General features: G+C 38.3%; 84 protein-coding genes, 2 tRNA genes and 1 other RNA gene (1 of these 87 cut by a window edge). 43 read left to right on the top strand and 44 right to left on the bottom strand.

Annotated elements, in window-relative coordinates; translation table 11 throughout:
* Nucleotides 1-1,634 (top strand): YadA-like family protein (locus AC1PJ9_RS18440; RefSeq protein ID WP_479762761.1); only part of this gene is annotated, 1,634 nt, incomplete at its 5' end.
* Between the two features lie 56 nt (nucleotides 1,635-1,690).
* The gene (tpgA, locus tag AC1PJ9_RS18435; protein ID WP_004703029.1) at nucleotides 1,691-2,473 is read left to right on the top strand and encodes a trimeric autotransporter adhesin/peptidogylcan-associated protein TpgA; all 783 of its coding nucleotides are present in this window, start codon (nucleotides 1,691-1,693) and stop codon (nucleotides 2,471-2,473) included.
* Between the two features lie 116 nt (nucleotides 2,474-2,589).
* Here tpgA and AC1PJ9_RS18430 read toward each other — a convergent pair whose 3' ends face one another.
* The gene (locus AC1PJ9_RS18430; protein ID WP_311088043.1) at nucleotides 2,590-3,174 is read right to left on the bottom strand and encodes a 5-formyltetrahydrofolate cyclo-ligase; all 585 of its coding nucleotides are present in this window, start codon (nucleotides 3,172-3,174) and stop codon (nucleotides 2,590-2,592) included.
* A 237-nt stretch (nucleotides 3,175-3,411) separates the two neighbouring features.
* On the opposite strand from AC1PJ9_RS18430, the gene AC1PJ9_RS18425 reads away from it, so the two are divergent.
* From AC1PJ9_RS18425 to AC1PJ9_RS18415, 3 genes are all read left to right on the top strand, one after another.
* On the top strand, nucleotides 3,412-3,753 hold the full coding sequence (locus AC1PJ9_RS18425; protein ID WP_311088042.1) for a hypothetical protein: 342 nt from the start codon (nucleotides 3,412-3,414) through the stop codon (nucleotides 3,751-3,753).
* Nucleotides 3,754-3,861: 108 nt separating this feature from the next.
* The gene (locus AC1PJ9_RS18420; RefSeq protein WP_079393447.1) at nucleotides 3,862-3,975 is read left to right on the top strand and encodes a hypothetical protein; all 114 of its coding nucleotides are present in this window, start codon (nucleotides 3,862-3,864) and stop codon (nucleotides 3,973-3,975) included.
* Between the two features lie 74 nt (nucleotides 3,976-4,049).
* Entirely contained in the window at nucleotides 4,050-4,370 is a 321-nt protein-coding gene (locus AC1PJ9_RS18415) for a hypothetical protein (protein ID WP_039250276.1), read from the top strand.
* A gap of 133 nt (nucleotides 4,371-4,503) precedes the next feature.
* Here the strand turns inward: AC1PJ9_RS18415 and ssrS are convergent.
* From ssrS to AC1PJ9_RS18400, 3 genes are all read right to left on the bottom strand, one after another.
* Nucleotides 4,504-4,688, bottom strand: a non-coding RNA gene (gene ssrS / locus AC1PJ9_RS18410) — 6S RNA.
* A gap of 192 nt (nucleotides 4,689-4,880) precedes the next feature.
* Entirely contained in the window at nucleotides 4,881-5,165 is a 285-nt protein-coding gene (locus tag AC1PJ9_RS18405; protein WP_288420635.1) for a cell division protein ZapA, read from the bottom strand.
* On the bottom strand, nucleotides 5,162-5,722 hold the full coding sequence (locus AC1PJ9_RS18400) for a hypothetical protein (RefSeq protein ID WP_253860784.1): 561 nt from the start codon (nucleotides 5,720-5,722) through the stop codon (nucleotides 5,162-5,164). Before AC1PJ9_RS18400 ends, AC1PJ9_RS18405 begins: the two co-directional genes overlap by 4 nt.
* A 64-nt stretch (nucleotides 5,723-5,786) precedes the next feature.
* On the opposite strand from AC1PJ9_RS18400, the gene AC1PJ9_RS18395 reads away from it, so the two are divergent.
* The 5 genes from AC1PJ9_RS18395 (at nucleotide 5,787) to AC1PJ9_RS18375 (ending at nucleotide 10,738) form a co-directional block, all read left to right on the top strand.
* Nucleotides 5,787-6,419: a UPF0149 family protein gene (locus AC1PJ9_RS18395; RefSeq protein WP_207693805.1), complete on the top strand. Its 633-nt coding sequence runs from the start codon at nucleotides 5,787-5,789 to the stop codon at nucleotides 6,417-6,419.
* A 67-nt stretch (nucleotides 6,420-6,486) separates the two neighbouring features.
* Nucleotides 6,487-7,809, top strand: coding sequence for a Xaa-Pro aminopeptidase (pepP, locus tag AC1PJ9_RS18390; RefSeq protein ID WP_311088041.1), 1,323 nt, complete (start codon nucleotides 6,487-6,489; stop codon nucleotides 7,807-7,809).
* Nucleotides 7,810-7,839: 30 nt separating this feature from the next.
* Nucleotides 7,840-9,048, top strand: coding sequence for a 2-octaprenyl-6-methoxyphenyl hydroxylase (ubiH, locus tag AC1PJ9_RS18385; RefSeq protein ID WP_311088040.1), 1,209 nt, complete (start codon nucleotides 7,840-7,842; stop codon nucleotides 9,046-9,048).
* On the top strand, nucleotides 9,045-10,277 hold the full coding sequence (locus AC1PJ9_RS18380; protein WP_311088039.1) for an FAD-dependent monooxygenase: 1,233 nt from the start codon (nucleotides 9,045-9,047) through the stop codon (nucleotides 10,275-10,277). Before ubiH ends, AC1PJ9_RS18380 begins: the two co-directional genes overlap by 4 nt.
* A 209-nt stretch (nucleotides 10,278-10,486) precedes the next feature.
* Entirely contained in the window at nucleotides 10,487-10,738 is a 252-nt protein-coding gene (locus tag AC1PJ9_RS18375; RefSeq protein ID WP_033852997.1) for a hypothetical protein, read from the top strand.
* 52 nt (nucleotides 10,739-10,790) lie between these two features.
* On the opposite strand, the gene AC1PJ9_RS18370 is transcribed toward AC1PJ9_RS18375, so the two are convergent.
* Entirely contained in the window at nucleotides 10,791-11,192 is a 402-nt protein-coding gene (locus AC1PJ9_RS18370) for a MerR family transcriptional regulator (RefSeq protein ID WP_311088038.1), read from the bottom strand.
* Nucleotides 11,193-11,257: 65 nt separating this feature from the next.
* On the opposite strand from AC1PJ9_RS18370, the gene AC1PJ9_RS18365 reads away from it, so the two are divergent.
* Nucleotides 11,258-11,899, top strand: coding sequence for a cation diffusion facilitator family transporter (locus tag AC1PJ9_RS18365; RefSeq protein WP_311088037.1), 642 nt, complete (start codon nucleotides 11,258-11,260; stop codon nucleotides 11,897-11,899).
* A gap of 60 nt (nucleotides 11,900-11,959) precedes the next feature.
* Here the strand turns inward: AC1PJ9_RS18365 and AC1PJ9_RS18360 are convergent, their stop codons facing one another.
* Nucleotides 11,960-12,562, bottom strand: a complete 603-nt coding sequence (locus tag AC1PJ9_RS18360) for a LysE/ArgO family amino acid transporter (protein WP_288420642.1) — start codon at nucleotides 12,560-12,562, stop codon at nucleotides 11,960-11,962.
* A gap of 109 nt (nucleotides 12,563-12,671) precedes the next feature.
* Between AC1PJ9_RS18360 and AC1PJ9_RS18355 the strand changes: the two genes are divergently transcribed.
* Nucleotides 12,672-13,562 (top strand): LysR family transcriptional regulator ArgP, encoded by an 891-nt coding sequence (locus AC1PJ9_RS18355; protein WP_311088036.1) that lies wholly within the window; start codon nucleotides 12,672-12,674, stop codon nucleotides 13,560-13,562.
* 120 nt (nucleotides 13,563-13,682) lie between these two features.
* On the opposite strand, the gene rsmI is transcribed toward AC1PJ9_RS18355, so the two are convergent.
* Nucleotides 13,683-14,519: a 16S rRNA (cytidine(1402)-2'-O)-methyltransferase gene (rsmI, locus tag AC1PJ9_RS18350; protein WP_311088035.1), complete on the bottom strand. Its 837-nt coding sequence runs from the start codon at nucleotides 14,517-14,519 to the stop codon at nucleotides 13,683-13,685.
* Nucleotides 14,520-14,713: 194 nt separating this feature from the next.
* On the opposite strand from rsmI, the gene AC1PJ9_RS18345 reads away from it, so the two are divergent.
* The 3 genes from AC1PJ9_RS18345 (at nucleotide 14,714) to AC1PJ9_RS18335 (ending at nucleotide 16,771) form a co-directional block, all read left to right on the top strand.
* A complete protein-coding gene (locus tag AC1PJ9_RS18345; protein WP_311088034.1) occupies nucleotides 14,714-15,115 on the top strand; it encodes a YraN family protein in 402 nt (133 codons plus the stop codon).
* Nucleotides 15,116-15,193: 78 nt separating this feature from the next.
* Nucleotides 15,194-15,904: a BON domain-containing protein gene (locus tag AC1PJ9_RS18340; protein ID WP_311088033.1), complete on the top strand. Its 711-nt coding sequence runs from the start codon at nucleotides 15,194-15,196 to the stop codon at nucleotides 15,902-15,904.
* A gap of 3 nt (nucleotides 15,905-15,907) precedes the next feature.
* Nucleotides 15,908-16,771: an alpha/beta hydrolase gene (locus tag AC1PJ9_RS18335; protein WP_311088032.1), complete on the top strand. Its 864-nt coding sequence runs from the start codon at nucleotides 15,908-15,910 to the stop codon at nucleotides 16,769-16,771.
* Nucleotides 16,772-16,797: 26 nt separating this feature from the next.
* Here the strand turns inward: AC1PJ9_RS18335 and nudC are convergent, their stop codons facing one another.
* The 3 genes from nudC to dnaQ all read right to left on the bottom strand — a co-directional run bounded on the left by nudC (nucleotide 16,798) and on the right by dnaQ (nucleotide 20,697).
* Complete coding sequence (nudC, locus tag AC1PJ9_RS18330; protein ID WP_311088031.1) at nucleotides 16,798-17,541, bottom strand: NAD(+) diphosphatase; 744 nt, start codon at nucleotides 17,539-17,541, stop codon at nucleotides 16,798-16,800.
* Complete coding sequence (locus AC1PJ9_RS18325; protein ID WP_311088030.1) at nucleotides 17,541-19,184, bottom strand: chemotaxis protein; 1,644 nt, start codon at nucleotides 19,182-19,184, stop codon at nucleotides 17,541-17,543. The genes nudC and AC1PJ9_RS18325 overlap by 1 nt, the downstream gene beginning before the upstream one ends.
* Before the next feature lie 133 nt (nucleotides 19,185-19,317).
* A complete protein-coding gene (gene dnaQ / locus AC1PJ9_RS18320; RefSeq protein WP_311088029.1) occupies nucleotides 19,318-20,697 on the bottom strand; it encodes a DNA polymerase III subunit epsilon in 1,380 nt (459 codons plus the stop codon).
* Between the two features lie 232 nt (nucleotides 20,698-20,929).
* On the opposite strand from dnaQ, the gene AC1PJ9_RS18315 reads away from it, so the two are divergent.
* From AC1PJ9_RS18315 to AC1PJ9_RS18290, 6 genes are all read left to right on the top strand, one after another.
* Entirely contained in the window at nucleotides 20,930-24,151 is a 3,222-nt protein-coding gene (locus AC1PJ9_RS18315; protein WP_311088028.1) for a LysM peptidoglycan-binding domain-containing protein, read from the top strand.
* A 15-nt stretch (nucleotides 24,152-24,166) separates the two neighbouring features.
* Nucleotides 24,167-26,002 carry an extracellular solute-binding protein gene (locus tag AC1PJ9_RS18310; protein WP_311088027.1) on the top strand — a complete coding sequence of 612 codons (1,836 nt, stop codon included), beginning with the start codon at nucleotides 24,167-24,169 and terminating at the stop codon, nucleotides 26,000-26,002.
* 29 nt (nucleotides 26,003-26,031) lie between these two features.
* Nucleotides 26,032-27,084: a microcin C ABC transporter permease YejB gene (locus AC1PJ9_RS18305; RefSeq protein ID WP_311088026.1), complete on the top strand. Its 1,053-nt coding sequence runs from the start codon at nucleotides 26,032-26,034 to the stop codon at nucleotides 27,082-27,084.
* Nucleotides 27,084-28,094: an ABC transporter permease gene (locus AC1PJ9_RS18300; protein ID WP_311088025.1), complete on the top strand. Its 1,011-nt coding sequence runs from the start codon at nucleotides 27,084-27,086 to the stop codon at nucleotides 28,092-28,094. The genes AC1PJ9_RS18305 and AC1PJ9_RS18300 overlap by 1 nt, the downstream gene beginning before the upstream one ends.
* Nucleotides 28,072-29,661, top strand: a complete 1,590-nt coding sequence (locus tag AC1PJ9_RS18295) for an ABC transporter ATP-binding protein (RefSeq protein ID WP_409070595.1) — start codon at nucleotides 28,072-28,074, stop codon at nucleotides 29,659-29,661. Before AC1PJ9_RS18300 ends, AC1PJ9_RS18295 begins: the two co-directional genes overlap by 23 nt.
* A gap of 197 nt (nucleotides 29,662-29,858) precedes the next feature.
* The gene (locus AC1PJ9_RS18290; RefSeq protein WP_308965113.1) at nucleotides 29,859-31,103 is read left to right on the top strand and encodes an NADH:flavin oxidoreductase/NADH oxidase family protein; all 1,245 of its coding nucleotides are present in this window, start codon (nucleotides 29,859-29,861) and stop codon (nucleotides 31,101-31,103) included.
* Between the two features lie 5 nt (nucleotides 31,104-31,108).
* Here the strand turns inward: AC1PJ9_RS18290 and AC1PJ9_RS18285 are convergent, their stop codons facing one another.
* Nucleotides 31,109-31,792: a glutathione S-transferase N-terminal domain-containing protein gene (locus AC1PJ9_RS18285; RefSeq protein WP_311088023.1), complete on the bottom strand. Its 684-nt coding sequence runs from the start codon at nucleotides 31,790-31,792 to the stop codon at nucleotides 31,109-31,111.
* Nucleotides 31,793-32,121: 329 nt separating this feature from the next.
* Between AC1PJ9_RS18285 and AC1PJ9_RS18280 the strand changes: the two genes are divergently transcribed.
* Nucleotides 32,122-32,709: a DUF2726 domain-containing protein gene (locus tag AC1PJ9_RS18280; protein WP_311088022.1), complete on the top strand. Its 588-nt coding sequence runs from the start codon at nucleotides 32,122-32,124 to the stop codon at nucleotides 32,707-32,709.
* A gap of 85 nt (nucleotides 32,710-32,794) precedes the next feature.
* Here AC1PJ9_RS18280 and AC1PJ9_RS18275 read toward each other — a convergent pair.
* The 3 genes from AC1PJ9_RS18275 to pyrC all read right to left on the bottom strand — a co-directional run bounded on the left by AC1PJ9_RS18275 (nucleotide 32,795) and on the right by pyrC (nucleotide 34,570).
* Nucleotides 32,795-32,870 (bottom strand) — tRNA-Glu (locus AC1PJ9_RS18275).
* An 18-nt stretch (nucleotides 32,871-32,888) separates the two neighbouring features.
* Nucleotides 32,889-33,551 carry a ribonuclease T gene (gene rnt / locus AC1PJ9_RS18270; RefSeq protein WP_004702976.1) on the bottom strand — a complete coding sequence of 221 codons (663 nt, stop codon included), beginning with the start codon at nucleotides 33,549-33,551 and terminating at the stop codon, nucleotides 32,889-32,891.
* Nucleotides 33,536-34,570, bottom strand: a complete 1,035-nt coding sequence (pyrC, locus tag AC1PJ9_RS18265; RefSeq protein ID WP_216135174.1) for a dihydroorotase — start codon at nucleotides 34,568-34,570, stop codon at nucleotides 33,536-33,538. Before pyrC ends, rnt begins: the two co-directional genes overlap by 16 nt.
* A 149-nt stretch (nucleotides 34,571-34,719) precedes the next feature.
* On the opposite strand from pyrC, the gene AC1PJ9_RS18260 reads away from it, so the two are divergent.
* Complete coding sequence (locus tag AC1PJ9_RS18260; RefSeq protein WP_311088021.1) at nucleotides 34,720-35,982, top strand: GGDEF domain-containing protein; 1,263 nt, start codon at nucleotides 34,720-34,722, stop codon at nucleotides 35,980-35,982.
* 60 nt (nucleotides 35,983-36,042) lie between these two features.
* Here the strand turns inward: AC1PJ9_RS18260 and argG are convergent, their stop codons facing one another.
* Complete coding sequence (gene argG / locus AC1PJ9_RS18255) at nucleotides 36,043-37,401, bottom strand: argininosuccinate synthase (protein WP_311088020.1); 1,359 nt, start codon at nucleotides 37,399-37,401, stop codon at nucleotides 36,043-36,045.
* 264 nt (nucleotides 37,402-37,665) lie between these two features.
* On the opposite strand from argG, the gene AC1PJ9_RS18250 reads away from it, so the two are divergent.
* The 3 genes from AC1PJ9_RS18250 to AC1PJ9_RS18240 all read left to right on the top strand — a co-directional run bounded on the left by AC1PJ9_RS18250 (nucleotide 37,666) and on the right by AC1PJ9_RS18240 (nucleotide 40,594).
* Nucleotides 37,666-39,696, top strand: a complete 2,031-nt coding sequence (locus AC1PJ9_RS18250; RefSeq protein WP_311088019.1) for an oxidoreductase — start codon at nucleotides 37,666-37,668, stop codon at nucleotides 39,694-39,696.
* Between the two features lie 85 nt (nucleotides 39,697-39,781).
* Nucleotides 39,782-39,871, top strand: a tRNA-Ser gene (locus AC1PJ9_RS18245).
* Between the two features lie 123 nt (nucleotides 39,872-39,994).
* A complete protein-coding gene (locus AC1PJ9_RS18240) occupies nucleotides 39,995-40,594 on the top strand; it encodes a hypothetical protein (RefSeq protein WP_311071989.1) in 600 nt (199 codons plus the stop codon).
* Between the two features lie 309 nt (nucleotides 40,595-40,903).
* On the opposite strand, the gene AC1PJ9_RS18235 is transcribed toward AC1PJ9_RS18240, so the two are convergent.
* The 3 genes from AC1PJ9_RS18235 to AC1PJ9_RS18225 all read right to left on the bottom strand — a co-directional run bounded on the left by AC1PJ9_RS18235 (nucleotide 40,904) and on the right by AC1PJ9_RS18225 (nucleotide 43,465).
* On the bottom strand, nucleotides 40,904-41,263 hold the full coding sequence (locus AC1PJ9_RS18235; RefSeq protein ID WP_151741659.1) for a RidA family protein: 360 nt from the start codon (nucleotides 41,261-41,263) through the stop codon (nucleotides 40,904-40,906).
* Between the two features lies 1 nt (nucleotide 41,264).
* Nucleotides 41,265-42,506, bottom strand: a complete 1,242-nt coding sequence (locus AC1PJ9_RS18230; RefSeq protein ID WP_311088018.1) for a D-amino acid dehydrogenase — start codon at nucleotides 42,504-42,506, stop codon at nucleotides 41,265-41,267.
* Nucleotides 42,507-42,586: 80 nt separating this feature from the next.
* Nucleotides 42,587-43,465, bottom strand: a complete 879-nt coding sequence (locus tag AC1PJ9_RS18225) for a LysR family transcriptional regulator (protein WP_290013523.1) — start codon at nucleotides 43,463-43,465, stop codon at nucleotides 42,587-42,589.
* A 115-nt stretch (nucleotides 43,466-43,580) separates the two neighbouring features.
* On the opposite strand from AC1PJ9_RS18225, the gene AC1PJ9_RS18220 reads away from it, so the two are divergent.
* Nucleotides 43,581-45,008 carry a Na+/H+ antiporter NhaC family protein gene (locus tag AC1PJ9_RS18220; RefSeq protein ID WP_311088017.1) on the top strand — a complete coding sequence of 476 codons (1,428 nt, stop codon included), beginning with the start codon at nucleotides 43,581-43,583 and terminating at the stop codon, nucleotides 45,006-45,008.
* Between the two features lie 182 nt (nucleotides 45,009-45,190).
* Here the strand turns inward: AC1PJ9_RS18220 and AC1PJ9_RS18215 are convergent, their stop codons facing one another.
* Nucleotides 45,191-46,009 carry a YqiA/YcfP family alpha/beta fold hydrolase gene (locus tag AC1PJ9_RS18215; protein WP_311088016.1) on the bottom strand — a complete coding sequence of 273 codons (819 nt, stop codon included), beginning with the start codon at nucleotides 46,007-46,009 and terminating at the stop codon, nucleotides 45,191-45,193.
* A gap of 468 nt (nucleotides 46,010-46,477) precedes the next feature.
* Between AC1PJ9_RS18215 and AC1PJ9_RS18210 the strand changes: the two genes are divergently transcribed.
* Nucleotides 46,478-48,226, top strand: coding sequence for an FAD-dependent oxidoreductase (locus AC1PJ9_RS18210; protein ID WP_311088015.1), 1,749 nt, complete (start codon nucleotides 46,478-46,480; stop codon nucleotides 48,224-48,226).
* A gap of 174 nt (nucleotides 48,227-48,400) precedes the next feature.
* Here AC1PJ9_RS18210 and AC1PJ9_RS18205 read toward each other — a convergent pair whose 3' ends face one another.
* Nucleotides 48,401-49,495 carry a M48 family metallopeptidase gene (locus AC1PJ9_RS18205; RefSeq protein ID WP_311088014.1) on the bottom strand — a complete coding sequence of 365 codons (1,095 nt, stop codon included), beginning with the start codon at nucleotides 49,493-49,495 and terminating at the stop codon, nucleotides 48,401-48,403.
* A 20-nt stretch (nucleotides 49,496-49,515) separates the two neighbouring features.
* Entirely contained in the window at nucleotides 49,516-50,604 is a 1,089-nt protein-coding gene (locus tag AC1PJ9_RS18200; RefSeq protein WP_311088013.1) for a YjgN family protein, read from the bottom strand.
* 820 nt (nucleotides 50,605-51,424) lie between these two features.
* Between AC1PJ9_RS18200 and AC1PJ9_RS18195 the strand changes: the two genes are divergently transcribed.
* The gene (locus tag AC1PJ9_RS18195) at nucleotides 51,425-52,303 is read left to right on the top strand and encodes a MetQ/NlpA family ABC transporter substrate-binding protein (protein WP_311088012.1); all 879 of its coding nucleotides are present in this window, start codon (nucleotides 51,425-51,427) and stop codon (nucleotides 52,301-52,303) included.
* A gap of 173 nt (nucleotides 52,304-52,476) precedes the next feature.
* Complete coding sequence (locus AC1PJ9_RS18190; protein WP_263613236.1) at nucleotides 52,477-52,983, top strand: hypothetical protein; 507 nt, start codon at nucleotides 52,477-52,479, stop codon at nucleotides 52,981-52,983.
* Between the two features lie 458 nt (nucleotides 52,984-53,441).
* On the opposite strand, the gene AC1PJ9_RS18185 is transcribed toward AC1PJ9_RS18190, so the two are convergent.
* Nucleotides 53,442-53,591: a hypothetical protein gene (locus AC1PJ9_RS18185; protein WP_263613237.1), complete on the bottom strand. Its 150-nt coding sequence runs from the start codon at nucleotides 53,589-53,591 to the stop codon at nucleotides 53,442-53,444.
* A gap of 48 nt (nucleotides 53,592-53,639) precedes the next feature.
* On the opposite strand from AC1PJ9_RS18185, the gene AC1PJ9_RS18180 reads away from it, so the two are divergent.
* The 3 genes from AC1PJ9_RS18180 to AC1PJ9_RS18170 all read left to right on the top strand — a co-directional run bounded on the left by AC1PJ9_RS18180 (nucleotide 53,640) and on the right by AC1PJ9_RS18170 (nucleotide 55,583).
* Nucleotides 53,640-54,191: a TetR/AcrR family transcriptional regulator gene (locus tag AC1PJ9_RS18180; protein ID WP_263613238.1), complete on the top strand. Its 552-nt coding sequence runs from the start codon at nucleotides 53,640-53,642 to the stop codon at nucleotides 54,189-54,191.
* 366 nt (nucleotides 54,192-54,557) lie between these two features.
* Nucleotides 54,558-54,923 carry a hypothetical protein gene (locus AC1PJ9_RS18175; protein ID WP_311088011.1) on the top strand — a complete coding sequence of 122 codons (366 nt, stop codon included), beginning with the start codon at nucleotides 54,558-54,560 and terminating at the stop codon, nucleotides 54,921-54,923.
* Between the two features lie 174 nt (nucleotides 54,924-55,097).
* On the top strand, nucleotides 55,098-55,583 hold the full coding sequence (locus tag AC1PJ9_RS18170; RefSeq protein ID WP_311088010.1) for a hypothetical protein: 486 nt from the start codon (nucleotides 55,098-55,100) through the stop codon (nucleotides 55,581-55,583).
* A 117-nt stretch (nucleotides 55,584-55,700) separates the two neighbouring features.
* Here AC1PJ9_RS18170 and AC1PJ9_RS18165 read toward each other — a convergent pair whose 3' ends face one another.
* From AC1PJ9_RS18165 to AC1PJ9_RS18120, 10 genes are all read right to left on the bottom strand, one after another.
* The gene (locus AC1PJ9_RS18165) at nucleotides 55,701-56,171 is read right to left on the bottom strand and encodes a hypothetical protein (protein ID WP_311088009.1); all 471 of its coding nucleotides are present in this window, start codon (nucleotides 56,169-56,171) and stop codon (nucleotides 55,701-55,703) included.
* 237 nt (nucleotides 56,172-56,408) lie between these two features.
* Complete coding sequence (locus tag AC1PJ9_RS18160; protein ID WP_000416091.1) at nucleotides 56,409-56,768, bottom strand: hypothetical protein; 360 nt, start codon at nucleotides 56,766-56,768, stop codon at nucleotides 56,409-56,411.
* Nucleotides 56,769-57,153: 385 nt separating this feature from the next.
* Nucleotides 57,154-58,512, bottom strand: coding sequence for an amino acid permease (locus tag AC1PJ9_RS18155; protein WP_311088008.1), 1,359 nt, complete (start codon nucleotides 58,510-58,512; stop codon nucleotides 57,154-57,156).
* A 145-nt stretch (nucleotides 58,513-58,657) separates the two neighbouring features.
* Entirely contained in the window at nucleotides 58,658-60,103 is a 1,446-nt protein-coding gene (locus AC1PJ9_RS18150; protein ID WP_311088007.1) for an NAD(P)/FAD-dependent oxidoreductase, read from the bottom strand.
* A gap of 19 nt (nucleotides 60,104-60,122) precedes the next feature.
* A complete protein-coding gene (locus tag AC1PJ9_RS18145; protein WP_308965064.1) occupies nucleotides 60,123-61,454 on the bottom strand; it encodes an APC family permease in 1,332 nt (443 codons plus the stop codon).
* A gap of 195 nt (nucleotides 61,455-61,649) precedes the next feature.
* Entirely contained in the window at nucleotides 61,650-62,363 is a 714-nt protein-coding gene (locus AC1PJ9_RS18140; protein ID WP_049064971.1) for a cache domain-containing protein, read from the bottom strand.
* A gap of 65 nt (nucleotides 62,364-62,428) precedes the next feature.
* Complete coding sequence (locus AC1PJ9_RS18135; RefSeq protein ID WP_086495971.1) at nucleotides 62,429-63,148, bottom strand: FadR/GntR family transcriptional regulator; 720 nt, start codon at nucleotides 63,146-63,148, stop codon at nucleotides 62,429-62,431.
* Nucleotides 63,149-63,207: 59 nt separating this feature from the next.
* On the bottom strand, nucleotides 63,208-63,978 hold the full coding sequence (locus AC1PJ9_RS18130) for a nuclear transport factor 2 family protein (RefSeq protein WP_311071946.1): 771 nt from the start codon (nucleotides 63,976-63,978) through the stop codon (nucleotides 63,208-63,210).
* Nucleotides 63,979-64,006: 28 nt separating this feature from the next.
* Nucleotides 64,007-65,437, bottom strand: a complete 1,431-nt coding sequence (locus AC1PJ9_RS18125) for a gamma-aminobutyraldehyde dehydrogenase (RefSeq protein ID WP_019458201.1) — start codon at nucleotides 65,435-65,437, stop codon at nucleotides 64,007-64,009.
* A 334-nt stretch (nucleotides 65,438-65,771) separates the two neighbouring features.
* Nucleotides 65,772-66,194 (bottom strand): Lrp/AsnC family transcriptional regulator, encoded by a 423-nt coding sequence (locus AC1PJ9_RS18120; RefSeq protein ID WP_002001056.1) that lies wholly within the window; start codon nucleotides 66,192-66,194, stop codon nucleotides 65,772-65,774.
* Between the two features lie 135 nt (nucleotides 66,195-66,329).
* Here AC1PJ9_RS18120 and AC1PJ9_RS18115 point away from each other — a divergent pair, with 135 nt between their 5' ends.
* The 3 genes from AC1PJ9_RS18115 (at nucleotide 66,330) to AC1PJ9_RS18105 (ending at nucleotide 70,451) form a co-directional block, all read left to right on the top strand.
* Complete coding sequence (locus AC1PJ9_RS18115) at nucleotides 66,330-67,565, top strand: aspartate aminotransferase family protein (RefSeq protein WP_311088006.1); 1,236 nt, start codon at nucleotides 66,330-66,332, stop codon at nucleotides 67,563-67,565.
* Nucleotides 67,562-68,656, top strand: a complete 1,095-nt coding sequence (gene astA / locus AC1PJ9_RS18110) for an arginine N-succinyltransferase (protein WP_311088005.1) — start codon at nucleotides 67,562-67,564, stop codon at nucleotides 68,654-68,656. Before AC1PJ9_RS18115 ends, astA begins: the two co-directional genes overlap by 4 nt.
* A gap of 331 nt (nucleotides 68,657-68,987) precedes the next feature.
* Nucleotides 68,988-70,451 (top strand): amino acid permease, encoded by a 1,464-nt coding sequence (locus AC1PJ9_RS18105; protein WP_311088004.1) that lies wholly within the window; start codon nucleotides 68,988-68,990, stop codon nucleotides 70,449-70,451.
* 81 nt (nucleotides 70,452-70,532) lie between these two features.
* Here AC1PJ9_RS18105 and AC1PJ9_RS18100 read toward each other — a convergent pair whose 3' ends face one another.
* Nucleotides 70,533-71,993 carry a coniferyl aldehyde dehydrogenase gene (locus AC1PJ9_RS18100; RefSeq protein WP_311088003.1) on the bottom strand — a complete coding sequence of 487 codons (1,461 nt, stop codon included), beginning with the start codon at nucleotides 71,991-71,993 and terminating at the stop codon, nucleotides 70,533-70,535.
* Nucleotides 71,994-72,122: 129 nt separating this feature from the next.
* Between AC1PJ9_RS18100 and AC1PJ9_RS18095 the strand changes: the two genes are divergently transcribed.
* Together AC1PJ9_RS18095 and AC1PJ9_RS18090 are read left to right on the top strand one after the other, a co-directional pair.
* Entirely contained in the window at nucleotides 72,123-73,193 is a 1,071-nt protein-coding gene (locus tag AC1PJ9_RS18095; RefSeq protein WP_311088002.1) for an AraC family transcriptional regulator, read from the top strand.
* Between the two features lie 20 nt (nucleotides 73,194-73,213).
* Nucleotides 73,214-73,654, top strand: coding sequence for a hypothetical protein (locus AC1PJ9_RS18090; RefSeq protein ID WP_198306782.1), 441 nt, complete (start codon nucleotides 73,214-73,216; stop codon nucleotides 73,652-73,654).
* Between the two features lie 34 nt (nucleotides 73,655-73,688).
* Here AC1PJ9_RS18090 and AC1PJ9_RS18085 read toward each other — a convergent pair whose 3' ends face one another.
* From AC1PJ9_RS18085 to AC1PJ9_RS18045, 9 genes are all read right to left on the bottom strand, one after another.
* On the bottom strand, nucleotides 73,689-74,594 hold the full coding sequence (locus AC1PJ9_RS18085; protein ID WP_311088078.1) for a DMT family transporter: 906 nt from the start codon (nucleotides 74,592-74,594) through the stop codon (nucleotides 73,689-73,691).
* A 144-nt stretch (nucleotides 74,595-74,738) separates the two neighbouring features.
* Nucleotides 74,739-76,490, bottom strand: coding sequence for a tannase/feruloyl esterase family alpha/beta hydrolase (locus AC1PJ9_RS18080; protein WP_311088001.1), 1,752 nt, complete (start codon nucleotides 76,488-76,490; stop codon nucleotides 74,739-74,741).
* Between the two features lie 33 nt (nucleotides 76,491-76,523).
* Entirely contained in the window at nucleotides 76,524-76,913 is a 390-nt protein-coding gene (locus AC1PJ9_RS18075; protein ID WP_311088000.1) for a PaaI family thioesterase, read from the bottom strand.
* Between the two features lie 40 nt (nucleotides 76,914-76,953).
* Nucleotides 76,954-77,490, bottom strand: coding sequence for a DUF3237 domain-containing protein (locus tag AC1PJ9_RS18070; RefSeq protein ID WP_311087999.1), 537 nt, complete (start codon nucleotides 77,488-77,490; stop codon nucleotides 76,954-76,956).
* Between the two features lie 58 nt (nucleotides 77,491-77,548).
* Nucleotides 77,549-78,799 (bottom strand): OprD family porin, encoded by a 1,251-nt coding sequence (locus tag AC1PJ9_RS18065; protein WP_311087998.1) that lies wholly within the window; start codon nucleotides 78,797-78,799, stop codon nucleotides 77,549-77,551.
* An 81-nt stretch (nucleotides 78,800-78,880) separates the two neighbouring features.
* Nucleotides 78,881-80,020 carry an acyl-CoA dehydrogenase family protein gene (locus AC1PJ9_RS18060; RefSeq protein ID WP_311087997.1) on the bottom strand — a complete coding sequence of 380 codons (1,140 nt, stop codon included), beginning with the start codon at nucleotides 80,018-80,020 and terminating at the stop codon, nucleotides 78,881-78,883.
* A 75-nt stretch (nucleotides 80,021-80,095) separates the two neighbouring features.
* Nucleotides 80,096-81,982 carry a feruloyl-CoA synthase gene (locus tag AC1PJ9_RS18055; protein ID WP_311087996.1) on the bottom strand — a complete coding sequence of 629 codons (1,887 nt, stop codon included), beginning with the start codon at nucleotides 81,980-81,982 and terminating at the stop codon, nucleotides 80,096-80,098.
* An 81-nt stretch (nucleotides 81,983-82,063) separates the two neighbouring features.
* The gene (locus AC1PJ9_RS18050; protein WP_311087995.1) at nucleotides 82,064-83,515 is read right to left on the bottom strand and encodes an aldehyde dehydrogenase; all 1,452 of its coding nucleotides are present in this window, start codon (nucleotides 83,513-83,515) and stop codon (nucleotides 82,064-82,066) included.
* A gap of 37 nt (nucleotides 83,516-83,552) precedes the next feature.
* Nucleotides 83,553-84,392, bottom strand: coding sequence for a p-hydroxycinnamoyl CoA hydratase/lyase (locus AC1PJ9_RS18045; protein ID WP_171297237.1), 840 nt, complete (start codon nucleotides 84,390-84,392; stop codon nucleotides 83,553-83,555).
* A 247-nt stretch (nucleotides 84,393-84,639) separates the two neighbouring features.
* Here AC1PJ9_RS18045 and mhpT point away from each other — a divergent pair, with 247 nt between their 5' ends.
* The 3 genes from mhpT to AC1PJ9_RS18030 all read left to right on the top strand — a co-directional run bounded on the left by mhpT (nucleotide 84,640) and on the right by AC1PJ9_RS18030 (nucleotide 87,213).
* Nucleotides 84,640-85,872: a 3-(3-hydroxy-phenyl)propionate transporter MhpT gene (mhpT, locus tag AC1PJ9_RS18040; protein ID WP_049065835.1), complete on the top strand. Its 1,233-nt coding sequence runs from the start codon at nucleotides 84,640-84,642 to the stop codon at nucleotides 85,870-85,872.
* Nucleotides 85,873-85,941: 69 nt separating this feature from the next.
* Nucleotides 85,942-86,397, top strand: a complete 456-nt coding sequence (locus AC1PJ9_RS18035; protein ID WP_092707807.1) for a MarR family winged helix-turn-helix transcriptional regulator — start codon at nucleotides 85,942-85,944, stop codon at nucleotides 86,395-86,397.
* Between the two features lie 123 nt (nucleotides 86,398-86,520).
* On the top strand, nucleotides 86,521-87,213 hold the full coding sequence (locus AC1PJ9_RS18030) for a GntR family transcriptional regulator (RefSeq protein ID WP_077162611.1): 693 nt from the start codon (nucleotides 86,521-86,523) through the stop codon (nucleotides 87,211-87,213).
* A gap of 43 nt (nucleotides 87,214-87,256) precedes the next feature.
* On the opposite strand, the gene AC1PJ9_RS18025 is transcribed toward AC1PJ9_RS18030, so the two are convergent.
* Together AC1PJ9_RS18025 and AC1PJ9_RS18020 are read right to left on the bottom strand one after the other, a co-directional pair.
* On the bottom strand, nucleotides 87,257-88,201 hold the full coding sequence (locus AC1PJ9_RS18025; protein WP_311087994.1) for a PDR/VanB family oxidoreductase: 945 nt from the start codon (nucleotides 88,199-88,201) through the stop codon (nucleotides 87,257-87,259).
* A 12-nt stretch (nucleotides 88,202-88,213) separates the two neighbouring features.
* Nucleotides 88,214-89,290, bottom strand: a complete 1,077-nt coding sequence (locus tag AC1PJ9_RS18020) for an aromatic ring-hydroxylating dioxygenase subunit alpha (RefSeq protein ID WP_311087993.1) — start codon at nucleotides 89,288-89,290, stop codon at nucleotides 88,214-88,216.
* A 519-nt stretch (nucleotides 89,291-89,809) separates the two neighbouring features.
* On the opposite strand from AC1PJ9_RS18020, the gene AC1PJ9_RS18015 reads away from it, so the two are divergent.
* Nucleotides 89,810-91,156, top strand: coding sequence for an MFS transporter (locus tag AC1PJ9_RS18015; protein ID WP_311087992.1), 1,347 nt, complete (start codon nucleotides 89,810-89,812; stop codon nucleotides 91,154-91,156).
* Nucleotides 91,157-91,187: 31 nt separating this feature from the next.
* A protein-coding gene (locus AC1PJ9_RS18010) for an OprD family outer membrane porin (RefSeq protein ID WP_311087991.1) crosses the window boundary here: on the top strand, nucleotides 91,188-92,206 show its 5' portion. It continues 262 nt past the right edge of the window; only the first 1,019 of its 1,281 coding nucleotides appear in the window; it begins with the start codon at nucleotides 91,188-91,190; its stop codon lies beyond the right edge, outside the window.

Raw genomic sequence — 92,206 nt, 5'->3', positions numbered from 1 at the left:
TTGACAGTGTAACGGCAGGGGACAGCAAGCTGGATACGAATGGTTTAACCATCACTGGTGGACCAAGTGTGACCAAGACTGGTATTGATGCTGCAGGCAACACAATCAGTAACGTAGCAGCAGGCACAAATGCCACCGATGCAGTGAACAAAGGCCAGCTTGATCATGTAGATAATCGTGTAACACAGGTTACAAATACAACTGCAAGTATCTTTGGTGGTGGTGCTAAAGCTAATACAGATGGTTCAATTTCTAGCCCGACTTATAATGTTGCAGGTACGAGTGCAAATAATGTCGGTGACGCTTTAACAGCACTTGATAAAGCAGTCACTGATGCAGGTAATGCAGCAAATGCAGGCTGGACAGTTTCAGCCAATGGTGATGCGGCTACTGCTAAAAACATCAAGCCAAATGGTAAAGTGAACTTTACTGGTGATGATAACTTAACAGTTGCTCAAACTAGTGAGACGGACAACGAAGGCAATATCAAGGTCGCGCTGAACAAAAACTTGAAGGTTGATAGTGTCACGACTGGTAATACGGTTATCGATACGACTGGCGTAAAAGTTGGTGATAATGTTCAGTTAGGATCAACAGGCTTAATTATTGCTGGCGGTCCGAGTATTACTACTTCTGGAATTAATGCTGGTAATAAAACGATAAGTAATGTAGCTGCAGGTGTTTCTTCTACAGATGCCGTAAACAAAGGACAACTAGATAGCGCAATAAGTAGCATAAACAATAACGTTGGTGCTCTTGCTAATAGTGCTGTGCAATACGATAAAAATAGTGATGGATCAGTTAACAAAGACTCTATTACTTTAGCTGGTGGTACTAATGGTACAACCATTAAAAATGTAGCAAACGGTACTATAGCAGAAGGTTCTAAAGATGCTGTTAATGGAGGTCAGTTATGGACTGTTCAACAACAGGTCAATAAGAATACGGGGGATATTTCGAATCTCCAGACTGACATCAGCAATATTAACAATGGTAAATCAGGTTTAGTTCAGCAAGCTGATAAAGATGCAGCGATTACTGTTGGTAAAGATACTGGTGGTACTCAGGTTAATGTTGCTGGAACAGCAGGTGACCGTACGGTAACTGGTGTTAAAGCGGGAGCCGTTACGGCGACTTCAAAAGATGCAGTAAATGGGTCTCAACTTAATACCACAAATCAGGCACTTGTAAACTACTTAGGTGGTGGAGCAGGTTATGACAATATTACCCAAAGCTTCTCAAATCCAACATATAACGTAGGTGATAAATCTTACAACAATGTTGGTGATGCGATAGGTGCATTGAATCAAGCTGACCAAACATTAAATACCAAAATTGATAATGTAAGTAATAAGCTTGAACAAGCATTCTATGCAACAAACCAACGTATTGATGATGTTGAGAAAAGAGCGAATGCTGGTATTGCTGCTGCGATGGCTTTAGAAAATGCGCCATTTGTTGCGGGTAAATACACCTATGCTGTTGGGGCTGCTTATCATGGTGGTGAAAATGCTGTCGGTGTGACCTTACGTAAAACTGCTGATAATGGACGTTGGTCACTGACTGGTGGTGTAGCTGCAGCTTCTCAAGGTGATCCAAGTGTTCGTATCGGTATTAGTGGTGTAATTGACTAATTTCGCTAGGCGAGGAAGGCAAGGCCTTCCTCATTCTCCATTTCGAGAGTAAAAATATGAAAAATACAGTTAAAGCGTTATTTATTGCTGTTCTTTCTGGCCTGGCAATGGTTAGTTATGCACAAGAAGAAGCAGTATCTCAAAAAAATGTCACGTTTCCTAAAGTATCAGATAGCTATCTTAAGCAAGTAAAACGTTATGAATATGATGATGTTGCCCGTCTAGACTTAGGTCTAAATAAGGATCAAATTCGAGCTTTACTCGGCAATCCACAATTTAGTGAAGGACTTTTTGCAGTAAAAGTCTGGAATTATGTATTAGATATACGTATACCAAATAGTAACCAATACCAACGTTGTCAGTTACGCATTGATTTTAATAAAAAACATTTGGCTGAACGTTTATCTTGGAAAGGTGAAGCATGTGAAGGATTGATGGCTTGGGGCGAAAATAATCAGCCTCCTGCAAGTAGTACTGCGGTTAATGGACGTACAGCGAGTGTTTTATTTGCTTTTGATCGATCTGATGCTAGTGCAATACAGCAAGGTCTAAACAATATAGACAACGTTGTCGATCAGATTAAGCAAACCCCATCAACAACACCTATTATTGTTTCTGGATTCGCAGATCCATTAGGTAAATTTAGTTATAACCAAGAGTTATCATCTAAACGAGCGAATACAGTTGCCAAATTACTTGTAAAACAAGGGATAGACCCAAACCGTATTCAAATACAAGCGAATAGCCAGACTGATTTATATCAGCAATGTTCAGGTGGTCACAATTCTCAACTTATTCAATGCTTAGCGCCGAATAGACGTGTTAATATAAGTTGGTAAACAGCCTGTCACGAAAAAGTAATCATCCCTAGGATGGTTACTTTTCCGTTTTAAGGGACTAACAAAGTAAAAGGATATATTTAAAGTTATTAAGCTTTATAAATTTTATATAAAAATCATCTTTTAAAATAATAAAAGTGCTGTGGTGTGAGTAAGCCATCTAAGGGTTGATCCCAGCTTTGACGTTCTAAAGTGTGTTCAATAAATTGAAATTGATGGGCCAATCCTAAACGGTAAGGTTTATGCTTAGCACTTGCCAATGTACGATCATAATAACCACCTCCCATACCAATACGTGTCCCGTAGTGATCACAGGCTAAAAGAGGCATAAGCAGTAAATCAAGCTCTGAGATATGTTTTCCTCGCATTGCCATAGGCTCCTTCATACCTAAGGGATGATGAGAAAAACGACGACTTAAATATTGGTTTTTATTGATTTTTACCCATACTAAACGTTGATTCATTGAGCAGATCATTGGTAAATAGACTTGTTTATTCTTTTTAAAACATAATTTGATAAGAAGGTCGGTATGAATTTCACCGAAAGCATGTAGATATAAGCCAATTTTTTTTGAAGAGTGAAAAATAGGAAGTCTATTTAGGTAATGTAAAATGTTAAGTTGAGCCCGTTTTTGCTCAAATTGGGTTAAAGAACGTCTTTTAGATCTTAAATTTTTTCTAATAAAACTTAGTTCGCTCATGTATAAATCTAATAAAGATTTGAAATCAGTCGTCCAAAATTATACCTATTTTTCTATAGTTGTACCGAAATTTAAGTACTATAAAAAACAATATAGCTTAATCGATAACATAAGAATTACTTTTTTCTAAAAAAAGGCATCTATATAAGTTTTTTAGCTTTTTTACGTATCTACAGTATTTATTTACATGTAATCAGGATAAGTATATTTAAAGATGAATATGAAACCGTGAAGGCTATGAAGTTAAAAATTTTAACGATGATGATGTGTACTGTTTTACTGAGTGCCTGTACCAAACAGGCAGACTCAGAAGCTCCTCAAGTTGACTATAAAGCTCAATTTGAAGAATCTGACCGAAAAATTGGTGAGTATTTAGACCAATTGGATAATCCTAAAACACCGCAGGAAGTTAAGGTGAAAATTTTATGTCACGACTATCCTGATCTGTACAAAAAACAGTACATGCCCGCCTTAATCAAAATTTCACCAAAGCCCTATACTGAAGAGAAACTACTTTCAGATTTGAAAAGTGCAACGGATTACTATAAAGGAAGTTTAGGAATAAAATGCGATAATTAAAAAATTATATAGTGTCACGTAAAAATTAATAATTGTGAATTGATTGGCATTATTTAGATATGCTAAATTTATTGATGTTCATTATTTAAATTTTTCATTGGACTTGAAATGCAAATCATAAAATTTTTGCAGAGTTTTAATACGATTGGTACCTATTTAATACTTGCTTCTATCTTGTTAGGGGTCATGATGATTTACTTTTATGTCATCAATCCTGCATGAACATTTAAAGAAAAATCGTTTTTATCTATTGGTTATCTTAAATGGAAGTTGAATAATTAATACAAGGTAGGGATATGAAATTTAAAATATTATTAATAAGTTTTATTGCAACGGGTTGCTATGCTAATGAGAATACAGATGATCCAGATATTTGTAATATCGTGAAAAAAGTTGCTTACAACGTAATGGAAGCTCGACAGAAAAAAGTACCAGCGCAGGAATTGCAACAAATTGCTGATAGTCTTACAGATCAAAAAGCAAAGCAGTTTTATCAAGACTTAATTAACTCAGCTTATGCTGCAAAAGTATTCAAAACGAGTTTTTTTAAACGGAAAGCTATCGAAGATTTTCAAACAGGGTGGTATCAAGAATGTTTGAAAAGAAATGCACAATAATTAATAAATGATAATTCACTAATTTTTAAGTTTAACTAATAAATAAAAATGAAATTGAGTACTAGACTGACAGGTCTGTATAAAGACTTTAATTTGAAATAAAAATTATATTTATACTTATTTTCTAGAAAATAAATACTCCGAAGATGCCGCTGCATGTGTCGTTACCCTGAACCCGATGAGTTCAAGGTGGACGCGACGTACACTTGCTGGGTTTCCTACTCTAAGGTAGGCATACACTCTAAATATACAGAACGCAATCCATAAGTTTAAGTATCGGCAGGGGAATAGACCCGCTGGCGAACATCCCAGAGATAGCTTAAGTATAACCGATCTTATTCAGTTGGCAATCGTCTGAGTTTATTGAACTGTAAAGTTAGTCTTCATTTGATGAAGCTTTGTACACTAAAAGTATATATAACAATCATGAGGTACATAAGAGACCCTCAATACAAAAATGCCTTGCACTATCAATGAATAGAGCAAGGCATTTTTATTATCAGAAGTTAATTAAACTGTTTGTTCAACATCTTCCAAAATAGCCTGTAATAGGCGTTCACAATGCGTATATTCTTGCAAAGATTTATTAAGGCTTAACACTTCTTGGGTAAGCTGTAGAGCAACCATAATGACAAGTTTATTATGCTCAACGCGAGGGGCACTACGGCGCATATCGTTGAATTTCTCATTAAGAAGTTCAGCTGCACGTTCAAGCTCATCTTTTTTATCTGATGTCGTTGCAAGCCTAAATGTTTGCTCAATCAGACGAAGCTCTACCATGACTTGTTCACTCATGATTGTGTCTCCTCACCAGCTTCAGCATTTGGGTGAGCAAGTTGCTGAATTTCTTGCGCATTTTGATCTTGAGCTGTACCTAAAATTGCTAAACGTTGAATAATTGCTTCAACTTTTGCTTTGGCAAGTTCATTTTTTTGTAACAAACGGTCACGGTCTTGCTGCAAATCATGTAACTCTTGTTGAGTTTGACGTTGGTGTGACTGAAGTTTTTCTTTAGTGACGCGTAACTCATTACGCTCAGCCAAAATTTCTTGAAAACGATTTTTTAAATCGGTCGTACTTTTTTCTAGGCGGCTGTAACGCTCTGCAAGTGTGTTAGCATCTTGATTCAATTGTTGAAATTGACCTTGTAACTGAGTGAGTTGCTCAGTTAATGTCTCAATTTCCTCTTGTTTTTTAGTGATGATGCTATTTTTTTGCACAACTTGTGCGTGATGCTCTGTTTCAGCTAGTTGTTTAGCTTCCGAGAGAGCAGAATTTTCACTCTCTAGATGATGTAAGCGTGTTTTTAAAACGCCAATATGCGCTTGTAGCCGCTGTAATTGTTCTAACATAACGAGGTCGCACAGAATTGCAATCAAAGGTAATATATACGAAGTATAGAGATTGGATAAACGAATGCAAGACGATATTTCAGGCTGGACAGAATGGAACGCTCATTTTGAAGGAATTGAAGAAATTTCAAGCCCTAGTGAGTTACATGGTTTACTAACAGGTATTGTTTGTGTGACAGAAGCACCAACGCGTGAAGAATGGACACAAATTTTAACAACACTTAATGTTCCTGATTTAAATGAAGAAGCTTTAGCGCTTTTAACTGATGAAACCGAAGATGTAGCGCATGCATTGTCGGAAGATGAATTGGACTATTTACCAATGCTTCCAGATGATGAGCATACGCTTCAAGACCGTGTACAAGCATTATCAGACTGGTGTGCTGGCGTTGTACTTGGTTTTGGTTTGGCATCGGGTCATGTACGTGCTGATGAGCGCGAATTAATTGAACATCTACAAGATGTAGCAGCAGTAGAGTTTGAAGATTCTGATAATGACGAAGAAGGCGAAAGCAGTTACGAAGAATTGTATGAATTTGTACGTCTTATTCCAGTGAGCTTATCTATTGGTAGAAAGAAAGTAACAGTTGCTGAAAGTTCATTATTGAAAAACTTTTATGCAAAAAGTAAAACTTCTACTGTAGGCACCGCAGATCAAAATATTGTAGAAATGTTTACACCACATCGCCCAAGTTAATTGAGGCGATGTGTTATTGGCTGTGTTTAATTTTTTGACTTTAAAATTCTAAATCAAGTAGATCATTATGAAATTGCCTCAAGCTGATTTTCAACATCGCAGAAATCGTCTAGCAGAAAAAATGGGTCCAAACAGCATTGCGATTATTGCAACGCGTGAGGAAATGTACCGTAATCGTGATGCGGATTATAAATTCCGTGCCGATAGTAGTTTTTTCTATTTGACTGGTTTTGCAGAGCCTGAGGCAGTTGCTGTCATAGAAACTTTTGATGATGTTACAGACTATAGCTATAGTCTATTTTGTCGTGAACGTAATCGTGAGATGGAAATCTGGAATGGTTACCGTGCTGGAATTGATGGCGCAATTGAAGAATATGAGGCAGATGAAGCCTATGCGATTGATCTGCTTGATGAAGAAATTATTGAAAAATTATTAAATAAAGAACGTCTTTATTATCGAATCGGACACAATGCTGCATTTGACGCCAGAGTAAGCCAATGGATTAAAAAAGCAAATGCAGAGCACCGTCATGAAGCTGCTCCAGCTCAGTTAGTTCAACTTGATCGCATTGTTGATGAAATGCGTTTAATCAAGTCACCGCAAGAAATTGAGCTAATGCAAATTGCTTCAACAATTAGTGCTAAGGCACATACTCGTGCAATGCAAACTGTTCGCCCCGGCATGATGGAATATGCACTTGAAGCCGAGCTTAATTATGTATTTGGGCAAAACGGCTGTGTGCCTTCTTACAACAGTATTGTTGGTGGCGGTGCCAATGCTTGTATTTTGCACTATGTTGAAAATAACCAGCCTCTTAAGGACGGTGATTTGGTTTTAATTGATGCTGCATGTGAATATGAATTTTATGCATCGGACATTACCCGTACTTTCCCTGTAAACGGAAAATTTAGTCCAGAACAAAAAGCATTGTATGAAGTGGTACTGGCCTCTCAATATGCGGCGATTGATGCAGTACGTATTGGTAATTCGTACCGTGAGCCTCATGAGGTTGCGGTCAAAATTTTAACTGAGGGCTTAGTTGAGTTAGGTTTGCTCAAAGGTAATGTGAGTGAACTGATTGAAAATGAAGCATATCGTCAATTTTATATGCATGGTACAGGCCACTGGTTGGGTATGGATGTACATGATGTCGGTTCTTATAAAAAGGATGACGAGTGGCGACAATATGAAGAGGGCATGGTCGTTACTGTTGAACCAGGTTTATATATTGCGCCAGACGATGAAACAGTAGATGAAAAATGGCGTGGTATTGGTATTCGTATTGAAGATGATGTGGTCGCAACGTCAAAAGGCTCACGAGTTTTAACTGCCGATGTAGTTAAAGATATTGCAGACATTGAACATTTAATGGCGCAAGCTAAAGCATAATTAAACGTATTCGCCAAAGGAGCAAACTCGATGCAACAACAAGTGATTATTGTAGGTGGGGGTATGGTGGGTTTGAGCCTTTCCCTCATGCTGGCGAAGGCTAATATCGCAGTCAAGCTATTAGAAGCTGTGAAATACCCAAACTATGATGATCAGAATGTTGCCCCTTACCATTCTAGTTTCGATGCACGTAATACGGCTTTATCACGTCGTAGCGTACAGATTTATCAGAAGCTAGGGTTATGGGATGCATTACAACAACATGCTACCCCAATTTTGCAGGTTCACATTACTGAGCAAGGCAGTTTTGGTAAAGCACGTTTAGTTGCAGAACAAGAAAAAGTCGAAAGCTTTGGACAAGTCATTGAGAATGCGTGGCTCGGTCGTGTTTTATTAACTCAAGTACGCCAACAACCTTTGATTGAGCTAATTGATGGCGTACAAGTCACTGCTTTAACTCAAGATGCTGAACAGGTACATATCGAAGCTCAGCGTGGTGATGAAGTCTTAAAGCTTGAGTCAAAATTATTAATTGCAGCAGATGGGCGTGATTCTTTCTGTCGTCAAGCAATTGGTGTGGGTGTTGATGTCCACGACTATGATCAAGTTGCGATCGTTACGACTGTTCAAACTTCAAAGCCACATGAGCATGTAGGGTTTGAGCGTTTTAGTGCTTTAGGGCCTTTGGCGTTGTTGCCTTTACCGGGTGAATACCGTCGCTCAGTGGTATGGCCTGTTAAAAAGGGCACCGAAGATGAATGGTTAGGTGAAGAAAACGACCAACACTTTTTAGATGCTTTGCAAAAAACCTATGGTGACAGAGCGGGTAAATTTGAAAAAACAGGTAAACGCTTTAGCTATCCGCTTTCACAAGTGCTTGCGCATAAACAAGCGGTTGGACGCGTTATTTTAATGGGTAATGCAGCACACACCATTCATCCTGTTGCAGGGCAAGGTTTTAATTTATGCCTACGTGATGCAGATGTGTTGCTACGTTATTTGGTAAACCAGTTAAGCACATCTGATGACATTGGTAACCCAGATAATTTACTTGCCTATGAACAAGCTCGTTTATCTGACCAACAGCGAGTAATTAAGTTCTGCGATACTGTCGTTCGTGGTTTTAGTAACCAAAACCCGTTATTAAAATTAATTCGTAATACGGGATTAATTGCATTTGATGTCATTCCGGGTGTTAAGCCACTGGTAGCGAACTATGCAATGGGGCTAAAAGCATGAGCGAAGTGTTAGATGTCGTTATTGTGGGTGGTGGACTAGTTGGTGGCTTAACTGCTTTATTACTTGCACAAGGTGGTGTACAGCCTACGGTGCTTGATGCTGCTCCTGTACTTGATGTTGAAAAAACATTAAGTGTGATGAACCCACGTGTTTTAGCACTTAGCCAAGCGACCATTCATTTACTGAAAACAGTCAATGTTTGGGATGATTTAGCACGTCAAATGCCTTATACCGGCATGCAAGTGTGGAACCTAAATGGCTATGGTGAAATTAATTTTGGTCATGAATCTGTACAAAGACCAATGCCTGAACAAGCCTTGGGTTCTATGGTTGAGCCGAGCGTATTGAATGTTGCCATTCAACAAAAAATGCTTGAGCAGTTAACCGATTATCGTACTCAAGTTCGTGTTACCCGTATTGAGCAAGGTGTTGGGTGCTGGCATATACAACTGGCTGATGGATCTACACTTAAAACTAAACTGCTTATTGGTGCAGATGGTGCAAATTCATTTGTACGTGAGCAAGCTTTTATTGACCTTGACGTACTAGATTACAAGCAAGCAGCCATTAGCTGTGCAATAAAGACTTCTAAACCTCATCACTATGTTGCTCGTCAAATCTTCTTACCTACAGGGCCTTTAGCATATTTGCCAATGGCGAGTCTTGAAGAAAGTGAAAACGGCTACTGGCAGTCCATTGTCTGGACACTACCAGATGATTATGCCGATGAATATTCAGCTTTAAGTGATGCTGAGTTTATGCAACTTCTAACCCGTGCAAGCCAACATATGTTGGGTGAAGTGTTAGATGTTCGTTCAAGAGCACAATTTCCATTGAAAGCGCGTGCCGCAAAACAATACGTTAAAGATGGCCTAGCCCTAATTGGCGATGCAGCTCATGTGATTCATCCGCTTGCTGGGCAAGGGGTGAATATTGGTTGTTTAGATGCAGCGGTACTTTGTGATGCACTACTTCATGATTTAGGCCGTGGCGTATGGGCGCATGAACAAACCTTAATGCGTTATGAGCACCGCCGTAAAGGACAAAACGATGCGATGATGCATAGTATGTCGGCAATTGGTTGGTTAGAAAGCTCTGAGCTATTCCCATTTATTTGGGCCAGAAATGCGGGACTCAAGCAGGTTGAACAAATTTCGTTCTTAAAAGAGCGTTTTATGCAACAAGCGAACGGTTTAGGGGCTTTACAAAACACCCAGTATAGTCGTTAAAATAATTACGAAGTTTATGCTCTACTGGTCTAAATAAATATCAGTAGATATTTTTTAAACAATCATTTATATATCATTACCAAATCGGTCAGAAAAGATACGGATTTGACCAATTTGGCTCTTTGCTAAATGCAAAGAGATTGCTAAATTTCTGAGGTCTCAAAGACCATAGCGATGATGCAATACAAATCATTGTGGGGAGTGTAAATATGACAGATATCAATGATTATGAAGATGCAGAAGATTCTGCTGTAGATGAAGATGAAGCCAAAGCGGCTGAGAGTGGCGCGGCTGATGAAGAAGCAGGCAACTTAACTGATGCTGATCTTGCTGAAGCAGAAACGCTTACCGTAACTGCGAAACAAAAACAGCGCCAAGCATTGGAAGATGAAATTGCTGCGTTTTTAGCTCGCGGCGGGAGAATTACTGAAGTTCCGCCAGATGAACATAGCGACCTTTAATACTAAAAAAGCATCACATGAGTGATGCTTTTTTATTGGCTTTTAGGTTGAGTTAAAGGTTGTTTTGCAGTTCTTTTAAAATGCCGCATTCGTCTACTGTACGGTCGGTCGAGCAGTGTTGTTTTAAATCGATGAGTGTTTCTTTTAAAAGCAAAAGTCGTTCAATTTTTTCCGATACTTCAATCAAATATTTATTCACCAAATTATCAATTTCTGTGCAGGCCTGTTTAGGCTGAGCTTTCATTTCTTTTAGCGTTTTAATGTCGTTGAGAGAAATATCTAATTCGCGGCAATGCTTAATAAATAATAGGTGCGCGAGTGTTTGATCTGTGTAAACACGATAATTATTTTCTGAACGCTGAATACGGTCCAGCACACCTACTTTTTCGTAATAACGAATAGTATCGATTGGGACATCCGCTTTTTTTGATAATTGGCCAATAGAAAGACTCATAAGACTTGACTCTGGAGCTACTCAAGGGTTTTTAATCACTATAAAAGAGTTTTTGAGGAAATAAAATGGCTGGATGTGGATGTGCTTCAACATGTTCTCCTACAAAGAAAGTAAGCCCGCGCTTTAGAAAAGCGTTATGGATTGCTCTTGTAATTAATGCACTCATGTTTGTCGTTGAAATAGTAGGTGGTTATAAAGCCCAATCTGTTTCACTATGGGCGGATGCACTAGATTTTGCCGGAGATGCTGCAAATTATGCTTTGTCTTTAGTTGTACTTTCGATGAGTCTTTATTGGCGCGCAACCGCAGCACTGGTTAAAGGATTAACCATGGCAGCTTTTGGTTTTTTCGTCATTGCAAAAGTAGTATGGTCATTTTTTCATGGCGTTTCACCTGAACCGATGGTCATGGGCACAATTGGGGTAATCGCCTTAATTGCTAACGTTTCCGTTGCTTTAATGCTTTATGCATTTAGAGATGGGGATGCCAATATGCGTTCTGTGTGGCTGTGTAGTCGAAATGACTCTATTGCCAACATTGCTGTTATTTTTGCTGCTGTAGGCGTGTTTGGAACAGGCACTGTATTTCCGGATTTATTGGTGGCCTTTGTGATTGCATATTTAGGTGTATCTTCGGGCTATGCTGTGATTAAGCAATCATTACAGGAAAGAAAACAGTCAAAAGTGATGTTGGGTTCAGAAGCTTAATTTTGATTGCATAAATAAAAAGTACCATGTAATCATGGTACTTTTTAGTGTTTGAATGCATTAGATGAGAAGTGAAATTGCAATACTCCACATAACACAACCAATAAGAAAATCTAAAATTTTCCAAGCTTTTGGATTGGTAAATAGTGGTTTTAATAATCTTGCACCATAACCCAAACTGAAAAAGAAAATCCAAGAAGCAAGAATGCTGCCCAAGGCAAAACTAATTTTATCTTCTAGCTGAGTTGCAACCGAACCCATTAGTACAATGGTGTCTAAATAGACGTGTGGATTTAGCCAAGTAAAGGCCAGACAGGTTATAAGTGCTTGGGTTAGAGTCTGTTTTTGACTGCCATCAAGCTCCATGCCTTGATTGGTTTTAAACGCAGCATAAAATGCTTTTGCACCGTAGACCAATAAAAACGTTGCCCCTAAATATTTAGCAACTGTGATTAAGATGGGCGATGCTGTCATAATTTCGGCAAAACCTAATACACCACAGGCGATTAAAATCGAATCAGATAGGGCACAGATTAAACATAACCAAAATACATATTGCTGTTTAAGTCCTTGCTTTAGAACAAAAGCGTTTTGGGCACCAATTGCTACAATTAGGCCGCTACCAATACCTAAACCTTTAAAAAACACACTCAGAGAAAGCATAACCATTAAGCAGAAAAAAAACAGATGTGGGAATTATCTGACTTTTTATTAAGAAATAAGTAAAATTAAGAATATTTAGGTTTGGCTAAAAATAATTTAGGTTTTGTATATGTTAGATAGTAAGCAATGTGAAGCTTTTCTGGCTGTTGCAGAAGTTGGGAGTTTCGATGCAGCAGGAGAGCATTTATGTATAACTCCCTCTGCCGTATCACTACGTGTACAAGCGCTAGAAAAATATTTAGGTCAGATTTTAATAATACGCGGCCGCCCTTGTGTACTCACACAAGCTGGGCAAACCTTGCTCCAGCATTTACGTCATACAAGGCTAATGGAGCAAAATCTATTACAGGGCTTAATGGGGAAGTCATCTGAATCGGAATTTTATAAAATTGCGTTGGCTTCAAATGCTGACTCATTAGCGACTTGGCTTTTACCCACTATTCAGCAAACGTTATTTAAAGAAAAAATAGTGCTAGAGCTAAAAATTGATGATCAATCACACACGCATACTTTGCTAGAAACAGGGCAGGTCAATGCATGTATTACAGCAGAAGAGCAGGTGATGGCGGGTTGCTTAGCTCAGCCTCTCGGTAAAATGCGCTATAAAATGCTGGCATCGGCCGAATTTGTAAACCAGTGGTTTAGTGGTGGAATTAACCGAGAAACTTTAAGAAAAACTCCCGCCGTTATTTTTAATCATAAAGATTTAATGCATTCGGAAGTTTTATTAAAAGGATATGGTTTACCGATGCAGAGTTATCCTTATAGTTTTATTCCTGCCACAGATGCTTTCGTTAAAGCAATTCAGCTGGGTTTAGGTTACGGAATGGTGCCAGAGCTTCAAGTTCAATCATTACTCGAAAATGGAACACTTATTGATATTATGCCTGAGGCTCAACTTGATGTTCCTTTGTATTGGCACCACTGGAAAAGACAGTCGAAACAACTTGATGTACTGACCGAAACGATTGTTCAATCAGCAAAACAAATACTGCGATAAGGTTAAGAGCTTACGATGATAAAAGTTTGAAACGTATTGATTTTTAACTTTAATATTATTTTGCAAAATTCATGCACGGTGATGACATAGAGTGTTAATCATCACCGTGTTGTTAAAAAATTAAGATTGTGTCAGCTCAAGCGCACGTTGATAAGCAACTTTTTTCTTAATACCTGTTAAATCGGCAGCCAGTTGAGATGCTGCTTTAACAGATAAGTCTTGAAGTAAGCGCTTTAAAAGTTCATCTAGTTTTTCTTGTTCCAGATCGGTTTTTTCCGGTGCACCACCAACCACAAGAACAATTTCACCTTTTTCTTGGTTATGGTCATTTTCAATAAAACTAACCAAATCTTTTAAAGTCATTTTTTTGATGGTTTCAAAAGTTTTGGTAATTTCACGTGCGAAACCCACAGGGCGGTTTTCACCAAATACTTCAGCCATATTTTTTACGCATTCTAAAATACGGTGAGGTGCTTCATAAAAAATTAAGGTCTGAGTTTCATTTTTAAGCTTTTCAAGTTGCGTAATACGTTGAGAAGCTTTTGATGGTAAAAAGCCTTCAAAACTAAAACGATCACTTGGTAAGCCCACAGCACTTAACGCAGCAATTGCAGCACAAGCACCCGGTACAGGTACAACTCGAATACCTTGTTCTTGTGCAGCTCGAACCAGTTTGAAACCAGGGTCACTAATAAGTGGTGTGCCTGCATCGCTAATCAAAGCAATATTTTCACCAGCAAGTAACTTTTGAACTAACTGTTCAATTTTATTGCTTTCGTTGTGGTCATGGCATGCTGTAAGTGGAGTAGATATATTATAGTGCTTAAATAATTGAGCCGACTGGCGTGTATCTTCGGCAGCAACAACAGAAACTGATTTTAAGATATCAATTGCACGGAAAGTCATATCATCTAAGTGCCCGATAGGGGTGGCTACAACAAATAACTGAGCACTCATTTGGTTTTTACTCCGTACAGATAAACAATTTTAATCGGTTAGTGTACCCGAAATTATGTTTTTGGCGTGAACAAAGTCAGTGGGCTTTTTATTTTTCGAAGTATCTGCTTTTGATTTGCTCAATTCAAAAAATAAAAAAGCATAGAACCAGCATGAACAGCATTTACATTTAAAAAAGGGGAAACAAAAAAATCATGTTAGTTGCACAGCAGTTGGGCCAATGGGCTGAACAAACAGCTTTAAAACTTTTAAAAGAACAAAATTATGAATGGGTCGCCAGTAATTATCATTCACGACGTGGCGAGGTTGATCTGATTGTAAAACGTGGTAACGAATTGATTTTTGTTGAGGTAAAAGCGCGAGGGCAGGGAAATTATGGTCAAGCTTATGAAATGGTCACTGTGAGCAAACAGAAAAAAATAATTAAAACGGCGATGAGGTTTTTACAGCGCTACCCATCTTATCAGGATTTTTATTGTCGTTTTGATGTGATTTGTTTTGATTTTCCACAGAAAATTGCAAAAACAGTACAGCAAGACTTTTCGAAATTCCATTATGATCTGCAATGGATCGAAAATGCATTTACTTTGGATTAAGAGTTCATTACTCTTTTGAGCAAATTAAAACCGATGTTTATGATCAAGCCAAGAAGAGATTGATAGGAGTCTGGTGGAGTGTTGAAACGTATTGCTGTAACAGCGCTTTGTGTCGCAAGTTTGTCAGGTTGCGCAAGTTTTATTTCTGGTGGAACAGGTACAGCTCCAGTTGGAACAGATAGTGGTGTACGTAGCTTAGGTCAGGTATTCATTGATTCTTCAATTAAACGTACAGCGAATATTAACCTCTATAAGCTTGATCAGCGTTTTAAACAATCACGTATTAACATCGAAAGCTTTCATAGCACAGTATTGTTAACTGGTCAGGTGCCAGACCCATACTTGAAACAGCTAGCAGAAGACAATGTTAAAGCGATGAGCGATGTGAAAGCCGTACATAACTATATTACGGTAGGTAACAAAGTAAGCTATAACACGATCATGCAAGATGCTGGTGTAACTGCAAATACACGTGCTCTATTAATGAAAGCGCCAGTTGTATCGGACAGTAAAGTGCTCGTCCATACCGAAGATGGTGTTTTATATGCGATGGGACGTTTAAATACAGCTGAAATTAATGACTTAAATAATGTGCTTCAAAATGTTGGTAACGTGACCAAAATTGTGACACTCATTGATAATATTGATTTAGCACCTGCTCCGGCAGCATCGACTGGCAACGCAACGACTACGCCAGTAATTAATAATGTTCTTGCTCAACCAACAGTTCAAACTCCTGTTGCAATTGATCCGGACCAAGCAGATCCAGCATCATCTACTGCACAATAAAATATGAACTTAATTGAACAATTACAAAGCAAAATTGAGCAGGCGAGAACTCTTTATACAGAGTTCCGCCTGTATGATTTGGGGAGCTTTGCTTTAAATCGTTTTACACCAAAAGATGGTTTTGAGCAGGTTTTAAATGTGCGTTATGGCTTAAAACCTCGCCATCGTCTAGATATTTATCGTTCTACTAAGCGCTTAGCACATCGACCACTCATTGTTTTTGTACATGGTGGTGCTTGGCAACACGGTAATAAACGAGACTATTTATTTGTTGGTGAAGCTTTTACAAAAGAAGGTTATGACGTTGCTGTCATTAACTATCAGCTTGCACCCAAAAATATTTTTCCAAGTTATGTAGATGATTTAACACAAGCGTTAAATTATTTGCATCAAAATCAGGAAAAATTAGAAATCTCGACCGAGAATATTGTGCTTATGGGGCATTCGGCAGGTGCATTTAATGTAATGTCTGCTGTTTATCACCCTGATTCCACTAAAATTGAATGTTTAGGGAAAATTAAGGCAATAGTTGGTTTAGCTGGTCCGTATCATTTTGATTATAAGGGTGATCCGCTTGCTGAAGATGCTTTTGACCAAGGCATCTCTTATAAAGAGGTGATGCCTTATTATTTTGTAAATCAAAATAATATTAAGCATTATCTACTCATGGCTGAAAATGATCAGCTCGTAAAGCAACATAATACTTTGGATATGGATCAAGCTCTTAGGGAGAAGGGGAATCATAGCCATATTGCTATCATCCCTAAAACTGGCCATATCACGATTTTGGCCAGTCTATCGAGTTTTGTAAGTCACTACTTCAGAACAAAACGAACCATTTTGCATTTTCTTGATGAAGTATTCTAAAACTATTGAGTTTGAGAAAGCGCAGATTACTTTGCTTGAGTAATCTGCGTAATCATTGCGTGTGCAATACTACCTTTAAATGGAATTTCAGGAAGCTGATCAAATTTAAAGAATTGTGCATCGGCAATTTCATCTTCCTGCAAAGAAATCTCGCCCGACTCATATTCAGCTTTAAATGCAATCATAAGATTACTTGGAAACGGCCAAGGCTGGCTTGACATATATTGAATATTTTTAAGTTTAAGGCCCACTTCTTCTAAAGCTTCGCGTTGAACAGCCTCTTCAAGAGTTTCCCCAACTTCTACAAAACCTGCAATCAAACCATACATGTTGGTTTTATTGTGAATAGATTTTGCCAGCAAGATTTCATCATCACCTTTAGTAATGATGGTAATAATGCACGGGTTGACGCGAGGGTACTGATGATAACCACAAGCAGGACATACCATCGCATATTCACTTGAGTGTACTTCGGTGGAATGTCCACAGTGGCTGCAAAACTTGTGGTTACGTCGCCATTCGAGCAACTGTACAGCACGACTCGCCTGTAAAAATTGCTCTTTTGACCAGTTGGAAATAAGTTGACGAATTGGAACGAGTTGCAGACCTTCCGGTATAGCTTCTTCACTCAGCAGGTCACGTGCAATGACCTGTTCATCATGAGTGAAAAGCAGATCACTTGCTAACTTTTCGACTTTGGGTAATTGAAAGTTTTGGTCGACCAATAATTGTTGGTGATGAAAAATATAAGCAAGTGATAATTCAGACATTAAGCTGCCTTTTTTTGAAGTTGTTGACTACTTAGCAATGCTACATCAAACATGGATTGTAGAACAGGCTGTTTATTTTTTAAATTGTCAACTAACATATCTAGTCCAGCTAATACGTTAAAAATACAGTGAATCTGATCATGACTAAAAGCTTGGTTCTGGTCGATTTGTTGCTGTACAAATTTAGCAGTTTCAAGCAGAGCATTTTGTTGGACCGTACTTCCTAAAAATTCAGCCGCACCAGCCAATTCTTTCAATGAGCCTGCAATTGCTTCAATATTTTGGGTTTGATCGTTGGCATATAGAGTCAAACTTTGACATACAAAATCGATTAAATTTTTTGTCTCATTTAATAATGTTTCATGTGCTTCATCTAAACGATCTAAAGAAATATTAGTGTTGTTCACACGAATTTGTAGACGGTTAGATGAATAATGACGTACCAGAATACCAATCGCGTTCATAGCAGATAAAATGCTCTTCATGAGCTGCTGAGCGTAGTTTTCATTACTCAATATATTGATTTGACTTAAACTGCTTGCTTGATGAGAAAGCTCGGCTGCTGCTTCATTTAAGTTGAGTAAGTTAAAGGTATGAGCAAGCTGCATAAGACTGCTTTGTAACTGTTGAGCTTTTTCTGGCGACATATTCTGGTAGTTATATTCAATATCATTACGAACTTTGTTCATTTCGTCTAAGATTAATTGACTTACCGTTTGCATGGTATCAAAGTCAGGACCATACAAATGTTGGCTCAGTGCTTTAAGTTGAGTGTCGGTAAGGAACTCACGACCAATGTTTAACTGCCCACGAATTTGCTGCGCAAGCTGGTCTTCTTGTCCAATCACAATACTAATAATATCTGCTAGAGCAGTTAAGTTTGCCTCAAAGCTTTCTGGCGATGCTAAAAATAGACCTATAGCGCTCTCAAGATTAATGAATACACGTAAGCGAGCATCATTTAAAACAAGTTCATCAATGTGATTAAAGGCAGAGCTAACCAATTGCCAATATTGTTGGCTTGGTTGACCATGAGCCATGCTGACTAAATAACTACCAATGAGTTTGAATGCCTGAAAGTCTCGAGCGGTTTCAGTTTTATTTAGAAATTGATGCAAAGATAATTTATAAAGCTGATGGATAAACTGAGTTTTCTCATTAATGAGTACTTCGGGTAACAGTAACTCAAGTGAAGTTGTTGTAAGGTTTGAAGCGATCTGCTGACCAGATGATGTTAATGGTTTATTTAAGGCTTTTTCTAAATTGTTTAGAGTGTCCAAAAGAAACTGGGGTACTTCAACTTCACGTAAACAAATAAATTCAATATAGCGTTTCACCATGGTCGTGCCTTCACTTAGAGCAACAACCTCATCGGTGTTGATGTGTTCTGGCTTAGCCATAATTTTTTGCATCAACTCGGTTGAATATTGAGTGATTTTTGCCAAATAAGGGATATCAATAAGGCGTAATACTTGAGTGCATTGTTTAAATTGTTCTAACGCATCATCAATACCAAAAGGGAGAGCTTGTTCTTCAATTAATGTACTTACAGCACCTTCTACCAGTTTTATTGAGTTATCAATTTCATTCTTGATAATAAGCAACGCTGTTGGATCAAATTGAATCGAATTATGCTCAGACATAAAAATTCCCCTTTGCAAAAAAAATCAATTGTTATATTCGTCATGGCTCAATAGTTTGAGCTAAAAATCTATACGACTAATATAACTTAACTTGCAAAAGGGGAAACTAAAAAAACACTAGAGAATCAAAAATTTATTTTGCAAAAAGGCAAGGTTCTCCATGTTTTTTCTCAAATTCTTTGACCCAAGTCTCATGTATGTTCAACTCTTCATCTGAAGGGTAAATAACGGGTAAATCAATTTGGACTCTAGCTTTTGTCGTTTTTTGCTGGTCAATTTCACTTTGCGATAAAGCATCCATATCAAAGGAAACTTGACCACCTGTCATAGCCAAGTAAACATCAGAAAGAATTTCAGCATCGAGTAATGCGCCGTGGAAAGTACGGTCACGAGCTGGAATTTCATAACGACGGACTAAGGCATCAAGTGAGTTTTTCTGTCCAGGATGCTTATTTTTGGCTAAAGCTAAGGTATCGGTAACTTCACAAACTTCTGAAAGAGCAGGTAACCCAACACGTCTAAACTCCATATCGAGGAAGTTCATATCGAAGGTTGCGTTATGAGCGATAATTTCTGCGCCTTTTAGATACTCAAACAAAGTATCAGCAATGTCTGCATAGAGCGGTTTATCTTTTAAGAAATCATCACTGATACCGTGAATGTTTTCTGAATCGCCCACTGGTTTTTCAGGGTTAATATAAATGTGAATCGAACTACCCGTAAGCTTACGGTTAATCATTTCGATTGCGCCGACTTCAATAATGCGGTCACCATCTTGGAAATAGAAACCAGTCGTTTCTGTATCGAGAATGAGCTGACGAGGGCCTTGCAATTTAAGCTTTGCTTCTGTCACTACAATCTGCGGATGAATGTTGCTAGTTTGCTGCTTAGTTTCTTGCTCTACAGCTTCAACTTCATTTACTTGCTCATCTACAGTAATCATCTCAACTTCTTGTGATGGTTCAAGAGCGATATCTTCATCATCGGTTGTTTCAACCAGATCAAATCCGAAAGGGTCATCTAGTAACCAGTCCTGTTCAGGCTTTTTTATATCTTGCGGTGCAGCGACAGACTGGGGTTGTTTGAGTTCTTGAGCAGTCTTATCTGCACCTAAATTTGCAAGTTGGTCTGCCATTTCATTGCCAGGATGTCCTGCATGGCCTTTAATCCAATTCCACTCAATATTTCTACCTGCGCAAACAGCATCAAGTTTTTGCCATAGGTCAGGATTTTTAACATCTTTCCAATTTTTCTTTTTCCAGCCATGAATCCACTCTGTAATGCCTTGCTTTACATAATTTGAGTCGGTCCAGATAATTAATTGTGCATCAGGAGGGCAAAAAGAAACGCCCTCAATAGCAGCCATAAGCTCCATACGGTTATTGGTTGTGTCGGGTTCGCCGCCAAATAATTTATGTTCACCCTGTTCTGTAATGACATATGCACCCCAACCGCCTAAACCGGGATTGCCACGACATGCACCATCAACATACAGTGTGATTGTTTGAGACATAAATCGAAACCTAAACTGAAAGAAAAAGAACTGAATATGGTGTATTGTATACGCAAAAAGTTCGGTTCCATCGTTACAAAGCAAGCTTTTTTTAATTTCTTGTAACATTTCCATGCAAATGACATTAAATTATTGCCTTGTCTATCTTGCATGCTTTACTACAATGGCATCGAAGACCTAGGGTTTGTGGGCAGACCCCAAGAAATATTACGCGAGTTGTTTGGAAGTTTTTATGTATAAACCAACCACATTTGTGTGGCAGCCATCTGCAGCATCATTATTCAAAATTACAGTACTTAGCTCTGCTTTAGCTGCGTTGGGTATTACAACAGGCTGCTCTTCGACTCCGCAATCTGCAAAAACCTCGAAAACAAAACAGGTCAGTGGAGCAGGCTATCTTGATGCAAGCAGTCTAGACTCGTTAGAAGATTTACTTTCAGCAACAGATATGCGTGCTGTAGAGGGTGATCGTTTACTTATTTTAAAACACGGTGACGTTTGGAAGCGTATGGCTGTGGGCTTTAAAATGGACCTCGATCACTGGGATCCGCGTATTGAAGCGCAGCGTAGTTGGTTTATTTCACGTCAGCCCTACCTTGACCGTTTAAGTGCTCGCGCAAGTCGTTATTTATATCATACTGTTAAAGAAGCAGAACGCCGTGGTCTTCCAACTGAACTTGCATTATTACCGGTAATTGAAAGTTCATATGACCCTGCTGCAACAAGTAGTGCGGCAGCAGCAGGTTTATGGCAGTTTATTCCAAGTACTGGTCGTATTTATGGTTTACAACAAACTGGTATGTATGATGGCCGTCGTGATGTTGTTGAATCTACACGTGCTGCATATGAGTTCTTAGGAAGCTTATATAACCAGTTTGGTTCATGGGAATTGGCTTTGGCAGCTTATAATGCTGGTCCGGGCCGTATCCAACAGGCGATTAACCGTAACCAAGCTGCTGGTTTACCAACTGACTACTGGTCATTAAAACTTCCACAAGAAACTATGAACTATGTTCCACGTTTCTTGGCAGTTGCTCAAATTATTAAAAATCCACGCGCTTACGGGGTTTCATTACCACCAATTGCGAATAGACCCCATTTCCGTGAAGTGACATTATCTGCGCCGTTGTCTTTAAATGAAATTGCTTCGGTCAGTGGTCTTAGCCGTGCCGAGTTATATGCATTAAACCCGGGCTATCGTGGTGAAACAGTAGATCCAGCAAGTCCAATGCGTATTTTAATTCCGGCTGATGTAAGCCCATCAGTTGATAATAAATTGAAAGGAATGAAAGCGGGTGGTGGTTCAGGTTGGTGGGCAAATGTCACTTCGCCGTCTAAACCGACAACAAGTCCTTCAAGTTCAGTCACAATTAAAACGACACCAGCGACTCAGGTTCAGCCTGTAAGACCAACGACACCTGCTAAAACAACCAGCAGCTCTGTGACGGTAAAAGGTTCAACACCGCGTGGTTCTGATGCTTTAGCTGCTTTTGCAGCCTCAGCTGATGTGCCAAGCGCACCTCGTATTCCAGTTGCAGTAACTCCTGCAACCAATGTTAAGCCAGTAAGAACAGAACCACCAATTTCAGCTGTTGAGCGTGAGAAAATTTTAGCAGCGGTTCGTGCTGAAGGTGAGAAGGAAACTGTTGAGCAAGCTTTACAGCCACAGGCCACTCAAGCTGAAAAAGACCAAGTGGTTGCTGAGTTAAAGGCAATTGCACCGCAAGGTACCGAAATTGTTGATCCTTACGATGGCAAAATTAAGTTAACTGCGATTCAGACGAGCCTGTCGGTTGCTGAACAACAAGGTAAAGAGTTAAGTAAAGGTTTTGCTTATCCGAAAACTTTAACTGAAGATGCAAGCGTTGCAAACTCTGAAGAAGCACAGCGTAATAAAGATAAGCCTTATATTAAAACCGATACCGATGTTGTTGTTGTACAGCCTAAGGGTAAGCGTAGTACTTATACCGTACAACCGGGCGATACATTAGCGATTATCGCAATGAAAAATGGGGTCAACTGGCGTGATGTTGCCAAATGGAACCAGATTGATCCTGAAAAGACTCTATTTGTAGGAACTAGCCTGTATTTGTATGATGCTAAACCGCAAGAGGTTGAGTCTACGACAAAATCAGCAGCTAAACCTGATGTATATGTCGTTCAAGCAAATGACAGTTTAACAGGCGTGGCAAATCAATTTAATTTGTCAGTAAAACAGCTTGCTGAATATAACGATTTATCTGTCAGTGATGGCTTATTTGTTGGCCAAAAGCTGCATTTGAAAGAGCCTAAAGGCAACCGTAACTCTGCTAAGGCAGAGCCTAAAGCTGTTCAGGCAAGTACACGTCGTATTGCAACAAAGAGCTATACAGTTAAACGCGGCGAGTATTTGAAGTTAATTGCAGATCGTTATGCATTATCTAATCAGGAATTGGCAGAGCTAACACCAGGGTTGTCAGCTGGTAGTAATTTAATGGCTGGCCAGAAAATTAATGTACCTGCAAAAGAAGTTGCTGCTGTTGATGAATCTGATGACAACAAAGCTTCTGGCAAATATGAAAAACTTGCAGCAGGGCCGTCGTATAAGACTGAAAGTTATAAAGTACAGCGTGGCGATACATTATCAAGCATTGCGACCAAGTCTAAAATTAGTTTAGCCGAACTTGCAGAACTGAATAACTTAAAAGCGAGTAGCCATGTACAGCTTGGTCAAAACTTGAAAGTACCTGCGGGCGTAAGTGTTCCAGACCACTATGTTGTTCAGTCGGGCGATAGCTTACATGCGATTGCGGCTAAATATAACTTACAAACCAGTTATTTGGCTGATTTAAACGGTTTATCTCGCACAGCAGGTGTTCGTGCTGGTCAGCGTTTAAAATTGACAGGTGAGGTTGAAACATCGAGCAAGGCTACGACTAAAAATGCCAAAGAAGAAACACCAGATACTTATACTGTTAAATCTGGTGATAACTTACGAAGCATCGCCAGCCGTTATCATTTACAGTTAGATTACCTGACTGCATTAAATGGCTTGTCTCGTAACAGCAGTGTGCGTGTCGGTCAGCATTTAAAGCTAACAGGTGATGTACCTACTGTAGAAACTGCGAAAGCTGATACAGCAAAATCATCAGCTAAACCTGTTGCAGCAGGTAAAAATACTGAAAAGTATACGGTTAAAGCTGGTGAGTCGTTAAATGCGATTGCGAGCCGTGCAGGTATTTCAGTTCGTGAACTTGCTGAAATGAATGCATTAAAAGCAAATGCTAACCTACAGCGCGGCCAAAATATTGTGATTCCAAAAACTGTAGTGGAATACAAAGTTAAACGTGGTGATACCTTAATTGGTCTTGCGAGTAAATATGGTCTAGAAACCACTTTACTGGCGGAACTCAACAACTTAACACCGTCGACTCAATTACGTATTGGCGATATTATTAAAGTGCCTAATTTATAGAATAATTAGAACTTTATGCAAAAGTTATATTCTCAACTGAGCCTGCTAGTCGGGCTCAGTGTTTTTTCACAAGTTGTATTCTCTGCGCAGCAAATCACGCCTTATATCGCAATTCATTCTAAGCCTAAATACCTTGCAATGGCTGCTATGCCTTATGCTAACCCAAATGCACCTAAAGGTGGAGTGTTGAGTCGGGCTGCGCAAGGGACTTTTGATAACTTAAACAGCATGAATGGGAAGGGAAACGCGACAGAAGGTGTAAATTATCTTTTTGATACTTTAATGACTCAGTCACTCGATGAAGTTGGGGTTTTATATCCACTTTTAGCCGAGAAAGTTTCGTATGACCCAGAAAGAACCCAATCCGTTACTTTCTATTTAAATCCCAAAGCTCGTTTTAGTAATGGTCAGCCTTTAACCGCGACAGATGTAAAATTTAGCTTTGATACGTATCAGACCAAATCTAATTTTGGTCTACAAATGTATCTTGCAGACTTGGCAAAAACAGAAGTCATTAACCCACATCAAGTTAAATTCACTTTTAAGTCTAGTCATAATCCTAAAATGCCATTTGTTGTGGCGAGCTTGCCGATTTACTCAAAAGCAGATTGGACGAACCGTGACTTTACTCGTATTACCTTGCAACCGATTGTAGGTTCAGGGCCTTATGTGGTTGAGAAGATTGATGCTGGACGTAGTATTAGCTATAAACGAAACCCGAATTATTGGGCCAAAGATTTGCCTATTAATAAAGGGCGCTATAACTTCGACCATTTAAAATATGTTTATTACCGAAATTGGGATATTGCATTCGAAGGTTTTAAATCTGGGCAATATACCTTGCATGAAGAAACTAATCCTAAAAAATGGGTCACTGACTACAAGTTTCCAGCGGTAAAAGCAGGTTTAGTCACTTTATATAAATTTAGACACCATAACCCGATTGCAACTGAAAGTTATGTGTTTAACACACGACGAAAACCTTTAAACGATATTCGCTTTAGACAAGCCTTAACCTATGCCTATGATTTTGAATGGCAGAACAAAGCTTTGTTTTATGGACAATATCAAAGACTGCAAAGTTATTTTGAAAATAGTGAGTTGGCAGCAGCAGGTCATCCTTCAAAGAATGAACTGGCCATACTAAAGCCTTTATTACCAAAGCTTTCTCCAGTCATGCAAAAAGCTGTTTTGGCAGACTGGAAATATCCAGTCTCAGATGCCAGTGGTTTTAACCGTCAAAACTTATTAATCGCAAGACAATTACTCATTCAGGCAGGCTATAAAATTAAAGAAGGGCAGTTATATACGCCCGAAGGCAAGCCTGTACAAATTGAGTTTCTTATTCAGCAAGATGGCAAACAAAGAACACTCATGCCATTTGTAAGAAATTTAAAAAAATTAGGAATTAATATTAATTTACGGCAGGTTGATGCGCCGCAATATTTAGAGCGTACACGCCGTTATGATTTTGACATGACCACCATGAACTTGCCGCAATCTTTAAATCCGGGCAATGAACAGGCTCAGTTCTGGGGAAGTGCCGCAGCAGGTCAAGATGGTAACTATAACTACGCTGGGATTCGTAATCCTGTCATTGATGCAGTTATTTCAAAACTGGTCACTGCCAAAGACCGTGAGCAGCAAATTATTTATACTCATGTTCTTGATCGATTACTTCGTGCAGGATATTACCAAATTCCGACTTATGGAAAAGGTGATTATTGGTATGCATACTGGAATATGTATCAGCAACCTAAAGTGAAACCCGTGCTCTCTGCTGGTATAGAGTATTGGTGGAGTAATCCAAACCAAGCCAAAAAAGTTGCCCAATATTTACATCAACAATAAAAGCACGTACCTAAAGGAAATCCTGTTATATGGGTTCATATATTCTGAAGCGACTTCTTTTAATGATTCCAACGTTGTTCATTATTTTATTGATCAACTTTGTGGTCGTGCAAATTGCGCCGGGTGGACCTGTAGAACAAGCAATCCATGAGGTAGAAAGTGGCGTAGGAGCAGGGCGGATATTAGGTACTGAAATGTACTATCAGGGTGCTAAAGGATTAAGCCCCGAAATGGTAGAGCAAATTAAAGCACAATACGGTTTTGACCATCCTCCAGTAGAACGTTTCTTGTTGATGTTAAAAGGTTATTTAACTCTAGATTTTGGACAAAGCTTTTTTAAAGATAAACCAGTAGTTGAGCTGCTTTGGGAAAAAATGCCTGTGTCGATTTCGCTTGGGCTATGGAGCACTTTGCTGATTTATCTTATTTCAATTCCGCTTGGTATTAAAAAAGCCAAACAACAAGGTTCTTGGTTTGACCGTTCTACCTCTCTATTACTTGTAGTAGGTTACGCAGTACCAAGTTTTGTCTTTGCTATATTACTTATTGTTTTCTTTGCAGGTGGGTCATATTTTCACTGGTTTCCATTGCAAAACCTCGTGTCAGATAACTTTCATCAATTGAATTTTTTCGGAAAAATTACGGACTACTTATGGCACATGACGTTGCCGCTTATTACCATGGTGTTAGGTGGTTTTGCGAGCCTAACTTACCTAACCAAATATTCATTTTTAGAAGAACTCAATAAACCTTATGTCTTGGCAGCTTATGCAAAAGGTTTAAATAGCCAGCAAGTTTTATATAAACATGTATTTCGTAATGCCATTTTAGTGGTTCTTGCTGGATTACCAGAGGCTTTAGCAGGCATTTTCTTTGTTGGAAATCTTTTTATTGAAATTATTTTTCATCTAGATGGTGTTGGCTTGTTAGGCTTTGAAGCAATTGTTCAGCGAGACTATCCGGTTATTTTTGGTGTATTGTTTTTCTTCACGCTTTTTAGTCTGCTTTTACGACTTATTTGTGATGTGCTGTATCAATGGATTGATCCGCGTATTCACTTTGATGCACAAGGAGGCAAATAATGTCTTTGATTGTGCGGTCACGGCTGCAAAAGTTTAGGAAACATAAACTTGGTTGGATAAGCTTTATCTTGTTTAGCCTCATTTTAGTGATGTCTTTAGCTGCTGAACTCATTGCTAACGATAAACCATTGCTAGTGAAATATGAGGACGCTTATTATTTGCCTGTTTTTAAGGCATATCCCGAAACCACTTTTGGTGGTGTATTTGAAACAGAAGCAGATTATAAAGACCCTGCTGTACAAGAGCTAATTAATCAAAATGGTTGGGCAATTTGGCCGCTCATTCAGTTTTCTTATCAGACACCTAATTTAGATTTAGCTGTACCTGTGCCTTCGCCACCTTCCAAGCAGAATTGGTTAGGAACAGATGACCAAGGGCGAGACGTGCTTGCACGTATTCTCTATGGGCTAAGAGTCTCATTACTTTTCGGCTTGGCTTTAACAGCTTGTGCAGCACTACTTGGGATTTTTGTAGGTGCTATACAAGGCTACTATGGTGGCTGGGTCGATTTGTTAGGGCAACGACTGGTAGAAGTCTGGAATGGTTTACCCATGCTGTTTATGGTCATGATTTTGGTCAGCATGTTTACCCCAAATGTATATTGGCTATTTTTTATTATGTTGTTCTTTAGCTGGACTGTGCTTGTGGGAATTGTCCGTGCTGAATTTTTAAAAGCGCGTCAACTTGACTATGTGCGTGCGGCTCAGGCTTTAGGTGTAAATGATAGAGCAATTATCTTTAAGCACATTTTGCCAAATGCTATAAGTTCTAGCTTATCGCAATTACCTTTTATTCTGACCACCAATATTATTGCTTTAACAGCACTCGATTTCTTGGGCTATGGCTTACCGCCAGATGCGGCCTCTTTAGGTGAATTGTTGTTGCAAGGTAAAAATAACTTAGACGCACCGTGGTTGGCTTTATCTGGGTTTTTTAGCTTAGCTTTTGTATTGTCATTATTAATTTATATTGGGGAGGCGGCACGTGATGCATTTGACCCAAGAAAATAACTTAAATGTAGATGCTAGATTGCTAAATATAGAAAACCTTTCAATCTCTACGCAAGATCGGCCTTTATTAGAAGGTCTCAATTTACACTTACAAGCTGGTGATACGCTTGCAATTGTAGGTGAGAGTGGTTCAGGTAAAACAATAAGCTGTTTGGCGATGATGGGATTATTACCAGAAAAATTAAAAACATCTGGTCGTATTATTATTGATTCAAAAAATATTTTAGAAATAGACGAAAAGACGCAAACACACATACGTGGCCGCCAAATTGCCATGATTTTTCAGGAGCCTTCTACAACTTTAAACCCATTACATCGAGTTGAAAAAATTGTAGGTGAAAATTTTATTTTACAAGGTGGGTCAAAAGCGAAAGCTCAACAGCAGGTAATTCAATTATTAAAAGATGTAGGAATTGCTAATTGTGAGCACATTTTAAAACGTTATCCGCATGAGCTTTCAGGTGGACAAAAACAGCGGGTGATGATTGCGGCTGCGCTTGCACTTCAACCTAAGATTTTAATTGCAGATGAACCAACTACTGCGCTTGATGTGATTTTACAGACGCAAATTTTAGAATTATTAAAATCTTTGCAAAGCAAATATGGCATGGCGCTGATTTTGATTAGCCATGATTTAAATTTGGTACGCCGTTATGCTAATGAACTGATTGTATTACATAAAGGACAAGTTGTAGAGCAAGGTAAGCTTCAACAGATTTTTGAACACCCAACTTCAGTTTATACCCAGCAATTGTTAGATCATAATCTTGGTTTCGCTGAGCAACCTTTAACCAGTCATAAAATTTTATCTGTTCAACAACTCAATGTTAAATATCCAATACGACGTGGTTTCTTTAACCGAATTCAGGGTTATACCAATGCGGTTGAAAATGTAAATTTTGAGCTTGCTCAAGGCGAAGCATTAGGCGTTGTGGGTGAAAGTGGATCCGGAAAATCTTCATTGGCTTTGGCTCTGGTTCGATTAATTAAAAGTGAGGGGCAGATTAATTTTCTAGAGCAAGATATAAACCGCCTAGAACAAAAAGCTTTGCGTAAGATCAGGTCAGACTTACAAATTGTATTCCAAGACCCATTTGGTAGCTTAAACCCGCGTATGACAGTAGGGCAGATTATTGCCGAAGGGTTAAAAGTGAAAGCAGTGGCTGATAGCGAGATCAAACAGCAAGTTGAATCTGCTTTGGTAAAAGTTGAGTTGGCTGAAGACTTTCAACATCGCTATCCGCACGAGCTTTCGGGTGGGCAACGTCAACGCGTTGCTCTAGCGCGAGCTTTAGTGGTTCAACCTAAACTTTTAATTTTAGATGAACCAACGTCTGCCTTAGACCGAACCACGCAAAAAGCCATGATTCAATTATTACGACGTTTACAACAAACAGAGCACTTGAGCTATATTTTTATTAGTCATGATTTAAATGTGGTCAAAGCACTGTGTCATAAAGTGATGGTATTACGACATGCAAAAGTTATGGAATATCAGCCGACTGAGCAGTTGTTTAATGCCCCAAAAACTGAATATACCAAGCAGTTAATTGCGGCAAGTTGTTAAATTTATTTAATAAGATTATGTTTTATAAAAATAAATTTTATTTAAATTTTTAATGCAAAAAGTTGCATTTCTCTATACTTTTTAAATTTGACATGTGCTATTGTCAGTTATCGATTTCCCCTTGACATGACCTATGACATGACCTATAACTCATCTAAATTAGAGTAATTGCTCTAAAATATTAAAAGAGGTTAACCATGAGCCAGATTGCACAACCAATCACAATTCGAAATACCACATTTAAAAACCGGATTATTAAAGGTGCAATGAGTGAGGCACTTGCAAACTATGAGGGGCAGCCAAATGACTTACATTTGGGCTTGTATGGTGCATGGGCTAAAGGTGGTTTAGGCTGTGCGATTACTGGGAACGTCATGGTCAATTTCGAAGCCAAAAACGAACCAGGCGTGGTGGTGATTGAAACTGAGCGTGACCTAGAGCGTTTAAAAGAATGGGCAGCGGTCGGTAAACAATATGGAATGGTACAGCTCATTCAATTGTCTCACCCAGGTCGTCAGTGCCCTAAAGGCTTAAATAAAGAAACAGTGGCACCTTCGGCAGTTCCTTTTAGTCCAGCTTTAGCGACTATGTTTGGCACTCCACGTGCGCTTACACATGAAGAAATTTTGGATATTATTAAACGCTTTGCAACAGCTGCCAGCATTTGTGAGAAAGCTGGTTTTGAAGGGGTACAGTTACATGGTGCACACGGCTATTTAATTAGCCAGTTTTTATCGCCATTAACCAATAAGCGTACAGACCAGTGGGGTGGCTCAGTTGAAAACCGTACTCGCTTTTTACTAGAAGTTTATAAAGCGGTACGTGAAGCAACTTCAGAGAATTTTATTATTTCAGTGAAGCTCAACTCTGCCGACTTCCAGCGCGGTGGTATTAGTGAAGAAGATGTGATTTCGGTATTTAAAGCCGTTGATGAAGCAGGAATTGATTTAATTGAAATTTCAGGTGGTACTTACGAAGCACCAGCAATGGCTGGCGCTAAAGCCGATAAACGTAAAGCAAGTACCATTGCACGTGAAGCATATTTCTTAGACTTCGCTGAAAAAATCCGTCAGCATGTAAAATGTAAACTTATGGTGACAGGTGGCTTCCGTACTGTAGAAGGCATGAATGCTGCTCTAGCAAGTGGGGCGTGCGACTTTATTGGTATTGCTCGTCCACTTGCTGTTGAAACAGATTTAACTGACCGTTTAATCGCAGGCCAAGACGTTCGCTACGCCGTAAAACCAATTAAAACAGGTTTACCTTTTGTCGATAAAATGGCGATTATGGAAATTATTTGGTACGCAGCACAATTTAAAGCAATTGGGCAGGGTAAAAAGCCAAATCCAAAACTATCGCCTTTAATTGTGTTTTTAAATTACGCGAAGGGCAATATTAAGGCCGTTGTTCAAGGGCGCATGAATTCACGTAAATCTGCATAAATAAATTACCAAGCAATAGCCCAGTAAGTCTGAAAAGTAGAAGCAGACCATTGACCTTTAATTAAAGCATTTTTAAAGGCAGGTCTGTTTTCTATTTGGGTCAGATAACGTTGTATATGTTTAAACTGGCTGTAATTTGGTGAGCAAGCCAATAACGGAAACCACATCAAAATATCAGCAGTAGTAAACTGATCTCCAGCAAACCATAAGTGGTGCTTTAAATGTTTATCGATCATGCTCATGTGTTGTTGTAATGATTGATTGAGATAACCTTGATCGAATCCATATTTTAAAAGCTTTGGAATGAAACGTACTGGAAAAGGAGTACGCTCAGCAATTTGTTGAAAGATTTGTTTGAGTACCAGATCGGGAATGAATGTTGCCTCACAATAATTTTTCCAATAATAAAAATTTTTTAGTTGTTGGTTTCCTAAATTATTCTGTCCCAATTGTGGGTGTAAATGAGAGAAATAATCTAGGATTGCTGAGGTTTCGGCCAAAATTGAAGATTGCTCGTGTTCAATAATTTCGAGGGTTGGAAATTTTGATAACTGATGCGGCGAGTTATTATTTTTGTTTTCGTCCGAATGATATTTAGTGATGAGCTCATAGTTGAGTCCTAATTCTTCTAAAAACCAAATAATGCGTTGAGAGCGTGAATTTTGTAAATGAAATAATCGAATTTGCATGTCATGTTCAAATTATAGTTTTGATTTAATTTTAGTATAGGGTAGAAAAGAATTTAAGTATAATAAAATATTTATAAATCATAAATTTATAATGTTTTTGAGAGGCTTGGCATAGAAATTACTGCTGGTAAAGTTGTGGGTCTTAAAACCGATTAGATCTTGATCACCGAAGTTGCTAACATGCGTTATACTGCTGGCTCAAATATGTACAATTATGTTTTAGCCTACTAAAAGAATAAAATCGTTTCACAGCAGATGGCATAACTAGCCGTTTTTAATAGTATTTCTGAAAATCAAAATAGTTTTTATACTTATTTAGGGGAAGTTCGATGTTTGCGATAGTTGGCATATTTTTAATAGCCATAATGGTATTAGCGATTTTAAGTGTTTTAAAGAAAGGGGAAAGCAAAAATAGAAATGCAAAACGTAACCCAATCAAGGGAAAGCGTATTATTACTATGAATGAACAACCTACTTTTATGAAATTAAAGGAAGCTTTGCCTGAACATATTATTTTAGCGCAAGTTGCTTTCAGCGCTTTTATGACAGCGCAAGGATACGCGACGCGTAATTTATTTAATCGAAAAGTTGCTGATTTTGTTGTCTTGGATAAAGCATTTAATATCGTTGCTATTGTTGAGTTAGATGATTCTAGCCACAAAGGGAAAGAAAAGTTTGATGCAGAGCGAGATGCTTTAATTCACGAAGCAGGTTTTAAAGTCATACGTTATAAACGAACACCAGAACTAGTACAAATACATCGTGATTTTAATATTACATCAAGTTCATTAGCTCAAGTTTTAATAGAACCAGATTTAACAAAAACAAAGTTAGTTGCTGATGCAATAATTATTGAGAAAGATGATCCAGATATACAACCCACACAACATATTGATGAAGTAAAGTTGAAGTCTTGATTTTGGAAATAAAAAATTTATCTCATGGATGAAATTTGAAGTGAGATAAAATAATTTGAAGCGATGATTCTTTATAGAAAGAATATGGCGTCCCTACGGGGATTCGAACCCCGGTTACCGCCGTGAAAGGGCGATGTCCTAGGCCTCTAGACGATAGGGACGTTGAGGATGGCGGTATCTTAAGAAGCCGCCACTAAACTGTCAAGTAGGTAAGGAGACAGTTTGTTCAAAATATAGCAAAACAGTTCAGCAGTCTTCTGAGTATCGTATAGAGCAGAGTGTGCTTCTTTACCATCGAACTCAATTCCAGCTTGAATACATGCTTTAGCAAGCACGGTTTGTCCAAACATAACTGCACTTAAAGTAACTGTATCCATGACTGAAAAACTATGAAATGGGTTTTGGTTTTTCGTGCTTGTACGTGCAATTGCCGCTTGTAAAAAACCAAGGTCAAAATGCGCGTTATGACCTACAAGTACTGCATGAGTACAATGTTGTTGTTTACGAACTTCATTGACTGATTTAAAAATACGACGTAGCGCAGTTCTCTCGTCTTCAGCCATTGCTATACGCATTGGATTGAATGGATCAATACCAATAAAATCGAGAGAACGGCGATCGAGGTTTGCACCTTCAAACGGGTTAATATGTGCATGAAATGCAGGACCAGGGACAAATTGTCCCTGAGCATCATACACAATTGGAATGCACGCGATTTCTAGCAATGCATCTGTCTGGGCATTAAAACCTGCCGTTTCAACATCGACAACAACAGGTAAGAAGCCACGAAAACGTTGGCCAATGACCGGGACAGAATTTTCTTGTGTCACACTTTTCTCCATTGCAGCGTTTTCCCGGCATGCAGCGGGATAATTTTCTGATCATCTAAATAATCAAAAGATTCGGGAACGAGGTTGTCTTCTTTAACCAAAGTAATGGTAGAAGTATTACGTGGTAGACCGTAGAAGTCTGCACCAAAGTGGCTTGCAAAACCTTCTAAACGCTCTAATTTACCAACTTGATCAAAAGCTTGTGCATAAAGCTCAATTGCATTAGGAGCACTATAGCAGCCTGCACAGCCACAAGCATTCTCTTTTGCATTTTGTGCATGAGGGGCACTGTCTGTACCTAAGAAAAACTTAGGATTACCGCTTGTCGCAACTTCAAGTAAAGTCGTTTGATGTGTTTGACGTTTTAAAATTGGTAAGCAGTAAAAGTGCGGTTTAACACCACCAACCAACATATCATTACGGTTAAATAATAAATGCTGAGGAGTGATTGTTGCTGCAACATTACGGTCTTGTTCTAAAACAAAGTGTGCTGCATCACTTGTCGTAATGTGTTCAAGCACAACTTTAAGTTTCGGGAACTGTTTCAATAATGGTGATAATACCTCATCTAGGAAGCGTTTTTCACGATCAAAAATATCTACATGATTGTGAGTCACTTCACCATGAAGCAATAACGGCACTTGATGCTCTTCTAATTGCTCAATGACTGCATAAACTTTGCGAATATCACTCACACCATTGTCTGAGTTTGTGGTCGCACCCGCAGGGTAAAGTTTAATTGCATTTACATGTTCTGATTCTTTAATTTTACGAACTTCATCTGGTGAAGTGTGATCAGTAAAATAAAGCACCATACGAGGGTCAAAATTATTGCCTTCTGGAACATGAGCAAGAATGCGTTCGCGATAAGCTAAAGCTTCTTCTACTGTTTTTACAGGCGGCACAAGGTTAGGCATACAGATCGCGCGAGCGAATTGTTTAGCCAAATCTGGAACAGTACGTTTTAATGCTAAACCATCACGTAAATGTGCATGCCAATCATCTGGCTGGAGCAGGGTAATAGAGTTCAAGGCAGTTCAAACTTCGAAATAAAACAAATGATAATCGATAAAGTGTGAAAATGGTAACGAGAATTACGGACAAATGGCAAAATAAAGCGCAGGGAGCTTTAAAAATTAATGTTATATTTTGTTAACGCGAAATATGTAGGAATCGACTAGTGGCGAATAGGGGAAATGTCCATCAATTACTCAAATCTAAAGAAGAAATCGAGTATTTGGTTACTCTACATACCCATCGTTATGCCAATATGCCTTTGCCAAAACAACTTGAAAAAAAATTCTGGCTTTTAAACCTCGATCGAACTCGGCAAAACATCTCAAAATTTTTAGCAAGTGGTGTACTCACTTATATCATTTTTATTTTACTGGTGTTGCCGACAGACTACTTTGTAATCGGGGTGCCTTATATAACTTTAGATTTCGTCTACTGTTTGTTAAGTGCAATGAATATTGCATTTGCACTTTTAGTATTTTGGGTATTTGCTAGGTTTAAAAAACTCTCTAAGCATTTTTATTTTGCTGCCTGTAGCATTGTTTTTTTATCAATTATTACAAGTGCCATGCTGTTGCTTAGTGTTGGAAATATGGCTCTTAAAAATCAGTCGATGCTGCTTCTTTCATTTTTATATATGCTTGGGTTTATTTTGAGCGGCATAAAACCTTTGCATATGCTTTATGTTGGCTTATCAGCGGCAATACTGGTTTTTGTTTTTCTTAATTTATTAAACGTAAATTGTGATTATATCGCGCTGGGTCGTGCCTTATTTGGTACTTGTATTTTAGGTTTTTCAATTAGCACGATGCTCATCTCAAGAGAGCGAAGTCTTTTTTTAAATAACCAACTTGCTGAAATTAATGAGCAGATTTTACGGATAGAAGCATCTGAACTACTGCATTTAAGTCAACAAGATGCTCTTACTCAAATTTCGAATCGTCGTACCTTTGATGAGATGTTTGATTTTTTCTATTACCGAGCAAATCAAGAGAAACGTCCTTTAGCTGTTTTATTTATCGATATTGATTTTTTTAAAAACTATAACGATTTTTATGGGCATCAGATGGGGGATAAAGTCATCTCATCTATTGCTTCTGCAATTAAAAACTCGATTCGTCATGTCGATTTTGTTGCGCGTTATGGGGGGGAAGAGTTTGTCGTACTGTTACCTGAAACACCTGCACAGGGTGCTTATTCAGTGGCAGCAAATATTTATAAAGCCATTGAACGACAAGCTATTCCTCATGCCGCTTCGTTAGTGTCGAAGTATGTCACTATCAGCTTAGGGTTTACCGTATATACGGGTGGATTAAAGATGGGACAAGATAGCTTAATTCATGCAGCAGATCAGGCATTATATCGGGCAAAGCAACTTGGCCGTAATCAAATTTACTATCAACCTTTGCAAGTTGCAGAAATTACCTAACTTAACTTTAAATATAAAAAAGCCACCTATAGAGGTGGCTTTTTTGACATCATAAGAAAATTATTTTTTCTTACTGTCTAATTGAGGGATTGCAGAACCTTGACCGATTGAAAGCAAACCAGCATCTGTATAGATACCAAGTTTTGCACGTGTATCGGTAATGTCGAGGTTACGCATAGTCAATTGACCAATACGGTCCATTGGCGTAAACATTGAATCGCCTTTTTCCATAGTTAAACGTTCAGCTTCGTACGTTAAGTTTGGAGATTCAGTGTTCATGATGGTGTAGTCATTACCACGACGAAGTTCAAGCGTCACTTCACCAGTAATCGCTTTAGCAACCCAACGTTGTGCAGTTTCACGCAACATAAGTGCTTGAGAGTCGAACCAACGACCTTGGTAAAGTAAACGACCTAAACGTAAACCATTAATACGGTACTGTTCGATCGTATCTTCGTTATGAATACCAGTAACCAAACGCTCGTAAGCAATATGAAGAAGGGCCATACCCGGTGCTTCATAAATACCGCGAGATTTCGCTTCGATAATACGGTTTTCGATTTGGTCAGACATACCTAAACCATGACGACCACCAATACGGTTTGCTTCAAGAATAAGTTCAACCGGATTGTTAAAAGTTTGACCGTTTAACGCAACAGGGACACCTTCTTCAAAACGTACAGTGACTTCTTCTGGTTTGATTTCAACTTCTTCTTTCCAGAAAGCAACGCCCATAATTGGGTCAACAATTTTAATACCAGCATTTAGGTATTCAAGATCTTTTGCTTCGTGAGTCGCGCCCAACATGTTTGAGTCAGTTGAGTACGCTTTTTCTTTTGACATTTTGTAGTCAAAACCGTTGTCAATGAGGAACTGTGACATTTCTGCACGGCCACCAAGCTCATCAATAAAGTTTTGATCTAACCAAGGCTTATAAATTTTAAGATTTGGGTTGGTCAACAAACCATAACGATAGAAACGTTCAATATCGTTACCTTTATAAGTTGAACCGTCACCCCAGATGTTTACATCATCTTCTTTCATTGCAGTAACGAGCATAGTACCTGTTACTGCACGACCGAGTGGAGTCGTATTGAAATAAGGAACACCACCTGTACTGATATGGAATGCACCACACTGAATTGCAGCAATACCTTCAAGCGCCAATTGTAAGCGGCAGTCAATTAAGCGAGCTTTTACAGCGCCGTATTGTTCTGCTTTCTGTGGAATTGCATCGTAGTCGTCTTCATCTGGCTGGCCTAAGTTTGCAGTGTATGCATAAGGCTCAGCGCCTTTTTGTTTCATCCACAATAAAGCAGCTGAAGTGTCTAGACCACCGGAGAAGGCAATCCCAACTTTTTTGCCTACTGGTACATGCTGCAAGATAGTTGCATTATCAGTCATTGCTAATCCTAACATTTATGAAAAAGACCCCGTTGAGGTGGTCTCGAGAATTCTGAATGGCGGCTATTGTAGCACTATTCATGGTGCTTTTTTTGGCAAAAAAAGCATTAATTCACTTGTTATGATTGGTATTTATTATTTGAAGAAAACATAGGATTGTCTTCTTTATATATAGATTGACCATAATCTCGAATAAAAAATAATTCTTGGTCATCCAAAATCGTTAAAAAAGTATTAAAGTACTATGCAACAAGTTGCAAAAAAATATTGGGACGCAGCATGACAAGTTACGCCAATTTATTAAAACCATTACATTTGGGCTTCACTACCATTAAAAACCGTGTAGTCATGGGTTCTATGCATACGGGATTAGAAGACCGCTTTTTTAACTACCCAAAACTGGCCGCTTATTTTGAAGAACGTGCCAAAGGTGGGGTTGGTCTGATTGTGACGGGAGGTATTTCTCCGAACCGTCAAGGCTGGTTGGCTCCAGCTGGCGGTACTATGAATAGCTTATTTGATATTCCTCAGCATCGCCTAGTAACGCATGCTGTTCATAAACATGGCTCTAAAATCTTAATGCAGATTTTGCACGCTGGCCGATATGGTTACCAACCATTTGTTGTGTCTTCAACAGCAATTAAATCTCCAATTTCACCATTTAAACCGCGTCAACTTTCTGAAAAAAATATTCTCAGCACCATTGAAGACTATGCACAGTGCGCCGACATTGCCAAAAAAGCAGGATATGATGGCGTTGAAATTATGGGGTCAGAAGGATATCTGATTAACCAGTTCTTAAGTCGCCATGTAAACCAGCGTACTGACCGTTGGGGCGGTGAAATCGAAAACCGTATGCGTTTTCCGGTTGAAATAGTCAAAGCAATTCGTGCGAAAGTAGGTGAAAAATTTATTATTTGCTTCCGTTTATCGCTACTCGATCTTGTGCATGACGGTAACACCATGCAAGAAGTGGTGATTGTTGCTAAAGCTTTAGAAAAAGCGGGTGTCACTTTATTAAATACGGGTATTGGTTGGCATGAAGCACGTGTACCAACTATTGTAACCTCGGTACCTCGTGCAGCATTTGTCGATTACACGGCTCATGTAAAACAACATATTTCAATTCCAGTCATTGCATCTAACCGTATTAATATGCCTGAAACTGCCGAAGAGATTTTGGCAACTGGCAAGGCAGACATGATTCAAATGGCTCGTCCTTTATTGGCCGATGCTTTTTGGGTAAATAAAACTGCGACCAACCGTGTTGATGAAATTAATACCTGTATTGCGTGTAACCAGGCCTGTTTAGACCATGCTTTTAAAAATAAACGTGTGTCTTGTTTAGTGAACCCACGTGCAGGCCATGAAACAGAACTGGTCTATTTAAAGACTAAACAGCCAAAACGTATTGCCGTTGTAGGTGGTGGTGTAGCAGGTATGTCTGCTGCAACTGTGGCGGCAAGCCGTGGTCATGCAGTGACTTTATTTGAAGCCAATAAAGATGTAGGTGGGCAGTTCAATTTTGCCAAGGTTGTACCAGGTAAAGAGGAATTCCACGAGACAATTCGCTACTTTAAAGTACAGCTTCAAAAAACAGGGGTAGATGTACGTTTAAACACTCGTGTAAATCGTGAGCAACTTGAGCGTGAAGGTTTTGACGAAGTTATTGTGGCAACGGGTGTAATACCACGTGCTTTAAAAATTGAAGGAAGTAATTCACCACAAGTTCTTTCCTATGCTCAAGTTTTACAAGGTGCAGAAGTTGGACAAAAAGTTGCAGTGATTGGGGCAGGTGGTATTGGTTTTGATGTATCTGAGTTTTTACTTAAACCACCACATCAGCCACAGCCTCAACCTTTAGCAGAGTGGCAACGTGAATGGGGTGTAGACCCAGATCCGAATTATATTTCTGAAGGTGGTATGCAGCCACCTGTGGTTGAACCAGCAATACGTGAAATTTATTTACTACAACGTAAAACAACATCTCTCGGTATTGGTCTTGGCAAGACTTCAGGTTGGGTACACCGTGCACAACTTAAAAAGCATGGTGTACGCATGTTACGTGGTGTGCAATATAAAGCCGTTACTGATGAAGGGCTTTGGATTGAACATAATGGTCAAGACCAGCTTTTACGTGTAGATACGGTCGTGGTGTGTGCAGGTCAAGAGTCGGTAAAAGACTTAATGCCAAAAGAAGGTGAGTCGACTATAGCGAACTACCATATTATTGGTGGAGCAAAGCTCGCAGCAGAGCTAGATGCGAAGCGTGCGATCAAAGAAGGAGCAGAATTAGCTGCTCGATTGTAAAATTGATGAAACAATATGCACTTGAACACAAAGCGATGATATTTTTCTTGAATAAAATGAATAAGCTTTGTATTCTTACGCACATGGAAGCGTGGCAGAGCGGTTTAATGCACCGGTCTTGAAAACCGACGAGGGTGTGAGTCCTCCGTGAGTTCGAATCTCACCGCTTCCGCCAAATTCGAAAAGCCCCTGTTAATAGCAGGGGCTTTTTTTATCTATGCTTTTACCCCCCCCCAAAAAAAAATAACCCACATCAAAATGTAGGTGCATTAATTCTTAGTTTATTAAAGGTGGAAAAATGAAAATAAAAAACTACACACCAACTAAAGGTTTTATATGGATTTTGCTTTTAATTATTTTTATAGCATGGCTTGTATATAAATGTGTTCCTTTAACAGAGAAAGATCAAGATGCTCTTATTCATTCAAATATGGAACGGGAAAGGATTAGGCTAGCTGAAGAGTTTGACTCTTATACACAAGAAGACTTCGCACGACTACCAAAATTTGACTCTCGTAAATATTTTTTAATAAAGCGTAGTGGTCGGTTTTGGTTAATATCAAGAAAATATTATGGTGCTAATGGTTTTACTATTAGAGTTATAGATATAGATAAACTAATAGGGAAAAAGTGGGAAGGTGATATTGTGGTGGAAGGTGGATTTCGAGTTTTTATGTATTCACCACAATATTATAATCGTAAAGCTGATTTTTTGAGTAGTGATGTGGCATGTAAATCAAATACATTTAGAAAGCTTTTTACGTGGAATGGGGTAATTATTAATATTGATGCTAATACCTATCCTAAAAAAATTACAGATAATCAATATTTAGATATTTGTCTAACTGCATTGAAAATTTTAAATGAAGAAGTAAAGGAAATACATTTTGTTAATTAATATAATTTAATTTTTAGTAAATTTTATCTAAAAATTATTTGAATATATATTGTATTTACTCATCAAATCATTACAGTAGATATTGTTAGGCTCTAATTTTTTACTATAAAAATTTTAAAAATGTCTTTTGAAAATTTATTTTGTCTTAGCCTAACTAACTGGTCAGATTAAAATCAATTCGTAAAGTACTTAGTAAGGATAAGGCGACCAGTACTACCTATAAATATGTGCAACATCGAGTTGATGAGTGGTTATAATTGAGAGTGAGTTAATCAAGCTAGCAAATTTACTAGCTTGACTTTAAAAATATTATTTAACACTCGCCGTAACCATTACTTCTACTAATACTTGCGGACGTGCCAAATCTGCTTGAATAGCCGCGCGTGCTGGTGCTGCTCCATCTGGTAACCATGCTTCCCAACATTCATTGAACACTGCAAAATCTTCGGCAATATTTTTAATCCAAATTTGTGCAGTTAAAATACGGCTTTTATCACTACCAGCTTGTTCCAGTAAAGCATCAATTTTTGCTAGAACTTCTAAAGTTTGTTGCTTGGCATCAGCATCTAAAGTTGTTGGAACTTGACCCGAAACATACACTAAACCGTTATGAAGCACACAACCTGATAAACGTGCATTTGTGTCAATACGTTGAATGTCATGACTCATTTTATTTCTCCAGAGATAAACCATCTAATGTAATTGGTGATGTTGCTTGGCTAATTAACTGACTAATGACCATGGCACAACCAGCAGCTAATGTGAAACCTAAACTACCTTGGCCAATATTTGCCCATAAATTCAAATATTTCTTGCGACCCAAAATGGGTAAGCCGGTAGGGGTGGATGGACGTAAACCACTCCATTCTTGTGCAGTATTTACACCCAATAAATCGGGAAATGTTTTTCGTACCGTATCTTTCAATGCATTTATACGTTCTTTTCGAATGTAGATATCTTGATAGCCAATATCGACCATTGCGGCAATGCGAAGCTGATTCCCCAATTTTGCATATACAATTTTATTTGCATAATCGGTTACGCTCATATTGGGTACAACATTGGTTTTTTCTGGGAATGGTAGAGTCAGGCTATATCCTTTTAATGGATAAACTGGGACTGAAATACCTACCATATTAAAAAGTGCAGTACTGCTATTGCCCGCAGCAACGACAAATTCATCTGCTTCTATACGTCCTTGATTTGTTTCAATCGCAGTAATTTTATTATTTTCTGCAAAAAAATCTGTCACTTCATGTGTATATAAGCATGTGAAGTTACGACTCTTTTCTAGTGCTTTATACAAAGCTAAACAAAATTTGTAGCAATCTGCTGTTTCATCATCTGGTGTATAAATTGAACCCACTAATGTAGATCCAATACCTTTCAATGCAGGTTCAAGTTGAACGGTTTCTTCCGGTGAAAGCACTTTTTGTACAGTTGGATCTATCGTTAATGCTGCTTTTTTAAATGCTTTTTCATTGCGATGAATAATCATTTTTCCTGATTTTACCCAGTCAAAATCATCAATTTCATCACGCCATTTAGACATAATACTTTGACTATATAGGGATAACCGTAAAATATGATTGCCGTTCACAATATTGTCTTTACGATTACATGCTATGAGGAATTGGAATAACCACGACCATTGAAGAGGTGAAAAATTCAATTTAAAGTTTAAAGGCGAATGGGCTTTTCCTAACCATTGCAGCGCCTGAAATGGAACGCCTGCATCCGCTAAAGGTGCAACATAGCGATAACTGAGTTGACCACCATTTGCAAAACTTGTCTGGCAGCCAATCTTGTCATTCGCTTCCACTATTGTAACTTTATGACCTGCTTGAATAAGTGCATAGGCTGTACTTAAACCAATGACTCCACCACCAATGACAACGACATGTTTTTTCATTCTTCCATGCTATATTTGCAACACACATTTGTATTAAAGAAGAAGAAAAAGGGTTAAACAAATGAGTTTTTACATAGTACTCATAACTTTTGGTTAATCGATGGCGTCATCGAGGCAATTTCTCTTTTTATTAATTCAATAAAATCTTCCGTCGCTTTGGTCGTACTTACATTGGCATTTTTTAAAATATAAATTGTGGTATACAAACTTGGTTTTACTGGGTGAATCATATGATTTGGTAAGGAGTGCGCAGCAGTATAAATATCGGTAATGCTACAGCCTAAACCTTCGCGTACCAGTTCACTCGCCATATAGTAGGTTTGTACATTCACAATACTTTTATTAAACGTTCTATACTTTTTTACGACTTGCATGAGGGAATCTGAGTAGGGTTGAATCCACCTGTTTTCATCAATTGAATGAATATCTTGCTTTGCATCAATAGGCTTAGAGTCAATGTAAACCAGAGGAATTTCCAGAACAGGTGTGGCAATAATGCCATGCTGAGTATGGGGCTGGAACGTCACCGCAATATCAATTTCACGTCTTAATAATTTTTGCTCTAGTGCTTGAGTATGATCGGTACCAATATTGACAAAAACATCAGGGTATTTTTTTAGAAATTTTGCAGTTAATTTGGGAATGAGGCTTAAACCTAAACTGGGTAAACATCCGAGTGTGATTTGCCCTTGAGTATTTCTTGCTAAATTATCCGTCAACTTATTTAATTCATTTATTTTTTCATAAATTGGCTTAATTTCATCATACAAAGTATAGGCTTCTTTGGTTGGCTGTAATTTTCCTTTGACCCGTTTAAATAGTGCAAAACCAAGCCGTTGCTCTGCATGTTTGAGCAATTTACTTGCGGCAGGCTGTGAAATACATAACGATGATGCAGCCTCTGTGAGTGAACCAAAAAGCATGACTAAATAGAATATCTCTAGGTGTCGAAGATTCATAAATGAGCACATAACTAATAGTTATAGGTAATCTATTAGAATTCATTATTTAATGTCAATGAACCCTTGTAAATTGGTATGAAATTCAATGCCCAATGATCAAGGAGTGATACATATGTCAGTTGAGCAATCTTCTATAACAATACCTAATATAAGGACACCTAAAAATATTGCCCTTATCACCATTATTATTCTTAGCTTTGCTTTAGCATTTTATGCAAAAGGCCTACCAATAGAGGAGGTCGGTTTAATTGGGTTATTACCTATTTTTGCCTTGGCGCTCTTAACTGTTATCGGTCTCGATATTGTCCTTGCTGTTATTATTGCGATTATTATCAGTGTGATAATGACATCTACCAGTGTATTTGAATTAGGTGGAATTCTTGCAAAGTCTACGGGCTCATTTATTGCGACTGTAGGTCTTATTATTATGTTGGGAGCCGGGGTTGGTGAAGTTGCCAACCGAACAGGCGCAGCGAAAGAATTGGTCAAATTTATTGTCCATAAAGTCGGGCTTTCAAGTATTCCTCGCGTGAAACTTGGCATCATGATTTCATCAGTTGTTATTTGTGGTTCATTGGGTACTATGGCAGGTGGTAATGCCATTATTGTTGCTGTCATTATTCCCATTGCTGCGGCAGTTGGTTTAACGCCGCCCACCGTTGCTTTGCTTTTGATGACGGCAGGCTCTGTCGGTCTCTTTATAGGACCTTTTACACCAAGTACAGTGACTATTTTAGAGTTGGGTGGCTTGACCTATCCGCAATATTTGAGCACTTGTGCCATACCTATGAGTGTTGTCACACTTTTGACAGGCTGGTTTATGTCTGGCTATATCCAAAAGTGGACTTTCGGAAAATATACCTATAATGAGAATTTCTTAGAATCTTCTGAAAAAATAGAAAGTGCCTCTGAATTAAAAAGAAGTAAACGTGCAGCAATTGTATTTATTGGCACAATTATCGTGATGGCAATACTTGGAATTATTTTTAAAGCAGGCTTTAGTTTTGCAATTATTGTGATGCTCACTGTTGCCACATTAACAGGCCTCGTTGCGGGTTTTAGTCCTAAACAAATTTTGGAAGCACTCTATGAGGGGTGCGGTAAATTAGTCTGGATGTTTATTCTTTACTGGTTATACAATCCAATTTTAGTTCTTGTTGAAAAACTCAATGCTTACCAAACACTATTAGATAATGCGACACCGTATTTGGTCGACTTAAGTCCTGCTATGCTGTGTTTTGGTATTTTCTTATTTAATATTGTGGGGCATATTCCAGGGGCAGCTGTTGCACAAATGACTTTTACCAATAAAATTTTTGGACCAATTTTACTGGCAAATGGTGTTCCACCTGTAGCGGTTACAGCAGTTTTATTATCAAGCTCCCAAGTAGACTGGTTTGGTCCTTTTCCATCTTCTGATATGTTTGGTCAAATGGGGTTAGCACGTTCAAGTCAACTGAAATACATGCTATATGGTGGTTGGGCCATAGTGATCGCAAATATTCTACTCTTTGCGGTATTGTTTCAGATTTTGAATTAGCCCCTAAAAATTAAAGCTATTTCTTATTTAAATGAATTTTAAAAGCCTTTTGAACTAGAACGTTTAAGGGGCTTTATTTTTGCGACGATAACAAATTCATTTAACATAGTAGGAGTTTAAAATTCAATCTATTCACTTTTAATAAGAAGAAAACCCTTTACAGTCCAATCTAATCAATATTTTTAAAAATTATAATTTCTGATATTTTTTAAGAGGTAATGATCTTTATCTTTCTCAATTATGAAATTAAAGTTAGCTTTTCGCATGGAAATTTTTTTTATAGTTTGGACTATTTCATAGGGAATGGGGGAGTACTTCGTAATACCATTAATTTCATAAAATCCTTTTGACTTTCCATTATCTGTTTTTATACCATCTAACTCGCCATAAACTATTGTGATTTCTCTTTTATATTCCATTAAAAAATGCCAAATTGATGATGAATAAAAGCTATAAGGTTTGGAAATTTCATCTTTAAATTCATTTCCATATATTTTTTTGACTGCTTGATCTGAATATATTGCTGGGCATAACAAAATCAATCGATCAATTTGAAAATTTTTCGCTAAATTAATTGCAATATAACCGCCTAAACTATAACCAATAACAATATCCACTTTTTTTAGAAGGCGATAAAAAACCATACTTTCATTTATATTCTGAGATAAAGATGATTTCGTTTCACTTGTATTATTTAAACCACTTAAATTGAATGAAAGCGTTCCAATATTTTTACTTCTAAGTAGATTTTCCAAAGGACTTAAAGAACTCAAATCAGAGTTGCCACCATGTATCAATAAAGCGATTTTCTGTGGAAAGCCATCACAATAATTGAATTTAGCTTCTAATTCATAAGTACCAAAGTCATGTAGAAAGAAGAAAGAATTTTCATTTTCAGTAGGTGCATTATTTTTTAGCTTATGCGTAGGAAAATTCGTTACTTTAGAAATAGGATTAGAAAAATATCTATCTACAATCGATATAATTTCTTGTTTTTCCATAACTCATATTCCTATTAGAGGTGTTGAGAGTGCTCGTTTGTACAAAGTAAAATTGAGTACATAATGGCTCTATAATTTTATTTTAAAAGTATAAATTATACTGTTTTAATAAATAAAAACCTTTGTTTAAAAATAAAAAAAATCACTGAGTGAAGAAGTACAGTCAAAAAATATATTGTGTAGGGATTTGCCAATGTCACAAACAAAAACTAAATGTTATATTTATTTTAGGCTCTAGATTATTGTTTTTTTAAAACTTTACCTTATTTGTTGGAAAATAAATCTATAAAGATATAGGAGTCTGTTTTATATATTTTATAGATTTATTTAAAAATTAATATAGTAAAGACTTTAACCCCAATTGGTCTAAAGAGTTTTTGAAGCAATATTATGTTTAAGATATTTATTTGCTTTAAATGTACACAATAACTATTTAGCTGCTAAAAATATGTAAGTAATAGGATAAAAATGTTAGAAACTGATGTTTTAATTGTTGGGAGTGGTCCGGCTGGTTCTTCTGCTGCACTTATGTTAAGTACTTATGGAATCAGAAATATCATAATAACTAAATATAGATGGCTGGCAAACAGTCCGCGTGCCCATTATATCAGTCAAAGAACCATGGAAGTTGTCCGAGACTTGGGGATCTCTGATGAAGTAATTGCAAAAGCAGCACCAAAAGAAGTTATGGGAGATGTTGTTTATTGCACATCTTTAACGGGTGATGAAATTGGACGTTTTCCTTATGGAATGAATCATCCAGAAAGAATGTCAGAGTATGCGAAAGCGAGCCCTTGTGAACAGTGCGATCTTCCTCAACACCTATTTGAACCTATTTTGCTTTCAAATGCTGCATCACGAGGCAGCCATCCAAGATTTCATACGGAATATTTATCTCATGTGCAAGATGAGGATGGTGTAACTGTCACTGTTTTAGATAGATTAACTAAACAAACATACTTAATCCGATGTAAGTATTTAATCGGAGCTGATGGTGCAAGCAGCCAAGTCGTAAAAGATTTAGATTTACCTATGGCTGGTAAAATGGGGAAAAGTGGCAGTATCAGCATTATTTTTAAAGCCGATTTAACCAAATACGTTTCGCATCGACCTGGCTACCTCTGGTGGATTATACAACCTGGAGCAAATATTGGAGGGATTGGGCTAGGGTTGTTACGTATGGTCAGACCTTGGAATGAATGGCAGATTGTTTGGGGGTATGACATTGAAAAAGAGGAACCATCTCTTACCGATGATGAGGCGATCGCGATTTGCAAACAGCTTATTGGCGATAACGACATTGAAATAAGCATAAGTAGCAAGTCGTTATGGACAGTCAATGAAATGTATGCTGAACAATATTCGAAAGGTCGAGTTTTCTGTATTGGCGATGCTGTCCATCGCCATCCACCTTCGAATGGACTCGGTTCAAACTCATCGATACAAGATGCCTATAACTTATGTTGGAAATTAGCATTTGTATTGAATGGCAAAGCGGGTAGTGGTTTATTAGACAGTTTTAATGAAGAAAGAGCACCTGTTGGTGAGCGAATTGTTAAACGAGCGAATCAAAGTGTTAGAGAGTTCTCTACAATATTTTCTGCTTTAGAGTTAGATGGAAAGTACAGTATAGAGACAATGCAAAAAAGCATTAATGCTTTAAGTGAGAGTAATGAAAAAGGTGCTGTTAAACGCCGTGATTTAAGATCTGCAATTGAATATAAAGCTTATGAATTTGCTGCCTTAGGAGTAGAAACTAATGTACGGTATCATTCATCTGCAATTATTGGCGCAGAACATAATATTGAAAATGAATTAGATTCTTGTCGAGATGAAGATCTTTATTATTATCCCTCATTTACTTCTGGCCATAAACTTCCTCATGTATGGTTAGTCAAAAATCATAGAAAAATCTCAACTTTAGACTTAATTGGAAATGGAAAGTTTACGCTATTCTGTGGGTTGCAAGGTGATAAATGGAAACTTGCTGTAGATAACCTGAATAGACAGCTTAACTTGGATATTAACGTTATACAGGTAGGCCCCAAAAGAGAGGTCGAAGACTCTTATGGAGAGCTTTCACGCTCTTGGACTAATGATGAAAATGAATGCATGCTGATTAGACCAGACGGCTATATTGCTTGGACAAGCAATGAAATTGAAAATGCAGAAGATGAATTGCATAGTGCTATATCATCCATACTTAGTTTGAATTAGTATTTCACTGCTTCACCAAATTCGAAAAGCCTCTGTTAAAAGCAGGGGCTTTTTTTATGTGAATGATTTAATGCTTAGAAACCTATATAAATATTTGGATTGAGGGGGGGCAGAATTAGATTTCAGTTTAATTTTATCTTTCATAGTGTCTTGGGAATGAATCCTCATTTTCTACTATTTAATATTTAGCCTTTGTTTTTTCTCAAAATCATGAACCATTCGAATACGTTCTTCAGTTGCAGGATGAGAGGATAAAGTATCAAGAACAGCTGTAGATAATTTATTAGCTGAAGATTCTTCTTGAGAAGTTGGTGGATTGGAATGATTCTTTTTATCGATACTTTCTTCTGTTGTATCGCTTAAACGTTGTAAGAAATTTGCAAAGTGTGAGACTTCGATATGCTTTCTATCCATCAACTGTAAAGCATATAGATCGGCTTCGGACTCAAATTTCCGTGAGTAATTTGCACCAATCATAGCGGCTGGTAATGAGGTAAATAAGTCTGAATTATCTCCTGTCATTGCAATGTATAATATACTTAGACCTAAACTAGTTAACCCTTGTTGTAAACTATGGCGATAAACCAAATGGCCTTGTTCATGGGCTAATACGCCTAAGATTTCCTGATTAGTATGTGCCAATTTGATCAGTTCATCTGTGATAATAATTGTATTATTGGGTAGTGCTACAGCATTTGCCCCTAACTGATCGCCTTTACGAAAGACTAATTTAGCTGGTCTGTTTTCAGCAACAGTATTCAAATACTGTTTAGTAATTTGGTCTTTTTGGGTTTGTGTCAATTGGCTGGGTGCAGTCCAATTATTTAATACATAATTCTCGGCTTCATCGCCTAGTTTCTTTAAAGTATTCTCAGGTAATTGAAAAGCAAGATAATGAGATGTGGCTGGAACACCCCATTTGACTAGACTGATTGCGAAAGTAATCACAAAAATTACACTAAAAAGAATAAGACCCGGAGAACGTTCAAATTTCCAGATCGAATGTTGAACCTTTTTAGTTGCGTAATTAAACCATTCAGGTAATGCACTATGAAATTCAATTCGTGCATCATCAGATAATTCAATTACTGGGTGTAACTGTCCCAGCGCACCAATCAATTTCATATCAGTATATTGATAATAACGCTGTTGTTCTAATTGCTCACCATACCGAATTAAAACTTCAGATTCAGATTGAGCTGAAATCTGAGCACGGTGTGGTTTAGACACTAGGCCATCATAGAAAGTGATATCTACTGCGTGGGACATAAATTATTAAACTCAGATTATTATAAAGAGATGTCGATATCAAAAATATCACTGATTTCTTCAGCTAAAGCACTTTGCTCTTGTTGAGCTAGATTCATCATTTGATCTGGATCATCTAATAAAATTAAACTCATCGATTCAATCTGGTATTTGTGAATGCGAACTGCAGCCCAAGCAGACATTAAACCTATTGTTAAGATTTTTACAATCCAGTTCGATGCGATAATCCATGCAAAACGCCATTGGTTACAATCTGTTTTAAATTGGCTGTTCCCAACTGTAGTATTGTTCCATGTGGTAATAAAAATACGCGCAGCAATTAATGGATAAATAAATAATCCAATAATCGCATACATCATGAATATTCCGAAGATTACAGCGTTCGGTGAGAACCCAGAAACTGCTCCAGCAATAGCAAAGTAAATAATTGAAAAAATAGCAATTATACCAATTGCAATAAAAAGGGGGATATAAACTGCAGCCATATATGCAGACCATTTCGCGTTTAATTTAAAATTTAACTGTCCAGCATATAAGTTGTTAAGATAATATTTTTTATATAGCCAAATAGCTACAGGAGTAAAGATTCCTAGAGTGAAAATATATACCAATATACTCAAAAGAAAGACCTTATAAGATTCTTTTATCGTTCCACCAAAATAAAAACGTGTATTGCCGAACTTACTATTTCTTGCAGTAAAACGCAAAGTAGCGCGAATTAGCCAAGGTACTGCTGTATATAATGCAACTAGTCCAACCACAGTCGCAATCATTGAATACTGTGATGAAATTGCAAATACTACGTAAATTCCTAATGCAATTAAACGTCCAATCAAAATCTTGGTTGGAATACCAGTAAAATCAAAGCGGCGTTCAAAAAATTCTGTATTACCATAGAAATAGCGTAAGCGACGAACTTTAGCCCAAGGCGCATATAAGCTTAAAGTAATAATAGTCAAAAGAATATTAACGATCCAGATTCCAAAATATTCTGAGGCATTACCATGAAACTTAAAATGATAAATTCCTGAGTGTGAAATTGGTGGAGTTGTAATATTTTGATCCTCATTTAAATCTTGAGGAAGTGAGGTTAAAGCTTGGTCTTGCATTTTATTCTCTTTATTGAAAATATATGATCATGAATGAAGGTAATAGATAATTAGAAAGCTATTGAGATTATTATATATTTTTTATGAATTGAAATAAATAGAATGAAAAGCGAGCAATAATTTATTAGCACTTTTCTGTTGAATTATTCGAGACAGAAAGCTTATCGCGAGAAGTATAAATAATAGGTTTAAAGGCATTGGTGACTTATTGTGATTGTAAATTTAGTAGTAATTCTAATTTGAACTGAAATTTTGCTGCATCATTCATTTCCTGTTGTTCACTTTACTTAGAATTAATACAAGTTATCTTGATAAAATTTATTGTTAGTAAAAACTTAAATAATAAAAAATAATTTATATAAATAGCTTATGTTTTTAATGTGACTTTTATCGCTTCCTCAAATTCGAAAGACCTGTAGAAGGAAAGGCTTTTATATGCAAAAAATATAAATTTCACCCGTATTTAGCTAAAAAGGTGATAACAAATCCTGAAAATTTCATATAAATCAAATATGTATGTGGTATTTGAAAAATGTTTATGTTTTCAATATGTTGCTGTGAGCATGACTATACATCAGAATTGAACAAGTTATTTGTAGAATATTCACTTGTTGATATATGATGATCCCATATTTAGAGGCTGTTTCAAAACATAATTCTATTGTTTAGCGAGCAAGTTCAAGGAATGAATAGTGCTGAATTCAGGCTTCTAAACCCTATATCTGGAAATTATTTCCGGCCAAATATTGCATTTCGACCCAATGGTTGGGAATGTCTCACTCTTTTGTAGGGTAGGCGTTTCCTATTTTAGGATTTACCTATGAAAAAATTATTTAGTGTATTGTTCAGCGCATCTGTACTAACACTGACTGCATGTAATAAACAACCTGCACAAACTGAAAATACTGCAACAACCAAAGACAAAACTGAGTCTGTTCGAACAATTAAACTGGTTTCAACAGGTTCAGATACGGATGTATGGAAATATGTTGCAACGCTTCCTGAGACTAAAGAAGCGGGTATTAAACTTCAAGTGACCAATTTGACTGACTATGTTGTGCTCAATACATCTGTCGCAAATGGTGAACAAGATGTAAATGCGTTCCAGTCATTTAACTATTTGGCAGCTTACAATGCTTCAAATACAGCGAAAGTTGCAGCTGTTGCGACAACTTACTTGGAACCAATGGGTATTTATGCAAATAAAATTAAAACTGTTGATGAATTCCAACAAGGCGCGACCATTGCAATTCCAAACGATACTGCTAACGAAGCTCGTGCATTAATATTATTACAATCAGCTAAACTGATTAAACTTAAACCAAACTTTGATCCTGTAAAAGGGACTACGAACGACATTGCTGAAAACCCTAAAAATTTACAATTAAAACCAATTCAAATGACTACAGCAGTTCGTGTTAAAAACGACGTAGATGCAATTGTACTTGGTAATACATTGGCACTTGAGGGTGGCCTCAATGTAATGAAAGATGCTATCTTCCGTGAGCCTATCGACCAGTCTACTAAGCTTTATGTCAATTTATTGGGTGTGGCTGAAGCCAACAAAAATGACCCGATCTATACGAAACTTGGTGAACTTTACCACTTACCTAAAGTACAAAAATTCGTGAGTGAAAAATTCGGTGGCACAAAAGTTGAAGTGAACAAGCCTGTTTCCGAATTTGCAGACATTAAATAAGTAATTTTTAGTTAAAATTATTTTGCAAAGCTAAGTCACGTTAATCGTGACTTAGCTTTGTTTTATTTAGTACATTGTATTTTAATTAAAATTTATTAAGTGAATTATTTATGGCTTTCTTTAATAATATATAATCATAATATGATTGTTGAATATATAAGAACATCAAGTTAATGAAATACTCAAGTGAACAAATTAAAAAAGCTTTATTGCTGACTCCATTGCCATTACTTTTATGGCATTTCTTTTTCAAATTTATGGATGTGGATAACGTTAGACTTAGCTTAGATATCTTTTCTGCATTTTTTCTTAGTATTGTAGGTTATAGTCTTGTTTATTTAGCTTATTGTATTTTGACCGTACCCTTTAGCTTTATTTTTTCCATTCTTTTAAATCATTATAATTATCTAAACTTGTGGACCATCTGTATTAATTCGGCAATTATTACCTCGCTATTTTTCTTTTTCTTAGGATGGCTTTTTACAGGAGAAATTTCTCCAAAAATAAATTATATGGAATCTATGGAGGGAGAAGCACCTCTAAAATGGTGGATGATGTATACCGATATAACTTTTATTATATTTATATTATTTCCTGGTCTATGTTATTGGGGATTTTTAATTCTTCTTAAAAAGAAACAATCGAGGATTAGTAGAAGTCGCTTTTCAAACTATTTCTAAAATCAACATAATCCTCCCTTATACAAAATACTTGTCTAGTTTCAAAGCAGCCTATCACTAAGCTGCTTTATAAACCTCAAATTAACAATAACTTGTTAATTATTTATCCTTACTTTTTAATGATCTAATTTAAAACAAATGTCATTTTGTGTGCTTGACTGTAAGAGGGTTGGGAACTATTCTTTGCCTGCTGGCCACATTGCCAGTCGGTTGTCGCAGACCGTCTCATAGAGGCATTAAAAGTTTTATACTTTTAGTGTGTACACCCTCGCGCCCCCTCTACGGTGGAACGGGAGGGGGACACCTTTGGGTGTGCTGGATCTATGACCAGTCTGCGAACCCCCTTTCGTTCTGCCACCATAATTTTAATGTCTTGGCAGAACTCCCAATAAAAAGGAGTTGGCTTTGCACATCCATTATTTCTTGGCTCTCGATGCCAAAAGCTATAACGACACCACTTAAAAATTTAAAGCAGCTTGATCACCTTTAGGGTTTTCAGGCTTTAAGTCATTACGGCTCAAAAAACTTGTATCAACTATAAAACTTGAGATGTGCCAAGCACAGTCTTTACGGCTTTGCTGTGCCTTTTTTTCTCCCAGAAAGAGCACAGGCTTTTTATCTCATTTAGAAACAACAAGAATTTAAAAGGTAAAACTATGCGAAATTTAGAAACCTCTTCCAAAAAATTACACATTATTCGAACTGCTATACGTCTATTTACAACTTACGGATTTCACACAGCAGGTGTAGACCTGATTGCTAAGGAGTCTGAAGTTCAAAAGGCCACACTTTATAATTACTTTCGTTCAAAAGAGGGTTTGATTGAAATGTGTATTGCCTTTCAAAAAAGCCTATTAAAAGAAGAAGTGCTCGCTATTATTTACTCCAGCCATTATCGCACATCAACCGATAAGCTTAAAGAAATTATAGTTTTACATGTTAATTACAACAGCTTATACCACTTATTACTTAAAGCCTTTTTTGAAATTAAAGTGGCTTATCCTCAGGCTTACCGTGTGGCGGTTGAGTATCGAAAATGGCTGCATCATGAAATTTTTGACTTGATTTTTAGTATTGAAACCCGTGACTTAAGGCCGAGTGCCGATATGGTTTTAAACCTAATAGATGGTTTGATGTTTGAGTTTTTAAGTACAGATTGTTTGGATGAAAGAGATGCGGTGGTGGAGCGGTTTTTTATGCCTGTGTGATAGTAGAAATAAGAAAGAATATGGGTGGAAATCATCTAAATAATGGTTTTCCTCTTTTTCTAAAGCATATTTAAAGTTCTAAGAATAAGCTGAATTTAGGAAAATCTTACTTTTTGGTTGTTTGAGGTGGATATCCTATTATAATATTTAAATACTATTATGCAGTAAATTCGGAATAATAAAGTTGTCTCAATACTTTGTGAAAAGGTAGTTTATATTCAACTCAATAAGCAGGAAATAAAGTAAAGAAATTATGAATCTAAAAGATATTTGTAATTTTATAATCAGTTGATTTTATGTAACAATATATGGAATCAAAAAAATAAATAATATGGTTGTGATTTTGTTGGCTGAAAAGGAAGTAATATGAGATTTTTTTTAATTTTTTTAATGGTTTTTCTTGGTGGTTGTAGAGCTTTGGGAGTTAATAAGGATGATTATTTTCAACAAGGTTTTAATGCATCAACTGTTGTGAATCTAACTAATTATGTATATATAATTAAAGAGTTACAGAAACATGACGATGTGAGTATTGATATATATATTCCATTATTGCTTATTGCACAAGATATGAGGAGAATATCAGAAAAAGATTTAACTCTTTATGATAAAAATAATTTGTGTCAAGTTAAATATTTTGTAAGTAATAAATATTTAAATGATAAGAGAAAGATTAAAAATGACCTGTTGGAAACTAAAAAATGGCTTGTAAATATAGATTATTGCAATTAAATCTCTATTGTGTTTGTGAGCTAACATGCAAATTTTTATTGGATATTTGAATTTTAAACTGCAATAAAAAATTGAATAATAAAAAGTATTAATGTTATTAATCAATTTTTAAAGTTAAATTATTTAAATGTAAATAAAGAAAATATAATTTATTTTTTCTTTAGGAGTTGAGTGATGAGGGTTGTTAAAATCTTATCGATGGTATTAATTTTTTTTATATTTTTTATTTTATATATTATTAATAATTTTTCGAATATAGATAATAAATATAACTGTTTTCTTTCAAAAGATGTTTGTGTTGATAGAGTAATTTATAATAATAATTACTATTATAATTTGTATTTAAATAACCGTGTAAAAACTGAAATCCAATTTGGAAATAAAAACTTATTTTTTGTTGGCTTTAAAGAGGTCTCTGATAAATTGTATATTCTTGTGCAAGAGTCAATGATGAATAATCGGAAAATTGTTGAAGAGTGTAGGAAATTAAATCAACCTTTTAAATTTTCAGAAGATAAGTATATTTTAAACTTATATGTTTTGAGTAGTAGTGGAAATAAACTTTCAATGAAACTTATTAATAAAGAGGATAGTCCTCAATTAATTAAAGAGTGGGTTTTAAACTATCGATTAAATCCAACCTTAGAATTTATATGCTGAAATTTAAATTTAATTAGTAAATTGATATGATGGATTAACTTTTTAATAATTAATATCTACAGGAGGAAAATTTTAATTATTTGCTTTAATATTATCCTCCTGTTAGGCAATCCCTATCTATTCAGACTGAGCTAAGTCACGTTCACGGCATGATAATTCATAATAATTACCTTTTGGCAGAGAACGAATTTTAAAGCCATAGTAATCACTAGTTGACTCTATAGGTCCGACACTACATTGATTTGTTTTCGCAAATTTTTCAATCAATTTCAAATTAGAAGTTTGCTTAAATACGGCTCCCCAACCTTCACTTACACAACAGCCCACATATTCAGACATATATTCATCTGAAATGAGTACAACGTTTTGTCCCATAAATTCATAAGGCTTTTTCAGTTTGTATATATCGTTATAGTCTGCTCGTGAAATATTAGGTTTCTTGGCTAAAAAGCCTTTTTGTTTGAGTATTTGGAACTTTAAAAAATTCTGAGGCCCAGTACCAAGTCCTCTATAAACCGAATTATTATCTTCTGCAAAGCTATACGAGCTAAACATACTGACTAAACTTAAAAATAATATTTTTCTCATTTTAAATTTCAAAAGTTATATGAGGCCGCAATTCTTTCATATCTTATGAGTAGCGTAAAGTAAATGACTGATTTTTATAGTCTATACATAGAATATAGTGTCGATAAAAGATTGTTATTAAATTATTTTTCTTTGAACTAGATGAGATAAGAGGGGAAGGAAAGCAACCTAAATGATAACTTTCCTTTATTTTCAAATTATGAGAAAAGCTTTAAGACTAAGCTTAATGAAATAGGGTTATTTCTTTACTTTAAAACGGTATTTGCATTTTAGGCAGCGGTAGTCCTGAAATATATTTTTGTCGATCATTACACCTGCTTTTTTACCAAAAATATTGCCAACTACACCGCCAGTAATACCTGCACTGATTGCACCGACAAATGTGCCTACAGTACCGCCAACAATTACACCTAATGGTCCAGCAACTGTACCAATCGCTGCTCCTATAGAAGCACCTGTTGCAGCACCGCCGACAGTACCCGCTGTTGTTCCCGCAGCTGTTAGTAAAACACCGCCAGTGGTTTTAAGTAGTTTGTCATGATCACGTGTTTCAATTTCTGTAGAACCACACTTCGGGCATTGCAGCGTTTTTTCCATAAAATTTTTCCTGTCTTTCATCATTAAGCGACGCAGTGAATGGAGCAAAATCAGTAAAGTGGGTAAAGAACACGACTTATGGCGAAGTGTCTCTTCCGGATTGGTGATCGCAACGATATACCTGGTCAGCCACGATTTTAGCTGAACATTGGCACAAATATTTATAGATCATGTAAACACTTGTACTTTAATAATCATCTCTTAAAAAGGTCTTAAGCACCATTTTTTAATGGATAACCTGTACCTAAAAGCGACTAAGTGATGTGTGATTGATCAGAAACAAGGTAAATATTTGGCTTGATCAGATTTACAGTAAGAGCAAGTTTTTTTATAAGTTCCTAAATCAAGAAAGGCTTATTCTGTTTGAATAAGCCTTTTAGGACGTTCAGAATGATTTATCTAACCTTAAAACTTTATATAAACCAAGCATTAAAGCAATCCAGATTGGAATTAGAATTACCGATTCTTTAAAGCCTTGAGTCCACATAATGTATAAAATCATGCCGATAAAAACGAGCACAACATAGTTACTTAAAGGTGAAAATAGAGCAGGGAACTTGGCAACTTTGCCTTCAAGTTTCATAGCTTTTTTAAATTTTAAGTGGGTAAAGCTAATAATCGCCCAGTTTAAAACTAAAGCTGCAACAGCCATATACATAAGATGGCTTAAAGCTTCTTCTGGTACAAAGTAGTTAAGTAAAACACACCCAAAAATTAAGATAGAAGAGAAAACAACAGCGGCTGTTGGCACGCCTTGTTTACTTACTTTTGCAAAAACTTTAGGTGCGTTGCCTTGAACTGCTAGCCCGTACAACATACGGCTATTGGCATACATTCCACTGTTATAAACAGAAAGGGCAGCAGTTAAAATAATAAAGTTAAGTAAATGTGCCGCCCAACCAATGCCAAGCTGACTAAAAATCATGACAAATGGACTCTTATCTAAACCGCCAAGGTCCAGTTGATTCCATGGAATAAGCGACATAATAATCGCGAGTGAAGCCACGTAAAAAATCAATATTCGAAAAATAACTTGGTTAATGGCTTGTGGAATACTTTTTTCAGGATTTTCAGCTTCAGCAGCGGTCATTCCTATCAGTTCAATACCGCCAAATGCAAACATTAAAAAGGCGAGCATATAGAACAAACCCGAAAACCCATGCGGGAAAAAGCCGCCATGCTGCCATAGGTTTGAAAAGCTCGCTATAGAGTCGTTGCCTGCCGTCAGCAATAAATATAAGCCAAATACAATCATTGAAATGACTGCGGTAACTTTAATAATGGCTAACCAAAATTCAGATTCGCCATAAAATTTAACGTTGCCTAGGTTTAAGCAAGTGACCAGTACAAAGAAAAATAAAACCGAAACCCACGCAGGTATATGAGGCCACCAATAATGTACATATTTCGCTACGGCGGTAAGCTCAGTCATAGCCACTAAAATGTACACTACCCAATAGTTCCAGCCCGATAAAAAACCGGGAAATCTTCCCCAATACTTTTGTGCAAAGTAGCTAAAAGAGCCAACCACAGGTTCTTCTACAATCATTTCACCCATTTGGCGCATAATTAAAAATGCAACCAAACCGACAATGGCATAACCCAAAATGATTGAAGGACCAGCAGATTGAATGACTTGTGCAGAGCCTAAAAAAAGTCCTGTGCCCACAGCACCACCCATAGCGATTAACTGGATGTGACGATTTTTAAGTCCACGTTTTAATTGGGAAGTTGAGTTACTCAAAATACTATGCGCTGTCTAAAAAAGCCGACGCTATTGTAATGGATTGGCTAGGGATAACCTAATTTGAAAAGGATTTTACTCAGCTAAATAAAAAGGATTCACACAACTGTACGAATCCTTTTTGGAAAATTAGTGGTTCTATAAATTAGAAAGACACCATTTTGCCCGGGTTAATCATTGCTCCGAGGCCATACATGCTTTTCGCGAGTGGAATAACGACAGGTGCAAGGGTACGGCCAAAAATAATATTTTGATGGTCAATTTTAGATAACATTTCAAAGTCATTCGATTGCCCAACAAAATCACTTGCGATGGCTTTACCAATACGAACAGTCTGTGCTACGCCGTGACCGCTCCAGCCGTGAACAGCATAAATAGGGAATTTATTGCCAAACTTACGACTATCAACCGCACCATTTACAGTTAAATCAGTGGTTCCACTCCAGACGAAATCCATCTCTAGATTTTTAATTTGAGGGAATACGGTATGTATTCGATGCTTTAAATAATTTAAAGTTTTCTCAGGTCCCCAGCATGTGCCAGTGCCTTGTCCACCAAAAAGTAAACGGTTATTAAACACAGGGCGGTAATAATCAATCTGGAACTGAGTGTCATAAACTGGATGTCCAAATGGCAGAAGCTCTTTGGTATCCAGTTCTAATGGAGCAGTGGTCGCAACATAGGTGTAAAACGGAATGGTCGTATTGCTTTGTTCCGATAAAAGTTTAAATGAGGCATGGTGTACTGCTAACACCACAGACTTTTTAGCTTTTACGACAGCATTTGCTGTTTGAACATAAATACCATCTGTTTTTTCTACTATTGAAATAACTTCGGTTTGTTCATAAACAGTACCGCCGTTTTGGCAAAAGCCATAAATTAAGCCACGGTTTAAAGCTAAAGGATGGATTTGTCCGCCTAACTCATCAATTAAACCGCCTGTATAGTAGTCAGATTTAATATAGTCCATGAGTTCGTGCTTACCTACAATACGGGTATGGTCTTCGCCTAAATATTTTCGGGCATCAGCACCTTGTGTTAAGCCAACCAAATGTCCTTCATGAACGGCGGCAGTAATATGGCCGTATTTTCGGTCAAAATCGAGCTGGTATTTTTCCGAGATGTCATCAATGAGTTGCATCGCTTCAGTAGAGGTAAAATGCCAAAGTTTTTTTGCATCTTCATAACCTAAGCGATCGGCCATTTCTTGAGCTTCCCAGCGTGCTAAACCAGGAGTAAGTTGTCCACCATTTCGGCCAGAAGCTGCGCTACCAATGCGGTTTTTTTCTAATAAAACCGTATCTACACCTTGTTCAGCTAGGTGTAGGGCAGTCGATGAACCTAATAAACCACCGCCAATAACCACGACATCACATTCAATGTCGGCATTTAAACTATCAAAGGTATACCAATCAGACAGTGAGCTTTCATAGTAGTTGGCTGGGTTATCTACCGACGCATCATTAACCGTGGCTGTATCAAATTTCGCATGTTTTGGATTTAACCAGCTCCACTCTTTGCCCACTTGTAGAGATTTACTTGGTTTGTATTCCACATCTTTTAAAAGCTGGGGTTTAGAAATAATTTTCATAGAGAAGTTCCTTAAAAAATTAATAAGCATTACTAATGGCAATACTTTGTTTTTTAATCGTTTTATAAATAAATAGAAGAATGCCTAAAGATAACCAGAAGCATCCAAAAATCAGTGAAGATGAGTCAAGATTGAGCCATAAGCAAATAATGCTAATGACCGATAGAAGCGGTAAAAATAGGTTTAGAAATTTATTTTTAAAACCTAAGCGCTGTTTATCTTTAATATAAAATTTCATAAAAACTGAGAAGTTGACGGCCGTAAAAGCAACGAGCGCACCAAAACTGATCAGGCTTACGACTTGAGCTAAATCTAAAAAAATAGCCGACATTGAAATAAGCCCGACAAATAAAACCGAGAAAAATGGCGTACCTAAAGAGCTATGGATGGTTCCAAAATACTTTTTAGGGAAAATATTGTCGGTGCCCATTATATACAGTAAACGCGAAGCACTGGCATGCGAGGCAAGACCAGAGGCGACTGTGTTCATAATTTGGCCGCATAAAAATATCGACTGAAACAACGCGCCGCCTACATAAAGCACAATTTCAGGAAGTGCTTCTGAAGGGTGGTGAAAACGAACATTGTTTGGAAAATAAAGCTGAATAAACCAAGCGGCTGTGAAGAAAATAAGCCCGCCAGTAAGTGTTGTTAACATGACTGCTCGAGGAATATTTTTAGTGGGTTGTTTGGTTTCATTTGAAAGAGTAGTGACTGCATCAAAACCTAAAAATGAAAAACATAAAACCGAAGCGCCAGCAACGAGCGGTAATAGCGATTGCTGACCATGCCATAGCGGAGCCAAGGTCAGCACGTGTTCATAACCTTGAGTTGAGCCAATACCACGAACCACTAAATATACAAAAATGACCATAAGGATAATCGGAGCAAACACAAACACGAGGCTTAAGTTGGCAAGTAATCGAATACGGAAACAGTTGACTAAAGTCACAAGGCCCGCCGATACCAGCACCCAAAACCAATAAGGCATACTCGGAATGAGTGCGGTGAGATAAATTGCAGCCAGTAACACATTAATAAGGGGTAATAACAGATAGTCGAGTAGAGAACACCAGCCAACGAAAAATCCACTTTTAGGCCCTAAACTTTCAGCTGTATAACTATAGGCCGAACCTGATCTTTCAGAATTTTTACTAAACCTCGCATAGCTCCAGGCGGTGAGCAGCATCGCGCCTAAAGCAAGTAAATATGCGAGAGGAACATGACCATTGGTAATTCCGGAAACAATACCGAAAGTATCAAAAACCGTCATGGGGGTCATATAGGCAATACCAATAATCGTGACTTGCCATAGTGATAGTTTTTTTAAGGAAGACGCTTTATTTTCCATGTCTTTTCAACCTCAAATTTCGTTATTTTTGCTTTTCATCCAGAAAGGCGATGCTATTTTTAGGCCAAAACTTCCCCTAGACTTGAATAAACAAGTCTGATTGAAGAAAGTTTGAACAGTAGCTAGAGGCTTAAAGTGCTATTTCACCTTGGTGGCACACTAAAGTTAGAATAAAGAGCTATTATTCTTTTCTTTTTAGATCACAACCAACTGGAAAGATGGACAGGGTCGCGAGAAAAACTGTTGAACAGCTTTTTCTTTAAATAAGGTTCCAGTTCGGATGCTAATGTCGTTTGAAGTAATGACCCGAGATGAATCATTCATAATGACTGCCTTTTGCTTGATATTTTTGAGTTTTGGCATAAGTAGCTTTTCAAGCGCCGAAACTAAAATATCGGTAGCAATGACACCAATAAACTGATCATGAATCATGACCGGGTGAGCAATGGTGATGGTGTAGGCGCCGTTACAAATATAATCAACGTAAGGGCCATGTATGCATGGGCTTTTATCTTGAGCAGGTTTGTGGAACCATTCAAAAGAGCGGAAATCTAAAAAGCGCTGCGCATTTTGGTAGTTTTCAAGTTTCGCTTGTTGTAACTGGTCTTCTTTTTTATACCACCATTCGAGTGTCCAGTAGTCTTGCTCGTCTTGCGTTGCTGGACTATAACTTGCAAAACCAGTTCCTTGACTATAATGGCTCTGATTTAGCGCATTTTTAATTTCCTTCTGCAAAGCAGAGCGTTCTGAAGTTGAAAGCTTAATATCTGCATTTTTTTCAGATGCATGCTTTGACAGAATTTTGCTTGCTTTAGCCGCCAGTGTTTCCGTAATCGTTGTTGTTTCCTCAACAACACTTTTTAATAAACTTTGAAGCTCTTCTATATCTAAATCTAAGTGCTGGGTCATTCCGATAACTCCTAAAATTCCATATTCCTAACTTGATTATTGATAAGCCATCTCATTTATTATTTTTATTCACTCGATAACTTATAGCGAAGCATTTGGTCAGTGAGCATTGAAACTATTTTTCTGGCTTGAATCACAGCTTCATTTTCATTGTTTTCAACAAAAGACGACAAAAGATGGTGATATTGTTTTACAACTTCACGGTGAAAATCGTTGTCTTGATAAAGCACGGCAATAAGGGGAGCCCATTCAGCCTGAATAGTGAGTTCCTGATTTGCCAGTCTTGCAGATTGGGCAAATGAGGTGAGTGTCAGCAAACAACGTAAATCAAGCTGTGCGCGTGTGTCTGCTTCAACGGCTTTCTCAAATTGTTCAATCAACTCTTTTATTTTGCCTAGTTCATATTCTGTGGTTCTTTGAGCGGCTAAATATGCACTATGACTTAAAATTGCACTGTGAAACTCGCCTAAATCGGCAAGATACTCATTTGAAGCTTGGCGCAATGGATGTTGGTTTAACAGTAAATCTGAAGGTAGCTCACAAACAAAACTTCCACCATTTCTGCCGCGACGTGTATCAATTAAACCTTTTACACGTAAAGTATTTAAAGCTTCGCGAACGGTAATGGGTGAAACGCCCATTAAACGTGCTAAGTCTGCTTCATTAGGAAGTTGTTCATTGCTTTTTAGCAAACCAGAGATAATTGCATTTTCCAAGCGTTCTACAACTTGTTCCGAACGAGTTGCTTGAGCAATAGGTGCAAAAATTATCGTATATGCTGACATGGCGAATTCTCTAAAAGCTAAGTCAAAAGACTTAGCTTAATGAAGCGGATAAATAATTATTAAAACACGCCATAACCATGGACAGCCTGTTCATCTTCAGGCACGGCTGGTATTGCATCCCAAAGTTCAACAATTTTGCCATTATCTACACGCCATAATTCAAAATAGGCATGTCGATTTCCGGCAATACTACCTTCGGAATGAGTCAATACAAATTGACCATCAGCAATGGAGCGATGCGTTTTTGAGTATACCAAACCTTGTCCTTCATTACGGATATTGTTCAAAAAATCAATGACGGCTTTAACGCCATCTCCAATATCTGGACTATGTTGAATGAACTGATCGCCGTGGGTGTATTCTTTGAAGGCATCGTAATTTCCATCAATTAATGACTCCTTAAAGAAAGACGTCACAATCTCACGATTTTTCTCTGGGTCATGGTGAGTTACGATTTCAGTTGGGCCATCTAATTGTGTTCTACCGCTTACATTCGGTGCAGCTTCTGCTACAAGCCCATCCCAATGCTCTACAATTTTACCGTCTTTTACTCGGTAAATATCAAAGCCAACCAAAGGGTTTTCATCTAATCCCTGAAAGCGGCCATGAATTGCAACCAAATCACCATCTGCGAGTACGCGTACAGCTTCGTGTTGCATGTCTGGGCAATCTTCTACTAATTGGCGAAGACCCGAAATACCATTTGCAACGAGTGGTGAGTGCTCTATAAAGTCTTCAGAAAAATAACGGTCTAGAGCAGCGGTGTCATGCAAATTAAATAACTCGTGGTGTGCTTTAGTCACCAAGTCTTTCATTTTTTGTTTATTCATTTTGATCTCCTTTCAAAACGCATTGTTATTATTCGTTTGAACTCATCACATGTTTAACGCGGGTATATTCTTCAAAACCGTAACCAGATAAATCTTTACCATATCCTGATTTTTTGAAGCCGCCGTGTGGCATTTCCGCAGTTAAAGGAATATGGGTATTAATCCAAACTGTACCGAAATCGAGTTCACGTGACAGACGAGTTGCGCGAGCATGATCTTTGGTCCAGACACTTGAAGCTAGGCCATATTCAACATCGTTGGCTTTTTCAATCGCATCATTTTCATCGGTAAATTTTTGAACGGTAATGACTGGTCCAAAAATTTCTTTTTGAATGGCTTCATCGTGTTGTTTTAAACCACTAATAACAGTCGGTTCAAAATAGAAGCCTGGGCGGTCTGCTTGTTTTCCGCCTGTTTCAACTTTGGCATGAGCAGGTAAGTTGTCGATAAACGCTTTAACATTTTTCAATTGGTTGGCATTGTTAAGTGGACCATATAGAGCGTCTTGATCATCTGGATCGCCAAAACGAGTATTTTTGGCAGCCTCAACGAGTTTAGCTAAAAATTCATCATGAACAGATTCAGCCACAATGACACGTGTTGCCGCAGTACAGTCTTGGCCTGCGTTGAAATAGCCTGTTAAAGCAATCATTTCAACGGCTTTATCAATGTCGGCATCTTCAAAAACCAGTACAGGTGCTTTACCGCCAAGTTCAAGGTGAGCTTTCGCTAAATTTGCTGCGGCAGAAGCGGCAACTTGTAATCCGGCACGCACTGAACCTGTAATCGAAACGAGAGCAGGCGTTTTGTGCGATACCACTTTTGAGCCTACCTGTGCTTGGCCTAACACAACGTTAAATGCACCTTTAGGGAAGAATGGTGCAGCAATTTCAGCAAGTAAAAGAGTACTTTCAGGAGTGGTATCACTTGGTTTGAGTACCACTGTGTTACCAGCAGCTAAAGCAGGAGCAATTTTCCAGATTGCCATCATAAGTGGATAGTTCCAAGGTGTAACTTGGCCAACTACACCGATAGGTTCACGGCGAATAGAAGAGGTTAAACCTTCTAAATATTCACCAGTTGCTGAACCATCAAGTAAACGGGCAGCACCTGCGAAGAAACGAACTTGATCTGCCGATACACCCACTTCTTCAGATGCAATTAAGTGTTTTAATTGCCCTGTATTGCGGCTTTGAGCTTCAATCAAACGGTCAGCATTTGCTTCGATAGCATCTGCCAGCTTCAGTAATGCTTTTTGACGCATTGATGGTGTACTGCGTCCCCAAATTTTAAATGCTTCTTTGGCAGCGGCATAGGCTGCATCAACTTCTGCATCGGTTGCATTGGGTGACTGTGCATAAACTTCACCAGTGACTGGGCTCACCAAGTCGAAGTAATCATTTGCTTTGCTAGCAACATATTCGCCGTTAATAAAGTGTTTTAGTTGAGTTTTAGCCATTTTCTTATACCTTGTCCTTAGGTTTTAACATATAACATATAACATATAACATATAATACTATATGTATTATGTTTTAATTTTTCTGTCAAATGCCTTGATGAGAGGAGTGAGTGAAAAAAGTGAAAATTTAAATCAAATTAGATTTTAAGTTTTTGATTTGATTATTTAAAAAAAATTAAAAATTTATTGAGGCTTTTTAGAGTGGATTATGGTTGTGATGGTTTTTAATTTTAATAGTGGGTGTTCAAGGAAATTTCTTTGTATGAATGGAGGGATGAGCCAAACTTTATGCTTAGCTCATCAATTCTTATTCTTTGAAATTAAAGTGAATGATCAAGTCTTATGACTCGCAAGCAGAATGCTAGTTTCACTGTTATAAATACCTGAAATATTCCTAATTCTCTCTAAAACTTTGTCAAAATTTTCTAAAGTGTCGGAACGTAGCTCGACTAAAATGTCCCATTTACCATTGGTTTTATGCAAGCATTCCACCGCACTTTCTAGGCGTAGTTCTTTAATCACAGACTGTGCTTTGGTGCCTTCGACCATAATGCTCATCCATGCACGGATAACGTTACGTTCGGCATTGGGTTTAAAACGAACTGTATAGCCAGTAATGATGCCCGAAGACTCAAGATACTCCATTCTCTTTTTAATGGTTGCTCTTGAGACGTGAACTTTTTCGGCTAACTCGGTTACAGACATCCGTGCATTATCTTTGAGTAAACCTAAAATAATTTGATCAATATTGTCCATAATGTCATTGTCAATTATCAAATTGGTAAAAAATAATTCATTTTTTGCTGAATTACAAATTTTGTGAATCAATTTGATTTTGAATAATAGGGGCATTAGCTCACCCGAATAATTCAATTTAATGGACTAGATAAGATGAATAATTTTGCAGTTTCTCGTAGCGACTTTAACGAGTGGATGGTTCCAGTTTTTGCACCGGCAAATTTCATTCCTGTACGTGGTGAAGGTTCACGTATTTGGGATCAAGAAAATAAAGAATATATCGATTTTGCAGGCGGGATTGCAGTAAACGCATTAGGTCATGCGCATCCAGTGGCAGTAAATGCATTAACAGAACAAGCAACAAAACTTTGGCATGTAGGTAACGGTTATACCAATGAACCAGTTCTACGCCTTGCTAAACAACTCACTGAAAATACATTTGCAGACAAAGTATTCTTCTGTAACTCAGGTGCAGAAGCGAATGAAGCAGCATTAAAGCTTGCTCGTAAAGTTGGACTCGACAGCGGTGTTGCGGGTAAAAGCGGCATTGTGGCATTTAATAATGCGTTCCATGGCCGTACCTTATTTACCGTTTCAGCAGGTGGTCAGCCAAAATATTCACAAGACTTTGCACCACTTCCAAACGGCATTAGCCATGTTGCTTACAATGATTTAGAAGCTGCAAAAGCGGTAATTAATGAGCAAACATGTGCAGTCATTGTTGAACCGATCCAAGGTGAGGGTGGCGTTATTCCTGCTGACATCGAATTTTTAAAAGGTTTACGTGCACTGTGTGATGAGTTTGGTGCCTTGCTTATTTTTGATGAAGTACAAACTGGTGTAGGCCGTACAGGTTCACTTTATGCTTACATGAACTCAGGTGTTACTCCGGATATTCTTACCACTGCAAAAGCATTAGGCGGTGGTTTCCCAGTTGGTGCAATGTTAACAACTGATAAATTTGCGCCGCATTTTTCAGTGGGTACACATGGTACAACTTATGGTGGTAACCCGTTAGCAAGTGCGGTTGCGGGTGCTGTATTTGAGTTTATTAATACGCCAGAAGTGCTTGAAGGCGTAAAAGAACGTCATGATTACTATAAAAACGCTTTAAATAAATTAAATGAAAAATACGAAGTCTTTAAAACGATTCGTGGCGAAGGCTTACTCCTTGGTTGTGCCTTAAAAGATAAGTTTGCAGGTAAAGCAAAAGATATTAATAACCTTGCGGGTGAGGAAGGTTTACTGAGTTTGATTGCTGGACCAAATGTTGTACGTTTTACGCCGTCTTTAATTATTCCTTTTGCTGATATTGATGAAGGTTTAAAACGCTTCGAACGTGCACTTGCTCGCTTTGTGGAAATTCAAAAGGATGAACAAGCAGCATGATGATTATTCGCTACATTGAACCTAAGGATGTTAATGATCTTTACCTTTTGGCTCAAAAAGCGGGTTTTGGTTTGACATCTTTGCAGCCGAATATGGAAAAGTTAGCTGCCCGTATTGAACGCGCTTGTAAAACAGTAGCAGGCGAATTACCAAAAGCAGATCAGGTTTACTTATTTGTTTTGGAAGATACTGAACTCAACAAAGTCGTGGGTGTTTGCGGTATTGAAGTCGCGCTCGGGTTAAAAGAGCCTTGGTATAACTTCCATGTGGGTACTCAAGTGCATGCGTCAGAACCTTTAAGTGTTTATAACGCTTTACCGACTTTGTACTTGAGTAATGACCATACTAACTGTAGTGAGCTTTGTACGTTATTTTTAGACCCAGACTATCGTTTAAATAAAAATGGCAAGTTTTTATCTAAAGTACGTTTCTTGTTTTTGTCCGCATTTCGTCAATACTTTGAAGAAACGATTGTTGCAGAAATGCGTGGCTATTCCGATGTAAATGGGCAGTCTCCATTTTGGAATGCGGTAGGTCATAAATTTTTTAATATTGAATTTACCAAAGCGGACTATTTAAGCGGAATAGGGCAAAAGGCCTTTATTGCCGAGCTGATGCCGAGACATCCGCTCTATGTCGATATGTTGCCAGACGATGCTAAAGCCGCAATTGGTATGGTTCATCCAAATACACGGCCAGCTTATAATCTTTTGCTTGAAGAAGGGCTTCGCTATAAAGGCTATGTCGATATTTTTGATGGCGGAGCAACACTACAGGCCGATATTGAAAATTTACGTGCTATTAAAGACAGTCAGATTTTAACTGTACAAGTTGAAGAGTCTACTGATTTAACTCTAGGTGATGAACCTTATATTGTTGCTAATGATGATTATGAAAATTATCGGGCAATTGTGGTGTACAGCACACCTTATCAAAATCGAATACAGCTCAGTTTAGAGCAGGCTAAACAGTTGAATGTTCAAAATGGGGCAGAGGTTCGAATATTGAGTATTAATGTTCAACAGGTTTCAAAATCAAAAGCTGTAAATAGATTGGAAAATAATCAATATTTGCAAATGGCGGTTAATTAAGCAGTGAGTTTTTACAACTCACCACATTTTATGAGGAATATTATATTATCCCTGAGTCAAAAAATTGATATGGATATACATCATCTTAATTGAATGAATGGAACTTATTATTTCATTTTAGATACTCAGATGATGAGGTATAACGGGATAATTCTATGGTTTATATTTTATTGTTTTAAATAACTATTTTAAGATTTAAAAATGGAATTTACTAAATTATAAGTGGTTTTAATAATATTGGTAAGATGATTTATTCGGCTTAATCGAAGCTTATATCACTCATATTATTAAAACCTTTATAACGGTTGCTATAAATTGGAGCTAATATTACATGAGTAATAATAAAGGAAAGCAGTTCCTGGAAGGAGACCTCCTAGGCAGTCAGCATATGACTGAGCAAGAGGAGGAAAAGTTGCAACGCTCATTGACCAATCGTCATATTCAAATGATTGCGATTGGCGGTGCAATTGGTACCGGATTATTTATGGGTTCTGGAAAAACATTAAGTGTTTCCGGGACTTCAATTATTTTAACCTATTTAATTATTGGCTTTTTCTTTTTCTTCGTGATGAGAGCAATGGGTGAATTACTGCTTGCCAACACGAACTTTAAAACATTTGCCGATTTCGCAACCGCTTATTTAGGTCCATGGGCAGGTTTTTTTCTGGGTTGGTCGTATTGGTGTAACTGGATTATTACAGCGATTGCCGATGTGATTGTGATTGGAGGGTACATGCAGTTTTGGTATCCCGATTTACCTGTCTGGATTCCGGCATTTACTTCATTGGCAGTCTTAACCATACTCAACTTTGTGGCAGTTCGGCTGTTTGGTGAGCTTGAGTTTTGGTTCTCACTCATCAAAATTACTGCAATTATCCTGTTTATTTTGGCTGGTATTTATTTAATTAGTACGGGCTTTACTTCTCCAAATGGCGTCAAAGCTTCGGTGAGCCATTTGTTTGAAACACAATCTATGTTTCCTTATGGTGTAACAGGTTTCTTAGCGGGCTTCCAAATTGCCATATTTGCATTTGTGGGTATCGAACTGGTGGGTACAACTGCCGCAGAAACAAAAGACCCGCATACCTCACTTCCTAAAGCCATTAATTCTATTCCTTTACGTATTTTATTATTCTACGTAGGCGCATTGGTTTGTATTATTGCAGTTACCTCTTGGGCAAAAATTTCACCAGAAAAAAGTCCATTTGTGGAAATGTTTACCTTAGTTGGCTTACCAATTGCGGCAGGTTTAATTAACTTCGTTGTGGCAACCTCAGCTCTTTCTTCGGCAAATAGTGGAATTTTTGCAACCAGCCGTATGCTATATGGTTTAGCGTTAGACAACGATGCGCCTAAAAGCTTTAGTAAGCTGTCTAAAAGAAAAGTTCCAATTCGAGGACTCGTCTTTTCAATGGCTTGTGTAACGCTTGGAACTTCTATTTTATTTATTGTTCCAAATGTCATGACTGCATTTACGATTATTTCAGCACTCACTTCAATTTTATGTATTTTTACATTTATGTTGATTGTGATGTCATATATTTATTATCGTAAGAAAAGTCCTGAATTACATCTTCAATCAAAATATAAAATGCCGGGTGGTTTATTTATGGCATGGCTGACGATGTTATTTTTAGTTTTTACGATTGTCATTTTAGCTTTAGATCATGATACGCTGATTGCTTTAGAGTTTTCACCAGTATGGTTTATTGGTTTATTCGTTGCCTATAAATATAAAAAGAAAAAGATGTTGCAGCTTGATATTTTAAAAGCGCAAAAGGTTGATTATATTTAAATAAATTTTAGTGGTTTTATTAGAAATTTTATTATTTTAAACCCAATAAAAAAGCCTCATTACGAGGCTTTTCTATACTCTTTATTTAATATTTGGATCGCCCTTTTTCAAGAAAAAGCGAATCGCTAGCTTTTGAAGGAATGTCCCATAAGGAGGGTGGAAAAGCTGCGTCGGGAAGAACCGATGGCGTATAAATACAGTTTTTGCATGTGACAGTTCACGGAAACCTTCTTCACCATGATATGACCCCATGCCTGAGTTGCCGATACCACCGAAAGGAGCATCATGGTTAACTACATGCCAACCCCAATCATTGATGGTCACACCGCCCGAATGAGTTTCACGTAAAATACGATCACGTTCTACCGAGCTATGTGTAAAGCAATAAAGTGCTAAAGGTCGTTCATCCGATTTCACATAGGTAATCGCATCATCTAAAGAATCATAAGCCACCACAGGTAAAATAGGGCCAAAGAGTTCTTCTTTCATAATGCGCATGTCTGGTGTGCAGTTCAGCACAATCTGTACAGGCATTCTGCGACCTTGTTGGTCAAAGCTGTAAGTGTCGCAAGGAATAATGCGGGCACCTTTTTCTTGTGCATCGTTTAAAATATCTTGAATACGTTTTAAATGACGGTCATTTACAATCGATGTGTAATTTTCATTGTTTGTGATGTTTTGACCAAACATTTTTATAAAGCTCGATTTTGCAGCATCTACAAATTCTTCAATACTTTCTTTTGGAACCAATGCATAGTCAGGCGCTACACAGATTTGACCACTATTTGTTGCTTTACCATGCGTAATACGTTTTGCTGCATCGGCAATTGGGTAATTGCGGCTTACAATTGCAGGTGATTTACCACCTAACTCAAGTGTCACAGGTGTTAGATTTTCAGCAGCAGCTCGCATGACGACTTTGCCAATCGCAGGAGAGCCGGTAAATACAATATGGTTAAATGGCAAAGAGGTAAATCTTGCTGGGTCTGTAATTTCTTCACCAAACACGGCCACTTCATCTTCATTAAAGACTTCTGCCAGCATGCGACGTAGCATTGCGTTGGTATTGGGGGTAATTTCAGGCAGCTTAATCATGACTCGGTTGCCCGCAGCCAACGCGGCAATGAGTGGGCCAAGTGCTAAATAAACGGGGAAGTTCCAAGGAACAATCACACCAACCACGCCTTTAGGTTGATATTGCACACTTAAACGGTTTGATAAAAATAAAAGCTCGGTACGGCGTTTACTTGGACGCATCCAGCGGCGTAAATGATGAATCGCATGATCAGCCTCTAACACAGAACCAAGCAAATCTAGTAGTTTAGATTCATCAAGTGATCTAGAACTAAAGTCGGCATTAATCGCAGTAGCTAAAGCATCTTGATAACGAATAATTTGTTTTTTAAGTTGATGCAGTTTTGTGCGGCGTGACTCAAGACTTGGGTAGGGATCTGCCTCAAAATTGGCACGTTGTTTGGAAAAAATAAGTTCCATATGTTCGGTGGCAGAGCCGCTATATTCTTTTAAAGTGGAGCTTTCCATTATTGTTCCTTCCATACTTTTGCTTATCATACTTTATGCTTGAAGCGTCATATGGTCGATGTTAAATTGAGACAACAAGAGGTAGTTTAGTGCCATTATGCACGTCACTCTAGGGATGGTGTGAGTTAAATGCCTAAAAATATTTATAAAAATGCAAATAGTATTATTGAAGGAAATTATGATAATACATCCTTAGGCTCGAATACATATTTGCTGGGTTTGACCAGTTTATTTGATGAAATGGGGTTGCAAGGCCATTCAATATCAAATGTTCTATCTGGCACAAATATTTCGCCAGATACGATGAATCAATCCTCTTTATATATTTCTCAAGTCCAAAAAATTCAGCTATTTCAAAATATTCAAAAGCTATCAAATGATCCACTCATTGGTCTGCGCGCAGGGCAAAAGCAGCGGCTGTCAGATTTTGGGGTGTATGGCTACGCACTATATTCTTCGCGCAATTTTAGACAAGCGGTAGAGCTTGGTATTCGACACATTAAGCTTGCAGGACCTATTTTAAATAAGTCTTTTTATATTCGAGATGACGTTGCCGTTTTTGAAGGGCAGGACATTATTACACTGGGTAAACTTCTGCCTTTGGTGTGCGAGTTTTGGTTTAGTTCCATGCAAACCTTAATTGAACGGGTGCTTGAAGGACCGTTTCAAGCGAAGAAGCTTTTGTTGCCCTATCCAGCGCCTGACTATGCAAAAGAATACGAAAAAGTGTTTCATTGTCCCGTTCAGTTTAATGCTGGAGTGATGCAATGGCACTTTGATTTAAAATGGCTCGATGTACCTTGCCCAAATGCCAACCCGATTACTGCGGATATGTGTAAGTCCTTTTGTGAGCGAATGTTAGGTGCAGCAGTAGCCGAAGAGCCTGAGTTGGTGAAAACAATCCGTTTAATATTATTGGATGGAACGGGGCTTTTTCCGTCGGCTCAAGAAATGGCTGAACGGTTACATATGTCAAAGCGAACCTTACATCGGCGCTTGGCAGGTTTTGATTTAACTTATCAAGAGTTATTAGATGAGACTCGACGCCGACTTGCCGATGAATATTTGCGAGAGACGACTTTAACCGTAGATGAAATTGCCGAAAGAATTGGCTTTTCAGATACTTCTAATTTTAGAAAAGCCTATCGTCACTGGACAGGTATTTCACCAAATGAGTATCGTGAGAAATTAGTTTTATAAATAGTGATGGGTTGAATTGTATGGATAAAAAAGATGGTGATTTAAGTTTTGAAAGTTTTAAAAATATAAATAAGCCAAACTTCTTTGGTGGCATTGAATATATTTACTCAATTTTTAAAATTAAAGAACTACCCGTAGATTTACTTTTTAAGATTCTAAACTTGATTTTTCCTGATTTCCTTATAAATGAAAATCATATTTTTTTAGCGAGTGAGTTTGATCAAGACAAATTTGATAATTTGCAAAAGGTAGAAGAGACAAACAAAGCTCAGTTTTGGATGAATCTCATAGAATTGACGAGCCTACATGACGAGATGACAGCGGAGCAGGCTTTATTAATCGCGCAAAAAATCGTTGATTCTTGGAATGCAAAAATTAAATATGAGGGGTTAAATGCACACGGCAGAGCTAGAGTTTTTGAAGAAATTGAATATGGTGAGATTTTTATAACAATCGATTAGTTTTCAATTGTTATAAAACTAATATTAGAAGGAGTTATATCTGGATCTTAAATCGAGAAAGTAACTTTTTCTGCAAAAATGGATTACAGAGCAAGATGGCAAATAAAATAATAAATATACCGATAATGCTAAAAAGATCCGGTAATTCATGCCAAAAAACAAATCCCCATATTCCTGCAAAAATAATGGCAATGTAATTCATGGGGCCAATTTGTCCTGCTGGCGCTAGGCTATAAGCATAAGACATAAACAGTTGGCTAATATTAGCTAAAAGTCCTGCGGCAATGAGTAGAGCTAGTTCATGCCAAGTGAAAATACGCCAATGCCAGAACATCGGAATAGAGGAAATTAAACTACCAAAAATACAGAAATAAAAAACGATACGCTCAGGTGGCTCTGTACTGGTTAAAGCTCTTACAGTCACAAAAGCCATTGCTGATAAAAAGCATGCACCCAAGCCAATAAAAGACAATGCGTTAAATAGACCTTGGTCGGGTTTGGCGACAAATAAAACCCCAACGAGCCCAATAACAGCAGCAAAAATCATCGATTTGGTAATTTTTTCTTTTAAGAAAAGCCATGCAATCAGTGGAATAAAGATAGGAGATGAATAACTAAAAACCATGGCATTTGATAGTTTTAAGTTCGCAATGGCATAGAAAAAACCATACATTGCAGCAAGACCCACTAGACTTCGCCAAGTGTGCATCCACAATTTATCGGTTTTAATAAAATCTAGCCCCTGTTTAAAGAGCATCGGAATAAAAATAAATAAGCCGACTGCATTTCTAAAAAACACGACGGTCGCGTTGTCTACCGTTTGCGAAGCAAAACGAATGCACACTCCCATAATGGAAAATAATAATGCCGATGTCATAAGACAAAGCAGTGCTTTTCCAAGTTGAGTTGAGGGGAGATTTGGAGCAGTCTGATTTTGCATAGAGAAATGAGTTTTTGGTTTTCGTTGGTATCTTAGCAGTGATGCAGGCATTGGATGAAATATCATTTGATAATGATTCAATAGTGATATTTAGTAAAATAAAAAAGAGAGCCTAGGTCAGCTCTCTTTTAATTTTATAGGGTGTTATTTACAGCTAAAGTTTTCAGCTTTTTCACTATCGCCTTGACCGTTGTAACGGGCAATCAGTGGGTAAGGGCAAAGTGGGCGGGTACGGTCTGGTGCCCAATCTTGCGGAAGTTCAGTATTCACTTGACCACTTGGGTTACCTGCGCCGCGTGCGGTCGCAATGATTTTGTCAGGTGCTTGCCCGTATTCAACCCAGTTGACTAAAGCAGTCAATGCATCAAATTGATCGGTCGCAATGCCATCACGGGTATGGTTCATGCCCGCAACTCTAAAGAAACGTGCAAATTCAGGTGCTGTACCTTTTGCATCATTTTTATAGTGTTGGAGTAGTTGATCGTACCAATTTTGGGTGTCATCTACAGAGAAAACGCCATCTGCTGTGCCTTGTACCACAATCATTTTTCCACCGTGATTACGGAGTTTATCTAGATTGAGTTCATCGGGTGGCATCATGAAAGACATCGAACTTTCTGTGTATACATCATTAGTTGCCGAGAGTTTTAGATAATCAGTATCAAAATTATAGTTAAAGGCGAATTGTCTAGAGTTTTGAACTACCGTTGGATCTGGCGGAACCTGAAAAAGAATACCGACTGCAACAGGGTCACGCGCTGTTCCAACTGAAGATTCGAATTTCCAGCTTGCCCAGTTACTGCCGACTAAACCGGGGTCGAAAGGCTGGGTTGCATAGAGGGCTTGTCCAGCCGAATTTACAGGACCGCGGTAAATGTTGGCTAATACATCAATTTGTTCAGTGCTTAAGCATGTGCTATCTCTTGTGCTTGAGCAAACAGGTACATCTTTGTGAATATCAAATGCAGTACGGCAAGCCTCAACATCTTGAACCAGTCCATCTGCAACACCGTCTAGAGCATCGCATCGATCTAAAATCGCTTTTGCTAATACTTTGCGCTCTGAAAGGGTAAGAGCAGTACTTAAATCATTTTCGTCTGTTGCGACACGACGAAGCTGTTGTGCTGTGTAGAGTTGAGCCGCGGCTGCACGTGGTAGGTGAAAACCCGGTGTGCTTGCTAAAATTCCATCATATTGGTCGCCTAAACGAGTTGCGGCAATCATGGCATGACGCCCACCATTAGATGTACCGCCTGCATAGGAGCGGTCTGGCAATTTACCATATGCGGCTTTAATTAGGTTTTTTGCCATAGGCGTGAGTTTGGTAATTGCACCGTAGCCGTAGTTAATTCTGGCTTGAGGGTCTAAACCAAACATTGGATTTTGTGAAGCATTATGTCCAGCATCGGAAGAAATAACAGCAAAACCATCATGCAGGGCATTGGTGAGTGGACCACCGCTGCCGACCTGACCCGTTGCAGGAACTAGATTACCATCGGTTCCACCATTGCCTTGATAGAGAAAACGGCCGTTCCAGTCAACCGGTAGGCGCATTTCAAAACCAATTTGATAGGTTTGTCCATCAACAGGGCTTACACGTTGGTCCATATAACCTTTGACCAAACAATGAGCGCCAATCGGTTTGTTGGCGACAGTCAAGGTACCTGCTTCTTGAAGGGTAGCTGAGCTAATGACCGTATTGTTGTATTGAAATCCAAGTAAGTCCGTACAGCTTCCTGTCATTTTTACACCCACAGCAGGAGACAACTGCGGTGGTTTGGTTGTTGAGGGAATCGTTGTTTCATCATTATCACTTCCACAGCCTGCCAACGAACCAAGCATGGCAAGTACTAAAGCGGAGTGGGTCAAAATTCGTTTATTGTTGGTGTAATTCATTTATTCATATCCTTATTGAATGAATGTTTGCAATTAATCTAAAACCAAAAAATTAGCTATGCTTCGTGCAATCATTTTGTTGTTTTGCCAAGCTTCACTTTCGAGATTCAGTACAGTTTTGCCTTGTTTAATGAATCGGCATTTTGTAATGACTTCGCCCACAGCGCAGGGTCTTAAAAAATCCATCGTTAAATTGATGGTGGTGGCGGGCTTACTGTCATTTGCAAGAAATGCAAAAAGCCCCATCACATCGTCGAGCATGGCGCAGATCATGCCACCTTCAACGGTACCGCGTGGATTGGTAAAGCTTTTTAGCGCCGTGTAGTGGATGGTGAGTTCAGTGTTTTTGTCATTCCAATGAATATTGTGTCCACCCAAATGGTGATGAATGGGGGGTAAGTGTTCTAAAATTTTTTGATCCATAGTTAAGGGTCCATCCTTTTTGTTGGTGTTATAAAAATTATTATTTCAGGGTATAGGCATCATAAATAACCGCTTTGCCCAAACGCATTGCACTACCTACCGCAACGGTCTGGTTAAGCCATGAGTATTTAGGTGAGCTGGTTTCAAACTGCATGGTAATTTTGAAATAGTAATTTTTCGGGTCGACATCTTTGCCTTGAGCAAGCTGTTTTAGTGTTTCTGCCGAGCCATGTCGGTAACCTTTGGTTTGAAGATAAATGAGTGCACCGTCATCGGTTTCTAACAAATATCGCGTATCAATAATTGCTAGTCCTTTGCTGTCGACAATCTGCCAATCTGCGCCATTATTTAAAATGCGGCCTTTAAGCGATTTCCCTTCAAATGTTCCACCTGTAATAGGAATAATTCGGCGTTTACCTGCGTCACTAGTTGTGCCTAATTCCCAAACAGGCGCATTTAAATCCACACTAAATTTTGCTAAAAGCTCTAGCTGAATGGGCGGTGGGCTATATTGAGTTTCGGCATGAGTCAGGGCAATCAGACTCATTCCGCAGAGTAGCGTTACAACTTTCTTCATGATGGATTTCCCGAAATAAACAAGAGGTTCTATTCGAGACAGAACCTCTTGTTTTGAATTATTTAAATTTCCATGTGTAATCAATGTTGATACGGGTTTCGTTTACAGGTTTGATGTTTGCAGTGGAGAGCATGTTGTTGTCATACATTGCATAGCGCGCGCGTAGCCCGAGATTTTTTAACCAGCCACTTTGAACGGTGTAGCCTAAATCAAAGTCGGTTTCGCGTTCTTTTAGATTGGTGCCACCTAAGTTGGGTGCATAAATATTGTGACCTGTGGTGTAACGGGTCATGAAACGTAAACCTGGAACATAATCTTTAAAGTCATATTCATAGCGGAAGCTATAGGCTTTTTCTTTTGGATTTAAAAACTCGCCCGGCCATGTATCAATGAGTAGGCCAGTTTCACCTCCAGTCAAATACGGAAATGCGGTGTCGCCGTGATGTTGGAAGGTTCCAAAAATAAATTTATGGTTTTGATGTTTGAGTTCGAAATGCGCATGATAAAGATCATTATCGACTAAGCCTGCTTTTGCTTGTCCGTCATCTCGGCTGCGGTAGTAACGTAATTGTGAGCTAAAGTTAGTGGTGTCATTAATTTTATGTTGGTGTAAGGCACCCACCATGGTTTGGTTATAAAGATCATCGACATCCATATAAAAAGCGGTGAGCTTGAGTGCGGGATTAAACTGATAGTTTCCACCTAAATAATAGAGTCCATCCGTTTCAGCACTTTTAAAGCGTCCATTTACGCCTGAAATTTTAATTTTTTCATAGTTGGTCGAATCACGATGATTCACTTTATCGAGGTAGGCTGCCTGTAAATCAAAATCTTTAATATCTTTACTGGTCAGTGAAATTCCTCGATAGGTTTGAGGAAGCAAACGAGCAGGTGAAGCTACTAAAACTGGGTTCATCGGCATTAGCGTACCAATACGTAGCTCAGTCTGGCTCATTTTCGCTTTTGCTGTGACCCCAATTTCGCCATAAGAGTCAGCAGGTTCATTGGTGCGAGTGTCTCTAGGTAAGTTTCCTGTACCGCCATGCTCTGCGTCGGCATCAAGTTTAAAACCCGCCGTTGCAAGCACATCCAGCCCAAATCCGACAGTCCCTTCGGTATAACCTGAATTGGCTTTGAGAATAAAACCTTGTGTCCAGTCCTTGGCAGCAGGGTAAGCAGATTGCTCTTGATAGTCGCGGTCAAAATAGAAATTTCGTGTGGTGAGTTCTACTGAGCTATTATCAATAAAATTGCCAGCCCACACTGAACCAGAGAGCATAAGGGTAGAGTACATCCATAATTTCGACATAGCATTTCTTCCTGAAATAACATTTTTTTGTTTTAAACAAGGCATAGTTGTTGTGTCTGCCTTGTTTGGTTTTAAATCGAATTATTTTCCGAGCAGTTCTCGGGCCACGATTTCTTTCATAATTTCATTGGTTCCCCCATAAATTTTTTGTACTCGTGCATCGACAAAAAAGCGTGAAATCGGGTATTCCTGCATGTAACCGTAGCCACCAAAAAGCTGAAGTAATTGATCAATCGCTTCGCATTGAATGTCGGTAATAAAGCATTTCAATGCAGCAACTTGAGTGACGCTTAACAGGTGTTGTTGATACAGCGCTGCACATTGATCTACAAAGGCTTGTGCGGCTTTTGCTTTGATTTGAGCGTTTGCGAGCACAAAGCGTGTGTTTTGCATTCGACTTAACGGTTGTCCGAAAGCTTTACGCTCTAATACATAGTCTTTGGTCAGTTCGATGGCGCCTAAAATTGACCCCAAAGCCATCATGGAAATGCTTAAACGTTCCCGAGGTAACTCTTGCATTAAATAAGCAAAGCCTTGTCCTTCTTCACCTAAACGCTGAGTTGCAGGCACACAGACATCATCAAAAAATATTTCGGCTGTATCTTGGGCATGGAGTCCGATTTTTTGCAAAGACCGGCCTTTTTTAACGCCGTCTAACGCAGTATCAACTAGAAAAATCGAAATGCCTTTTGCTTTAGCTTGCGGATCGGTTTTCGCCACCAGAACAATCAGGTCGGCATGCAAACCATTTGAAATAAACGTTTTTGAACCATTAATACGGTAGTGGCCATTTTCTAAAATGGCTTGAGTGCGTATGGCTTGTAAGTCTGAACCAGCATTGGCCTCTGTCATAGCAATTGCAGTGACGACTTCACCTGTCACCATTTTGGGTAGCCAATAACGTTTTTGCTCTTCAGTTCCAATATTTTGCAGATAAGGTGAGACCAACTCATTTTGCCCACCAATGGCAACCGCTAAAGATGCAAAACCAGCTTGAGCAGTTTCTTGAACCAACATGAGTGAGTAGTGCACAGGAGCGCCATAGCCGCCATATTCTTCGGGTACATCGACGCACAAAAAGCCATTTTCCCCAAGACGAAGCCATAGGTCACGTGGGATGAGGCCATCGTATTCCCATTGTTCATAATACGGAGCAACCTGTTCTTTTAAGAATCTGCGATAGCTGTCCCGAAATAGTTCAAATTCTGTATCGTGTGGCATGTTGAACCTTTTTTTAGGCAAAAGTGAGGCTATAGCCCAAACCGAAGTTTGAGCTTCCTTTTCTATTTCAATTGCTTATTGCTTTAAGGTAGGCACCCGAATAATCAGCGGGTTATCATTCTGCTTTTGATAAAGCTCATCAATTAAAGCTGCACGACGCTTGGTAATATTGCTTTGATTGAGGTTGCCTTTATCAGTCACTTCACCTGCATCGAGTTGAGGTGGCTCGGTCATTAAATAAAGCATTGAGACTGTATTTGAGCTACCAGTCGCATCTTTATTAAAAGTGGTTAAAAATTGGCGGAACCATTGCTGGACTTTAGGATGCTGTAGTATCTCTGCTGGAGAATGTTCGCCCAGCTTAAGGCCAGCTTGTTGAGCACAAGCATCTAGTTTTGGAAAAATCAAAAAGCCAACCGCATTTAGGTTTGAACCTGTAATGCAGACATCTTGAACCAGTAAATTACCTTGAATGAGCACTTTATTGCGTAGTGTGCCCACATTCACAAAAGTGCCTGTATTGAGTTTAAAGTCTTCGGCAATTCGTCCATCATACATCAAGCCTTTGGTCGGATCATTGATATCGACTAAACGAACAGCATCGCCCGTATGGAAAAAGCCTTCATCGTCAAACACAGTGCTTTGTTGGTCTGCCTTTAAACGCCAATAACCTTTCATGACATGTTTGCCACGAACACAAAACTCTAGTTTGTCACCACATGGCACTAGCTTAATTTCGCATCCCGGAGCAGGGTAGCCAATAAAGCCAGCCATTACGCGTGGACCAGTGGTAAAAGCACAAGAGGGAGCAGTTTCGGTCATACCCAAGCCGCTCATGATGCGAATTTTTTCTCCGCAATGTTGCTGAGCAATTTTATCAAGTCTGTTCCAGCCCGCTTCTGAAAGCGCGGCACCTGCAAAGAATAGAATTTTAACTTTGGCAAAAAAGCGGTCTCTTAATTCTTCATCTTTTTCTAACGCTTCGGTGAGTTCTTCCCAACCTTTTGGCACATTTAAATAAACGGTTGGAGAAATTTCTTTCAGATTACGAATGGTTTCATCAAATTTTCCTGCAACGGGTTTGCCATCATCAATGTAAATGGTACCGCCGTTATAGAGCGCAATACCGACATTGTGACTGCCGCCAAAGGTGTGGTGCCAAGACAGCCAGTCGAGTAGGACAGGTGGCGTTTCTTCAAACTCAGGGAAAGTTTGTAATAACATTTGCTGATTAACACACAACATTAAATGCGTGGTCGGCACAGCTTTAGGAAGTTTGGTTGAACCTGACGTAAATAAGAACTTGGCAATCTGGTTTTCATCAAGGGTTTGATAAAACTCTTGAACATTTGAAACAGGCGTATCTAATAGTGACTGAAAAGATGTGCAGATCTGATCACCCACGATCCCTTTATTGGTCACCACTTCAATGTCAGGTGTAATACATGCCTGAATCGCTTTGGCAAAAGCTTGTCCATCGCTGGCATAGACTATGCCTGGGGTAAGTACTTCAAACACATGTTTGAGTTTCCCAAAGTCTTGAGAAATAAGAGAGTAGGCAGGGGAAATAGCAGAGAAAGGCACACCCGCCAGCATGGCAGCCATAGACAGTGTTAAATGTTCGAGATCATTACCACTTAAAATGACCAGAGGTCTTTCTTGGCTTAACTTACGTTCATGTAAAGCCTGAGCAATGTGCCATGCACGTTGTAAAACTTCTGCATAACTCAGTTTGACCCATTCACCTTGAGCATTGCGTTTTGCTGCAAAAATATGGTCTGGTTTGATTTGTGCAAAATGAATTAACCGATCTGTCAGTTTTTGTGGATACGGTTTTAATTGCTCTTTTGGGCTGATATAGAGCGTGTCATCTTTATGGTGATAATGAATATCATGTTGCCCTAATTTTACGAACCGTTCGCGGTCTTGTGATTGAGTGGCATTCATTTGCATTTCTTTCACTCCATGGGAAGCGCATCACTGCGCTTTATTTTTTGCATCATGCAATTTTTATTTAATATGTTGTTTTCCGCATTACCCTGACTAAATCGGGTAATGACGTGATTGGGTTTGAATGGTAATCCAGCGTAGTTCGGTAAATTCGGCAACAGAGACTTTACTACCAAAACGTCCGTAACCACTCGATTTTGTTCCGCCAAATGGCATTTGAGCTTCGTCATGTACGGTTGCGCCGTTAATATGACAAATACCCGAATCAATCTGTTGAGCGACTTCCAGTGCTTGCGAAATATTTTGGCTAAACACTGCCGAAGACAGACCAAACTCGCTGTCATTTGCCAGTGCTACGCCTTCTTCAATGCTTGAAAAACGTTGGACTGTGCATACAGGTCCAAATGATTCTTCGCGGTAAAGCAGCATGTCAGGTTTAATATTGAGCACCAGCGTCGGTTGCATGGTGGTATCTTCAATATGGATACCTAAAGGTAAATCGGCACCTTTGTTTTGAGCATCTTCCAGCAAATGCTGAATACGGTTTGCAGCACGGCGACTTTCCAAAACACCCAATACATTGTCTTTTGAAGTTGGATTACCTGCTTGAATAGAGCGGGTTTTCTCAATCAGTTTTTCAATAAACTGGTCAGCAATATTGTCTTGAACCAAAACACGTTCGGTCGACATACAAATTTGCCCCTGATTAAAGAATGCTCCAAAAGCGACTGCATTTACGGCTTCATTAATGTCAGCTTCATTTAAAACCACGACAGGGGCTTTACCACCCAATTCAAGTAAAACAGGTTTTAAATACTTAGCAGCAGTCTCGGCAATAATTTTTCCGACTTTGGTTGAACCCGTAAAATTAATGCGCTTCACAGCTGGATGAGACACTAAACGTTCCACGATTTGTGGTGCATCTTCGGCAGCGTGCGTAATTACATTTACAACACCTTCACCAAGCCCCGCTTCATGTAACACTTCACCAATGAGACGATGTGTTGCTGGACAAGCTTCTGAGGCTTTTAACACTACCGTGTTACCACAAGCCAAAGGCATGGCAAGCGCACGTGTTGCCAAAATGACAGGCGCATTCCAAGGAGCAATCCCTACAATCACACCACAAGGAACTCGCACACCCATTGCAAGATTACCCGGTACATCTGAAGGAATTAAGCTTCCGTCAATTTGTGTGGTCATGGCCGCGGCTTCACGTAACATGTTTGCAGCAAGGTGAACGTTAAACCCATACCATGTTGCAGTTGAACCGGTTTCTTGCATTCCAGTTTCAATGAATTGCTCGGTTTTTTGGTCCATTAAATCGGCTGCTTTTAATAAGCGTAAGCGACGTTCGGTAGGTGAGAGTTTCGACCATACTTTAAAAGCTTGTTGTGCCGAATCGATGGCACGGTCAACATCTTCCAATGTTGCTGCAGCAGCTTTACTTGCCACCGATCCATCAATGGGGCTAATACGCTCAAAAGTTGCCTGATTTGATGCATCAACAGATTGACCGTGAATAAGTAACTGTACATTTTGCATGGGTTGTGTCCTTACTTTGCCATTAGAGAATCAAAAGTTAACCAGTACGTTTATAGCTCTGTAAACCCGGTTTAATTGATTTTTCATCTAAAAATTGTTTCAAACCTTCTTGGCGACCATTTTCCGTATCGCGGTGGATACATTGATCAAGCTTGGCATATAAGTAGTCTTCGTTTTGATCCCAGGTGAGTTCACGACAACGCTTAAATCCATTTTTAGCTGTACGAAGAACCACAGGGTTTTTCTCAAGTAGACAGTTTGCAAGCTCAGTCACTTCTGCTTTTAATTGTTCAAGCGGTACGCTTTTATTTACAAGGCCCATCTTTTCAGCTTCTTTACCACTAAAGGTTTTACCCGTCATGATGTAATATAAAGATGCTCGATGACCTACGGTATCAGCCATTGCTTTACTTACAAGGTTGCCCGGTGGGATACCCCAGTTAATTTCAGATAAACCGAAAGTTGCTTCATCTGCTGCAATTGCGAGATCACAAGCCACTAAAGGTGAGAAACCGCCTCCAAAGCACCAGCCGTTGACCATAGCAATGGTTGGTTTTGAATACATGCGAAGAAGTTGCCACTGCCAGCGACATGAGTCACGGCGAATACGTTCTTGGAAAATTTCAGGCTGAGTGTCGACTTCACGGAAATATTCTTTCAAATCCATACCCGCTGTCCAAGAGTCACCAGCACCCGTCAAAACTAAAACACGCGCATCTTGATCAAGCTCAAGCGTTTCGAGCACATCAATCATTTCGCGATTGAGTGTTGGGCTCATGGCATTTTTCTTTTCCGGACGGTTTAGGGTGACCCATGCAATTCCATCTTCAACTTTAACATCTACTGTTTCCCAGCGGTTTTCATAACTCATCTTCATACTCCTTGAATGATTTTTTGCTGTTCTGGGATTTAATCTAATATCAGTTAAACTTACATTCAAGTCTTTTTTATAAAATTTCATAAATATTTTTTAATTCATTGTATTTTAAATATTAATTATTTTTTAAATTAATTTAATATAAAAATATGTTGATTTTTTAGTAAGTTTAACTGATATTTTTGGTGTGTTAAACAATAATACACAAAGGGCTAAATGGAACGACTAGTCAATAAAGGACAACACAATGGAAAAAATATTAGGACAGCCTTCAAGGGCAAAAATCACGTTGCTACTGTGCTTTGCCATAGCAATTTTTGAAGGTTTTGATCTTCAATCAATGGGGGTAGCCGCTCCACGAATGCGGGCTGAGTTTATGTTAGACAATGCCCAGATGGCGTGGGCATTTAGTGCTGCAATTTTAGGAACGCTACCAGGTGCGATATTAGGCGGCAGATTTGCCGATATTGTCGGGCGTAAGAAAATTCTGATTTTTAGTATTTTACTTTTTGGAATTATGTCTTTGCTAACGGCTTATGCTGCTAACTTCAGTTTGCTATTACTCATTCGTTTTTGTACAGGTTTAGGAATGGGTGGGGCATTACCAATGATGATTACACTTGCCTCTGAAGCTGTACCTGACCAACACAAAGGCACCGCAGTGAGCATTATGTATAGCGGTATTCCTTTTGGCGGATTACTCACTTCTGTTGTTGCTATGTCGTTGGCAGGCGATGCAGAGTGGCGTCATATTTTCTATATTGGTGGGATTGCGCCTATTTTACTCATTCCACTGATTATGCGCTTTTTACCTGAGTCAAATGACTATTTACAACGTAAAGTTCAAGCGCAAAAAACGACACCATTTTTGGAAGTTTTATTTGCCAAAGAACGTCGGATGTCGACGATTCAGCTTTGGATAAGTTTTTTCTGTACATTAGTGGTGCTCTACTTCTTATTGAACTGGTTGCCGTTACTGATGGGCGCGCAAGGCTTATCGAAACTTCAGGCAAACTATGTGCAAATGGGTTACAACGTTGGCGGAATTTTAGGCTCGGTTCTGATGGGCGTATTGCTTGATAAATTACGCATGAGCTTTGTGATTAAGCTGATTTATCTCGGCATTTTATTCTCACTATGCTGTTTAGCAATTTCTCCGACCGTGGCTTTACTTGCACTTTCGGCAGTGGGTTGTGGCTTATTCATTGTGGGCGGACAATCGGCATTATACGGTCTGGCTGCCATGTATTATCCAACCGAAATGCGTGGAACTGGTGTAGGTTCAGCAGTTGCAATTGGCCGTATTGGTTCTTTTGCAGGGCCTTTAATGGCGGGATTTTTACTCTCGCTTGGACAAAGCTCGACCATTGTAATTGGTTCAAGCATTCCAGTGATTTTAATTGCAGCAATCTCTGCATTACTTCTTGTCAAAAAACCTAAACAGCCTGTACATTTAGTACAAAGCTCAGGTGCTCGCTAAGTTTTAACGAAAGTATGAGGATCTCCCTCATACTTTCACTACAGATTTTCTTATGATGAATGAAAGGTTATGGTACGTTCGAATTTAGTTCCAAAAAAAGTAGAAGATGAGCCTAAGTTAAGTTACATGATTGCTCGTGTTGACCGAATTATTAGTAAACATTTAACAGAACATTTAAAAGAGCTTGAAATAACCTTACCGCAATTTACTGCACTTTCTGTTTTAGCTTCAAAAAGTAATGTATCCAATGCCAAACTTGCTGAGCGGTCTTTCATTAAGCCGCAATCGGCTAACAAAATTTTGCAAGATTTACTAGTGAATGGCTGGATTGAGAAAAAACCGGACCCAACACATGGCCGCCGTATTTTAATTACCCTGACTGAAAGCGGTGTTGAAAAGCTAAATAAATGCAATGAAGTGGTTTTAAAAGTTGAAGAAAAAATGCTTGAAGGCATTGATATTAACTTGGCTTATTTAATTCGCAATAACCTCGATATTATGGTCAATAATCTTAAAAACCTTTGATGAAAGGTAGATTGCAATTTAATTTACTAAACGCAGTACAAATGCTTAAGCACTGATTCAAACAGAAAATTTATTTCATTTTGCAAATGAACTTGCTAGCATCGAAGAGACGTTTTTGGTGATGTGTGGCAGCGAATGTCTTCAGGACAACAAGTTTTACTAAAACTAAGAAAAATGATTATTTCAGGGGAACTTGAAGGCGGTGCCAGAATTGCCGAAATTCCGACTGCCGAGTTACTTGGTGTTTCAAGGCAGCCTGTTCGTATTGCCTTTCGGTTGCTCGAGCAAGAAGGCCTCCTCATTAAAAACCCAACTCGTGGTTATACTGTTCGTGAAATTTCAGAACAACTTGTTCATGATGCGCTTGAAGTGCGAGGTGTGCTCGAAGGATTAGCTGCGAAAACTTTGGCAGAACAAGGCTTAAGCGAAGAGCAGAAAAAGACGCTGCAACATTGTATTCAAGAAACTGAAAAACTTTTTAATGATAAAGACGAGTTTGGTGATGCTGAACTAGAACGTTATCACCATTTTAATGTCATTTTTCATGACACGATTATTGAAGGCGCACAAAACGTTGCGCTCATACAAGCCTTAGCAAAAAACAACCAATTGCCGATGGCTTCTGCTCAAGCCATTACCTATGACCAGAACCAAGCTTTGTCAGAATATCGCCGTTTGCACTATGCACATTTACAGCATTGTTCGATTTTTGATGCATTGGTACATCGTCAGGCAGGGCGTGCTGAAACCTTAATGCGTGAGCACAGTAGCGTGGTGATTTTGGGTGAAACGCTAAGAAATGTTCTCAGCGCTTAAGGTGAAAGAAGTTCTTTTATTTCTGAATAAAGGAACTTAAATATTAAAGTTCAATCACAAGGTTTTTAGTTTTTGCACGAGAACAGCAGGGCGTAAATTGGTCATTCAATGCGTGTTCCTCATCGGTCATAAATAGATCTCGATGATCAGGCGTGCCTTCTACAACGCGGGTAATACACGTGCCACAAATGCCTTGTTCACATGAAACAGGAATATCAAAACCATTTGCAATTAATGCCTCAGTAGCAGTTTGCTCTGGTAATACTTCAATTCGGCGCCCCGTACCTTTAACTTCAATAGTGAAAGCTTCATCGTTAGACGTATCTGCTTTTCGCGCGACAAAATGCTCTTGATGTAACTGTTCATTGTGCCAGCCAGCTTGTTCGGCTGAGCTCATGACAAACTGCATAAATCCTGTCGGACCGCATACATATGAGTGTCTATGTGGCGAAGCTTGGCCCAAAACCTCTGCCATATTACATTCGGTATCTGGTTGATCTTGAATATGAAAATGGACTTGGTCACCAAAGTGCTCGGTTAAGTTGCCATAGAAGGCAATCATTTCATGGCTACGAACAAAGTAGTGCAATTCGAAAGGAATATTGGCCGACTTAAGTCGATATGCCATCGATAAAATAGGGGTAATACCAATACCACCAGCAAATAAAACTGCCTGTTTTGTTTGAGGATGAATCTCAAATAAATTGCGTGGTTCACCAATCTTTAAATGGTCACCTTCACGATATTCAGTGTGGATGCAACGTGAGCCACCGCGTGAATTGGCATCATGTAAAACACCAATGACATAGCGATGTTTTTCACTGCAACAATTTGAAAGTGAATATTGACGGGTGAGGCCATTTTTTAAATGCACATCAATATGTGCACCTGCCTCAAAATTCGGTAGCGCTGTGCCATTTGCCGCAATCAATTCAAACGCACGAATGGTCGGGGTAAGTTGGTGAATTTTTTGAATAATAACGTCCATGTTCATACTCCTTTAAATAATCCGAATGTTTGGAAATTTCTGTGCGGATGTTTCAGGAGGTGTTTTATTTTCTTCGGCAAGCAATCGCTCAATCACCTTACGAGACTGTACACCGCCTGCGTCGATGTTGAGCATGAGTAACTTGCGATGTGGATTGTTTAAAATATTTTGCTGCTGTTGCTCAAGCATTTCTAAATCTTCGGTAAAGATTTTACCTTGGCCTTCACGAATTTGATCGGTGAGTTCTGCATTATCTGGCTGGAAGTTGCGTGCCATTCCCCAGAAATACCAGTGTGAGGTTTCAGTTTCTGGCGTAATAAAATCGACCACGATTGAAGAAACTTTTTTGTCATTTGGTGCGTGATAACCACCATGTCCAGCATGCGCTACACCCACTTCAATATGGACATTACTTGGAGCAAAGAAGTGACAACGTTGCCAACGGTCAACGGGTACATCATCTGCTAAGTGGTTACCACGAAGAGCCATTTGCCAAAATGGAGGTGCGATCACATTTTCCATGTAACGTTCGGTAATGACATGGTCGCCGTCAACTTTAGTGACTGGTAATGATTCATCAATTTCTTTTTGTCCGATGCTGCTTGAGTGAACATAGGTCTCGTGGGTTAAATCCATCAGGTTATCGACCATCAAGCGATAGTCACACTGAATATGAAACAGGCCTCCGCCATAGCTCCATTCAGGATGATCTGCCCATTCTAAAGTTGGCAGTTTTGTTTCATCTGCTAAAGCTTTCTCGCCCGGCCATACCCAAATAAAACCAAACTTTTCAATAACTGCATATGCTTTGTTGCAAGGGAAACCATTTACACGTTGAGCTGGCATTGAAACGGTCTTTCCGTCACAGCCCATGACTAAACCATGATAACCACATACAAGGTTGCCATCTTCGACATAGCCAAGTGAAAGTGGGGCACCGCGATGGGGACAAAAGTCTTCAACGGCTGCAACTTGGTTTTCTTTGCCGCGATAAAAAACAATTTTTTCACCACAGATAGTGCGACCTAATGGTTTGTCTTGGATTTCTTCTGGGCGGCAGGCAACATACCAAGCATTTTTAATAAACATTTGTGACGACTCCTTATCACTTATTGGATCCAATTTATAATAAATAAAAATATTGGTCAATTGATAAGCAGTATATTTTTTAAAAATATTGATCTTTAGGTTTGGTTGTTATGTATGTTTTTTTAATGTCTCTACAGGCTTTTTGTGTTTCTTTTAAATTTTATGATCGAGATTTTTGTTAGCTTTTATTTGGATCCATAATTCTTCAATCCCATACTATATTTGGATAACTCTTGAAATTACAAATTTAAAAATAGATAAATAATTTATGGATCCATATTTTTTACTCTATAAATCTAGAATAAATTATAAATATATTTTTCAATTATTTAATCCGTTGTTAATTAAAATTTAAAAATATTGTTGATTTTTTGGATCCAAATATTCAGTATAGAAAAAGAGCAGGATGCTCAAAAAACAAATATTCCTCTAGGTCATTATGGATACGGATGTGCATAACCACCCAATCGCTCATATCAGCAATGTCGTGTGTATGTCTTATCCAAGGGAGATACACAAATGGAAAGAGACGTTCTAAGTGAGATCAATCAAAACAACATGAGCCGTTATCAATGGTTTGTTATTTTGATCTGTATTTGTCTCAATATTATTGATGGCTTTGACGTGATGGTGATGGCATTTACCGCTCCATCCGTGTCAGCAGAATGGTCACTTTCAGGGGCACAAATTGGTTTATTGCTGAGTTCAGGCCTTTTTGGAATGGCTGCCGGTTCCATTTTTCTCGCACCTTTAGCTGATAAAATCGGTCGCCGTTTACTCATCTTAGTTTGTCTTGTCATTGCGGGTCTGAGCATGTTGGGATGTGCTTTTGTACAAAGCCATGGCATGTTAGCAGCACTTCGGTTTATTACCGGAATTGGGGTGGGCGGCATTCTTGCCAGCAGTAATGTACTGGCAAGTGAGTATGCCAATGCTCGTTGGCGCAGTCTCGCTGTGAGCTTAATGTCTACTGGTTACGGAATTGGTGCGACACTGGGCGGAATACTATCACTGGCATTGATTGAGCATTTAGGTTGGCGCTCAATCTTTTTAGCAGGAGGGGTTACAACCATTGCAATGCTGCTGATCAGCGCATGGTTATTACCAGAATCTTTAGATTACTTACTCGCGAAACGACCAAAACAGGCACTAGAACGTATTAATGCCACTGTAAATCGTATGGGGCTTAACGAATTACCAGTTATGCCGCGTTATGAAAAAATCAGCACGCAAAATGGCAGTGAGCTGGGCAAATTATTTACTGGACAACTTGGATTTCAAACACTTTGTTTGTGGTTTGCATTCTTTTTAGTGATGTTTGGCTTTTACTTTGTGATGAGCTGGACACCAAAAATTCTTATTTCAATGGGTATGTCGCCACACCAAGGTGTAAGTACCGGTATTTTAATTAGTATTGGTGGGATTTTCGGGGCAGCCATTATTGGTTTATTGGCATCACGTATGAAAATCTTCTATGCCTTAAGCCTGTTTTTAGGTGTAACGTCTGCATGTGTTTTCCTATTTGTCGCTGTCTCATCTCAAGTCAGCATTGCACTCATGGTGGGGTTGTTACTTGGCACACTTATTAATGGCTGTGTAGCAGGTTTATATTCGATTTCTCCAACAATTTATGATGCCGAAATCCGTAGTCGCGGCGTGGGCTATGCGATTGGTTTTGGACGAATTGGGGCAATTTTATCGCCAACGGTCGCAGGCATTTTTTTAGATAAAGGTGTAGCACCCGCAACGCTGTATGCCTATTACGGTGTGGTGTTTATTTTGGCTATTTTCCTGATTTTAAGTTTGGGTAATGCTTTTTACCGAAGTAAGAAAGAGCAAAACTACTCTCTTAAAACAGCACCATAATCCATTAAAAATTAAATAGTTGAGATAAAAAATGAAAAAGACACCATTGTGGGTGGGGGTATGCTTGTGCCCATTATTTAGTCAAGTTGTGCATGCCGAGTTTATTGCAGACAGTAAAGCTGAGCTGACACTACGTAATTTTTACTTTGACCGAGACTATAAAAAAGATCCATATCCCTATACAGCAGCCAGAGATTGGGCGCAGGGTCTAATTTTTAAAGGACAGTCTGGTTATACCGAAGGGACAGTTGGTTTCGGAGTTGATGTATTGGCAATGGCAGGTTTTAACCTGATGGGAAGCCGTGCTGATGACTATGCACGGAGTGGCTTATTACCAGTGAATACCGATAATTCGCGTGATGATTATTATGGAAAAATAGGTATTACAGGTAAGGCTAAATTTAGAAAAAATGAGCTTTTTGTGGGGGATCTGGTTCCACAATTACCGACCATATTTTCATCGCCAGCGCGTTTGTTTCCACAGACTTATCGTGGTATTCGCTTTGTTTCAAATGAAATTCCAAATCTTCAACTTGAAGGCTTTTATGTCGACGAAGTGCGCCAGCGCGACTCAATTCGTTATACCGATGTGGGAACAGACAATATCAACCATCGTTTTGACAAAGCGGCAGCTACTGATTCTTTTTATACATTAGGTGGAAGCTATCAGTTAAAGGATTACCGTTTGCGTGCTTATCATGCCGAACTCAAAGACATTTACCAGCAACAATTTTTAGGATTTAACGGCAAACAGCCTTTAAATGATCAGCTTAATTTTTTAAGTGACGTGCGTTTTTTTAATAGTGAAGAAACTGGAAGTAAAAAAATAGGAGAAGTCGATAACCGACATATTAGTGGCTTATTTGGTTTGAACTATCAAAACCATACAGTTTCTTTGGGCTACATGCAGTCGTTTGGCTCGACTGGTCTGCCATTTTTGTCGGGAACTGAAAGTCCGGTTGTGCTTGATTTTATGAGTTCGGACTATTCAAATAAAGACGAAAAAGTCTACTCAATTCGTTATGAGTATGACTTTAAAAATGCGCGGGT

Source organism: Acinetobacter sp. 70_2, from assembly GCF_056736115.1.
Note: the sequence above shows the minus strand (reverse complement) of the source record. Positions and strands in the feature narration are given on the sequence as shown.

Bases quoted from the DNA above. Each gene is read 5' to 3' on its own strand.
- AC1PJ9_RS18230 (WP_311088018.1), bottom strand. From the start codon at position 42,506: ATGAAAAAACATGTCGTTGTCATTGGTGGTGGAGTCATTGGTTTAAGT.
- AC1PJ9_RS18405 (WP_288420635.1), bottom strand. From the start codon at position 5,165: ATGAGTGAACAAGTCATGGTAGAGCTTCGTCTGATTGAGCAAACATTT.
- AC1PJ9_RS18060 (WP_311087997.1), bottom strand. From the start codon at position 80,020: ATGCCACACGATACAGAATTTGAACTATTTCGGGACAGCTATCGCAGA.
- AC1PJ9_RS18100 (WP_311088003.1), bottom strand. From the start codon at position 71,993: ATGGAAAGCTCCACTTTAAAAGAATATAGCGGCTCTGCCACCGAACAT.
- AC1PJ9_RS18140 (WP_049064971.1), bottom strand. From the start codon at position 62,363: ATGACCCAGCACTTAGATTTAGATATAGAAGAGCTTCAAAGTTTATTA.
- AC1PJ9_RS18285 (WP_311088023.1), bottom strand. From the start codon at position 31,792: ATGCAAATTCGATTATTTCATTTACAAAATTCACGCTCTCAACGCATT.
- AC1PJ9_RS18210 (WP_311088015.1), top strand. From the start codon at position 46,478: ATGTTAGAAACTGATGTTTTAATTGTTGGGAGTGGTCCGGCTGGTTCT.
- AC1PJ9_RS18215 (WP_311088016.1), bottom strand. From the start codon at position 46,009: ATGGAAAAACAAGAAATTATATCGATTGTAGATAGATATTTTTCTAAT.
- AC1PJ9_RS18130 (WP_311071946.1), bottom strand. From the start codon at position 63,978: ATGAATAAACAAAAAATGAAAGACTTGGTGACTAAAGCACACCACGAG.
- AC1PJ9_RS18105 (WP_311088004.1), top strand. From the start codon at position 68,988: ATGAGTAATAATAAAGGAAAGCAGTTCCTGGAAGGAGACCTCCTAGGC.
- astA (WP_311088005.1), top strand. From the start codon at position 67,562: ATGATGATTATTCGCTACATTGAACCTAAGGATGTTAATGATCTTTAC.
- AC1PJ9_RS18205 (WP_311088014.1), bottom strand. From the start codon at position 49,495: ATGTCCCACGCAGTAGATATCACTTTCTATGATGGCCTAGTGTCTAAA.
- AC1PJ9_RS18050 (WP_311087995.1), bottom strand. From the start codon at position 83,515: ATGCAAAATGTACAGTTACTTATTCACGGTCAATCTGTTGATGCATCA.
- rsmI (WP_311088035.1), bottom strand. From the start codon at position 14,519: ATGAGTGCTCAGTTATTTGTTGTAGCCACCCCTATCGGGCACTTAGAT.
- AC1PJ9_RS18035 (WP_092707807.1), top strand. From the start codon at position 85,942: ATGGTACGTTCGAATTTAGTTCCAAAAAAAGTAGAAGATGAGCCTAAG.
- AC1PJ9_RS18170 (WP_311088010.1), top strand. From the start codon at position 55,098: ATGAGGGTTGTTAAAATCTTATCGATGGTATTAATTTTTTTTATATTT.
- AC1PJ9_RS18125 (WP_019458201.1), bottom strand. From the start codon at position 65,437: ATGGCTAAAACTCAACTAAAACACTTTATTAACGGCGAATATGTTGCT.
- rnt (WP_004702976.1), bottom strand. From the start codon at position 33,551: ATGGAGAAAAGTGTGACACAAGAAAATTCTGTCCCGGTCATTGGCCAA.
- AC1PJ9_RS18195 (WP_311088012.1), top strand. From the start codon at position 51,425: ATGAAAAAATTATTTAGTGTATTGTTCAGCGCATCTGTACTAACACTG.
- AC1PJ9_RS18370 (WP_311088038.1), bottom strand. From the start codon at position 11,192: ATGAGTCTTTCTATTGGCCAATTATCAAAAAAAGCGGATGTCCCAATC.
- AC1PJ9_RS18220 (WP_311088017.1), top strand. From the start codon at position 43,581: ATGTCAGTTGAGCAATCTTCTATAACAATACCTAATATAAGGACACCT.
- AC1PJ9_RS18325 (WP_311088030.1), bottom strand. From the start codon at position 19,184: ATGTCTGAGCATAATTCGATTCAATTTGATCCAACAGCGTTGCTTATT.
- AC1PJ9_RS18015 (WP_311087992.1), top strand. From the start codon at position 89,810: ATGGAAAGAGACGTTCTAAGTGAGATCAATCAAAACAACATGAGCCGT.
- AC1PJ9_RS18415 (WP_039250276.1), top strand. From the start codon at position 4,050: ATGAAATTTAAAATATTATTAATAAGTTTTATTGCAACGGGTTGCTAT.
- AC1PJ9_RS18420 (WP_079393447.1), top strand. From the start codon at position 3,862: ATGCAAATCATAAAATTTTTGCAGAGTTTTAATACGATTGGTACCTAT.
- AC1PJ9_RS18020 (WP_311087993.1), bottom strand. From the start codon at position 89,290: ATGTTTATTAAAAATGCTTGGTATGTTGCCTGCCGCCCAGAAGAAATC.
- AC1PJ9_RS18375 (WP_033852997.1), top strand. From the start codon at position 10,487: ATGACAGATATCAATGATTATGAAGATGCAGAAGATTCTGCTGTAGAT.
- AC1PJ9_RS18380 (WP_311088039.1), top strand. From the start codon at position 9,045: ATGAGCGAAGTGTTAGATGTCGTTATTGTGGGTGGTGGACTAGTTGGT.
- AC1PJ9_RS18425 (WP_311088042.1), top strand. From the start codon at position 3,412: ATGAAGTTAAAAATTTTAACGATGATGATGTGTACTGTTTTACTGAGT.
- AC1PJ9_RS18400 (WP_253860784.1), bottom strand. From the start codon at position 5,722: ATGTTAGAACAATTACAGCGGCTACAAGCGCATATTGGCGTTTTAAAA.
- AC1PJ9_RS18135 (WP_086495971.1), bottom strand. From the start codon at position 63,148: ATGTCAGCATATACGATAATTTTTGCACCTATTGCTCAAGCAACTCGT.
- AC1PJ9_RS18180 (WP_263613238.1), top strand. From the start codon at position 53,640: ATGCGAAATTTAGAAACCTCTTCCAAAAAATTACACATTATTCGAACT.
- AC1PJ9_RS18280 (WP_311088022.1), top strand. From the start codon at position 32,122: ATGTTTGCGATAGTTGGCATATTTTTAATAGCCATAATGGTATTAGCG.
- AC1PJ9_RS18240 (WP_311071989.1), top strand. From the start codon at position 39,995: ATGAAAATAAAAAACTACACACCAACTAAAGGTTTTATATGGATTTTG.
- AC1PJ9_RS18335 (WP_311088032.1), top strand. From the start codon at position 15,908: ATGAACTTAATTGAACAATTACAAAGCAAAATTGAGCAGGCGAGAACT.
- AC1PJ9_RS18095 (WP_311088002.1), top strand. From the start codon at position 72,123: ATGCCTAAAAATATTTATAAAAATGCAAATAGTATTATTGAAGGAAAT.
- argG (WP_311088020.1), bottom strand. From the start codon at position 37,401: ATGTTAGGATTAGCAATGACTGATAATGCAACTATCTTGCAGCATGTA.
- AC1PJ9_RS18295 (WP_409070595.1), top strand. From the start codon at position 28,072: ATGCATTTGACCCAAGAAAATAACTTAAATGTAGATGCTAGATTGCTA.
- AC1PJ9_RS18090 (WP_198306782.1), top strand. From the start codon at position 73,214: ATGGATAAAAAAGATGGTGATTTAAGTTTTGAAAGTTTTAAAAATATA.
- AC1PJ9_RS18115 (WP_311088006.1), top strand. From the start codon at position 66,330: ATGAATAATTTTGCAGTTTCTCGTAGCGACTTTAACGAGTGGATGGTT.
- AC1PJ9_RS18355 (WP_311088036.1), top strand. From the start codon at position 12,672: ATGTTAGATAGTAAGCAATGTGAAGCTTTTCTGGCTGTTGCAGAAGTT.
- AC1PJ9_RS18365 (WP_311088037.1), top strand. From the start codon at position 11,258: ATGGCTGGATGTGGATGTGCTTCAACATGTTCTCCTACAAAGAAAGTA.
- AC1PJ9_RS18360 (WP_288420642.1), bottom strand. From the start codon at position 12,562: ATGCTTTCTCTGAGTGTGTTTTTTAAAGGTTTAGGTATTGGTAGCGGC.
- AC1PJ9_RS18300 (WP_311088025.1), top strand. From the start codon at position 27,084: ATGTCTTTGATTGTGCGGTCACGGCTGCAAAAGTTTAGGAAACATAAA.
- AC1PJ9_RS18085 (WP_311088078.1), bottom strand. From the start codon at position 74,594: ATGCAAAATCAGACTGCTCCAAATCTCCCCTCAACTCAACTTGGAAAA.
- AC1PJ9_RS18150 (WP_311088007.1), bottom strand. From the start codon at position 60,103: ATGAAAATTATTTCTAAACCCCAGCTTTTAAAAGATGTGGAATACAAA.
- AC1PJ9_RS18395 (WP_207693805.1), top strand. From the start codon at position 5,787: ATGCAAGACGATATTTCAGGCTGGACAGAATGGAACGCTCATTTTGAA.
- AC1PJ9_RS18120 (WP_002001056.1), bottom strand. From the start codon at position 66,194: ATGGACAATATTGATCAAATTATTTTAGGTTTACTCAAAGATAATGCA.
- pepP (WP_311088041.1), top strand. From the start codon at position 6,487: ATGAAATTGCCTCAAGCTGATTTTCAACATCGCAGAAATCGTCTAGCA.
- AC1PJ9_RS18225 (WP_290013523.1), bottom strand. From the start codon at position 43,465: ATGAATCTTCGACACCTAGAGATATTCTATTTAGTCATGCTTTTTGGT.
- ubiH (WP_311088040.1), top strand. From the start codon at position 7,840: ATGCAACAACAAGTGATTATTGTAGGTGGGGGTATGGTGGGTTTGAGC.
- dnaQ (WP_311088029.1), bottom strand. From the start codon at position 20,697: ATGTCTCAAACAATCACACTGTATGTTGATGGTGCATGTCGTGGCAAT.
- AC1PJ9_RS18175 (WP_311088011.1), top strand. From the start codon at position 54,558: ATGAGATTTTTTTTAATTTTTTTAATGGTTTTTCTTGGTGGTTGTAGA.
- AC1PJ9_RS18315 (WP_311088028.1), top strand. From the start codon at position 20,930: ATGTATAAACCAACCACATTTGTGTGGCAGCCATCTGCAGCATCATTA.
- AC1PJ9_RS18165 (WP_311088009.1), bottom strand. From the start codon at position 56,171: ATGAGAAAAATATTATTTTTAAGTTTAGTCAGTATGTTTAGCTCGTAT.
- AC1PJ9_RS18190 (WP_263613236.1), top strand. From the start codon at position 52,477: ATGAAATACTCAAGTGAACAAATTAAAAAAGCTTTATTGCTGACTCCA.
- AC1PJ9_RS18070 (WP_311087999.1), bottom strand. From the start codon at position 77,490: ATGAAGAAAGTTGTAACGCTACTCTGCGGAATGAGTCTGATTGCCCTG.
- AC1PJ9_RS18065 (WP_311087998.1), bottom strand. From the start codon at position 78,799: ATGTCGAAATTATGGATGTACTCTACCCTTATGCTCTCTGGTTCAGTG.
- nudC (WP_311088031.1), bottom strand. From the start codon at position 17,541: ATGTCTGAATTATCACTTGCTTATATTTTTCATCACCAACAATTATTG.
- mhpT (WP_049065835.1), top strand. From the start codon at position 84,640: ATGGAAAAAATATTAGGACAGCCTTCAAGGGCAAAAATCACGTTGCTA.
- AC1PJ9_RS18250 (WP_311088019.1), top strand. From the start codon at position 37,666: ATGACAAGTTACGCCAATTTATTAAAACCATTACATTTGGGCTTCACT.
- AC1PJ9_RS18310 (WP_311088027.1), top strand. From the start codon at position 24,167: ATGCAAAAGTTATATTCTCAACTGAGCCTGCTAGTCGGGCTCAGTGTT.
- AC1PJ9_RS18025 (WP_311087994.1), bottom strand. From the start codon at position 88,201: ATGGACGTTATTATTCAAAAAATTCACCAACTTACCCCGACCATTCGT.
- AC1PJ9_RS18430 (WP_311088043.1), bottom strand. From the start codon at position 3,174: ATGAGCGAACTAAGTTTTATTAGAAAAAATTTAAGATCTAAAAGACGT.
- AC1PJ9_RS18305 (WP_311088026.1), top strand. From the start codon at position 26,032: ATGGGTTCATATATTCTGAAGCGACTTCTTTTAATGATTCCAACGTTG.
- AC1PJ9_RS18045 (WP_171297237.1), bottom strand. From the start codon at position 84,392: ATGAAGATGAGTTATGAAAACCGCTGGGAAACAGTAGATGTTAAAGTT.
- tpgA (WP_004703029.1), top strand. From the start codon at position 1,691: ATGAAAAATACAGTTAAAGCGTTATTTATTGCTGTTCTTTCTGGCCTG.
- AC1PJ9_RS18160 (WP_000416091.1), bottom strand. From the start codon at position 56,768: ATGGAAAAAACGCTGCAATGCCCGAAGTGTGGTTCTACAGAAATTGAA.
- AC1PJ9_RS18145 (WP_308965064.1), bottom strand. From the start codon at position 61,454: ATGGAAAATAAAGCGTCTTCCTTAAAAAAACTATCACTATGGCAAGTC.
- AC1PJ9_RS18200 (WP_311088013.1), bottom strand. From the start codon at position 50,604: ATGCAAGACCAAGCTTTAACCTCACTTCCTCAAGATTTAAATGAGGAT.
- AC1PJ9_RS18235 (WP_151741659.1), bottom strand. From the start codon at position 41,263: ATGAGTCATGACATTCAACGTATTGACACAAATGCACGTTTATCAGGT.
- AC1PJ9_RS18080 (WP_311088001.1), bottom strand. From the start codon at position 76,490: ATGAATTACACCAACAATAAACGAATTTTGACCCACTCCGCTTTAGTA.
- AC1PJ9_RS18345 (WP_311088034.1), top strand. From the start codon at position 14,714: ATGTTAGTTGCACAGCAGTTGGGCCAATGGGCTGAACAAACAGCTTTA.
- AC1PJ9_RS18075 (WP_311088000.1), bottom strand. From the start codon at position 76,913: ATGGATCAAAAAATTTTAGAACACTTACCCCCCATTCATCACCATTTG.
- AC1PJ9_RS18290 (WP_308965113.1), top strand. From the start codon at position 29,859: ATGAGCCAGATTGCACAACCAATCACAATTCGAAATACCACATTTAAA.